Source organism: Brevibacillus sp. TJ4 (genome assembly GCF_044627595.2).
Lineage (GTDB): Bacteria > Bacillota > Bacilli > Brevibacillales > Brevibacillaceae > Brevibacillus.
Genome location: NZ_CP185865.1, coordinates 2,590,585 through 2,701,548 on the forward strand (window position 1 = coordinate 2,590,585; position 110,964 = coordinate 2,701,548).

Consider the following 110,964-nt stretch of genomic DNA (forward strand, 5'->3'; position numbering starts at 1 on the left):
GCCGCGATCTCCTGTCTGCCTGTTGCAAAGATTTTGACGCATTGCCAAAAAGGGATGGGACGCCATCCCGCTTACAGATCGGATCGTTCCAGCGACAAGGTCATCCCGACAAACAAGCCATAGGTGAGAAACCAGGCTGCTTCCGAAGCGACTGTCGCCATCTTCCACTCCGCCATGTCAAAGAAAACACCAAACACCACGAGCAAAACCGCTCCGTACAGCAAACCATGCCACCAGACGCGGGATCGGCTGAACAACAGCGAATACACCAGCGAAGCGAGGAAGCTGGCGACGAGCATTGCCAGCAATCCGAGCAAGATGGCAGGAAACGTCCTGATCCCGGCTGTGTTCAAAAAGAAATTTCGGGCAAAAGTCCCCAGGCCGTAGGGTGTAAAATGAAGGAAGTGCATCACCAAGCGACCGATCCCCCAAAACACCGTTCCCCAAAAGGCTACCTCCATCAATTTGACTGCTGAAATCCGGTTCGATCCTTGCTTTGTCCGCTTTTCCCCCGATTCTCTTACCTTGGTCATTTCCACGATTGGATCACCTCGGCAGTAGTATGTGCCGACTGCCATCTTTTCACTACCATATTCCCCCCGTGGCGATTTCCGTGAACTCTTGTGGATTCAAGACTCTTTTTCCGCTAATATAAGAGGTAAGGATGGTGATACACGTTGTCGCAACAAACAGTACCGAACTACGGTGGGCAGGCTGTAATTGAAGGCGTTATGTTCGGAGGAAAAACGGTAACAGTTACGGCTGTGCGCACAAAAAATCAGGAGATCGAGTATTTCGAGGCCCCTCGTACAGAATATACATGGGTTAAGCCGTTAAAAAAGATTCCGATCCTGCGCGGGCTGGTCGGTTTGATCGAAGCCAGTGCCAACGGAGCCAAGCATCTCAACTTCGCATCCGAGCGCTACAGCATGGATTCCGATGAGGAAGTGACAGAAAGTCCATCCAAGCTGACTTTGATTCTCGGAGTCGCGGTCGTCGGCGTCTTGTCGTTCTTGTTCGGCAAATTCGTCTTCACGCTGGTTCCGGTCTTTCTCGCCGATTTTCTTCTCGGCAAGTGGGTGCCGGATGGTACACCGCAAACGATTGCCGAAGGGATTATCAAAATCATTCTGCTTTTGGCGTACATCACCGCGATTGCCCAGGCGCCGATCATCAAAAGGCTGTTTCAGTACCACGGCGCTGAACACAAAGTGATTAACGCGTTCGAGAAAGGGCTAGAATTGACAGTAAAGAATGTACAGTCCACTTCTACCCTGCATTATCGCTGCGGCAGCAGTTTTTTGATCTTCTCGGTCATCGTCGGTGTCGTGATCTATTCTCTCTTCGACTACCAGTCGTTGACAGAGCGGGTCGTCCAGCGCATCGTCCTTCTGCCGCTCGTAATCGGCGTCTCCTACGAGGTGCTGCAGATTACCAACAAGCTGCGTGATATCCCTGTTCTGCGCTACCTGGGCTACCCCGGTCTGTGGCTGCAAAAAATCACCACACGCGAACCGGATGACAGTCAGGTAGAAGTGGCGATCGCCTCCTTCCTGAAAATGCGCGAGCTGGATGAGAAGCACGTGCAGGAAAAAATGGCGACGACCGGTTGACGTCTGACGTAAGGCAATCTTTTACATCCCATTGAGGTGAAGCCCTATGTTCCGCCGTATTCCGCCAGTCATTATGATCGTTTTGCTGCTTGCCATCTACGGTTTTTTGGTGACGCTGTTTGCCGATCCGATCAAAACGCTGATCATCATTGCTTTGTCTGTTTTGCTGTACGTGGGCATCAGTAACTACCTGCGATACGGTACCTTTTTCCCGCGCAGCAGCAATCCGTCAAAAAAGCTGAACCAACCGAGGCCCAAAGCGCAACAGTCCTATCGTTACGGCGCCAAAAAACAGAGCAAGCCGGCGCGAAAAAATCATCCCTTTCGCGTCATCAATGGGAGCAAGCGAAAGCAAGAGGAAAAGTCTAGCAGCGAGGATTCACCAAACAACCTCAGTCAGTAATCCACATCCAAAAAAACAGGCTGCCACTGCTCGCAACGGCTGCCTGTTTTTTTGCTTTCCACTAGACGAGGATTCGCGGTCCGGACTTTCGCCGGTATACTTCCACGTACTCGCGAAAATTCCAATGGTTCAAAAATCTGCGCGCCGACTCCTGGCCGGATTCGTACAATTTCTTGCGCACCTCCAGCGTCATGTGGAAATCCGTCGCCCGTACTCCCAGCGTATCGATAAAAATGGTGCGAATCGCATGCGCCTTTTCCACAAACCTGCGATCGTGCGCATCGAGCATCGTCGTAATCAGGCCCCGGGTGAGAGAGAGCAGACCGGAAATCCGCGCCTCCTGCTGCAATGCCTGCTTATCCTGCAACCGAAAGCCGATCGTCGGCCACTGGGGAACGCCCGGGACGTCAAACAGCCAAATCGGGTAGTTGCTTAGCAGTCCGCCGTCGACGATGTAGTGCTGGACACGGTCTTTTTTCAACTTCACCGGCTGAAAAAAGAACGGGATGGACGACGACATGCGAACTGCGCGGGCAATCGAAAAATTTTCGGGAGGCAGATCGTACTCGACCAGGTCATCGGGCAAAACGACCATCTTCCCGGCACTGATGTCAGAGGCAATGATGCGCAGCTTGCCCAAAGGCAAGTCGCCAAACGTACTCACCCGCTTTTTCTTCAACAGATCATCGATAAACAGCTCAATCCGGTCGGCCCGATACAATCCATCGTGAAAAAACAGCTCGAAAACAGGCCCGATATAGGGAAGGCGGCCGATCCCTTTGTTTTGCAGCAAGTAGAGGTAATCCAGCTCTTCGAGAATTTCTTTCAGCTCGTAGCTGTTGTATCCCGCACTCACCAGGGCTGCGACGATGGAGCCAGCAGATGTGCCCGCGAGCTTCTCCCACGTGTACCCGTTCTCCTCCATCACCTGCAGGGCGCCGACCAGAGCGATGCCTTTTACGCCGCCGCCTTCGAAGACTGCGTCAGCCTTCATCTCTCCACCTCCGTATCATCCCTCCTTATCAATATAGAGTGACAGCTTTTCCCTTACGACAAGAGAAAAGACGCTGACCCGAGGGCCAACGCCTTTATTCCAATTCTTCTTTTTGTTCGTCTTCCAGCCGGATTCGCTGCAATTCGCCAATCCTGCTCGGGTCAGCCTGAAAATACTGCACCAGATATTCGATACAGGTAATCGACTCCCAGCTCAAATGATGCTCGATCCCCTCCACATCCTGGTAGATGTGGCTTTCGTCCACGCCGATGATCCTCATAAACTCTTCCAACAAACTGTGCCGATCCACCAGGCGTTTCCCGATCTTCTTCCCTTTCGGGGTCAGCACCAGACCGCGGTACTTTTCGTAAATCAGGTATTTGTCTTTGTCCAGTTTTTGAACCATCTTTGTTACCGAAGAGGGATGCACTTCCAACGCTTCGGCGATATCGGAGACACGGGCGTAGCCCTTTTCCTCGATTAAGCTGTAGATTCGTTCCAAATAGTCTTCCATGCTAGGCGTCGGCATGGGAATCCCTCATTTCCAAACCGTATTTCGGACGTGCAAATGGACACGTAAAGTTATCATACCGTGCAGTGAGAATGATTTGCAAGAAAAACCTGTCCCATTGGCAGCTTTTCTCCACGATTTGTCTGGATTTTGTCGTGCAGCATCCGGGGGCTTTGTGTTTTTGTGTTCCCCGGTTCTGAACGAGTCGGCTGTGCTCATACACTTGTACCAAGTTGGAGATAAGGATGATGCCTATGGACAAAAATACGTGGCCCATTGCCCTCCTGTTCGCCGGGGCTGCGGTCGGCGGCTCGTACTTGAGCGGCTACGAGTGGCTGCGCTTTTTCGCCTTTTTCGGCACATGGGGAGCGATCGGCATCGTGTTGACCGGAATCGGACTTGCCTGGTTCGGCTCTACCGTTCTTGCCTATTGCCATCGCCACCAGATCGGTTCGCTCCATGAGCTGATCTGCCGCTGGTTCAACGAGGCGGTTGCGCCGGGAATTTCCGTTCTCACCCACCTGCTGTTGCTCAGCTACGCCGGAGCGATGATCGGCAGTTTCGTCTTGCACCTGACAGGCGGGACGTTTACGTGGCTGTTTGTGTTCGTGATCGTGCTGGCTGCCGCCCTCCTCTTGCTGCGCGGATGGACGCTGCTTGTTTCAAGCGCTGCCCTTTCCCTGGCAGGCGGCTTTCTGCTGTTTGCCCTGCTTTTTTTGGAACAACGCCACGTGCCCATCCCCTCACTCGGGTATCAGCTCAACGGATATTGGATCATCCACGCCCTCTCGTACCTGGGCCTGCACAGCCTGCTTTGCCTGATGCTGACGATTCCTCTGGCGAAGCGTGCGAGAGGGGAAGCGACGGTGCGCTTCGGGGTCTACGCGGGGAGCGCCGGCTTTCTCGTCTTCGCATTGCTCGGTCAAGCCGTGCTGCTCGCGCACTGGCACGATGTGCACAACACGCTGACACCTGTGACTGCGATCCTGGAACGGCTCTCTCCATTAGGAAGCTGGCTGCACGCCCTGTTGTCCCTGCTGCACATCGCGGTAATCGCAGCCGCACTGGTATTTGCCCTGGCACAGCCCTTGTCGAAGCGCCATCATCTACAGCTTGTCCCACTTCTTTTGCTTCTCTTTGGGTTCATCCTGGTCTTCGCCCTGCTGGCAACTGCCTTCCCGTCGAGCTTCACCTTTATCGCGACCGGGGCAACCTATTGCGGCTTTCTTTTGCTGGTCCGCGCACTGTTTTTGCAGCGCAAGAGCCCTTGAACGAAAATCGTGGTTTGCCACCGATGCTTTCGATATGAATTATCTTTATACTTGCACTGTTTGATTCAAAAAATGATTGATACTCAATTTCCTGATTTCAAATTGACCGTTCTGTAGCGATTTGCTAATGTGGAAGCATCACAAGCAGGTACGATTCAAGGAGGAAAAAACGATGCTCTACGTAGATGGAAAATGGGTGGAAGAAGGACTGGCAGCAGTTGATCCAGAAGATCGCGGTTATAATTTTGGCGATGGCGTGTACGAGGTAATCCGCATCTACAAGGGCAAACTTTACATGTGGGATGCTCACATCGAACGCATGTACCGCAGCGCTCGGGAAATCAAGATGGAGCTGCCGTGGAGTGCAGCCGAGCTGCGCGAGGTCGCAGAACAGTTGATGGACAAAAATCCCGACGAAGCTAAAGACGACGCAATTATTTACATGCAAATCTCCCGTGGGGCCACTCCTCGTGTTCACGATATTCCGGCTCAATCCAAGCCCGTGCTGATGGCTTTTGTCAGAAAAAAAGAACGCCCTGTAGCCGAGCAAAAGAAAGGTTTGACCGCGCATCTGATCGAGGACGTGCGCTGGCTGCGTTGTGACATCAAATCGCTGAGCCTGCTCGGAGCCGTCCTGGTAAAAGAATACGCCAAGGATGCAGGTGCCCATGATGCCATCCTCCACCGCAACGGGGTCATCACCGAATGCAGCGCGTCCAATCTGTTCGTTGTCAAAGACGGCGCTTTGCATACACACCAGGCAGACAATCTCATCCTGCACGGCATCACCCGGCAAATCGTCATCGACCTGGCAAAAGCAAACGGTATTCCCGTCCACGAGAATGCCTTTACCATCGACTTTTTGATGCAAGCCGACGAGGTATTCCTGACCAGCACGACACAGGAAGTCATGCCTTTTGTCAGCGTAAACGGGCAAGCGATCGCAGACGGTAAAGTCGGCTCTGTCACGCAAAAGCTGCAAGCGTTGTTCGAACAGCATATCGACGCTGAAGTTCTCGTATAAGCCAATAAAATCCAATCCCTCAAAAAGCGGATTGGATTTTTTCTTTGGCTGCACTTGTTCTCATCGGCGCAAATTCCATTCTTCAGTAGCGTAACGCGTTCGCGCCAGCTCCTCTGCCAGCTCCAGCTCTTCTGCGGTCAATTCGGACGGGACGAGCTCGATCTCAAGTCCGCTGGCAAAGCCACGCCCGAACGCCTCTATCGCTTCCTCCAGTCCGATCGGGCGGCTGCTGACCTCGTTGATCGTCACCGCTTTTTGCCGGAAGCTGTCCATCATCCGCTGCTTGAGTCGCTCGGATGAAAAATGGAGCAAGGAAAACAGCAGCTCCACGTCCATATCGAGCAAAATCGAGCCGTGCTGCAGGATCACCCCTCTTTGCCGGGTCTGGGCGCTGCCGGCTACTTTTTTCCCTTCGACGACCAGCTCATACCAGGAAGGGGAATCAAAGCAGGCAGATGAACCGGGAGAGCTGTACTTCTCCTTTTCCTCTTCACTCGCCAGCGACACCATCTCCGCTTGCAGGCCGAGATTTTGAAAACCGTGCAACAGTCCCATGCTGATTACCTTGTACGCCTCGGTCACGCTGGAGGGCATGCGCGGATGATCCTCCGATACGATGACGCTGTATGTAAGCTCCTTGTCATGCAGGACCGCCCGTCCACCGGTAGCGCGGCGCACAAAGCCGAGGCCCTGTCTGTCGACTTCCTCCAGATTGATCTCCTTGAGCGCCTTTTGGAAATAGCCGATGGACAGCGTCGCCGGGTTCCAGGTGTAAAAACGCACGGTCGGAGGCACCTTTTTCTCCGCGTGCATCTGCAAGATTGCCTCGTCCACGGCCATGTTCATCGCCGGAGACATCGATTTCGTAACGATATATCGCCATGTTTCCATGAGCGTCCCTCCCTGGGTTAAACAAGTTAAGTTTCGTTAAACTTTTTTTCATTTCAAATGATCTATCGGCGAGCTGTCTTGATGAGGTGCAGCAATTCTGCCAAAACGTCCCGCTGCTCCATCTTTCTCATCGAGTTCAACATGTCCGTTCGCTGATGCCAAAGGTTGTCGACTGCCTGCCTGAAGCTGAAGTCATCCAACTCCTCCTCCATCAAAACGTGGCATAACCCTTGTTGCTCAAAAGAGCGTGCATTCAAGATCTGGTCTCCCCGGCTGGCTTCTTTGGACAAGGGGATCAAAAGCATTGGTTTTTGCAGGGCAAGATACTCAAAAATCGCATTGGAGCCGGCACGCGAGACGACCACATCGGTGATTGCCAAAAGATCAGGCAGTTCTTCGTTGACGTAGGCAAACTGCTTGTAGCCTGGTTGTTCCAGCCTCTCATCCACCTGTCCGCTGCCGCATAAATGCACTATTTGAAAATGGGCAAGCAGTTCCTCTAAATTGTTTCGTATCGCCTGATTGATCCGTGCCGATCCGAGACTGCCGCCAGCGACAAACAAGACGGGCTTCTGGGGGCGAAAACCACAAAGCGCATACCCGCGCTCTTTTTTCCCACGCTTCAATTCTTCACGGACGATTGCCCCGAGATGAATCCCCTTTCCTTTTGGAAGATGGCGAAGAGTATCGGGGAACGTCGTGCACACGATTTGAGCGAATGGGATAGCCAATCGATTGGCCAGTCCGGGCGTCAAATCAGATTCATGGATGACGACTGGAATTCCGTTGAGCCAGCCTCCCATTACTGCCGGCACACTGACAAAACCGCCTTTGGAGAAAATCACATCCGGACGCCACGTACGAAAAAAGCGGTACGCCTGCCAGACACCTTTGCCGATACGAAACGGGTCCGTCGCGTTTTTCCAATCGAAATAGCGGCGAAGCTTCCCTGCGGAGATTGCCTCATAGCGAACGGATGGGAAGTCAGTCAGCAAATCTCGCTCGATTCCATTTTCCTGGCCGAGGTACGCGACCTCCCAACCCTCCTCCAGAAAGTGAGGAATGCAAGCGAGGTTGACCATTACATGGCCGGCAGAACCCCCACCGGTAAACGCAATCCGCTTTCTCATGCGCACCCTCCTTCCACTCGTCTCATCCACCTGGCCTTCTCCCCTCATCATACCACGAAATCGTGGACCAAGAGGAAGTTTGCGAGTGGCGAAAAAGCCGCCCGTGTGTACAGGCGGCTTTTCGTGCTTCGCTATTACTGCTGCGGCTGGTAGCGCAGGATCGGTTTTCGTGCGGCTGTCGCCTCGTCCAGTCGTTTTACCACCGTGGTGTGTGGCGCTTCCTGTACGATTTCCGGGTTTTCCTCGCACTCCCGGGCGATTTGCAGCATCACTTCGATAAACTCATCCAGTGTCTCTTTTGTCTCCGTCTCGGTCGGTTCGATCATCATGCACTCATCCACGATCAACGGGAAGTAGATAGTCGGCGGATGATAGCCGAAGTCCAGCAAGCGCTTGGCGATGTCCAGCGTACGCACGCCGAGCTTTTTCTGGAGAACGCCGGAGAGGACGAATTCGTGCTTGCACACTTGATCGTACGGCAGCTTGTAGGCGGTTGCCAGTCTGCGCATCATGTAGTTGGCGTTGAGTACGGCGTTTTGCGAGACTTGCAGCAAGCCCTCCGGCCCCATCGTGCGGATGTAACTGTAGGCGCGGACGAGAATACCGAAGTTGCCGTTGTAGCCTTTTACGCGACCGATCGATTGCGGGCGCTCCTGATCCCAGTAAAATGTTCCGTCCTCGCGTTTGGCCACGATCGGCTTTGGCAAAAACGGCTCCAGTACCTTTTTGACGCCGACCGGACCAGCTCCGGGACCGCCGCCGCCATGGGGACCGGTAAACGTCTTGTGCAGGTTCAGGTGGACTACGTCAAAGCCCATGTCACCCGGACGGGCAATGCCGAGAATGGCATTCGCATTGGCACCGTCATAATACAGCAAGCCGCCTGCCTCATGGACGATTTCTGCCATTTCCACGATGTTTTCTTCGAACAGGCCGAGCGTGTTCGGGTTGGTCAGCATCAGTGCTGCGGTGTCATTGCCAACAGCCGCACGCAATGCTTCAATATCGACCAGGCCGCGCTCATCGGACGGGATCGTCACCGTCTCCAGCCCTGCCACGGCAGCAGAAGCCGGGTTCGTTCCGTGTGCCGAGTTGGGCACGATGACCTTGGTGCGATGTCCTTCTCCACGGCTTTCATGGTAGGCGCGGATCATCATCAGTCCGGTCCACTCGCCTGCTGCTCCGGCAGCCGGTTGGAGTGTCACCGCATCCATGCCGGTGATGGCTGCCAGCTCTTCCTGCAGATTGTAGAGCAGCTCCAGTGCCCCCTGCACGCTCTCTTCCGGCTGGTATGGGTGAATCTGCGCAAACCCGGGATAACGGGCCACATCTTCATTGATTTTCGGATTGTATTTCATCGTACACGAGCCAAGCGGATAAAAGCCGTTGTCTACCCCGTGATTGCGGCGGGACAGCTCGGTGTAGTGTCTGACCAGCTGCAGCTCGGATACTTCCGGCAGCTCGGCTGGCGCTTCGCGGATCAAATGCTTGGGCAAAAGGCTGGCAACATCCGTCTCGGGAACGTCCAGCTCAGGCAGATTGTAGCTTACACGCCCTGGCTTGCTCAGCTCAAAAATCAACGCTTTTTCCTGATCGTTACGCACGTGTGATCGCCTCCAATTCCCGCACCAATGTGTCGATCTCGTCTTTTGTCCGCAGCTCGGTCACCGCGAGCAGCATGTGTCCGGCATATTCGGGAAAGTCGATGCCCAGATCGTAGCCGCCGATGATGCCAGCCTTCAGCAGCTCCTGATTGACTTCCGATACCGGTTTGCCCAGCTTCACGGCAAACTCGTGGAAGAACGGCGCGTCAAACAGCACGTCGAAACCTTTCTCCCGGAACGCCTGTCTGGCGTAATGCGCTTTTTGCAGGTTCATCATCGCCATCTCCTGCACCCCTTGCTTGCCGAGTGCAGTCAATGTGATCGAGGCGGCGAGTGCCAACAGCGCCTGGTTGGAACAAATGTTGGATGTCGCTTTCTCGCGGCGGATATGCTGTTCACGGGCTTGCAGGGTCAGTACGAAGCCGCGTTTGCCGTTTTCGTCCTTGGTCTGTCCGACGATGCGCCCCGGCATTTTGCGCATCAGTTTGGACGTGGTGGCAAAATACCCGCAGTGCGGTCCGCCGAAGGAAGCAGGGATTCCGAACGGCTGCATGTCACCCGCGACGATGTCAGCGCCCAATTTCCCCGGTGCCTCCAAAATGCCCAGCGCCAGCGGATTGGACGAAACGATCATCAGTCCGCCCTTTCCGTGGACAACCGGTTCGAGAGCCGCCAAATCTTCTACGTTTCCGAAGAAGTTGGGGTACTGGACGACAACTGCCGCAGTCTGGTCATCGATCATCGTTTCCAGTGCTTCCAGGTCGGTGACTCCGTCAGCAGTCAGTCCGACTTCGACCAGCTCCACGCTTTGCCCGTGTGCGTAGGAAGCCAGCACAGCGCGCGACTCAGGGTGTACGGCGCGGGAGACGATGACTTTTTTCTTGCCTGTATGCCCTGCTGCCATCATCGCCGCTTCTGCCAGCGAGGTGGCTCCGTCGTACATCGAGGAGTTGGCGACTTCCATGCCCGTCAGTTCACAGACCATCGTCTGGTATTCAAAAATCGCTTGCAGCTCCCCTTGGCTGATCTCCGGCTGGTACGGAGTGTAGGCGGTAAAGAATTCGCCGCGCAGCAGCATGTGGTTGACGGTGCTCGGGATGTAATGCTGGTAGACGCCCGCACCGAGAAAGTTGATGTGTGTGCTGAAGTTGACGTTTTGATTGGAAAGACGGGTAAAGTAACGGACCAGCTCCGGCTCGGAGAGTGCTGGCGGAATTTGCAGTTCTCCTTTGAAGCGAACCTCCTCCGGAATATCGGCAAACAGCTCCTCCACACTGGAGATGCCAAGCGCCTCCAGCATCTCGCGCTTGTCCTGGTCAGTTTGCGGCAGGTAGCGGTATTTCACGGGTGTTGTCCTCCTTTATGAGATGGTTTTCGATTTGGCAGCTTACGGTTTCGGACGCTTGTAAAAGGGCGTCGCGACGACTTGGGCCCGCAGGCGTTTGCCGCGAATCTCCACTTCCAGTTGCGTACCCAGCGCGGCATGCTCGCTTTTGATCAGGGCAAGCCCGACATTCTTTTTCAAGGTCGGCGACTGTGTACCGGTGGTCACCTCGCCAATCTTTTCCTCGCCGGCATAGACCGGGTAATGCGTCCGGGGAATTCCCCGATCGATCATTTCGATCCCGACCAGTTTGCGCGTAGCACCGTTTTCCTTTTGCTCTTTCAGCGCTTCCTGCCCGATGAACGGCACTTCTTTGTCCGTTTTGACAGCAAAGCCGATTCCCGCTTCGATCGGGCTGATCTCACGAGTCAGTTCCTGACCGTACAGCGGCAGACGCGCCTCGAAGCGCAGCGTGTCGCGAGCACCCAGGCCACATGGCAAAAGTCCGTCTTCCGCTCCGGCAGCGAGCAGGCGATCCCAAAGCTGCTCTGCCTTGTCCGCCTCAAAGTACAGTTCGAAGCCGTCCTCACCTGTGTAGCCGGTACGGGAGACGAGTGCCGGAACACCGTCCACGAGGACATTTTGCTCAAAACGGAAGACGCCGATTTGCGACAAATCCGTCTCGGTCAGTTTTTGCAGAATCTGTTCCGCAAGCGGTCCCTGGATGGCGAGCTGCGCAACCCGATCGGAGATATTTTCAATCGTTACACCGTCGATTCGATGCTCCTGCAGCCAGGCGACATCCTTCTCGATGTTCCCCGCATTGATTACCAACAAATAGTGATCGTCAGCCAGTTTGTACACCAGCAGATCGTCCACCGTGCCTCCGTCCGGGTAGCAGAGCACGCTGTACTGCGCCTGCCCGACGGCGAGCTTGGATACGTCATTGGTGGTGACGCGTTGCAGGTAGGCAAGGGCATTTTCCCCCTTTACATCCACCTCGCCCATGTGCGAGACGTCAAACAGTCCGGCCTTGGTGCGTACCGCTTCATGCTCCTGGCCGATGCCGGAGAACTGCACGGGAAGCTCCCAACCGCCGAAATCGATGGTTTTTCCTCCGTACCTGGCGTAGCTTGCAAAAAGTGGCGTTCGTTTCAGATTGGACATAAACAGCGCCTCCGAAAAGATATTTGGAAAAGGAACAAAACACAAAAAAGACAGAAAAAAGAAAAACGGGCATGCGCATAAAAAGCTCCCGTTTCTCCTCCTCTGTCCTTGGTACCTGAGAGTTGCCTTGCCGCAGCCGGACGAATCGTCAAAGGCCGGGCAAGTTTCCCCTTTGGTGGCTCGCATCGAGCTCTCTCCAGAGTTGCGTCCAGTAGCGGTACTTTTGCCTGAGAGATTCACCGTCACCGGCTTGCTCCTTCGGCGCTGCTGCAAGAGCAGTCTCTCCCTGCTACTATCATTCGCGGTGGATACGTGATCATACATAAGTTTTTCATATAATTCCATACTAGGTAAGAACGTCAACTTTATCCTACCATGAGAGTCGGCGCTTGAAAACCTACAATTTACAAGAGCATGTAAGGAGTACACGATATGCTGAATGTTCCGGTCTCATTCGATACATCCTGGATCGACGAGCTGGCTGCGCGCATGCAGGAAGACGGTCCATGGGACAGATGGGAGATGTTCAGGCTGGCTTTGGAGGCGGAAGAGGCAATGGCTGTCCGCGATTTCGACCAGTTGCAATGTCTCAAATACTTGCCGCATCTCACCCCGTTCCCTCATCAGTTGAGCACAGCAGAACGCGTGTTGAACGAAATGCGCGGGCGGGCCATCCTCGCTGACGAAGTCGGGCTGGGAAAAACGATCGAAGCAGGACTGATTATGAAGGAGTATCTGGTCCGAGGCCTGGCGAAAAAAATTTTGATCCTCGTCCCCGCTTCCCTGGTCATCCAGTGGACCAAGGAACTCAATCAAAAGTTCGGCATCCCTGCCGTGGCGCAAAAAAAAGAGTACATGTGGCGCCAGCACGAGGTCGTCGTGGCTTCGATCGATACTGCCAAACGGGACCCGCACCGCCGCCACGTCCTCGATATTGACTACGATATGCTGATTATTGATGAAGCCCACAAATTAAAAAACAAGCGGACGCGCAACTACCAGTTCGTCAAGGAGATTCGCAAAAAATACTGCCTGCTGTTGACCGCGACTCCGATCCAGAACGAAATGGACGAGCTGTACAACCTGATCAACCTGCTCAAGCCGGGACTGCTCGGCCATACGAACGCGTTTTCCAGCAACTACGTGGAAGGCAAGCGGCAAGCGAAAAACAACGATCAGCTGCGAGCCGAGATTGAAAAAGTGATGATCCGCAACAAACGCAGCGACGGCGGAATCCAATTTACCAATCGCCGGGTGCAATCCGTCCCGATCGAGCTGACCCCGGAGGAGATGGCGCTCTACGACGGCGTAACGCGTTTTGTCCGCGACCAGTATCACTCCGGCAAGGGCGGATTCAACTCGCTTGCCTTGATTACGCTGCAGCGCGAGGTTTGTTCCAGCAAGGAAGCCGCTTTTATGACGCTGTACAACATGCACCAGCGAACACCTGAAGACTCTCCCCTGCGCGAGCAAATCGTCGAGCTGGTCGAGCTGATCAAGCGTATCGACACACATTCCAAGGCAGCGAAGACAGTCGAACTGATCCAGAATATCAACGACAAAGTGATTATTTTCACCGAGTATCGGGCGACGCAAAACTATCTGCAAAAATATCTCCACGAGCACGGGATCACCTCGGTGCCGTTTCGCGGGGGGTTCAAGCGCAGCAAAAAAGACTGGATGACCGACTTGTTCCAGAATCGGGCACAGGTGCTGATCGCCACGGAAGCCGGCGGCGAAGGGATCAACCTGCAGTTTTGCAACCAGGTCATCAACTACGATATGCCCTGGAACCCGATGCGCGTAGAACAGCGGATCGGTCGCGTCCACCGCCTCGGCCAGAAGCGCGACGTTCACATCTACAACCTGTCGACTTCAGGTACGATCGAGGAACATATTTTGCGGCTGCTGTATGAAAAGATCGACCTGTTTGAGATGGTCATCGGCGAACTGGACGACATCGTCGAGCGACTGAATCTGCAACAGTCGCTGGAGGAAAACCTCGTGCAGATCATCATGGATTCTAGCAGCACCAGGGAAATGGCGGTCAAGCTGGACAACATGGGCCAAGCCATCTGCGCCGTTCAGGCGATCCGCCAGGGCAAGCAGATCCGGCCGATCGGAGAAGCAGTCGAAAAATAAGCGTGAAGGTGAAAGGAGGGTTCCTTCGTGCAACAGCAACAGATCAGACAGTTCGTAGAGCGTTACCTCGCTGCGTTCTCCGCTCACGTCGTGGAAACCCACCCCGATTACCTCACCGTAAAGCTGCCGGTCGAGGTCGACAAAGATATCGGGAACCGTCCTTTTTACTGGAGCTGGGTGGAGAAAATGAATCTGCCCTACCAGCCGCTCGTCTTGACATTTGCGTTCGATCCCGAGCGGATGCCGGAAGGACTGCGCGCCGAGCATCTGCATCTCGGAGCTGGCAGGATGCAGCAAATTTTTTCGTCAACCAAAAAGCACGGCAGGTTCGTCTGCATGTACGAGCAAATCCCCGGCTTTTTGCCGCATGTCGGAGTACGGCGCTCGATCCCGCTCGTCCCCTGGCTATGCCTGAACATGAAAATCTCGCTTTTGTGCGACAAAAAAAGAGACATTATGCTTTCACTCGGAGTCAATCTGCACGAACGGCAGCTTGTCGATGACTTCGTCTCCCAGCTCTACCGTCTCACCCTCACACCGTCGATCCCGGATTATTACTACACCCTCGACCGCCGGATCACGCTGCAGCAGGCGCAGGCGATCGCCGAGCAGGAAGTGATGCGGCGGCTGCAGCAGGAAGACCAGCAGTGGGCAGACAGCGCGCGGACCCGGCTGGAAGAGGAATGGGCCATCCTCGACGCGTACTACAAGGAGCTTGCCTTGCGGGAGCAAACGGACGAGGAAAGCAGCGAGAGCGGCGAGGAAGCTGTAGCCGATAACCAGGAGCCGGAGCCTTCCGCTTCTGCTCCCCCCTCTGCCGATGTGCCAAGCGAACCGACGCTCCCCCGACAGGAAGCTGTCGAAGAAAAGCTGACGCTCGACGAACATCGGGCCCAGGGCGGACGAATCATCGACTTTTTGCGTGCCAATACCATTCCCGTTACACCGCGCGAAGAAATCAACCAGCAGGAGTGGAAAAGCAGCACGCCTGCTGAGGAGAAAAAGCGGCGAATGGAGGAGCTGAGATGGCAGTATGAGCCACGCATTCAGGTGGAGCTGATCAACGGTGGACTCTTTTATCTTCATTCCCCGCCCGGAATTGGACGAATCATGTAAAAGATCAGCGAGAAAATGAGAAACAAAAAAGACAAGTTGCAACAAATCTTTTGTGCATAGCTGGTTACAATAGGAGTAGAAAGCCATTGCAAAAGGTGGTGGATACTTGTGACCAGACGACTTTCTTCTCTTCTCGTGCCCCTGCTCGCCATTTTCCTGCTTGCCCAGCCGGTTGTGGCACAGGAGGAAGGAAATTGGGACAAACAGTTCCAGGCTCAGATTTCCGAGTGGATTCAGGCGATCGCCAAACGAGATAAACAGTTTCAACAATGGCAGGACGGCAGCACGCAGATTCAGACCCTGGGTGCCAATCAGCACCAGTGGCTTGTCAGCATTACCAAATCCGGAAAGCAAGTCGGCTATATGGTCATCGGGGAAACCCCTGATCCGAAACAGCAATCCCGCTTTGTCCTGCTGGAGTACGGCGTCGGTGAATTTATTTTGTTCGATGACGCCTTCGCTCCCGTCGAAGTGTCGGCCGAGCCGGTGTATGACGGGTTCGCCTCGCACTGGCTCGTGGCTTACGAACAGACAAACCGGATGGTCAATGCCAAGACAGGCGAAGCATACCCGGCAATGTTTGCCCCCGGCGCTTCCGTTATAAACAAGCTGCCTGCCGATTCCCTCGTCACGCTGGATGAGCAACTGACGCAGACGCGTGTACTGGAGCAGACGACGCAAGATCCGTTCGATCAAATAAGCTGGATGCACCAGCTGCATGACAACAGTACGATCACCTGGAACCAGTTGTGGCAGCAGCCGGAAAGCCACGTGCGCGTGACACTAACCGTACCGCTCCACCATGACCAGGTGCTCGCCCCTTTTGTCGTCGGCTCCTTGCATCTGTGGAACGATCAGCATCCGTACATCGGCGTCTGGGATGAGGGTCTGCGCTTCGTCCCTTATTCCTACGCCAAGGAAGTCGGGCAATTTCATATCAATGAAAGAAGCTCTCCTGCCGGCTGATCGGTCAGGAGAGCTTCCTTTTCGCTGTGTACTCGTACAGCTTCCTTTTCGCTGTGTACTCGTACAGCTTCCTTTTCGCTGTGTACTCGTACACGCTGTGATTAGTGGTGCCTGGTCGGCGACAGCCGGGTGTGGACTTCATGGAAAACTTCCTGCGGCGTCATACCGTCGGCATTGATCACAGGCGCTCCTGATTGGCTCAGGCTGGAATCGCCCAGGATGTTTTCATCCATGCCGGAGATGACGATCGCATCCACCATTTGCTGCCAGTTTCCCAGCTCCACCACATCGTAGCCATTGTTGCGTAGCATTTCTTCAATTTGTGAAGAAAGGGACGGTTCCACTGCTACTCTTGCCATATGCACCCTCCATCCGGTTGCGCTTGGTTACTTTCGCAAAAACAGCCTGATCGACATCGGAATCGCACCAAACCAGCGTGAGGACCATGCTTCGCGCGGCGATTTTTGCTGACGCCGCTCGGCCTTCGGTGTTTCCACGTATTGGACAAACGTGCGGGTCAGATACTTCAAATACTCCTGAAAGGACATCGTTCGTCCCTCCTTTTGCAAACTGACGGAAACCACGTTGCCCCTGGTACATGAGGCGTGTTCCTCACGACTATTTTGCCCAGTCTGCCCCGATTTCAACCATCACGGATGCTAGCGGGATATGCGCACCTCTCGCAATTCCAAATTGGCAGTCACCGTATAGCCCAGCACATCCTGGAAAAAGGCGAGCGGAACCATCGTGCGCTCCTCGATTTCCACAATCGGCTTCTCCAGTACCACTTCCTCGCCGTCCACAGTCACAGCCTGGCTGTCAGCTGAGATCCGTACATCCCTGCTGTTTGCGCTGACCAGTATTTGATCGTTGCTTTCGTCCCAGGAAATCCGGGCCCCCAGCTTCTCCCCGACCTCGCGCAGCGGTACGTATACCGTATCTTGCAACATCCGCGCCGGAAGCGACGGATAAAAACTCATATCATTCAAAATCGTCGTGACATACGGTTCCAGCGACAGCGGCTGCAACGCAGCCTGATTGTTCACCTGGACATTTGGCACGAAGTAGCGCGCTTTGCCCCGCAATGCTTGTCCCAGCGCCTGATCGAGATGCTCCGCACCGATGACGTGGGCATGGTAGTTTTGCTGAACCCGTTTCAAAAAGCGCTTGTACGCTTCATCCCCGATTTCACGGCGCAGCTCGTCAAACAGCAATGCGCCCTTGGAATACCAGGTCCAGTGAAACTCCTCTTCCGTCCTGAAATCGTGCAAAGTTTTGCTCAGACTTCCGTTCGGATACTTCTGCCGCAGCATGTCGACGTCCTTGCGGTAAGAGGCGAGCAGCGACTCCGCAGATTGGCTGCCATAGCGGGCGTCCAAATAATGGACGACGCTCAGCTCAACGATTCCTTCGTCTACCCAGCCATGGGTCGCTTCCAGCGTGGCTACGCTGTTGTACCACCACAAGTGGGCGATTTCATGCGGCAGCCAGTGGTCGATCAAACTGCTGGCATGCATGTCCCGCTTGAAAATGGCCATGTTGGCGTACTCCATTGCATACGTCGTGCCCGGGCTCGTCTCGGCGATGGCGACATGCGGGTACGGCAAATTCCCGTACCACTCTGCAAACGCCGGGAATGCTTCCTCGGCGATTACCTTGATCCGTTCGATATTCTGCTTGTCCACAGAGGCGATGTCGACCTGCAAGCCCGGCTCGATCGTAATCGTCTCGATCTGGTACAGAGGGCTGCCAACCAGCGCAAAATTAAGCAGCTTCTTGCCTTCGTAATGAATTTCCTGCTTGCTGCCATCCAGCTCCCGCTGCTCACCGAGCCCCCATGAGCTGACCCATTTATACCCTTTGGGCGAAACAAAGGAAACGTCGTAATCAGCATAGTGATACACAAACGGGTCCCCAAAGTGAATCCGGAGTGGCGGATCGTACCATTCCCCCTGCTGGTTCATCGCCCCCAGCATCGGGTACCAGGTCGTCAAAATCCAGATGTCATCCTTGACGCCATAGCGAGTCCCTCTGCGCGGCACCGGATGCTCAAATTCGATAGCAAGCTCTCCGCGCTCCATCCCCTGGAAAGGGTTGTCCAGCGTTACCATCGAGAGTTTGCGTTCGAACGGCAAGGACTGGTCCTGATACCGAATGGATTTGATTGACATCTTATTCCAGTTGTAATCGTATATGTATAGCCGCAAATCGGTCGTCTGGGGATTGTCAAACGCAAGCGTCAGCTCCCCTTTAATTCTCGCCTCGCTCGGGTGCAGTTCTGCCTGAATCGTGTACGAAGCGTTCAAATCTTTTACCAACGAAGGCAGTGGCGGATCGTAGGAGAAGGGGTCCACCCCGGTCTGCTCTTCTGCCGGAAACACGGAGGATGTCGTCAAATAGTGGGACAGCGTGGGCCAGAAAACAACAACCCCCACCGTTCCAAAAAGGATCAGAATCGTGGCGCAAACCAGTATACTCGTCTTCTGCAAACTCGTCATAAACAGCCCCCAAAATCTTGTCGCTCGGCTGCAAGCGTTCGTTTTTTCGTCTTAGCTTGATACCCGTTTTCTTATTGTAACAAAAACAGGAATAACATCCTATACGTTACTTATGTATTCGGTCGGAATGCACGGAATCATTAGGCTTTTGCTGCGTGATCTTTGCTTCTTTGGCGGAATCCACTATAATGTTGTCTATCTTTACGAAAGAAGTTCACTTGACACGAAACGACAGGAGCAGATGGCTTTGGCTGATCCACACCCCTGCGACCATACCCGCCTCGCGTCATTGTCTGATGCGGCGGAGGTTTTTGCGTTTTCGCAAGTGAGCGGATACAAATCTTGCAACGATTCGGATTTCCGTGACGTAATTACGCGTGGAGGTGCTACCAGATGTCTACCCCTGTTACTCCGTTGCTGCTCTCCTTGCAGGTAGCGGCGATCTCCACCTCCATCGTCTTCTTGTTCGGCCTGTTGCTCGCGCGCCTGATGACGAGACGCCATTTTTTTGGCAAGCATCTCCTGGAGTCGTTCTTTTTGCTGCCGCTCGTACTGCCCCCTACCGTGGTCGGTTTTGGGCTTTTGTTTCTGTTTGGAAAAAACGGTTTCCTCGGCAAATGGCTGGAGGAATGGTTTGGCGTCACGGTCGTATTTTCGCTCGCGGGCGCTGTCATCGCCTCCATCGTCGTCTCTTTCCCATTGATGTACCAGAGTGCGGTCGCGGCGTTTTCCGGCGTTGACCGGCGACTGGAGGATGCAGCCCGAACGATGGGCGCATCGGAGTGGCGGCTGTTTTGGACTGTATCTCTGCCGCTTGCCTGGCCTGGTCTGTTGGCGGGATTCGTGCTGTCATTTGCCCGCGGCCTCGGAGAATTTGGCGCCACGCTGATGCTCGCTGGCTACATTCCCGGAAAAACCGATACGATCCCGGTAGCCATCTACTTCGCAGTCGAAGCAGGGCAGACGGACACCGCGCTTTTCTGGGTCGTCATCATCGTCGCCTTGGGCATCGGCACGACCTACTGGCTGAACTGGTGGAGCAGGCGAAACATGCGCCGCTATACGAACAACCCGTAAAGGCAGGTGATGGAGATGCTGGTCGTCTCGATTCAAAAAAAGCTCGCTGATTTTACGCTCGACGTGACCTTTTCCCTGGACCGGGAAATCGCAGCGCTGGTCGGCCCTTCCGGATCCGGTAAGACGACGATTCTCAACAGCATTGCAGGTCTTGTCACCCCGGACGCAGGGAAGATTCAGCTTGGCGCTACGCTGTTTTACGAACAGGGAAAGCACCCGCTGCCGGTGCAAAAGCGCCGCGTCGGGTACGTATTCCAGGATTACGCGCTGTTTCCACATATGACGGTCGAGCGCAACATCTGGTACGGACGTCACGGCGAACAGACGCTGAAGCTGGAACCGCTGCTCGCAGCAGTCGGCATCGACCACTTGCTGGACAAGTACCCTCATCAACTGTCGGGGGGACAAAAACAGCGCGTCGCTCTCGTCCGTGCCCTCGCCACCGAACCGGACATCCTGCTTCTCGACGAGCCGCTGTCCGCGCTGGATGCGGACACGCGCAGAGAGTGCCAGGACGAATTGCTGCGCCTGCATGAAATGTGGAATATCCCGTTTTTGATGGTTACCCACGACAAGGATGAAGCGCACAAACTGGCCGATGTGATCCTCGTGATGGACAAGGGAAAGCTCCGCTCGCAGCACACAAACAACAACGAGCCATAAAGCAGCGACACCGCACGCGTAGCGAGGTCGAGCTTCATGGCTCGTTTTTTTGTACCTGTTATGTTATTGCGGACTGATCGGTTCGATCGATACTCCATGCTGCTTCGCCCAGCGGTGCAGCTCGGCGAGAAACGGCAGGACATCGTAGCTTTCGTGATGCACGCACAAGGTATCGGCGGCAAGTGCGATATGCTCTCCATTGACTGTGCACACACGCTGGTGCAGCACCAATTGTCTGGTCTGCTCCATCTGTTCTTCCTTGCTGATCAGCACGCTGCCTTCCAGTTCCCGCGGGGCAAGCCGTCCGTTCGGAAGGTACGCCCGATCGGCAAACACCTCTTCCGCCACTTGCAGACCATGCTCCAGGCCCGCCTCGACCAATTTGCTTCCTGACAAGGCGTACAGGATCAGTTCTTCATCAATATCAGCCACGGCCTGCACTACCGCCTCTGCCAGCTCGGGCCGCTCTGCTGCTTCGTTGTACAAGGCGCCGTGCAGCTTTACATGGTGGAGTTCTCCCCCCAGCGCCCGGGTCATTCCGGAAAGTGCCGAGACCTGGTACAAGACAAGGTCGTACACTTCGTTTACGCTCAAGTTCATGGAACGCCGTCCGAAGCCGTGTACATCCGGATAGCCGGGATGCGCTCCCACTTTTACGTTGTGTTTCAATGCCGCTTCAATCGTCCTGCGAATGATATGCGGGTCCCCGGCATGCATGCCGCAGGCAATGTTCACAGAGGTAATCCATTTCATAATCCCCAAATCCTCTGTTTGACGCCCTCTGCCGAATCCTTCAGCCATGTCGCAGTTAATGTCTAATTGAATCATCTGTACCACCACCTTTCCTGTTCCCATACTCCTATCCGCAAGCGTTGTTGAAAACGCATTCATCCTTGGTAGCTCTACGACTCACTTTAGCATATCATGTGCTACCCGCTTGAGAAAAGGCAAAAAGCTGCCGAAATATGGCAGCCAGTCAACAATTTATGTCGAAACCACCTTTGAAAGGGTGTCATCTTCTGCATTCAATGTCTCTGCGAGGGCCATTACCTGATTTTTTTCCTGCTTGTAGTCGTATTCCTTCGCTTTGTCCGGTCGGGCGTTGTTGTACTCTACCGGAATCTCGTGGCGATGGGAACGCTCCACCTTGGTAACGAAATGAAGCTTTTCCATAATGCGAATGGTCTCATCGATCTGGTCAGCGTCCACGTACATCGAAACGTATTGCATCCGTTTGGAGATGTAGTGAATGGTGCCAAATTTGCGTAAATTTTTGGCAGTGCGCGTGTTTTTTACCCACACCGCGACTCCAAGACGTCGGTCTCTCATGTTTGGCTGTCGATCTCCTTCCCAAACCATGTATACTATGTGTTGAACAATCCATGCGAGAGGATTTTGAGGAAGATGCTTGCTAGCTTTTATCAACAATTCGAAGACACTCTTCACCGTGACGGGCGAATTGCCCAAAGCAAGTGGCGCACCTATGCCGGCCAACGCTTTTTCTATGTAAACAGTGCGCTCTGTGCCCCCGAATTGACGATATGTCTGTTGGAGGCAGCAGGACGCCTGTCTCACGGAACCCGCCTGAAGCCAGAGTGTATCTACGTTCGCTCTGACGACTGCTGGCACGTCTACCGCTTTCGCTTTCGTGTACCGGACGAAAAGCAGTTTTGTTGCGGCAATCTATGCGACGACTGCTTTTTGCTCAGAGACTCTGCCGGTTCTGCTTGAGAGTGGCAATCCGAGAGCGGTTAGTGCTTTTTGACGCTGCAGCCGCAGCTTCCGCCGGAACCGCAGCCGCTGCTTTTCACTTCCAAAAACGGATTGTTGCTCGGCACCTTGATCGAATTGGAGACGGCGTCGGCAATTGTCCGGCTCACCTGGTACAGAAGTTCATCCAGCTGGTTTTCCGCCTGCTTGAACGCCTGCACCACCTCCATCGATTCAATCGTCCGCTTCAGATCGCGGACTTCTGCCGATATATGGTTGTAATCGGGATGGTATTTCCCGAAACGCTGCACATCCTCGTACTGCTCCTTCTTTTTGGCGAACAGGGACATCAGACGCTTTACTTCCCCGTCCTCCTCCATACGGCGCTTGGCCAGCAAGTATTCCGAGACCTCGCGTGACTGGTTGATCATCGAGGACAGTTCATAAGACTCCAGAATCAGTTGGGTCGTATCTGTCGTTTCCAACAATTCCATTGACGAGACCTCCTTTTTCAAACATATGTTCACATTGTTGATTGTATCACGTTCCTTTTCCTTCGTACAGATAATCCGGGACGACAATGCGCACCCGGTGTATCGTTTCCAGGCGAAAGTGCTGTTTGCCCCCCTGGCTATCCAAGGTGACGACCCAGTACCCCATCTCGATCCGCAAGCCCGCAGGCACGCCGCGTACCCGCGTCTGATCGACAGACTCGATGTCTACTTCCAGACGAAGCTCGCCAGCCCGTTTGAGCAGATCACGCAGAGACTGCGGATGGTACGATTGAAAATGCTGGGTCCAGATTTTGGGCAGCGCTGCAATCTGCGGCATGGCTTCCGTTTGCTCGGGAAAGGTGTTTTCCACAGCGTACCCATCCCAGGGACGTTCTACGCAAAAAAGCCCAGCCTGTTCCATGGAGAAATTTTCTTCTCTGTCCTGCTGCTGGCGTGGGGTATCGGCAGTCGGATGGAGGACGTGCGGCTCGTACCCGTATCGGCGCAACAATTCCACCAAGGCAGTGTGCTGGCTCACGCTGACGAGACATTCACTCGGCGAGATCACGCGTGTCAAATAAGGCTGGAAGTCCGCGATCTCCTTCCACTCGTCGAGCAGTCCGTGATGCGCCGTCCTGACCAGATACACCGGTTCCAGCTGGATGTGCGTAGTCCCGCGTTCCCATTGCTCGATCAGTTCGACGACAGACGTGGGCACAGGGTGCAAACAGCCGGCGCGAAGCCAGCCGATGACCTGTTCGGCTGTCCCGCCACGTGAGAAGAAGGCTTGCACGGTTTTTGCCTGCAAATGCCCCTTGATCAACGGTCCGTCAAACTCCAGCGGACAGACGCTGCTGATCTGCCAGATCGCCGCCAATGGGACCAGCGGCGGAATCGTGATTTCTCCGGCGGAGTCGATGTACCAGCCGCCTTCTTCCGCGTCCCGGCTGAGCGGGTTCCACCGCCACCAGACGTCGCCTGACTGCGCTTCACCCAGCTCTACCCACCCCAGCCCGAGCAGCAGATGCAGCCACTCCCGGCGGGTGCGCTCGACGGCCTGCATCAGATCGGGGACGGCGAACCCTGTGTCGCGCAGCATCCGCAGTTGTGCCTGAAGGGAGCACCATTGCCCCGGGGGGACCTGCTTCATCAGACAAGCCAGGGCGTCCCACCATTCACCATGCGGCAAGTAGTGTTGTTGCACCAGCTCATACATCCCCCACCACCGCTCCTCCGGGGCCTCATGCAGCCAATCGTGTACGCGCCTTTCGTCGAGGACGACAGTGCGCTCAGCACGACGCAGCAGCCCCAGTTTCCACGCGATATCGAGCGCGATCGTCAAGGCGAGTCCAGATCGTTCCTCCTGGTCGAGAGGAGGGAGCGAAATGCCCTCGACATGTTCATCCGACAGCGAGAGCAGCGGCGCCATTTTTTGCCGGTACCGCCGATGAATCGCCCCTTTTTGCGTCAGGGATACCGGATTGTTGCGCACGTACAGCAAAAGCCCAAAAAGATCCAGATGTCCGCCCCTGCCTGCTGTACTATAATAAGGGAGTGTGCTGTCAGGAGTTACAAATGCCGTCTGCGGTTCGGGCAGCAGCAAAAGCGTGAACTGCTCGCGAATTTCCTGAGGCATCAGATACCCGATTTCACTCCACATTTTGCGTACGGTCAAGACGATACCCAGTCTGCGCAGCCGGGTCAGTCCGGCTTGCAGCAAGGCGTCCCTGGAGACTAGCCGCTCCCATTCTTTTCTGCGGAAAAAGCCTCGGGTCGCTGTGAACAGAAAGGATCGGATGACGTTTCTCTCCGGTTCTTCCGCCTGCTCCCACACTTGTCGCAGAAGCTGTGGATTTGTCAGGTGCAGCGCTAGCGGCTGCTCGTCCGATATACGGAACCTGCGCGATTGTTCGTTCAAGATGGCCTGCTGTGTCGTTTCGGACAAGTTTTCCAGCGCATCCAGTAGACGCACGCCTGTCACCTCGTTTACTTCGAAAGATAATGGAACGATTGTATGTATAGAAAATCCAAATTCATGGAGGGTTGTATATGAAACTCATGTTGCCTGCCGTATTGTTGGCCAGCACGTTGGCTTTCCCGGTCAACCACGCTCTGACTCCCCCCCATCCTACCGCATCCGAAACGGTAACGGAAGAGGGCGCAGCATATGAGACGGTCGCTGCCCCGTATCCTCCTGCTGTACAGGAGGCGCTGAAAAAAGTGCGAAAATCCGGTGGACATACGATCGTCCGGACAAACGGCAAAGCGTATGTCGTCGTCAGTGCCGGTCAACGCCCAACCGGTGGTTACAGTCTCGTAGCCGACCAGGTGAAGAAAACGGGAGCGCATCACTACACTTTGCAGCTTCGGGTCAAAGCCCCGGCAGCAGGTGCGATGAAAACACAAGTGATTTCCTACCCGACACTGGTCGTTGCCTTGCCTGACCAGCAAGCACAAGTGCGCATCAACATCCGCTAAACTTAGCATCCGGTCATAGTCGCAAGAAAAGCCGACATTCGAAGAGCCCTTGGGCCCTTGGGAAGTCGGCTTTTTTCTGTTTTGCGGAGGATATTACGGTTTGACCTCGATTTGCAGCTTTTGCTGGACTCCATACGATTCGTGGTTGTTATGGGCCAATTCCACCGTTACTTCGTGTTTTCCAGGAGGAATGTCCTTAAGTACAAAGGTCGGTTCGAACACCTTCGCCACTTTCTTTCCGTCCAGGTAGAGATGGACGTGTCCTTCTCCAGCCTTGTTTTCCTTGCCCATGTTTTCGAGCGAGAAGGAAAAATGCTGTACGGTCAGTTGCAAGTGCAGGTCGTCCTGCTGCAAGGTGTGCTTCACTTCCAATGTCGGGGTTTGCTCTGCCTGGATCACAGCCGAAGGGGCAGCTGTTTCCGAGGTGTCGCGGTTGGCGTACAGTACACTTTCCACCGCAGCCGCAATGCCGATCACGATCAGCAAACGGTACAGGAATTGACGTCGGGATTTCATGGGAGGACTCCTTTCTTACCACAATCAGTCATCCTCATTTTTCCCGAAACCTGCTGGCTTCATTCCCCTTCCGTCGCGTCGTAGTATCAGAAAAATTTCTTCCGCTGCTGATCCTCTTTCAGGATTTCCACCGCTTCCCGGAACCGCAGCGAGTGGACGATTTCCCGCTCGCGCAGGAACTTGAGGCTATCCTGCAGATCGACGTCGTCGGTCATATCGATCAGCCATTGATACGTCGCCCGCGCTTTTTCCTCGGCAGCGATGTCCTCGTAGAGATCCGCGATGGGATCGCCTTTCGCTTGAATATAGGCAGCCGTCCAGGGCACTCCGCTTGCATTATGGTAGAACAATGCCTTGTCATGGTTGGCGTAATGATCGCCCAATCCGGCTTCCTTCAGTTGCTCCGGCGTCGCATCTTTGGTCAGTTTGTACACCATGGTCGCGATCATTTCCAGGTGGGCGAATTCTTCGGTACAGCGTAGTTGACAATGATACTTGACGTATAGTTTATGGTGTGAAGGCCCGCGATGTTATACTGAGGTGTGAATGTTCTTCCATAAAGTACCTTCGTTGTTTCATTCCGGTTTCTTTACTGGAGACTTGTTGCAAACAAGGAGGGCTAGCATCTGGTGTTATTCTGGACAGGCTGTTGGAGGCGTAGAAGCGGTTTTTAGGGTAAATAAAAAGGAACCGCCATCTTATTGCCGAACATTGAGACGAGGAGGTGAATCGCATGGCAGAGGAGGTTACTGTCACGAATGGTCCGATTCAGCGGAATAAACTCGACGTCGCAACGGAGTTAACAAAGCTGTATTATGCGGAGTACGATATTGACGATGTAGAAGAGCTCCAGCAAACCTTCGCAAAAATGTATGCGATTGCTGCGTATCTGGAAAGCAGGAGCGCCATCGATCTTCAAGAACTGGTACCGTACGAAATCTTGAAAAAAGTTGGCCGATAAACCACCCTAGCCGGTGGTTTGCTTTTTTGTCGGTTCCATTGATCGCTATTGCAAGCATGAGCAAGGCTGCCATGAAAGTATATGTAATCCCATAACCTCACAGTATACGAGTTTTTACTCTTCGCAACTCTCTATTCCCGGTTAATGAAACCTATGATTCATTCAGAACGTAAAAGTATTAGCACCTCGCCTGTTAAAGTAAAGAAGCAATTTTAAAAGAAAGGGAGTAATTGTTGTGAACGGAGCGATTGTTACTTTTGTTATCCTAATTCCCTTTTTAATTTTGGCTATCTTCCTATCAAAAGGAAAAGGAGCATCGTTACTTGCAGGTTATAATACAATGTCTGACAATAAAAAGGCTGAATATGATGAAGTAGCCTTGTGCAAATTTATGGGGAAAATTATGTATGGTATTAGCTTTGCATATTAGTATTAGCATTGAGTGAATTGTTAGAAAACCAAGTTTTATTTATTATTGGTTTTATTTTACTTTTAACCTTTGTTATTTTTGGATTGGTGTACTCAAATACAAGAAACAGATTCAAAAAGAAAATGTAAATGGTATCCATTAACATAGCGATCGATTTAGAGTCTGTAAAATATTTTGTGTAAACTCTCAACCTCTAAACTACAATTAGGAGTAGAAAGGTTGGGAGATTTTTATGATGTCAAAAGAGCAGATCAAGCAGTGGATCAAAGAGAAAAACATGAAGTCAGTGGACGACGTACAGTCAGCGTTAAAGGATCTATTCGCAGACACAATCCAAGAAATGCTGGAAGCTGAAATCGAGTCCTCTCTTGGATACGCCAAGCATGACATGAAAAACAAGCGGACAACCAACAGTCGCAATGGGTATAGCAAGAAAACCGTCCGTTCTGAGTACGGGGATGTCGACATCCAAGTCCCTCGAGATCGAGAGGGTGATTTTGAACCGAACATTGTAAAGAAACATCAATCCAATGTTACAGGGATCGAAGATCAAATTCTCGCCCTCTATGCCAAAGGCGTGTCCACACGCGATATCCAAGACCATCTGCAGCAGCTCTATGGCATCGAAGTCTCATCAACGCTCATATCGAATGTAACGAATAAGATTGTACCGATGATCAAAGAGTGGCAAAATCGCCCCTTGCAAGCGGTTTATGCTGTTGTTTTCCTTGACGCCATTCACTTTAAGGTAAAACAGGACGGAGCTATCGTCAATAAAGCCGCCTATATGGTTATTGGTATTGACCTTGACGGTCATAAAGATGTGCTTGGGATCTGGATTGGGGAGAATGAATCGGCAAAATTCTGGCTACATGTCCTCAATGAACTGAAAAATCGTGGAGTCCAGGATATTCTCATTACAAGCGTCGATAATCTTCGTGGCTTTACAGAAGCCATCACTGCATGTTATCCGAAGACGGAGATTCAGAAATGTGTCATCCATCAAATCCGAAATTCCATCAAGTATGTTTCCTATAAGGATCTTAAAAAAATTACGTCCGAGCTAAAACCTATCTATAAGGCTCCAACGGAGCAAGCCGCGTTGGAAGAACTCGATCAGTTTGAACAAACCTGGGGCAGTAAATATCCCTTGATGGTTCGTTCCTGGCGGAATAACTGGGACGAGATTGCCACTTTCTTTAAATATCCTCCAGAAATTCGAAAGCTGATTTATACAACGAACGTGATCGAGAATTATCATCGACAGCTTCGAAAGGTGACAAAAGGAAAAGCCATGTTTCCCACAGATGATGCCCTTTTGAAGATGTTATATCTCGTAACCATGGATGTTCTGCGAAAGTGGACGGGACGAGTTCAGAACTGGGGCCAGATTCTCTTACAGCTATCCGTTTTCTTTGAAGAGCGGGTACAGCCGTACATCCGCTAACAAATGAACGGCTTCATCCCCGAAGGGATTAGCTTTCTCTCCACCAATGCGTCAAGGGTTCGCTTTGCCTTATGCCCTTGACTCTATTGGTTTCGAAAAAGATGTCCCAATTAGGGGGATGAAACCTTTTCATATATCGGTTGATTGAGTTTACACAAAAATCTTGACAGACCCTCGATTTAGAAAAATTACATGTCTTTCCTCCTTCCGTCCGCACTACGTCCACAATTTAAGATCGGTTTACAGCCGTGTCCACTCCTCCCTAACTAATGTGTTACATGTGTATGTTTGATAACTTATGATGTAAGGCTAGCTTGACATACTTCTCGATGTAAAGTACACTTTACGTAAAGCTGACTTTACAGGTGGTGTGCAATGAAGAATCGAATACGTGAAAAACGTCTTGCGCAAGGCTGGTCTCAGGATACGCTGTCCGAAAAGGTGGGCGTGTCCAGACAAACCATCATATCTTTGGAGAATGGCAAGTACAATGCTTCCTTAATCCTTGCCCATAAGCTTGCCCAGGTTTTCGGGTGTTTTATCGAAGATTTGTTTATTTTTGAAGGAGATGAAAATATATGACCGACACATATTATGCTTTGCTTGGTTTGCTTGGTGGACTTGCCATTGGCTTATCCTGTCTCTATTTTGGCAACACACTTTCAAAGAAAAAACGTGGATTAGACGAACGCCATCATATGATCCGAATGAAAGCGAAATCTTCCTCGTGGATCGTAACACTGGTTACCGTGTATATTCTGTTTTTTGCAGCCATTCTCCATGTCAGCATTTCAATTGTTTTTATCCTTGGAACATTAATGCTTGTTCAAATTGGAAGCTGGTTTTGTTTCGTTTTCTATTACCAAACGAAATACTAGATTCATGAAACGAATGTCCGTCGTATATTATGGGCGTTAGTTTTTTTCTTTATTTACACAAAATGTTACCTATTATTCTTCATTCTCTTCGATATAATTGAATTTATGATTGATTCGGATCGGAGGTGCCACTGAGATGGAAGATCAATTTTTCGTAGGTTGGGGAACCTTGGCGCTCATCAATGCCGGTTTGGCACAAGGCAAAAACCGCAGCGGACTGAACTGGTTTTTTCTTTCCTTGCTTTTAGGACCAATCGCAACTCTCATTATTGTCGCATGGGAAAAGTTGCCGGAACAAAAAAATTAGTGACCGTGAGCTAAAAATACCACACCCAGCCCTCCCGACCACGCCCCCTTCCCCACCGGCCACCGAAAATCCTGCCCTGATCCGCACGGGAGTCTTTCATGGAAGTCGTACTACTGCCTTCGGTGAATGTACTCCCACCCCTGCGGAACCGCTGTTCAGCTACTTGTACAGCCCCTGCCAATTTCTAAAAAAAGGTACGCTGCCATGCCAGCGCAAATTTAGAAACTTTAAAATGACGTGATCCGTCTACACTTTACCAGTACCAAATTGGAAAATTGATTTGGGGGGAATGCAATGAAGTTTGTTTATCTGTTCATAATCTTGCTTACGCTGAGTTCCTGTAGTGCATACGGTACAAACAACATAGAAGGTACCCCCGACACCGAAGGGCCTGTACTCCAAGATACCTACGAATACGAATATGTAGCTAAAGATGAACGCGGACTGTCTGAAGCGGATTTTGAAACGGCTTATGACATGTGCGTAAAAGCTCTGACTGACTATTACATGGCGGTCTGGAACGGCACGGATATTGAATTGGATACATTTATCGATAACCAAAACCTTACACAGTATATGCAAAGGAAAATTCAATCCCAATCTGATGTGTATGCCCCATATGATGATAAGGTGCAAAGTGTAGAGATTGGCGCTTGGGAAGTGAAGTATATGGATGATGAGGATGGAGGTTTTCTCTATGTAAAATTACCTGCGGAAGTGAACATGACTGTTGGCAGTCGTGGTGAAGTTACAGAGTTTCTTGTACGTAATGGAAACGGCAAGTTAGTCATTGTTGATTGGTATACGGGTACAAAAGACGGTTATGATTTCACGGTACGTGGCGAAAATCTAACGATTAACAACCCCGATATTTGGAATGAATAATCCAATAGTTATTCATGGGAATAATCACGTGGGGTCCAAATTTATTCCCGCCTGTAATCATATACGGCATCAGGTACATTTAGTTCGACTCCGTTGATCACAACCGTATCATTATCTACCCAATGCATCTCCACAGAATGTTGATTGTTTTGAAAATATATATTCTTAGGTTTATTGTGTTCTGTGTTAAAAATCAATTCCGCAACCACTGAATAAGACGTCGTTGCCCCGGCATCTGATAAATATGCTCTAACCGTGTAAAAACCATTTGGAGAGCTTTTTTCCTCAATCATTACACTCTTGGGTATTCTATTCATATCATAGAACATCCAATAAATCCCATATGCTACAACACTGAAAAAAAATACAGTGAAACCTGTAATTACTAGTAATGTATTTCTCTTAATCCTTTTTTCCTCATTAGCTGTATGAAAATCGCGTTTGCCCATTAAACAACATCACCTCCCAAATTACAAATTCGTTACTAGCAGCCCTTTTCCCCTGCTTGCGTTGAATAACGGCCTTTGATCCCAAGCACTTGCAATTATCCTCCGAGAACCGTAAGTTCCTGTTCGTTGCGCAACTCTTCTTTCTATAAATGGGATACTTCTTTCTTGCCTCTCGCTTTCGGATTTCCCCAGAGGTTTTTCCAATGTTCTACCTTAAACGGTGCACTTCAACCTTTGGTGGGGCTTCTTATTTTACCAAGACAAATGAATTTACAAAAATTGCCTTTAATGGTATATTGTTGTCAGAACTTTCAGTAAGGAGGTGACACTATGAAGAAGCTTCTTGCTGTTGTTTTTTCTGTGGCAATGGTCATGTCTGTATCTAGCTCTGCTTTAGCTGTTAACCCATGCTATCCTGCAAAAACATGTGGTTCCATACCACCCAAGTGCATCCCTGTTAAAGGGGGACAAGATATGTGCCCTTGGTAAGAGAAACTGTACTGCCCCTTGCCGGGGGCATTTTTCGTTCTTTGATTTACTATCTTCGTTATTGATCCTCTCAACCAGTGTCGAACTACCACTATTCATTGAATATCGGACCAGAAAGCAAAAATCGTAATACGGCTTGTCCCACAAAGCCGGCTTTTAACCGGCCTTGTTCTCCGCTTCCTTGTGTATTTCCCATCCCAGAGCATGCAAGTCGTCGATGATTTTCTCAATCTCTTCCGGATCGGTGCGGATACAATTGTCGGCGATGTGGATGGTGGAACCGTTGATGACGTACGTTTCCACGATGTTGGGGTTTCCGATTTTCTTGCGCACAACACCCACTCCCTTCGTCGGATGTATATGCGGTGCTGCTGTAGGGACTGCCCCGGTTTGTCATTGGGCTAGACCGCATTTCGGGACACTGCGTCCTTCATGCTGGCAAAACGATCAGGCGGGTTTTGCATAGTCAACCTCTGTCCCCGAATATACATGGTACTCATCCTGATACCGGATTTCAGCCACGTTTCAACTAAAGAGGGTGAATGTCATGTATAAGCTCCCTTATGGAAAATACGCTGCCTATCTCAGAAAATCACGAATGGACCTGGAAGCGGAGGCCCGCGGGGAAGAAGACACCTACAAGCGCCATACGCAGATTTTGCTGGAACTTTCAAAGCGCAACGGCATCACGATCGCGGAAATCTATAGGGAGAAGCCTGCTACATCCGGGGAAAGAATCTCGGAGCGACCGGAGATGATTCGGCTGCTCGAAGATGTGGAAAACGAGCGATGGACCGGTGTACTCGTAGTGGAAGTGGAGCGTCTGGCACGCGGGGATACGATGGATCAGGGGGTCGTCGCCAATGCTTTCAAATACTCAAACACGCTCATTGTCACACCTATGCGTGTCTATGACCCCCAAAACCCGGATGATGAGGAGTATTTTGAGTTTGGCTTGTTTATGTCTCGTCGCGAATTCAAGACGATTACACGACGGCTGCAAGGCGGCAGAGTGGACGGCGTTCGAGACGGACGCTATCTCGGGAACACGCCGCCCTATGGCTACGAGCGCGTAAAATTGCCGGGCAAAGGCTGGACGCTGGAGCCTCATCCCGAGCAAGCTCCCATCGTGAAATGGATCTTTTCCCTGTACACGGACCCCGATCCGGCTAAACGCATGGGTACCGCGCGTTTGGCAAGGCACTTAAATGATCTCGGAGTCCCTACGGCACGAAAAAGCAAATGGACCGTCTCTACCGTCAACGGACTGCTCCGCAATCCTGTCTACATCGGCCGGGTCCGCTGGGGTTCCCGACCTGTAGTCAAACGCCGCGACGGAAAGAGCAGACCGCGAAAGCCTCGTGACCAGTGGGTCGAAGTACAAGGGTTGCACGCGCCGCTGATCGACGAATCTACTTATGCCCTGGCGCAAACGATCATGCAAGCGAACGGTCACGCCCCGGCTCCGCGCGGGAAGATTACCAATCCCCTCGCCGGACTGATTCGCTGCGATGTGTGTGGCGGGCCAATGGTATTGCGGCACTCGAGCGGTACAAACCCGCCATCCATCGTCTGTCAGAGGCAAGATTGCACCAATGTCAGTTCGTATTTTCACATCGTCGAGGAACGATTCCTTCGCTCCCTCGGCGAGTGGCTGAAGACATACAAAGCACAGTGGAAGGAAAGACAGCCGAAAACAAGCCGAGCCGACCAGATGAAGCTGACAGCTCACGCAGACGTGCTGAAGTCGCTGCGCAAAAAACTGGATGAATTGCGCAACCAAAAAAATGAGGCGCATAACCTGCTGGAGCGAAAAATCTACTCGGTCGAGGTGTTTATGGAGCGTTCGCAGGCTATTGCCAAGCAGATCGATGATGTCCGTGAAGCGATCGTCCGAACAGAGGCGGAACTGCAGCTAGAACAAAAGCGAGTGGCGGTAAAGGCGGAAACGATCCCCAAGGCAGAACATGTCCTCGAGGTGTACCACAACACCGATGATCCCGCAAAGAAAAATGCCCTGCTGAAATCAGTGGTGGAACAGGCGACGTATCGTAAAGAAAAAGGCGGGCGCTGGAACCCGGACGCGATCAATCGATTTACACTGGTGCTCTACCCCAAACTCCCCAAGGGCTGATCCCTCCCTCCTCACTGTCAGCTATGCTGTACGAATTCTTCGGTACCAATGTCATTCAACAGCCCGATCACTTTGTCCGGAATGGTGTAGCGCTGGTTGAGGTAGCGCAGGGCAGCGGCAAGCTCTCCGTCCGCGCCGCCGTATTGTTCGATCAAATACTTGGCCATCCGGGGGTCGCATTTGCTGACGCGAACAGGGTATTGCAGTTTTTTCTCATAGATCCACATCTTCCAATTCCTCTCTTCCTATACTTGCCACGGCCACGGAGCTTCTTTCCATTGCCATGGATAGCCTGAGTAGCTGTGTCCAAAGTGAAGCAGCGGTCCGTACAAAGATTCGAACTGTTGCGCCAATTCCCAGCGCTGTTCCGCTGTTTGGTTGTATTGCTCGATCGCATTGGCGTCATTGGGGTGGGTATCCAGGTACAGATTCAGCTCTACGAGGACAAAATCAAGAGCTTGCAGGCGCTCCAGCATTTCGTAATACTGCTTATCGACGGGACGGTTTTCGCTTGTCATATTCTGCACCCTCCAATCCTTCCTGATCTCCTCTGCCGTGGTATGGGCTGTACAGGAGCGGCCAGAGTGTCCCCGCTCTCAGGGCCTCTTGCGGCGAAAATTGAGGCTGGTTTTCGGGTTGGAATCCGACGAACAACTGCGGGTTGACCTGGTACGTCTTTGCCCGTAACGGCGGGCATGGGTCGAATGGACTGACATACGGATAATACACGCGTACTTGCGAGTACAAATCGCTTGCCTCCTCCCAAATAGGTATCTGACTACTCACTCATTACCATATGAGTGTCGCAACCAGTGGGTGAAGGAATTTTGCCTACCGACGCCAAAGGGCCCTGGCTTCGTTTTTGCTGCAAACGAAACCAGGGCCAAGCCCGTTATTACTATTGGCGATGCCTATCGTTTGGGTGCGCGATAGCCTGCCGCCTGTGCCTCCTCTTCGGTCGCAAACCACTCCTCCGGGATCGTTCGGTCGTAGTTGGGGGAGCCTGGCACGTGATAAATCTTCTCCCCTTTCGAGTTGATGTTCCCTTTGATCGGCTTTCCTTCAGGTGCTTCTGGCGCTGCGGCAGGAGCCTGCTTTTTGTTTTCTTCTGCGCTGGCAGGTACAGGACTATCCTCGAGTGCCCACAGCCCCCGGTCGTTCTCGCGCGCTTCCCGTTCCGCCTCCAGGAACAGGTCGGCGTACGCGACATTTGGCGGGATTGTCATAATCCGCGCGTAGCCTTCCCGCACGAGCTGTTCGTTATAAAAGGTACCGTCCGGCAAGTATACATAGGCCAGCAACCGATCGTATTTATCGCGCGGTTCCACATCAAACCGCAACGTCACGGTTTGTCCGGTAAGTTGCTTTTTCGTATATTCACTGGCTTCTTTGCCGTACGGCTCTACCGGCGAATTCGGTTTTACGGTCTCCGGAGTGTCCACACCGATGAGGCGCACTCTTTCCCCGTTTTCCAGTTCGACCGTGTCGCCATCTATGACCCGTTTTACGGTTGCCACCATCTCGCCATTTGGCGCTGGCTGTCCCTGGCTTGAGCAAGCTGTCAGCATCACTGCAGCCAGCAGCGTACACAAAAGCCATCGTTTCATTGTACATCCATCCTTCCCTTCCCTCGTTGCACTGTTTTAGGGTAGAGGAAGAACGCCTGCCCGTCAACAAGGCAAACGGACACAACGCAAAAAACGACCCGCACGAGAGATCGTCTGGTCGTTTTGTCTATACATCACGATAGCTATTCTCGATCGGAACTAAACAAAAAGAGAAGCACGACCACAACAATAATGATCCACAGCAACTCATCATTGTCCCGATCAAAAAAACCGTCTAACAGACCCATCATCGAGTCCCCCTTTCCCTTCTCGCTACTAGCCTATGCAGCGATCTAGTCGAATGTCAGCAGGGGGATGAGCCCAAAAGAAAATCACAACAAGAAAAAGCGCGACGACCAGATAAGGACGTTTTCGCGCTTTTGGTGGGTACTGAATATCCGGTTAATGCATGCTCGGGCGAGAGATTTCATAGATCGCATCACTGGCTTCGTCGTGATGCACCTGGCGCACTGCCATATCGGCAATCGCGACAATCCCGACCAGCTTCCCGTTTTCTACGACAGGAAGGCGGCGAATCTGGTGATTGGCCATAATTTTTGCTGCCTCGTCCACGGTCATTTCCGGATTGCCGAGCACGATGTCTTTTGTCATCACCTGTTCGATCGCCGCAGAGCCTTCACGCTTTTCTGCCAGCCCGCGAATGACGATGTCACGGTCGGTAATGACGCCGATCACATCGTTTTTCTCGTCGACGACCGGGATCATCCCGACGTCCCAGTCACGCATTTTGCACGCTGCTTCGTACACATTATCTTTTAGCGTCACCGTTGCGAGGTCTTTCGTCATAATTTCACGCAACGTGCGGTTTTCCACCTGTGCCATCTTTTTCTCCTCCTTCATTTGACTGCTGAAACGGTAGTAGTATGTCCGGATGACCTGATCTCATGCAAAAATTAGGACGTGAACATCACCTGTGCTGGCTGATTATGGATTGCGCTTCTTCCAAAAAGAGACTATGATTAATAAGTGAAAATCTCACCATTTGTAGGAGGAAATAGAATGGTTATCAAAGATACAGGGATTGGCAACGCAGAAGTATTTTTCGCCGACCTGGAGCACTACATGGGCGATCTCGGATTTTACCGTGGTGCTTGGGATTACGGGCACGCTACATACGATTATAAAATTGAAGATAAAGGAAGCGTATACTACCTCCGTGTAGAAGCAAACGTGACCGAAGGAAAACTGGAAGACACGCACGCTACCTTGAAGCTCGAAGAACCGTACATGGGCAGACATCTGTTCCCTCACGGCTTCGACTACGACAGCCCGATTCCGGAATCGGTCCTGAAAACAGCGAAGAGCAAGCTGCAACTGCTGAGCGAAAAACTCTCCTCTCACTAAGAATCGCGTCACAGAGAGCCTGATTACACCTAGATGGCGACATAATAGGCGTTCCCTCTCTTTGGTTTTACGCAGAAGGGAGTTTTTCAAACATGAAAACACGGGGGGTACCCGATTTTCTGCTCCTGTTTTTGACGGCATTGATCGTCGGTTTTGGTATTCTCATGGTGCTCAGTTCCAGCTCCATCTTTGCCTTGACCAGCTTTACCGCTCATGGCTGCAGCTACTGCAACGGCGACGAGCTTTACTTCGTGAAGCGTCAATTGCGCTTTTTGCTGATCGGTGCCTTCGGGATGCTGATCGCGATGAATATTCCCTTTACATTTTACAAGCGGAATTTTCTTCTGATTGCTTTGGTCTGTCTCGTTTGCTTGCTGCTGGTGATAATCCCGGGTATCGGCCATCTTTCCAACGGAGCGAGATCCTGGTTTCGCTTGGGCGGGGTAAGCATACAGCCAGCGGAGTTTGCCAAGCTGGGGCTGATTCTCTATCTGGCCGCGATCATTTCCAAAAAAGGAGACAGCATCCGAAAGCTGAAATCTGGCTTAATGCCCCCGCTTGTCATCACCGGTCTGTTTTTTCTGTTGATCGCCTTGCAGCCGGATTTGGGGACGGCGGCGATCTTGCTCGGGACAAGCGTCATCGTAATGGTGTGCGGAGGTGCAAGGCTTATCCACCTGCTGGGGATCGGCGTCCCCATCGTGTCCCTTGCTTTGACCGCCTATATTGCGACAAAGCAGTACGCGCTTAACAGGATCTATTCGTACCTTGATCCCTGGAGCGATCCGCTGCACACCGGGTACAATATCATCCAGTCATGGGTCGCCATCGCACACGGCGGTTTATGGGGAACAGGCTTTGGAAAAAGCATCCAAAAATACCTGTATCTACCAGAGGCGCACACCGATTTTATCTTCGCCATCATTACCGAAGAGATGGGGTTCATCGGCACCTCTTTGTTTTTGCTTGTCTACATGCTGTTTTTGCTGCGCGGCGTGCATATTTGCCTGCGTGTCAAGGACACCTTTGCCAGTCTGGTCGGAATCGGCATCGTCAGCATGATTGCGCTGCAAGCGTTGATCAATATCGGTGGTGTCACCGGGACGATTCCTTTGACCGGGGTCCCGCTTCCGTTTATCAGCTACGGCGGATCATCCTTGGTCGTCTGCATGATCGGCACCGGGATTTTGCTCTCTGTCTCGCGCGAAGTGAGCAGGCAAAAAATCGAAGAGCATTTGCAAAAACAGCCGTTTTCTGCGTAATGGAATAAAGACCATGTGCTGCAACAGCAAGACGCACCAAAACAAAAACGGAGCTTTCGCGAAAGCTCCGTTTTTTTATAAGTCAACAGCCTCGACATAGACGTCCACTGCTTCCACGACCAAACCGGTGATCTCCTCCACACTGTCCTTTACCTGCTCCTGAAGCAGATGGCATACACGGTGAATCGGCGTCCCGTACTTTACGCTGACACGCATCCCGATGACGACCTGTCCATCTGCAACCGCGACATGTATGCCTTTTGCTCCGCCATTGAGTTTCTTCGCCCAATCCTGGTAAAACGCCCCCGAACGCAGTGTCACTTGCTCTATCTTTGCTGCTGCAACGCCAGCCACTGCCGCTACGACATTGTCTGCTACCCTGATTTCCCCGATTCTGTCCTCCATCCGGACGCCCTCCTCCTCAGCCGATTCGGTGTGTCTACTTCTGATACGTTCATTATAAGCAATCACTGCTTGGGCTTAAAAGTTATTTTCTTGTGTGCTTTTTCCCTCTTGTATCCAGATATTTCCCGGAAAAAAGAAAAGAAACCAGGGAAATCTACAGGTAAGATACAGATGCCCGTACCTGACATGCTCGTCAATGGCTGTATGTTTCGTCGAAAATCCGAATGTCAGGGCGTCACCATCAAAGGAGGAAACATCGTATGAAACAGCCTGTCAAATGGCTGGGGGTAATGCTTATTGTCGCTTCCTTGATTGCCACGGCGGCAATTGCGTGGCGGCCAGTTAGCTCGCAAGTATTCAGCAAGCAAATTGTCAAAGTAGGCGCACAAGGTTCGGATGTTCGCGAGATGCAGTATCGCCTCAAGCATCTGGGCTTCTACACGGGAGACGTGGATGGAAAGTTCGGCTGGCGCTCCTACTGGGCACTGCGCAACTTCCAGTATGAATTCGGCATGAAAGTCGATGGTATTCTCGGACCCAAATCGAAGCTGAAGCTGTACAATGCTACAAAAAACTATCGTCCGACAGCTGAGGATCTGGGAGTGCCGCAAACGTCCCGGGCTCCTGCCACACCAACGCCGTCACCCGCGCCCGCTCCGGCGCAAAACACGCGGCACGCCGCCAATATTTCCGACAACGACCTGCGGCTGATGGCCAATGCCGTATACGGGGAAGCACGCGGCGAACCTTACATCGGACAAGTCGCCGTAGCTGCCGTTATTTTGAACCGGACCCGAAACCCCTCTTTCCCGAACACGCCTGCGGGAGTCATCTTTGAACCGCGCGCCTTTACTGCTGTAGCAGACGGACAAATTTGGCTGACTCCGAACGAGACTGCCAGCAGAGCGGTGCGAGACGCATTGAATGGCTGGGACCCCTCGGACGGCGCAACGTACTATTTCAACCCCGACACCGCGACCTCGGGATGGATCTGGACCAGACCGCAAATCAAAAAGATCGGGAAACATATTTTCTGCCGTTAAAACGAGCGGCCGCCACACAAAAACAGGCACCCTTCCCATAAGCGGGGGTGCCTGTTTCGCTTATTGGCGCTGCATGTGCTGCGCCATTTTCACAAATCTCTCTTCCGACTCGACCGTACCGCAAACGCCGCACTGAATCATGTACGCATCGCCTTTGTACGGCTGGTGGAACGCATCGAGCTGCTCGGGCACAAGCTCGGCCACCACCTCTCCCGATTGCGGATCAAGCCGCACGTAATGCGGAGTCTGCTGAATGATCGTAAAACGCATGCGATTTGATTTGCAAACGGGACAGAGCATCGGTTTGGACATCATTGCCACCTCCTCACTCCATTTACGCATTAGTTTCTTCCAGGCGAGGAAAGCTATACCTGCCTTCTGCTTTTCGCAAGGGAGAATAAGACTGTCTGTGTGGAGGGAGTCGCATCATGCGTCAAGGCATTTTCTTTGGAGTGGTCGGGCTGTTCACCCTGGTGGCCGCCTTTGCTCATTTTTTCACTACCCACCAGATTTTCCAGTTTGTCAGCGCATCGGCTGCCATCATCGTGCTGGCGGCATGGCTGGGGAAAGCGACGGAGAGCGTTGCCCACTATGCCGGGGACCGCATCGGCGGGTTTCTCAACGCGACCTTTGGCAACGCCGCCGAACTTATCATTTCCTATTTTCTCGTAAAAGAAGGCTTGTTCGAGATGGTCAAAGCCTCGATCACCGGTGCCATCATCGGCAACCTGCTATTGGTACTGGGGCTGAGCGTACTGTGCGGCGGGATCAAATACAAGGAACAGCAGTTCAACGCCAAGCTGGCCGGACACAACGCCTCGCTGCTCGTGCTGGCGATCGCGTCGTTGTTCATTCCCGCTGTGTTCATGTTTGAACTAAGCCCGCAGCGAACGGAGACGCTCAGCATCATTATCGCCGTCCTGCTGATTGTCGCCTATGTGCTCTGGCTCATCTTTTCCATGGTCACGCACAAAGATTTCCTGACCGACCTGGACCCGGAGGAAAGCCAGGCGCCCTGGTCAAAAGGCGTCTCGATCCTGATGCTGGCACTGGCCACGATCTGTGTCGCCATCGTCTCCGAATGGCTGGTCCACGGTGTACAGCACCTCTCCAACAGCTTTGGCTGGTCCGAGCTGTTCGTCGGCGCCTTTGTCATCGCCATCATCGGCAATGCTGCCGAACACAGTGCCGCTGTCTTGCTCGCGATCAAGGGACGGATTGGCGGTTCGGTGGAAATCGCCATCGGCTCCAGCCTGCAAATCGCCCTGTTCGTCGCACCGACACTGGTATTGATCAGCCTGTTCTTCGGGACGCCGATGGACATTGTATTTACTTTGTACGAGCTGGCAGCGATTATCGCAGCCGTCTTTATCACCATCTCGATCACCCGGGACGGGGCGACCAACTGGTATGAAGGCGTGCTGCTCCTGACAGTCTACATCATACTCGGGGCTGCCTTTTTCTTTGCCTAGTCGAATACCCCGAACGAGTGCAAAAAGACGAAAATAATCGCAATCGGGGAGACGTATTTGATCAGCAGCAGCCAGACCGCAAACAGGCGCCTGCCGAGGGAGGTGGTTGCCCTAAGCTCGCGGACCAGCGTCTCCCGCTTGATTTTCAACGGAACAAACACCGCGATCAGCAAAGCCCCCAAAGGCAGCATAATGTTGCTCACCAAAAAGTCAGCGGCATCAAAGATCGATTTGTCAAACAGCCGGACATCGTCCAACAATCCGAACGAGAGCGCAGACGGTACACCACAGACAAAAATCGCCAGACCGACGATCCAGGCCATGCGCTTTCGCTTTTGTTCATTCCCCTTTGCCAGCGAAGCTACGATAATTTCCAGCAAGGAAAACGCAGAGGTAAGGGTGGCAAAGAGAAAAAGCGCGAGAAACATGAGAAAGAACAAGCCACCGAGCGGAATCTGGGCAAACACCGACGGCAACACGACAAACAGCAGCCCCGGTCCCTGCGTCGGCTCCATTCCGAGGGCAAATACAGCGGGGAAGATCGCCAGACCCGCGAGCAAGGCAACCAAGAGACTCAGCCCGACAATCGAGCCTGCGGAGCGGACCAGATTCTCATTGCGGTTCAAGTACGAGCTGTACGTCACCATCACGGAGTTGCCGACACTCAGCGCGAAAAACGATTGACCCATGGCGTAGAGGATCGACTCGGACGTGATTTCGGAAAAGTCCGGTGTCAGGAAAAACAGAACCCCTTCCATCGCGCCATCCAGGGTCAGCGAGCGGATGACCATGGCGATAAAAAGCAAAAACAGCGCCGGCATCATGTATTTGTTCGCCGCCTCGATCCCTTTTTCCACGCCGCGCGCCACGACCCAGGCCGCAATCAGCAGAAAGGCAAGCTGCGCGCCTACGGCTCCCAGCGGGTCAGAAATCACTTGTTCAAATACGTGCTCGTACTGCATGCCAATAATTTGTCCGGTCAGGGCGCGAATGAAGTAGATCAAAATCCAGCCGCCCACGACACTGTAAAATGACAACAGAATAAAGGAACACACGACACCGAGGCGTCCTACCCAATGCCATCTCGTACCGGGTGCGATCGTTTTATACGCGCTGATCGCTTCCTGCTGCGTGCTTCTCCCGATGACGAATTCAGCCAGCAGCAATGGAAGCCCCACACCCAGCGTGAAGAGCAGAAACACGAGGAAAAACGCTCCCCCTCCACTCGTTCCGACGATGTACGGAAACTTCCAGATCGCCCCCAATCCGATCGCAGAACCGGCTGCTGCCAGAATAAAGCCTAATCTATTTGTCCACTGCTCCGTTTGTTTCATGGTACTTGCTGCACTCCTCTGTCGATTCTTCGCTGAGAAAACAAGAAAAACCCGCCCCACGACGGAGCGAGTTCATCAGCTTTCATTCGGTAAACTCCTATCGATAATCCTCTACTACTATACCCAACGAGGGAATGTTTGACCATGGCAGAAATCGGCAAATGAAAAAGCGAGGACGTGCTCCGCTCCCCCGCTTTTTACTTGTTGTTATACATTTCGTGAAGCACAGCCAGTTTTCGCTCAAGCGAGCCGATAATTTCCCGGCCGACTTCTTCTTCTATCAAACCAAGTCGTACCGCGTACTCAACCTCTCTGGACAAGCCGAACATCTGTGTATCCAGCACTTCCTCATAAAGCGGGCACTGCGGCATGGTCAGGTTTTCCATCTGTACGTCGATCAGTTTGTAGATTTTCTCTGCGTCCGCTTGAAGCAACGCTAGCGCTTTTTGTTCCAGATCGATTACCTTTAATTCTGCCAAAACCTATCCCTCCGTTTGCCTCCATCCTTACCTTACATAGTACGTCATTCTAGGCAATTTGAAAAGGGGAGAAGGCAGATGAACTGCAACTAGCTAAAAGATACCAAGATTCCATGCCCGCGAAAGCTGCTCCAGGAGCTTGACACCCGCCAGCGAATTCCCTTTATCATCCAGCGCAGGGCTGAATACGCCAATCCCCATCCGTTGCGGCACGGTCGCCAAAATCCCGCCAGCGACTCCGCTTTTCGCCGGGATGCCGACGTCGATGGCAAATTCCCCGGAAGCGTTGTACATGCCGCACGTCACCATAAACGTCTTGCAGATACGCGCCACGTCGGCGGGAAAAAAGCGCTCTTTGCTAAGCGGGTCGACCCCGTCTGCGGCCAGCACCATACCCATCCGCGCCACCTCTTTCGCCGTCACCTCGATGGCGCAGTGGCGAAAATACAAGTCCAGTGTCTCTTCCACGTCGCCCACGAGCACCCCGCTGTCCTTGAGAAACCAGGCGAGGGCGCGATTGCGGTCCGCCGTCCGCTTCTCCGATTCGTAGACGTCCTCGTTCACGCGGATGTCCGGATTGCCCGTCATCTTGCGCAACAGGTCGAGGATGCAGGTGATCCGCTCCTCCACGTCCCTGCCCTGGATCATCCCGGCGACGGCGATCGCCCCGGCGTTGATCATCGGATTGAGCGGCTTGTGCGGCTTGATCGTCTCCAGTTTGATAATCGAGTTGAACGGATCGCCAGTCGGTTCCTTTCCGACACGTTCAAACACGTAGTCCGGTCCATTCTGGCAGAGGGCGACGATCAGGCTGAAGATTTTCGAGATGCTTTGCAGTGTAAAGCAGACATCCGCTTCTCCCACGCTGATCACGGTACCGTCGGGCAGAAAGACGCTCACACCCAGCTGGCGCGGGTCCTGCTTGGCCAGTTCAGGGATGTAGGTCGCCACGTTTCCTTTATCCGTATAGGCGGCAGCAGCCTGCCATGCAGCTTGAAGCTGTTCCAGATCGTATGGTTGTTTCATCGTTTTGCTCTCCTCAGACAGATTGCCCCGATCCTGTCATCGATTGTAGTCAGGGAATTTCTTCCTGTCAAATGACGCAATCTTCTCCAAGTTCAGCTCTCTTGCAAAGCACGTTCCAGCCGCTCCATCGCCTCGACCAGGATCGCACGGGGGCAAGCGAAGTTGATCCGGTAAAAGCCCGCTCCCTGTTTGCCGAAGGTCTTGCCGTCGTGCAGGCCGAGCCTGGCTTTTTGCCGCAGCAGCGTGGCCAGTTCCGCATCGCTCATGCCGAGTCTGCGAAAATCGATCCAGCCGAGGTACGTCGCCTCGGGAACGGGCATGGACACCTGCGGGATGCGCGTAGCGAGGAAGTGGTGAATGTACTTCGCATTGTCGTGCAAGTACGGCAACAGTTGCTCCAGCCAAGGCTCCCCATGCCGATACGCAGCGATGGTCGCCTCCACCCCGAGCAAATTGACGAACTCGTGGCCCATCATCCTCGCTGTCTTTTTAAATGTTTGCAGATGCGCGCGGTTGGGCGTCATCAGGATGGAAGTGAAAAATCCCGCCAGGTTAAAGGTTTTGCTCGCCGACAGCAGAATCAGGCTATTTTCTGCCAGCTCCGGGGGCAGTGAATAGTACGGGGTGTGCGAACCCTTTTCATAGACGAGATCGGCGTGAATTTCATCGGCGACAACGAGGACCCTGTTTTCCAGGCACAGCTCTCCCATGCGCAGCAGCTCTTCCCGGCTCCAGGCTCGTCCCACCGGATTGTGCGGACTGCACAGGATAAACAGCTTCACCTGCGGATCGCGCACCTTTTCGGCAAAATCGTCCCAATCGATCTCGTAGCGTCCTTGCTGCTCGACCAGCGGGTTCTCCACGAGTTGCCGCCCCCGATGCTCGACAGCCTCGAAGAACGGATTGTACACAGGGGGCTGAACCAACACTTTGTCCTGCGGCTCGGTAAAGGCATCGATCACAACGTGCATACCCGGTATGACCCCGGCGATCCCCGTCATCCAGCTTTCGTCCACCGTGACAGAAAAGCGGCGGGCGATCCACTCGCGTACTGCCCCGTAAAAGTCCGACGGGAGAAACGAATAGCCGTACAGCGGATGGGCTACGCGCTTTTGCAAAGCCTCTGTCACTGCCGGCGGACAGGCAAAATCCATGTCCGCAATCCACAGCGGAAGCATCCCCTCCGCATTGAAGGCCGGATGGTTCAGCTCCCATTTGATGCTTTTCGTTCCGCTTCGGTCGATAATCGTATCGAAATCGTAGTTCATGGTATCGTGCCCTCCCGCATGCTTTTATTTTCAGAATATACCCAAATCAGACCATTCACAAGCGCGTTTCCGCGTTTGCCAGGCTGTCATTGCCTGCGGTACAATTGGGACGTGCTTTCTAATCTTATTCGGAGGTAATGGCTCATGTCAGATGTTATCGTATGTAAAGGGGCTGTCACCTTTCCCATCACTCTGGACCCCTCAGTGTGGATTTTCGACGACCGAAAAATAGACCTTGCCACGTATACGGGTGAAGACGCCGCTTCCGACCAGGAAAAGGCGAAGTACCTGCAAGGCACCGGCTCCCAGTGGGACAAAGAACTGCGCGAAGGGGCCGCTTTGCCCACCGAGCGTCCAACCAGTCTCGCCGAGGCGCGAAAAGCGTTGGAAGGAGATTACGGGATGCGCCTGGCGCCGTTCATCGAAAACGCCCAGCCACTGCCGGAAGCGACCCATGTTCGGATTCACCGCAGTACGGGCGAACCGCTCCTGTTCACGATTGAAGAAGCGAAGCGAGCGATCCTGCAATTTTCCGCAGGAGGCAAGCCGATCCGCGAAGACGGTCCCGCCTACTTCTACTTCCCGGAAACGCTGTTGGCAAAGGAAGAGCCGATCAAGGGCGTAACCGCACTGGAGTTCATCTCCGCGTAACGCGGCGGCGGCAGAGGATGAAACAAAAAAGGAACGCAAGCTGGCAAACAGTTTGGCGTTCCTTTTTCCATGTATGATGTGGGAGCTGTAGCACAGCTCATCAAGCACTTGCTTGTGCAATCTGTATGTTCCGGTTTGCCATCTCCAGGATCAGCAGCTCAATAAACGCTGCATCAAGTTGAAGGTCGACAGCACGATGATATACCTCTACCAACATCTGATCGTTCAAGTATCTCACCTTGTCTCACCTCCATCCTTGTGATGTGCCCATTGTACCAAATGTGTCCCCCTCGAACAATCGCGCCAATATCCACAGTCCATGTGGACATCATGTGGGTATCTTGTGGGCAATTTGTGTGCAACTTCCAGAAAGCCAGCGATACCATTGTGAATTTCTTTGACAATCTTATCCACAAGCAGTCGAACAATGTCGAAATATTTTTTCAACATAATGAAAAGCAAAACAGAAGCCCCGGGGTACTCACGCCCCGGGGCATTCATTGCGATGCTTTTATACGTTAGCGGATACGTGCAAAACTTGTCTGATTCGCTCAATCGCCCAATCCAGCTCTTCCTTGCTGATGACGAGCGGCGGTGCGAAGCGGATGGTCGTTTCATGTGTCTCTTTGCAGAGCAGTCCCAGTTCTTTCAACTGTTCGCAGTACGGGCGGGCTGCCGTTTTCAATTCCAGACCGATAAACAGGCCACGGCCGCGAATATCCGCGATCAGCGGGTTGTCGATCTCAGCGAGCTTTTCCTTGAAATACGCCCCCAGCTCAAGGGAGCGCTGGACGAGACCTTCCTCCTCCAGTACCTCCATCGCAGCGACGGCGACGGCGCAGCCGAGCGGGTTTCCGCCGAACGTGGAACCGTGCGAGCCCGGCTCGAAAACGCCGAGAATTTCCTTGTCAGCAGCTACAGCGGAGATCGGGAACACGCCCCCGCCCAGCGCTTTGCCCAAAATATACATATCCGGCTTGACGCCGTCCCAGTCGCTGGCAAACATTTTTCCTGTGCGGCCAAATCCGGTCTGGATCTCGTCGCTGACGAACAGGACGTTGTTGGCCTTGCAGAGCTCGTACGCTTCCTTCAAAAAGCCCTCTGGCGGGATGATGATGCCGGCTTCGCCCTGGATCGGCTCGAGCATGAAGGCAGCCGTATTTTCATTGATGGCAGCTTTCAGCGCTGCGATGTCGCCATAAGGAATGATCTGAAAGCCAGGGGTGAACGGACCGAAGCCGCGGCGGTAGTCCTCGTCCGACGAGAACGACGTGACCGTTACCGTGCGGCCGTGGAAGTTTCCTGTGCAGACGATGATTTCCGCCTTGTGTGCGGCGACCTTTTTCACGTCGTACGCCCAGCGGCGCACCGCCTTGATCGCTGTCTCCACTGCTTCCGCTCCGGTATTCATCGGCAAGATCATTTCTTTGCCAGTCAGTGCGGACAGCTTTTCATAAAAATGGCCCAGTTGATCGTTGTAAAAGGCGCGCGATGTCAAGGTCACCTTGTCCGCCTGGTCCTTGAGCGCCTGAATGATACGCGGGTGGCGATGCCCCTGGTTCAGCGCGGAGTACGCACTGAGCATATCCATGTATCGATTGCCCTCCGGGTCTTCTACCCATACTCCCTCTGCCTTGGAAATGACGATCGGCAGCGGGTGGTAGTTGTGGGCACCGTATTTTTCCGTTTGTGAGATGACTTCATGTGATTTTCCCATGCTGAATTCCTCCTTCAGACGTTCTTGCTCTATCTCTCTATTCAAGAATGATGCCAACGCGACGCTATGCGAAAGATATGCGTTTCGCCTGCGAGGTGCGCAAAAAATTTTTGCGTTTTGACGCATGATTATTTTGCTGCAAAATGTTTTTGCATCTGTTCCTGTGGTAAGATCAAGCTATACAGAAAGGTCGGTGATGGCAATGACAGCCCTAAACAAACAGCCTGATCCAGAGCGGATGCTGCGCATCTACGAGCAGATCATCAACGAAATTGGCGAAGGCGTCCATGTGATCGACGCCAGCGGGACAACCATTCTTTATAATCGCAAAATGACGGAGTTGGAAGCGATGGCGAGCCAAGACGTACTGTACAAGCCGCTCACCGATGTGTTCGAGTTTCCCCACGGGCAGCAGAGCACGCTGATTACGGCGCTTGCGTCCGGAAAAAGCATCCGCAATACGCGGCAGACGTATTTTAACGACAAGCGGCAGGAGATCACGACGATCAACCATACACTCCCGCTATTTGACAACGGCACTATTATCGGCGCGGTGGAGATCGCCAACGACGTAACCAAGATGGAGCGGCTCCTGCGGGAAAACATGCGGGAGAAAAACGGTGCACGCTTCACGTTCGGGCAAATCGTCGGGAGCAGCACTGCGATCCAGGAGGTCATCGCCAGCGCGAAACGGGCGGCACGCACTTCTTCCTCGGTGCTCGTCGTCGGCGAGACCGGAGCGGGCAAGGAGTTGTTCGTACAAAGCATCCACAATGCCAGCCAGCGCGCAGCCGGACCGTTCATCTCGCAAAACTGCGCCGCCCTGCCCGATACGTTGATCGAGAGCCTGCTGTTCGGGACCGCGCGAGGAGCTTTTACGGGCGCTATGGAGCGGCCGGGACTGTTCGAGCAGGCTGAGGGCGGCACGCTGTTTCTCGATGAAATCAATGCGCTTAGTATGCCTCTGCAGGCCAAATTGTTGCGCGCCCTGCAGGAGAAGACGATCCGCCGCATCGGTGATACGAAGGATCGGTCCATCGATGTGCGCATCGTCGCGGCGATCAACGAAGACCCTGTCGACGCCATTGCCCAGCAGCGACTGCGCAAGGACCTCTACTACCGCCTGGGCGTCGTCACCTTGTTTGTCCCTCCGCTGCGCGAGAGAAAGGAAGACATCCCTACGCTTGTCGAGCACTTCATCGGCAAGTACAACCCGCTCTTTCAGATGGAGGTCACAGGTGTTGCGCAGCAGGTCATGTCCGTCTTTATGCAGCACGATTGGCCGGGCAATGTCCGCGAGCTCCAGCATGTGATCGAAGGGGCGATGAACCTGATGGGACAGGAGACGATGATTTTGCCCGAGCATCTGCCCCCGCATTTCTTGCGTCGCGAGCCGGCGATCGTTCAGCGGATGCCAAAAGACTCTTCGCTCCACCCTGGCGAGGCGATCCTTCCCTGGAAGGAAGCGCAGGAGGCGTTTGAAGCGCAGTATCTGCAGCAAGCGCTGGACGCCTGCGGGGGAAATATTACCCAGGCTGCGCACAAACTGCAAATCAGCCGGCAAAGCCTGCAATACAGGCTGCGCAAGCTGGGCCTGCAAAAGCGCCTGTAGACGCGAGAAGCGACAAGCCTGCAAAAGAAAAAAGCCTCGCTGTGTCAACAGCGAAGCTTTTTTGTCCCTCTCTATGCGTAAATGGTAACAATTTCCGTGATAACAACCATGGCGAAGACGGCGAAACCGAAAGAACCCATGACCAGCAACATGCGTTTCAGCTTTGTCAGATCTTCCATCAAAAAAACCTCACTTTCATCCATCAACGTCTCTGTGCAAACGCCTCTACACTATATACGAACGAAAGTGGAAAAAGGTTTCACACAGCTCCACCTTTTTGTTGCACCCGTCCCTTGCCGACCGAGCTGGCTTCCTGCTCCATGCGAAGCAACTGCCAGGCGACGAGCAATCCGACGACGAGACACATGCTCCACGGCATCCAATCCATTTGCAGTTGCTTGGACAGGTCGTAGACCCAGCCGCCGGCGATCTGCCCCAAAGAGCCGCCGATCGCGACGGAGTAGCCGTTGAATCCGTAGTACGCGCCTACCAGCTCTTTGGGAGCAAACTGCGGCACCATTTCCACGATATTGGGGACCGCAATCATCGTGCCGAGCGCGTAGAGAAACACATTGATCAGCATCAGCCAGAGAGAGTCGGCAAAGGTGAGCAAAAACAGTCCGGCTCCCATGACCAGTGTGCCGATGCCGATGAGCGCGAGCTTTTGCTGGTACCCTTCCAGCCAGCGCGTCACTTTCATCTGCAACACAATGACCGACAGCGAGACCGTAGACAATACGACCCCGACGAAAAACTTGTCGCCGGTGACGTCCTCGACAAAACGCGGAATGGTCAAAAAGATTTGCATGCTCAGGTAGTAATGTCCCATCAACACAATCGTGAAACGGACGAATTTGCGGTCCTTGAGTACGTGGCTCATGCTCTGCCAGACGCTGTACCTCGTATTCTTCGCCTCGATCGGAGGCAACAAAACCAGCACGATTACGGCCATCGCGGCAAAGACGCCCCCGGAAAACACGGAGAGGTAGAAAAAGTCGACGGTCGACAGCAGCGTTCCGACCAATTGCGAGCCGACGACCCCGATATTGCCCAGTACATTGCGGAAGGAGAATACTTCCTTTCGCACATTCTCCGGCGTGTGCACGGCAAAGGCAGCAGAAACAGACGGTTCAAACAGCGAACCGCCCAGACCGGACAGGATGGCAGCGACGAAAAAATGCCAGGTTTCCGTACAGTAGGCAAACATGCCAAACCCGACAGCCCTGACAGCCATGCCGATTACCATCGTTCCCTTGTATCCAAACAGGTCGGCTACCGCGCCGCCCAAAAATGCGAAGCCTTGCTGAGAAAACTGCCGGACGCTCAACACCAGCGCTGCCATCGCCAACGTCCAGCCGATACTTCCCGTCAAGTGCAGGGTAAGGTATGGAACCAGTGCATAAAACCCCAAATTCATCATAAAAGAGGTAGAGAGCAGCAGCTTCACTGCAAATGGCGTCTCCCTCCACACTTCCCGTTTCATTCGTTACCCCTCGCTCCCATATAATCCCGTTAAACTAAGATATTCTCAGCTTAAAGAAGTGCATTTCATTTGAGAAACGAACAATTTTGTATATGGTAATCAATAATTTCGATAAGGTCTGCTCTCAACCTATCGAACGCTCTGCCGCCCTGCCCTGCGCGGTGGGCTCGTTTTGCCTTCCTGCCTCGTTTTGCTCTATGATAAAAGGAACACTCGTACACACATACTCTTCCTTTCCTCCTGCATCGTCCAGGACAGAAGAGGGCAAAGTTATTTTTTCTGTCACGGGAAAAAGGACTTCACCGCGTTATAGCGAAGTGTTACCTTATCTGACTGAAGAATAAGAGGGATTTTACTTGTATGGACTTTGAACAACTTCGAGCTTTTTACACACTGGCCCAAACGAAAAACTTTACCAAGGCGGCAGAGATGCTTCACCTTGTGCAATCTACCGTAACGATGCGCATCAAGCAACTGGAGGAAAAAGTGGGCAAGCCCCTGTTTGTGCGCGACAAGCGAAGCGTGGAAATCACACAGGCAGGGCTCACCCTTTTGCCATATGCGGAACGGATTTTACGGCTCTCCCAGGAGGCGTTGAACGAAGTCGCCTCCCTGCAGCCTTATGAGGACTACTTGTCCATTGGCAGTCTGAACTCGATCTGGACCTCTACGCTGGAACCGATTCTCAAGGAGTACCACGCACGCTATCCGCACATTGCCATCAGCACCAAAACCGGACACTCCTCCGATGTCATCCAGTATTTGCTCGACAATGTCATTCAGATTGGCATCGTTTACGTACCGCCTTCTCTGCCGAATTTTGAAGTAATCCCGACCTGGGAAGACGAAGTCGTGCTCGTCTGCTGTCCGAACGGTCCCTTTGCCACTGTCAGCGAAGTGCATACGCGCGAACTGCGCAACCTGCCGCTTCTCTACATGAACTGGGGACCTCCGTTTAACGAGTGGATCAGGCAGACGCTGCCGCGCAACTATATGCCGAGACTGCACGTCGACAAGGCGGAGTTGGCGATCGATTTGATCAAGGAAGGACTGGGCGTCAGCCTGTTGACCCGCTCCGCCGTGAAAGCCGATCTCGCCGCCGGCAACCTGAAGGAGCTGACGTTGGTCGGCGACAAGCCTCCCAAGCGCTCGGCTTACATCGTCCTGCCCCGGGACAAAAAGAACAAGCCCAGCGTCGAAAAATGGCTGGGCTTGATGAAGGAATTCGGCTATTCAACCTAGCTGGCTACGACCTCGCATCGATCGTCGGGGCAGAGGCATATGTGCCTTTGTCTTTGCCCCACCTGCCGTAGCCGTATCGAAAGAAATAGTACAATGTCAGCGCCCAGGCAAAACCGCTCAGCACGTCGCTTGCGTAATGGACGCCGAGGTACACCCGGCTGACAGGCAGCAGCAGCGCAAGCACGACGCCAGCGATCCCAAGCAGCCTCGCTCCGTTTTTATGCCGCAGCTGAAATCGAATGAGATCGAACAAGATGAGGTAAAAGGCCGAGCCGACCATGGCGTGTCCGCTCGGATACGAGTATGAGCCGGGCAAGGCGATCAAGTGTAAGCCTTCGGGCCGCGGTCTGGCGAAGTACGCCTTCATCCCTTCGTTTACAAGAAATGCCCCGAGCAGTGTCACGACGATCACAAGCGCCTCGGCACGGCAGCCTTTGCGCAGCATGACGATGGCGGTGATGATAGCCAGCGGGGCCGTGGCATAGCCTGTGCCCAAAAACGTCAGGGCTTGAAAAAATACGGTCAGCGCCTCCTGACGAATGGCGAAAGCCCAGGCAAATGCCGTCTCATCCACCACACTCCACACCCCCTGCACGTAAAACAGGAGAAACAGTGCGGATACGGCACAGCAGACAAGAGCGGATGTACGGTATACCTTGTACTGATTCATCGTTTGCGGGTTCTCCTTCCCTCTTTCACAAAAAATCTGTCGCCAGACCGGATGGCACATGCGACAGCTTCGTTTTTTCCAGACGCGCTTATCCTTGCCGTTGTTCGGATTTGGACAGCAGAAAGCGCAAGGCTTCCGCAAAGCGGGCATCATCTTCTGCCGATCGCGCTGCCGGACCGCGCGTACGGCCTCCTCCTCTGCGAAAGCGGGCTTTCAGGTTTCTCTCCTCGAGGTGAAAGTCAATCCGCTCAGGCTCGTAGATTTTTCCGTGCGGACTCAGTGCGAATGCCCGTTTTCCCAGGATCAGGGCGGCCAGACCGATGTCCTGCGTGACGACGATATCGCCTGCTCTGGCGTCGTTTGCCAGCCGCATATCGACGGCTTGCGGTCCCGCGTCGACGACGATGTGGTCAGGTCTGTCCAACTGGTGGTTGTAGCTGGCATAGGTGACGCATGGCCACTCCCATTCCTCTCCCAGCTTTTGGGCGATGGCCAAGGCTTGTCTGGGGCAGGCATCGGCATCAATCAGGATTCGAGCTTTTGACATGGGTATCCGCCCTTTCACGCGCTTTTTTCTCCCACCTGTACCCCGTTTTTGGTATGATGAAAGGTGGAGAGGAGTGAACTGCTTTGCGCTATCAATTTATCCTTGATGAACGACTCGGTATCCCCCTGCCCCACCTTCGTCTGGACTGGGAAGAGTACACGGGGGAAGAGCGTGCTGACATCCTGCTCGAATGGGAAGAGATCCGCGCGACCATTCCCGATCGGATCCTGAAAATCGAAGAAGTCATCATCGAAAAGACCCGGCAGTTGTCCGAAGAAGAAAACTTTGCGCGCTCTTGTGAATTGAACAATGAAATCCACGAATTGGCAAGCCTTATCAATGATCTTAATATATGGTTCCGCGTGCAGCAAGATCACGACACGAAAACCCATCAGTAACGACACGAAAAAACGCCTCTGTCCCCACCTTTCGCCTGGTGGAAATGGAGGCGTTTCGTTTTGTCTGTTTCGACTCTGCTGGCTAAGCCTTGCTGGTCTCCCTCTGTTTGATCCGCTGCCCGAGGCGAAGCGCCATCAGGCCCGTTACGTGCGGTGCGGCCATTGAGGTGCCGTTTAGCTTGCGAAACTGGTTGCCCGGCCACGTAGACAAAATATCGACACCAGGCGCCTTGGCATTTGCCCCTTTTCCCCGGGAGCTGAACGATGCCAGCTTCCCCTGCTGGTCGATTGCGCTTACTCCGACCACCCCGTTATAGCGGGCGGGATACTCCACCTCGCCTCCGTTGTTTCCTGCCGAGGCGACCATGACAATTCCCTTGTCGTTTGCCTTTTTCACCATGCGAGCCAGCGCTTCGCTGTATTGCGGCATGCCAAAGCTCATGTTGACGATATTCATGTCGTTGGCGATGGACCAGTTGATCGCCCGCAAAATGGTGTACAAGCTCGATTTGCCTTGCTCGTCAAAAGCACGTACGTCGTAAATATGCGCCTGTGGCGACACCCCGATAATTCCCCGTTGATTCATCGCAGCGACGATAATTCCGGCGACATGCGTTCCATGTCCGTTCATCCCGCCCTTGACGAGATTGATCCCTCCCTTGACCTGATCGCGCAGGTCAAAATGATCCCGGGATATGCCTGTATCGATCACGGCGATTTTCACGCCAGCTCCCATTCCCTTTCTCCAGCGGCGATCCGCGCCTACGTACTTCACTCCCCACGGTATCTCCTCCGCGTGTACCGACACCGAGATGTTTTCTTCCACAGAATGCTGATACCGCTCGCAAAACTTGTAAATTCGTTCGAACACCTGCGTATTGACGCACATGCACCCGAGATCGTCGAAGCAGTGCCACGGTTTGCGCTTGTCTTTTTGCGTGCGAATCCGTCCAATCCGTCCTGTCAGATCAGCCAGAATCTCCCGAAACGGCGTGTCAGGGTGAAAACTCAGTATCTTCACGTAAGTAGCCTCCTGTCATGCTTCTATCTGCCTCATCCTATGATCCTGCCCGCCCGCTGGCTGTGGGCATTTGCACACAACTTGGCAAAATGGGCGAGAAACAGCGGCATCTGTCCAGACATGTTTCGGGTTTTTCCCATATAACTGCAAGGACAACAAGTATTGCGCTGACGAAAGGAGTGCGTACCGATGGCAAAAGCAGATGATTTGCTCAAGCAAATCAACCAGAAGAGCAAGAAAAAAATGACGATGGGCGACATCAAAAATCTCGCAAAGGGCTACTCGAAAAAGGATTTAAAGGATGACAAAAAGCTGCAGGAGCTGATCAAAAAGCTGGGGAAAGCAGTCGGTGTCCAATTGAGCGACAAACAAATCTCCACAGTCAAAAAACAGGTGAAAGACCGCCTGCTGTAAGACGCAAAAACACGAGGCTTCGCCAGACGAGTGGCGAAGCCTCATGTTTTTTGCAAGCAACAAAAAAGAGGGGAGGAGTCCATCCCCCTCTTTTTTGTACATTCGTATTCAGAAGTAACGACTTAGTCGCATGCACACGCAACAATCGTCAGCAATACGAACAGCACCAGCACCAAGGCAAAGTCGTCAAAACCAAAACCGTTGAATACGCTACTCATTCGCTTTCCCTCCTTTTCAACAACTAGTCATACTGTATGAGCAAGGCTCCTGGCATGATTGGACCAAAGCCCATGCACGCGCCCATTTTGGGATATGTGATGGTGTTGTTGAAAAAGGAGACTAGCTTGCTTTTTGCTCGATCCGCTCTGCCATGCCGTATGGCTTGCGCATGAGCGTCTCCCAGAACAGGATGGTTCGCTGGATCATCGGCCCAGTCAGCAGGGCGATCAGGACCGTACCGACAGATACCGGTCCGCCCAGCGAAGCCCCTGCGAGCAGCACGGTGACTTCAATGATCAACCGGACGCGCTGAATGCTCCAGCCAAGCCGCTCATTCATCGCCAGCATAAAGCTGTCGCGCGGCCCTGCGCCCAGGCGAGGCGAAAGGTACATGCCGATCCCCACCGCCATAATCACCATGCCCAGGCTGAACAGCACGATTTTTTGAAACATCGTTTCCCCCTGTGGAATAAGATCCAGCCAGAGGATCAGATCGAGAAACGTACCAAAACAGAACATGTTTAAAAACATCGGAAACGACGGCTTGATTTTGGCGATGACATACGAGGAGACAATGACAATCACTCCGACGATCTGCGACCAGATGCCAATCGTCAACCCAAAGGTCATTTGCAGGCCGATGTGCAGCGTATCCCACGGGGCGACACCGAGATTGGCTTTAATCGACAGCACTGCTCCAAAAGCCCCTACAAAAAGGCCCAGGACAAACATGGCATAGCGAATTGCAAGCGGCTTCCCGTTCCGTAAACCGGACACTGGTATTCACCTTTCCTCTCCTGACTACTCTCTACTGGTTGGCACCAACGATTCGACCTGCGATTCCTTCCAAAAAGCAGGCGCCGTCCTCACCGACGGCTCCTCCGGTGCTTTCTGCTCTCTATTCTCCCGCCCGCTGTCGCACACGCTTTACCGGCACGTCGAGAAAGTCTTCGGCGAGCAGCGTGTCGGGAAAAATCTCCTGGGCTTCCGCAAGCAAATCCCCCATCGTAAACGAACTGTCCTCGTTTTCGTACCGAGGACTGAAATGGGTCAAACACAACTGCTTCACTCCCGCCTCACTCGCCAAAAGCGCTGCCTCATGCGCGGTAGAGTGGCCGCTGCGCACCGCCAACTCTTTGTCGTGCTGGGCGTACGTCGCTTCATGGACCAGCAGATCGGCATCACGGGCGAGCTCCTTCACGCTTTGGCACGGTTCGGTATCGCCGCTGAAGACGATTTTGCGTCCCTCCTGCGGCGTTCCGGTAAACTCCCGACCGTCGAGCACCCGACCGTCCGGCAGCGTCACCTGCTCTCCCCGCTTGAGCGCTCCGTATAGGGGACCAGAAGGAACGCCTGCCTGCTTCGCCAGGTCGACCCGAAACGCGCCCGGGCGTTCCTTTTCCTCCACCGCATACGCAAACGAGGCGATCCGGTGTTTGGCGGGACAGCAGCGGACGATTCGCTCGTCATCCTCGTAGACGATCCCTTCATGGACGGTATGGATCTGCAACGGGTAGTGCAGGTGGACCGGGCTGGTCTCCATCACGGCGCGAAAATACCGTTCCAGTCCGGGAGGTCCGTACAGTTCGAGCGGTTTCGCGTCGTCGTTGCGCAATGAACGGCTGGCAAGCAGCCCGATCAATCCGTACAAGTGGTCGCCATGCAAATGCGTAATGAAAATTTTCTCGAGTTGGCTGATTTTCATCGGGGCGCGAAGCAACTGGTGCTGGGTGCCTTCTCCGCAGTCGAACAGCCACCACGTGCCGGCCTGCAAAAAGCGCAAGCCGATCCCGCTGACATTGCGCCGCGTCGTCGGTGCCCCCGATCCCGTTCCCAAAAATGTTACGATCAATTACCCGCATCTCCTTTATCCAGGTCGATCTCTCTTTTGTGCCTGTCCCTGTATCTAGGCATTCACCCTTTTTTCTCTGGGCGCATACGCTGACACAAACAGCACACAGCAAGGAGGGACTATGGTGATAAAACGTCTTTTTACGATCGGCGCCGCACTTGCCTTATCGTCAGTCGCCATTCTCAGCGGATGCTCCAGTTCTCCCGAAAAAATCCGCATCGGCGAAGTGACGCGTTCCCTGTTTTACGCTCCCCAATACGTTGCCATTGAAAAAGGCTTTTTCCAGGAAGAAGGGCTCGACGTCGAACTGATGACGATTCCCGGCGGCGACAAGGTCATGTCCGCCCTGTTGTCGGACGGTATCGAGGTGGCGCTCGTCGGTTCCGAAACGAGCATCTACGTCGCCCAGCAAGGCGCGGCTGACCCGGTGATCAATTTTGCCCAGCTCACACAGACAGACGGCACGTTTTTGGTCGCCCGTGAAAAAACAGACAATTTTTCCTTCGATCAGCTCAAAGACAGTGTTTTCCTCGGACAGCGAAAAGGCGGCATGCCGCAAATGGTCGGCGAATACGTGCTCAAGCAGCACGGCATCGACCCTCACGGAGATCTGGAGCTGATCCAGAATGTAGAGTTTAAAAACATCGCCGCTTCCTTTGCTGCGGGAACCGGCCAATATGTCCAGTTGTTTGAACCGGAAGCCTCCCGCTTCGAGCAGGAAGGCGTAGGCTATGTCGTCGCCTCCTTTGGCCAGGAGAGCGGTACAGTGCCCTATACCGTCTACATGGCGAAGCAAAGCTATCTCGAATCAAATGCTGACGCTATCCAAAAGTTTACCAATGCCGTATACAAAGGGCAACAATGGGTAAACAGCCACTCTCCCAAAGAAACAGCCGAAGTCATCGCCAAGTACTTCGACCAGATCAGTCCCGAAATTTTGGAAAGCTCGGTGAAACGCTACCTGGAGCAAGGCTCCTTCGCTACCGATCCGGTACTGGAAGAAGAAGAATGGAACCGGCTGCAGGACATCATGCGTGAGGCCGGAGAGCTGAATGCTCCTGCCGAATACGGCGAACTGGTAAACACAACCTTTGCCGAAGCTGCAAAAGAAGGGAAGTAGACAGCGATGAACCAGATTCCTTCTACGCCGGCCAAAATTGAACTCGGCCACGTGACCCATCTGTACCTTTCCACGTCCAGGGCTTTCATGGCGGTCAAGGATATTAACCTGCGCGTGGAGGAAGGAGAGTTCATCAGTCTGGTCGGTCCCAGCGGATGTGGCAAGACGACCCTGCTGTCTTTGATCGCCGGATTGGAGCGGCCCACGTCCGGCACGATCCTGCTGGACGGAAAGCCCGTCACCGGGACATCCCCGCAGGTCGGCTATATGCTGCAACAAGATTACCTGTTCAACTGGCGCACGATCGAGGAAAATGCCTTTCTCGGACTCGACATCCAGGGACTGCGCAACAAGGAGTCCGAAGAGTACGCCCTCCATCTGCTCGAAGAAATGGAGCTGGCCGACGTGCGCAAGGCCTCTCCGGCACAGCTTTCGGGAGGAATGCGCCAGCGGGTCGCACTGGTCCGCACGCTCGCCTGCCAGCCTGACGTGCTGCTGCTCGACGAGCCGTTTTCCGCCCTCGACTACACGACCAAGCTGAAGCTGGAGGATTTGGTCTTCACCACGCTGCGCCGCCACAAAAAAACGGCGATTCTCGTGACGCACGATCTCTCGGAGGCGATCGCCATGGGAGATCGGGTCACCGTCCTCTCGCGAAACCCGGGCGAGGTGCGCAGCGAGCTGATCGTGCCGCCGCACATCCGCGAGTCGCTGCCGTTTGCCGCACGAAATCAGGATTTGTTTCAGGAGTTGCTGCAACAGCTTTGGAAAGAGATGGAGGTGATCGCCGATGAACCGAAGTGAACTGGAGGCAGTCCATCTGGCCTATCTCCAGAAAGAAGGCAAAACGCGCCGGCGCGTGTTTGTGACGCAGACTCTGCTCCTGATCGCCTTTCTCGGGCTTTGGGAGATTCTCTCCAGAGCCAATCTGATCAATTCGCTGATCTTTAGCTACCCCTCCAAAATTGCCGGGTTGTTCTGGACGCAATTGACAGACGGGAGCCTCCTCCCCCACGTCGGAATCACCGTATGGGAGACGGTCATTGGCTTTTTGCTCGGGACCTTGCTCGGTACCCTGATCGCGACCTTGATCTGGTGGTCTCCCTTTCTCTCCCGTGTGCTCGAGCCGTATCTCGTCGTCGCCAACAGCATGCCCAAGGTGGCGCTCGGCCCGGTCTTTATCGTCTGCTTCGGGCCAGGGCTCATGTCCGTAATCGCGATGGGCGTTGCGATTTCCGTGATTGTCACGACGATCAATATTTATGCCAGCTTTCGCGAGGTCAATCCCCAGTACGTCCGCGTGGTGCAAACACTGGGCGGTAACAAGCAGCAAATTTTTCGCCTCGCGATCCTGCCCGCGACCATCCCGACGATCCTCGCCACGCTGAAAGTAAACGTCGGTCTCTCCTGGGTCGGCGTCATCGTCGGCGAGTTCCTCGTCTCGCAAAGCGGGCTGGGCTATCTGATCATCTACGGCTTCCAAGTGTTCAATTTTACCCTGGTCATGGTGTCTCTCTCCATCATCGCAGTAGTCGCCACGGTGATGTACCAAGGCGTAGCGTTTCTGGAGCGCAGACTTACCAGCCAGTTTAAATAGATAGCTGTGAAAAAGAGGCGCTCTCATGTCACCTGACATACAGCGCCTCTTTTTTTGCCTGTTTCCTTGCATTGTCCCAGCCGTTTACTTCCAGAACTGCCACCAGCTTTTTTTCTGTGTCGCATCCGTTGGCAACTCCGATTCAGCCTGTGGCTCAGATGCCTGCGCGGCTGTAGCCCCCGGGATGCGGGCGAGGAATTGCTCGACTGCGGGCTTGTACCGGTCGTGCACGTGCTTTTGCATGTCGCGCAGTACAGCAATTGCCTTTTCCTTTTGATCGGTTGCGATCAGTGCGTTTGCGTAATTAAACCCAGCAAACGGGTATGGAAAATCGGGTTTCCAGTAGCTTTCGCAAATCTGGATGAGCTGGTAGACGTACCCCGCCTGTCCCAGTTCGCCTGTCACCGTCATCACGACTTCCATCCGGTCATCCGTTGTTTTCTCGATCGCCTGCTGGTACCAATGCATCGTTTTCAACAGATTTTCTTCCGTCAAAGCGAGGCGTGCCAGGTGAAGCTGCGGACGCCACGCCCCTTCCTTGGCACTCAACGTCTCGAGACGCTTCTTGAGTTCATCGCGCTTTCCTGTCGCCAAAAACCCTTCGACGTACATGTTCAGTCCGACTTCCTGGTTGGGGTCCTTGAACAAGCCGGCTTCCAGCGTTTCAAACGACTTGGCCTGCTTTCCTTCCGCGGCGTACACCTTGGCCAGGTTCGTACATGCCGTCCCGGACGCGGGGAAGCGCTCCATGCAGTTGATCAGGATCGCTTTGGCGCGCTCCAGCTCGTTGGCCTGCATGTGGACGACAGCCCGAAAATTGAGAGCGGATTCGATCGGGCCGTACAGTTCCAGCAACCTGTCCGCTGTAGCGGCAGCCTGCTCCGTAAAGCGCTCCTTTACCAAATGCATCGCGTAATCGCGCAGTTTTTCCTTGTCATCCCAGTATTTGTCCAGATTGTTCGGAATGATTTTCTTTTGGTAGTCTTCCCGCGACATTTGAACAGTCTGACCAAATTCATTGGTAAACGTCACAAAATCAGACATGAAACAGCCTCGCTTTCGTATCCTACAGCATCATAGCAAGAGATTTGGAATTTCTCAGCAAAGAAGAACGATTTTCCCGCAGGAGGAAAACCGTCCATGATCCTCTATCTCCCGTTTTTAAATCCAGGCTTTCATGTTTACCTTGCGGATGAACTCTTCCATTGATTCCTTGACAGGTTCGTCATGAGCCGCTTCCTTTTCCTGCATGCCCAGAAGTTGTCGGAAAAGCGCTTCGTTACGCGTAGCCAGTGCGAAGTCGAGCAAAGCCTCCCGGGAGACTCGGTCTGCTTCCTCCTCCAGTAGCTGCTCCTCGAGAGCGATGTCCTCTTCTACAACGGGAAACTGCTTATCTATTTTAGGTATTCGCACCACCCACGCAAACGCGCTGTCCGGATTACGGTCCCGGGCGATCAAGTAACCGTATTCGCTAATAGGCAAACCTTGCTCAAAGGAGTCGGCAACGATAACGACGCGTTGTCCAAGCTTGAACATGATGCGTCCACTCCTTTATAAGATTACTTCTTATCATACTAAATTCTATGTGTCCTTGGGAAGAGCAAACCACACCGATGGGTACAGCAACAAAAAGTTTGTTGCCCGGCGAAAAATCCGGTACACTTTATGGTACAAGGATGGAAAGAAAATAGAGGTGTACAGCATGCAGATGACTACGGGGTTTTCCCTGTTTATCGTCGGGTGGACGTTCGTTCTCGTCACGTTCATGTTTATCGGCGGCTACTTCATGTTTCGCAAATTTCTCAAATCAATGCCCAAGCAGGACGGCAAATCGGACCTCGATTGGCAGGACTACTACATCGAACAGACCCGCTCCCTCTGGACGGAGGATGGTCTCACTCTGCTAAACGAGTTGGTAGAGCCTGTTCCCCAGCTTTTCCGGGACACGGCAAGGCGCACGATCGCAGGCAAAATCGGACAGCTCGCCCTAGAGGAAAAAGCCAGCCAGATCACGACCGAGCTGATTATCAAAGGCTATATCCTCGCTACGCCAAAGCGCGACCACAAGTGGCTGATCCAGCATCTCGAAAGCAAGCAGATTGACTACACGCCCTACCAGAAATATTTGAGCGCCGAATCGTAGGGCAGGTGTCGTATCATCTTTTCCTGCGAAACTGCGAGCCGCTTCATTCGTACATAACAGGCAGAGATGCGATGGAGCGAAAAGGAGATGGGGACACGTGAAGGTTGTCTTGACCATCATCACGATCGTATTTGTGCTGATCGCCTTGGCGGCGGCAGCGTTCGTGTATGTGCTGCGAAGAGGGTACCGCTACCTGTCCAAAACGGGGAAGTACCGCCATTACAGCAGCAGCGACTACCGATACCACCGTCCGATGGGAAAATACGGACACAAAACGTACGGGCATCATCGCTACCGCCGAAAATACTCCAGCCGGGGATTTTTCAGCAGCTAGCCCGACTGGTTCTGACGACGAAAAAGCTGCCGTCCGCTGTCTTTGAAAACAGCCGGATGGCAGCTTTTTTTTCCTACCCCTATCCTGTCTCTCTACTCCATCGTCAGGACAACCCTGCCGTTGATTTGCCCTTTTTCCATCCGCTCGAACACTTCGTTGATCTTCTCCAGCGGCTGAGTCTCGATAATCGCCCGTACTTTGCCGCGCGCCGCGAAATCGAGCGCTTCCTGCATATCTTTTCGCGTGCCGACGATCGAGCCTTTGACGGTCACGCCGTTGAGCACCGTGTCAAAAATCGGAATCGCCATGTCCGCGTTGGGCAGGCCGACGACGACGAGCGAGCCGCCGCGCCGTACAGACTTGTACGCTTGCTCAAACGCTTTTTTGGTCACAGCCACGCTGATCGCGCCGTGAACGCCGCCCACCTGCTCCTGAATGGCCTGTACCGGATCGACCTCACTGCCGTTTACGGTAATGTCTGCGCCCAGTTCTTTGGCCAGCTCCAGCTTTTCCGGATGGATGTCGACGGCGACGACGTTGTAGCCCATCGCTTTCGCATACTGTAGCGCGACGTGGCCCAATCCGCCGATACCGTAGATCGCCACCCACTCGCCCGGCTTCACATTGGCGACTTTCAACGCTTTGTACGTGGTCACACCCGCGCACAGGATCGGAGCGGCATCGACATCGCTCAGCCCGTCGGGGATGCGCGCGACATAGGCGGCGGGGGCGACGCAGTACTGGGCGTATGCACCATCTGCGGAGTAGCCCCCGTTAATTTGCTTTTGGCACAGCGTCTCCCAGCCGGTCAGGCAGTATTCACACTCTCCGCAAGCGGAGAACAGCCACGGGATGCCCACCCGGTCGCCGACTTTCAACGTCGTGACGCCTTCGCCCAGTTTTTCCACCACGCCTACGCCCTCGTGACCGGGGATCAGCGGCAGCTTTGGCTTGACGGGCCAATCGCCCTGTGCAGCGTGCAGGTCAGTATGGCAGACGCCGCATGTTTTGATGCGGACGAGCACCTCGCCATATCCGGCCTGTGGCACTTCCAGCTCTTTTAGTTCCAGTTTTTGATGAAACTCGTTGACTACAGCAGCTTTCATCTTACTTCCTCCCTTAAAAACGAATTTGATAGCGTACACCCTCTACCAGGAAGCAAGCATCATGCCAAAATGAAAGCGCTTCATATTCCTTGTCCCGGCCTGTCCTTCCACCAGTTTTCAGCCGATTTCACGGCTCATCGGGCCGAAAAAACGGCTCGTTTGCCGTACTTTTGGCTGCAACAGGAAAATGTAAGCGTTTGTTGTATTTTCTAAGGAGTGGAAGGAGGACTGATGCATGCAAATCTCCAAATTTATGACACCCGAAATCATCTTCGGCACAAACTCCCTGTGCCAGACCGGTGAAAGCCTGCGCCGCCTGGGTGCTACCCGTGTCTTTTTGGTCAGCGATCCCGGGGTTGCAAATGTCGGGTGGATCGAGCGGATCATCGACTACTTGCGTGAGCAAAAGCTGGAATATCATCTGTGGACGCAGATCACGGCCAATCCGAAAGACTACGAGATCCACGCCGGGGTAGCGGAATACCGCGCGCGGGAATGTAACGCCATCCTCGGTGTCGGCGGCGGAAGCGCGATCGACGCAGCCAAGGCGATCGCCCTTCTGTCTACCAATGAAGGCAGCATCAGTGATTACGAAGGCGTCGACCAGATCACACATCCCCTCCCCCCGATGGTCATGGTACCGACTACTGCCGGTTCCGGGTCGGAAGTGTCACAATTTTCCATCATCGTCGACAGCAGCAAAAAAGTAAAAATGGCGATCATCTCCAAGTCGCTCATCCCCGACATCGCCATCATCGACCCGCAAACCTTGATGACCAAGGACAGACAGTTGACCGCCAACACCGGAATGGACGTGCTGACCCACGCGATCGAATCGTACATCTCGCTGGCCGCCACACCGCTTACAGAGGTGCACTCCCTGCAAGCGATGCGGCTGATCGCCACCTATTTGCGCCCGTCCGTGGCAAGCTGCTTCAACGCAGAAGCCAAGCAAGCGATGGCAATGGCCAGCTTGCAGGCGGGCATCGCCTTTTCCAACGCGATCCTCGGCGCCGTCCACGCCATGTCCCATCAGCTCGGCGGCTTTCTCGACGCGCCGCACGGGGAAGTGAATGCGATTTTGCTTCCGTATGTACTCGAATACAACTACATCGCCGCTCCGGCCAAGTACGGAGTCATCGCGGAATGCCTGGGCGAAAACACGTCCGGACTCAGCGTACACGACTCCTCCCGCCTCGCCTTGAAAGCGGTAAAAGACCTGGCGCGGGACCTGGATATACCCGAGTCGCTCTCCGCGATCGGGCTCAATCCGGAGCAGATCGATATGCTGAGCGAACACGCGCTGCAGGATGTCTGCATGACGACAAACCCGCGCGACATGACTGTACAGGATGTCGCCGCCCTCTTCCGCCAGGCACTCTAGGAGGTACACATGGTAAACAAACAGGAAATCCTGGAAAAGCTGACCGGGATCAAATCCTCGCGAAAAAGCTACTACACCGAGCTGACTTATCTCGTCGAGGAAATGAAAAAGAAGAACAGCCAGCTCGCCGTCCTCAACCGGCTGACGCAAATCCAGATCAACGCAAGCTGGCATCAGACGAGCGTCTACATCGCCGCGCAGTTGAAGCAAATCCTGCCGTTCGAGCATTTTGCGCTGACGCTTTGGCGGGGCGGTACCCTCTCCACCTACCTTTCACGCGGGACGGGAGGTGACTGGGAATGCCAGACGCTGAACCAGACGGCACCCGCCGACATGTCCAGTGTGGACAAACAGATCGATGCCGCCTTTGCACAGATTTTGCCGGATTATTTCGCCACCTCGGTCCCCCTGCGCAACCTGTCCCATCAGACGTTCGGCTGCCTTACCTTGTTCAACCGCGAGACAGTCAGACTAGCCAACGAGGAACTTGATTTGTTTCACCTCGTCGCCGGTCACGTCGCCGTCTCGGTAGAAAACATCCTGCTGTTTCAGGATCTCAGTGAAAAGGTCAAAATCGAGGCACAGCTCGTACAGTCGGCAAAAATGGCTGCTATCGGGGAGATCGCGGCGGGCATTGCCCATGAGCTGAACAACCCGCTGACTGCCATCCTCGGCAACGCCCAGCTCCTGCTGCGCGAACAAGAGGCAAACCCGACAGACATGACCCCTCTGCTGCGGGATATGTACCAATGCGGGGTGCGCTGCAAAAAAATCATCCAAAACCTGCTGACCTTCTCCCGCCAGGAAGAGTATCAATTTGAGAAGGTGGAGCTGACCGAGGCATTGGACGATGCGCTCGGGCTGATCGGCTATCAGCTCGCGGTCTCCGGCCTGTCCGTGGAGTGCGAAAAAGCGCCTTACCCCCTCCCCTTTTACGGCAGCAGGCATCAGATCGAGCAAATCATCCTCAACCTGCTGCTCAACGCCCGTGACGCACTGGCCGGACGGGAAAATCCGCGGATCGCCATTCGCCTGTTTCGCCAGGAAGAAGAGGGCAAATCCTACGCAGCTCTCACTGTCCGCGACAACGGCGTCGGCATCGCACCCGAGCATCTGCCGCATCTCTTTCAGCCCTTTTTTACGACCAAGGAACGAAGCAAAGGCACAGGGCTGGGGCTGTCTGTCAGTCTCGGCATTGCGCTCGCGCACGGGGGGAAGCTGCTCGTCTCAAGCGAGCCCGGGCAGTACAGCGAGTTCACGCTGCTGCTGCCACTTTTAGCGGACGAGGAGGCTTGTGATGGAGAAGAAACACATTCTGATCGTCGATGACGAAAAAGAGGTGACTTCCTTTTTCAGCTATTTTCTCAAGCGGAAAAACTGCGAGATTACCGTCGCCAACACCGGAAAGGAGGTCGAGCGGCTGCTTGCCTCTCCGGATCGCGCCTACCATGCCGCCCTGCTCGACTTAAAGCTGCCCGATGCCAACGGGCTGGATTTGCTCGAACGGATCAAAGCCGTGTTTCCGCGCTGCGAGGTTCTGATTATGACCGGCTACAGCACGATCCAATCGGCTGTCACCGCGATCCAGCGAGGGGCCAAGGATTACCTGGAAAAGCCGTTTGATGATCTGGACAGTCTGGAGCGGACGATCGACTCGCTTTTGGAGGCGTCTGTGCAGCAGGAAGACGAGCTCGCCCGTGAAGCGGCGGCGTTCGGCATCCTCTACGCACCGCACAGCCCGATGGCAAAAGTCGTCGCCATCGCCAAAAAACTGGCGCCCAAAGGTATTCACGTGCTGATCGAGGGAGAGACGGGAACAGGCAAGGAGCTTCTCGCGCGTTTTTTGCACGGAGCGAGCATGCGGGCCAAGCAGCCGTTTATTGCCATCAACTGTGGGGCAGTGCCGGAGTCACTGTTGGAAAGCGAGCTGTTCGGCTATGAAAAGGGGGCGTTTACCGGGGCGGTCAAGGCGCGCAAAGGGCTGTTCGAGCTGGCTCACAACGGTACCTTGTTCCTCGACGAGATCGGCGAAGCGCCTGCCTCGATCCAGGTGAAGCTGCTGCGCTCTCTGGAGACCGGGGAATTCATGCGGGTCGGCGGCGAGCATGTAGCCAAGAGCAACATCCGCTTCCTCTCCGCCACCAACCGCGACCTGGAGCAAGAGGCGCAGATGAACCGCTTTCGCCGCGACCTGCTCTATCGCCTCGAAGGAATCAAGCTGTCGATTCCGCCCTTGCGCGAGCGCATCGACGACATCCCGCTGATCGCCCGGCACCACCTGGAGAAACGAGGCTGCTCGGACATTGACGAGGAAGCTGTGCGGGTGATGCAGCGATACGATTGGCCGGGAAATGTCCGGCAGTTGATCAACGTCGTCAATCAGACGTGGGCATTGCACGAATGTCGCGTGCTGCGCGTGGAGCATCTGCCCGGCAGCCTGCGTGAAAAAGCGGACAGCAGCGGCGAGACTCCCTCTCCCCCTCTTTCGAAAATCGAGCAAGTGCTCGATGCGGAGTGTTCCCGACTGGTGCACACGATTACGCAAATGGTCATGTCGATGGACCAGGTTGATTTTGAATACGTAACGAGGCGGATCAAGCAATTGGAGACGGATGTCAGCCGCGCCATTATCGAAAAAGGCCTGGCTGAAACGAGCGGCAATCGGCAACTGCTGAGCCAGAAGCTGAACATTACCAAACGGACGATTCGCTACATTCTGAACGAAAAGGGCTGACCATTGCGGCAAGCCCTTTTTCATCGCGCAAAGTTTTGTTGCGAGACAGAAGCATTTTGTTTACAGTAAAGCAATCACTACTATTTTGCCTGCACTGATTTGGAGGTACGCTCATTTTGTTTTCTATATTGCTAATCACCCACATCGTCACCGGTATTGTTTGCCTGATCAGCGGTGTCATCGCCATGTCTGCGAGTAAAAAGAGAGGACGGCACACCCTGTCCGGTGAAATCTATCATGGGTCTTATGTTTTCGTGTTTATCACCGCTGTTTCCATGTCCATCATCCACTGGGAAGAAAGTGCGTACCTCTTTTATATCGGGGTATTTTCTTACGCCCTGGCATTACTCGGCTATGTATCCTCGAAAATCCGCTGGACAAACTGGCTTCGTTCACACATCGGCGGGATGCTTGGCTCCTACATCGGGATCGTCACGGCAACAATTGTCGTCAATGTACCGAAAATTCCTGTATTGAATGAGCTGCCGCCGCTTTTGTTCTGGCTGTTGCCGACTATCATCGGAACGCCGCTCATTTATCGGGTGGGAAACAAGTACAAGCCGAAGCAAAAACGGATGATGGCACGCTGAATGAACATGCTGAAGCCGCCGTGCCTGTTCAAGCAGGGCGCACCTGCCAAAAAAGCTGTCCCGCTACCTCTCCATTGCGAAGGTGACGGGACAGCTTGTTGTTTTTTCGGCAGTCAAACACTTTATTTATGTTTCATTCCCCTGTTGAAAAAGCGGGCCGATCCGGTCGATCCGATTTGTCCAGATCACGCCTGTATACGCATCGGGCAGCCGCTGCAAGTCCTCCACCTGGTCGAACCCTTCGGAAAACTTGCCTCCGCCCGCTACCAGCACTACGCGCGTTCCCGCATCCTCCATGCGGTTCAGGAAGACGCTCGGGTATCCCCACAGCCACGGAGCGATTTTTTCCGGGATGTGGAGCTGGGTGTTGGCGCAGGCATCCGGTACATGGCCTGTCCAGCCGACGGCGATGTAAGGAATGAGGCAGCTTTTCATCGTCTCCATCGACATGACGCGCATCTGCGGGATTGCCTGTTTCAAGGCGGCAATCGGCTCGTCCCCTCCGTATACGGCGATGCGGGAGAGCCTGTTTTCCGGCAGGGATGCGAACCGTTCAGCCAGCTTTTCGCCTTCCAGCGGGTCGTTGCTTTTCACATGGATGAGCAGGGATTGCTCGGGAAATTGATCCAGCACTTCATCGAGCGTCGGCATCATTCCCACGCCTTTTCCGCGAAACGGGAAGGTCTGCCCGCCGTCTGCCGTGTAGCCGTAGCCAATATCGAGCTGTTTCAGCTCATCCATCGTGTGCTCCCGCGTCACGCCGCTTCCGTCTGTTCGACAGTCCAGCGTCCAGTCGTGAAACACTGCGAACTGGTCGTCCTTTGTCAGATGGACATCCAGCTCGACGATGTCAGCGCCTGCCTGAAACGCCGCTTCCATGCTGGGAATGGTATTTTCCAGGTACGGATGCTCTGGCGGGAACATCTGCTCCGCCGTACACGTCTCGTTCGTAATTCCTTCCATCGAAAAGGTCTGCGCCACCCCCCGGTGGGCGAGCAGCAGCGGACCGTTTTCGGGCGGCGTCGACAGGAGCGACGTATTGTTCAAATAAACAAACGCTGCAACTAGCAGGATCACATATGTAATGACTCTCCCTGGCCGTTTTCTCGCTTTCATGGTGTACCCTCTTTTCTCTTGCTGTGTGCGGAAACCCCTCCTGATACGAGGAAAGCCATCGCATCCGAGCTTTCCATATCGATCGGCTGGACCATCTCGACAGGAAAGATCAGCAGATTGCCTGCGAAGTTGTACGATTGCGGCAAGTAGACGGCTACGTGGTCGACGAGACCAAACGACGTCATGTCTTCACTGGTAATAAAGCCGATCGCTTTCGGGTAGCCTTCCTTGGACAAGGTGACCAGGACCGGTTTGTCAAAACTCTTTTTCTCTCCGACGAACGCACTGATCAAATCCTTGATCGCCGTGTAGATCAGCTTGACGAACGGCAGCTTTTCAAAAATCGCAGAGATGAGCGTGATCACGCCGCGCGTAAGCACGTTGGAAGCCAAAAAACCGACGAGGAATATGCCTGCAAGCGTCAAAAGAAAGCCCAACCCGGGTACAGGCAAGTTCAGCCAACTGTCTACGGTGACAAAAATGGTGTAGACGATATAGATCGTGACTGCCAGCGGGATGACAAACAGCAGACCTTCCAAAAAATAGCGCATGATGCGTCTCACGTAAGTTCACTCCTTTTTGCACTCTACCAGAATAGTGTACCTGAACGAGATTTGATCTGCTATCATTGAGAAAAAAAGGAAAGTAGGGAGATTCCGATGCAAGCACTCGTCACCGCCCAATGGCTGCATGATCATCTGCGCGATGAGAACATCATCATCGCCGATTGCCGCTTTTCCTTAAACGACCCGCAAGCTGGAGAACAGGCCTATCAGGAGGACCACATTCCCGGAGCGTTTTACTTTCATCTCAACCGTGATTTGTCTGGACCGAAAGCAGAACACGGCGGTCGGCACCCGCTGCCGCGCGTGGAAGATTTGGCAGAACTGCTCTCCCGCGTAGGCGTAGGGAACGATACGATCGTGATCGCCTATGACGACCAGGAGATGTCGATGGCCGGTCGGCTCTGGTGGCTGCTGCGCTATCTCGGACACGAAAAAACAGCCGTGCTCGACGGCGGATACGCAGCCTGGAAACGCGCGGGCTACGAAGTAACCAAAGAGCTGCCTGTCGCCACTCCCGCCAGCTTTGTGCCAAATGTACAAGCAGACATGCTCGTCGATGTGCAAACCGTGAAGGAGCGCGCAAGCAATACGGTCCTGCTCGATTCCCGCGCCGGCGAACGCTACCGCGGCGAACAGGAGACGATCGATGCAAAAGCGGGACACATTCCCGGAGCCCGTCACTTCTTTTACAAGGACAACCTCTCCCCTGACCTGACGATGCAAAGCGTGGATAAGTTACAGGAACGCATCGCCCCGTTTGCCGACAAGGAGATCATCGTCTACTGCGGCTCCGGGGTGACTGCCTGCACCAACCTGCTGGCGATGCACGCTGCCGGACGGACGGATGCGAAGCTGTACCCCGGAAGCTGGAGCGACTGGATTTCGTATCCGGAAAACCCGATCGCGACAGGAGACGAATAAAAGAGAAACGCTGACACGTGTGGACTGCAACCCCATTGGCGCCGATGGACGGGGCTGTCGCGTTGCAGTCCTCTTTTTGCTGGCAGCCCGATAGGCCTTGCTTTTTTTGTGCAGAACATGCAAGGTTTTCACGCTGCCATTTCGGTATCATGGTGACCCAAAGGGAGGATGGCAAATGGAATGGGCAAACCGGATGAATCAGGCTATGGCCTATATCGAATCGCACCTCATGGAAGACATTGACTATGCAGAGGTGGCAAAGATCGCATGCTGCTCGGTGTACCACCTGCAGCGCATGTTTCCGTTTCTCACAGATGTCACGCTATCGGAATACGTCAGACGCCGCAGGCTTACCCTGGCGGCTGTGGAGCTGCAAAACAGCGATATCAAAGTGATCGATCTCGCTCTCAAGTACGGTTACGAATCGCCCGAGGCGTTCACCCGCTCATTTCAGCAGATGCACGGCACGGCTCCCTCTTCGGCCCGCAAGGCCGGGACCATGCTGAAGGCGTATCCGCCATTTTCCTTCCAGTTCAGCATGAACGGCGTGGCGGAGATGAACTACAGGCTCGAAACGCTGCCAGCCTTTTCGGTCATCGGAGCGAATAAACGCGTACATACCGCAAATGCCTTCGCCACGGTTCCCGGCATGTGGGCGGCTGCCGCAGGAGAAGGGTTGTTTGAACAGTTTTGGCAGATATGGAGTAGCGATCATCCGCTGCGAGGAATCCTCGGCGTCTGCGCCGACGGCGACCACGGCAAAAACGAAGAGTTTACCTACATCATGTCTGTCGTATCCGGGCATTTGCCGCCGGACGGGTTGAGCAAACGAGACTTTCCGGCAGCGACCTGGGCCGTATTCGAGGCGGCTGGCGGTCCAGAAGGCATCGCGGAGCTGTGGAAACGGCTGTATACGGAATGGGTGCCCGCATCCGGCTACGCGCTCGCCTATCTGCCTGCTATCGAACGCTACTTGCCTCCGGAAGAAAACAAAAACGAACTGTGGGTCGCTGTCGTCAAAGCATAGTGCCGCATCGAAAAAGCCGAGTGCCATCCCACTCGGCTTCCCGTTTTGTCTTTGGCGAGGCCGTACCCCCCTCTATCTCGGCACCCCGCTGATGATGACGCGGTGGATGCCTCCGACCAGGCAGACGCCGGCTGTGACGAAAAAGGCGATAAAGTAGGAGTGATTCCAGTTGCCCACCAGTCCGGCGATAATCGGGCTGATCACCGCTCCCAGCGACAGTACCGCCGAATAGACACTGAAGACGCTGCCGTACAGCTCACGCGGCGCATGCAGTGTCAGGATCGTCGCCAGGGCGGGGAACAGGACGCCCAGACAAGCCCCCATCAAAAACATCATCACGTGAATCGGCACCGCCACCCCGATCGCCAATGTGTACAGAAGCAGGCTCAGGACGGCGAGAGCGGAAAAGGTGCGCTGCTCCACCGATACCCGGTACAGCCAGAACTGGCTTAGCACGGCGAGCGTACCCAGTCCTTTCAGGCTGAACAAAATCCCGGTGACCGCTGGCGACATCCCCTGTTTTTGCACCATCAAGGGGATCTCGTATATGATCGTCCCCTGTGCGTAGAGGACGGCAAAACCGCCGAGAAACGCCGGGTAGAGCAGCTTGTTTTCCAATACCGCCGACACTCCTCTGCGCCCGGTCAGCTCCACAGTCGGCTGAAACGAAGCCGGTGCCTCGACGCGCTTGGGCAGCACAAGCCAGGCGAACACCCCTACCGCAATCATCAAATACCCCAAAATGACAAAGGACTGCGCATAGCCGAACTGAACTGCCAGAAAGCTGCCGACCGCAGGAGAGACGATCCCCGCCGAGGTGAGCACAAGCCCCTTTTTCCCCATCAGCTCTCCCTGCTCCACTGCTGTTTTGCCCGTCTCTCCCAGCATCGCCGAACAAGCCGGCGAAACGAACGCCATCAAAAAGCCGAGCATCAGGCGAAAGGCAAAGAAGCCTTCCGTGCTTTTCACCACGCCCTGCCCGATCAGCATAAAGCCAGCCAGGATCAGTCCGCCCGCGATAAACCACTTTTTCGGAAAGCGGTCGAGAAAAGGGCCAGCGATCAGATTGCCCGTCAGATTGCTGATTGCATACGCCCCCAGGACGAAGCCGATCAGCACCGCCGAAACACCCAGCATATTGAGATACGGGGCCAATAGCGGGGTCTGGGCGTGCATGTCAAACGAAACGACAAACAACACGACAAACAGGAGAACCCGCACGGCATTCCCCTCCTCTCCCGGATTTTACCGCTCTTTGTCCTATCTATATGTGGCAAGCTGTCGAAGTAGGATGGGAAAAACGAAAAAGAGCCGCGCAGACTGCGCAAGCCCTTCTCCTGTTTATCGTATACATCGTATCAAGTCGCTTTGAGACCAAGCGAGCTTTCGTGAAATTTGATGTTGCTGTACTTCTCGGTCGCCACGCGAAGCTGGTACTCGCTCTCGAACAGCATGACCGGGCGGCCGTAGCGATCGGTAACGGTTTTGCTTTTCAGCGCATCGAGCGCCGCCTTGTCGCCCTCCAGCCAGCGCGCGATCTGATACGGCATCCGGGTGAGGGTAATGTCCACCCCATACTCCGCTTTCAGGCGATACTCCAGCACTTCGAACTGCAGCACCCCGACCACGCCGAGGATCAGCTCCTCCATCGGATAGGTGCGGAATAGCTGCACCGTCCCTTCCTCGGTTAACTGCATGATCCCTTTTTGGAACTGCTTGTGCTTCATCGCATCCTTGACCATTACCTTGGAGAAAAACTCCGGCGAGAAGTGCGGCATTTCTTCATACTCGAACGATTTGCCCACACACAGCGTATCCCCGATCTGGAAAATGCCCGGGTCAAACAGACCGATCACGTCACCGGCGTACGACTCGTCGACGATCTCCCGGTCCTGGGCCATGAACTGCACCGGCTGGGCCAGCTTGATCTCCTTGCCCAGACGCACGTGCTTCACCGACATGCCGCGTTCAAACTTGCCCGAGCAGATGCGCAAAAAGGCGATGCGGTCGCGGTGCGCCGGATTCATGTTGGCCTGGATTTTGAAAATAAAGCCGGAGAACGAGTTGGTGTACGGATCGATCAGCCCTTCGTTGCTCTTTTTCGCGGTCGGCGGCGGCGCCATCTGCAGGAAGTTTTCCAGGAACGTCTGCACGCCGAAGTTGTTGATCGCACTGCCGAAGAAGACCGGCGTCAGCTCCCCTTTGCTGATCTGCTCCATGTCGAACTCGTCGCCAGCGACATCGAGCAGCGAAACCTCGTCCTGAAGCTGCTGCCACAGCTCCTGCCCGACGCGCTCCCCGATCAGCGGGTCCTCTGCGCCTTCCACGGGAAAGAAAGAGATTTCCTCGTGTTGCGAATCACTCTGGTACAGCTCCACACGGGATTTCATCCGGTCGTATACCCCGCTGAAGTAGCTGCCCATGCCAATCGGCCAGTTCATCGGGTACGAGCGAATACCCAGCACCCGTTCGATCTCCTCCAGCAGTTCAAACGGGTCCTTGCCGTGCCGGTCGAGCTTGTTGACAAAGGTGAAAATCGGAATACCGCGCATCCGACAGACCTTGAACAGCTTGATCGTCTGCGCCTCGACCCCTTTGGCCACGTCAATGATCATCACTGCCGCGTCAGCCGCCGTCAGCGTCCGGTACGTGTCCTCACTGAAGTCCTGGTGACCCGGCGTATCCAGAATGTTGATGTGGTGCCCTTTGTATTCAAAATCCATCGCACTGGAAGTAACGGAGATTCCGCGCTTTTTCTCGATCTCCATCCAGTCGGAGGTAGCGTGCTTGGAATTTTTCCGTCCCTTTACCATCCCTGCTTCGCGAATCGCGCCCCCGTAGTAGAGCAGCTTTTCCGTCATCGTCGTCTTCCCGGCGTCCGGGTGGGAAATAATGGCGAATGTACGCCGTCTTGCTATTTCATGCTCCCATTGAGGGTTTGTTTGACTCATTTGCATTACTCCTGTCGATTTCGTCTGTAGCCACAGTATTTCCTCTCCGATTATACCGACAAATAGCCTTTGCATCCACCTAGTAATTTTTGCGTGAAGCATTATAATGTTAATTAGTAAAAAATTTTTGATTAAATACGCATCATACATATTCACAACGATAATAGGAGGGACTCACATGTCGGCCAATTTGGAAAGCACGACAGCAGCGTTTCGCGAGCTGGTCAAAAAAATTTCCAGCTACAACCACGCGCTTGCTGTCCTGTACTGGGATTTGCGCACCCAGGCACCTCGCAAAGGGATGGACGCTCGTTCGGAAGTGATCGGCACCTTGTCCACGGAACAGTTCAAGCTGTCCACCTCCAAAGAAATGGAGGAATTGCTTTTGACGCTCAGCGAGCCTGCTGCACTGGATTCGCTCGATGAGATCACCCGCAAAAGCGTGTTGGAGTGCAAGAAAGAATTCGATCGCAACAAGCTGATTCCTCCGGCTACCTATCAGGAATACGTCGTGCTCACTTCGCAGGCGGAGACGATCTGGGAAGAAGCGCGGGAAAAGAATGACTTTGCCATGTTCCAGCCCTACCTGGAAAAAATCGTCCGCTTCCAGCTCCAGTTTATCGACTACTGGGGAACGGACGGGAAGAACAAGTACAACACGCTCCTGGACATGTACGAACCAGGCATGACCGTAGATCAGCTCGATCCGATGTTCGCCACCCTGCGCGACAAAACCGTCAAACTGGTGGAGAAAATCACCCACTCGCCGAACAAGCCGGATACGTCTTTCCTGAAAAAGCACTTCCCGATCGCGGAGCAGGAAGCGTTCAGCCGCTATGTGCTGGAGAAGATCGGCTACGACTTTCAGGCTGGCCGGATGGATCGCAGCGTCCACCCGTTCTGCACGTCGTTCAACCCGGGCGATGTCCGGATCACGACTCGCTACGACGAGCATGATTTCAACTCCGCGCTGTTTAGCTGCATCCACGAGGCGGGACATGCGATTTACGAGCAAAACATCAGTTCGTCGCTGCTCTTTACCCCGCTTTGCGATGGCACTTCGATGGGAATTCACGAGTCCCAATCCCGCTTCTGGGAAAACATGGTCGGTCGCAGCCTGCCGTTCTGGAACGGTCTGTACGCCGATCTGCAAAAAGCGTTCCCGTCACAATTCGCCGGCGTGAGCGTGGAAGACTTCTACCGCGCGATCAACGAGGTCACTCCTTCCTTTATCCGTACCGAATCGGACGAGGTGACGTACAACCTGCACGTGATGATTCGCTATGAAATCGAAAAAGGTCTGATCAACGGCACGATGGAAGTCGCCGATCTGCCTGCGATCTGGAACGAAAAAATGAAGGAATACCTCGGGGTCGTCCCGCCAACCGATACGCTAGGCGTCTTGCAGGACGTTCACTGGGCAGGCGGGATGTTCGGATACTTCCCGACCTACTCGCTGGGCAATGTATATGCGGCGCAATTCTCCCATGTCATGCGCCAGCAGATCGCCAACTACGACGAACTGGTCACGACCGGCCAGTTTGCCCCGATCCGCCAATGGCTGAGCGACAACATTCATCAGTACGGCAAGCTGAGAAGCCCGCGCGAACTGGTGGAGGCAATCACCGGCGAAGGTGCGAATGGCACGTACCTGGTGGACTATCTGGAGAAAAAGTACAGCGAGATTTACAAGCTCTAACATAAGTGATTCTATAGAAGGAAGGCTATCCCGTACGTCTTTGCCGTTATGGGGTAGCCTTCTTTGCCCTTTTCTCCGCAAGGTCGGTTTGATAGAATCAAGCTGCTCGAAGAAAAGCTACGATACCTACTCTCGATAGAAAGGAGAAGGCTCGATGACCGATTTCACCGACCGCTGGCTTCCGACCTATATCCGCCGCGACCTGACCGTACTGTTTTGTGGCATCAATCCCGGTCGCGTCTCCGCTACTGCCGGCTTTCACTACGCCAACCCTGCCAACCTGTTCTGGCGCGGCCTGCACGCGGGAGGACTGACGCCGCGACAACTGGCACCCGAAGAGACCGCCAAACTGCTCGATTACAACTACGGGATTACCGATCTGGTCGCCCGCCCGACGCGCTCCTCCAGTGATTTGCGCGAAGACGATTTCACCACGGGCGCGCAGCAGTTCGTCCAGATGGTGCGCACGTATCGGCCTCGCGTCATCTGCTTTAACGGCATTACCGCCTTTCGTTACGCCACCGGGCAAAAAAAGCAGCAGGTTGAAGTTGGCTTGCAGCCGCAACGCTTCTTTGCCGATGCCGACTGGGCGGGCAGCTACGTCTTCGTGATTCCGTCCACGAGTGGAGCCAACGCCTCGTTTTCCCGTGAAGAACGGCTTGCCCTCTTCGGCGGGCTCAGCCGCTTTCTGCAAGAAAAAGGATGGCATCCGCTTGCCTGACCCGCCTGTGAAAAGGCGGCAGCGAACGGATGCCATCATTGCCTGCTCTATGCTATTGCTGGACAGCTACCTTTAGCTGTTCACTCTGTTTTCGCACGTACTGGATCAGCTCCACGGACATCTGATGATAGGAAAACGGCGTAATCAGATAAATTCCGTTGAAGTAACGGACTGCCGTATCGAGCAGTTCCTTGGCAATGGCGATGCCTTCCTGTCGCGCTTCTTCCCCTTGCACCCGCTTCATTCGCTCCAGCGCTTCCTGGGACAGCTTGATTCCCGGCACCTCATTGTGCAAAAACTCCGCATTGCGCTGGCTGGTCAGCGGCATGATGCCAATAAACACAGGTATTCCGATATGTTTGGTGGATTCGTAGATCGTAGCGATCGACTCGGCGTCGTATACGGGCTGGGTCATAATAAAGTCGGCTCCTGCCTCCACCTTCTTTTCCAGCCGGGCAATCGCTTTGTCGAGCTGCCGCACGTTCGGGTTAAAGGCTGCGCCCACGACGAATTGCGCCTTTTGCTTCAACGGACGCCCGGAGAAGGAAATGCCTTCGTTAAGCTGCTTGATCATGCGAATCAAATCAAACGACGTGACGTCAAAAACCGAGCTTGCCCCCGGCAAATCGCCAAAGCGCGACGGGTCTCCGGTAATAACGAGAATCTGGTCGATGCCCAAAGCGTGCAGCCCCATCAAATGCGATTGCTGACCGATCAGGTTGCGGTCCCGGCACGCCAGATGCAGCAGCGGATCGATCCCATGCCTGCTTTTCATCAGCGCTCCCAACGCCATGTTGCTCATCCGCACTGTCGCCAGCGAGTTGTCCGCCAGCGTGATCGCATCGGCACCCGCCTGGTGCAGCTCGCAGCATCCGTCAAGAAAGCTCTCCGCGTCCAGGTCGCGCGGCGGATCGTACTCCACGATAATCGTCGTCCCCTGTTTGACCCGTTCTACTATATTGAGACGGTCCGGTTCACGCAGAGTCGTAACAGTGAGGGAAGGACGCTCTCCAGGAACGACAGACGGATTGACACGCTGGAGCGGTTCCAGGTCCTTGAGCGCGTCTGCCATCTCTTTTACGTGCTCAGGCGTCGTTCCGCAACAGCCGCCCAACAGCCGCACCCCTTGTTCGCGCAAACGCAGTGCGCTCGTGGCAAAATAAGCGGGCGTCGATTTGTAGGCGTACTCGCCATCGGTCATTCCCAGCCGACCGGCGTTGGGAAAGGCTGACAAGAGCATTTCTTCGGGAACGTGCACTTGTTCAAAAGAGCGCAAAATTTCCGCCGGGCCGAGCCGGCAGTTGAGTCCAGTGATGTCTGCTCCTGCCGCTCGAAGCTGCGAAAAGGCTTCTGTCAAGGAATATCCGTCACGCGTCCGTCCGACTTCCAGCGTGGCGAGCTGAGCGATCAAAGGCAGCTTCGTCAGCGGACGGATGACCTCCAGGGCGAGCAGCAGCTCTTCGACGTCGAGGAAGGTTTCCAGGATCAGACCGTCTACGCCAGCATGCAGCAAGGCGATTGCCTGCTCCTCGTACTGGTCGCGGTACTCGTCGAGATTTTTCTTGCGTACCCTGCCCGCCAAAATCGAACCGATGCTGCCGACGACATACGCCTCTCCTCTTGCTGCCTCGCGCGCCAGTGAAACGGCCTGCCGGTTGATACGCGTCACCTTGTGCTCCAGTCCGTGGCGGGACAAGGCTTCGCGATTCGCCGAATACGTATTGGTCTCCAAAAGCCGGGCACCCGCCTCGAAGTACGAGGCGTGCACCTCCTGCACCAGACCGGGATTGGACAGGCACAGCTCCTCAAAGCTGACGCCCACCGGCACCCCGAGTCTGTATAGCTGTGTCGCCATGGCACCGTCCCCCACCAGGAGATGGTCCTGTAAATACGTGCGCAAATCCTCTCTGCCTGCCGTCATTTTCTCGTTTCTCTCCCTTCTCTCTCCCTTTTGCTCTATACCTCAAACACAGAAGGCCCTGCGTTGAAGTACCTCGCCTCCGGATGGGCAAATACCATGGCAGATACGGACGCTTCCGGCTCCATCATAAATCCTTCTGTCAACTGAATCCCGATATTTTCTGGCGCCAGCAGGCGGAACAGCTTCTCCTGGTCCTCCAGGTTGGGGCATGCCGGATAGCCGAAGGAGACGCGAATCCCCTGGTAGCGGGCACCGAAACGCTCCAGCATGGTCATTTCCGCCGGGTCCGGTATGCCCCAGGTATCGCGCATGATGTGGTGCACCCGCTCGGCAAAGGCTTCCGCCAGCTCCAGCGCCAGCGCTTGCAGCACATGGGAGCGCAAGTAATCGCCGCGCTCCTTCAACTCATTGGAACGCTCGCGGATTCCGCCTCCTGCGGTAACAGCAAGGAAACCGACGTAATCCATTTGCGCGCTCTCCACTGGACGCAAGAAATCGGACAGGCACAAGTACGGATCTTCCGGCTGCCGCGGGAAGGAAAAGCGCTCCAGCACCCGGCCGTGATCGTTTGGATCGTAGACGATAATGTCGTTGCCATCTGATTGTGCAGGGAAAAACTGATAGATCCCGTGTGCAGTGATCGTGCCTTGCTGTTTTGCCTCCGCCAGCAGCTCCTCGACCAAATCGTAGAGCTGGACTACTTTCTCGTCGCCGGACTCGATCAGTTTTTCCACGTTGCCGCGTACGCCCAGATGCTTGCCCAGCAGCATGCGCAGGTTGATGTACGGATGCAGGTGGCTGATCGGGTACTGGCGCAGCACGTGCCGCTCGCAATCGGGTGGCACATGGACCGGTACTGTCTGACTGATCGCCGAGCGTTTCGGCACGATCACGTTGCTTGCTGGCACAGACGGCTTTGGCTGTTCAGTGACCTCTGCCTGCTGTTGCTGTTCTGCGATCAACCTCTCTCGCTCCTGCGGATTTTGCAGCCGGTTTACCAGCTCCAGTCCATCCATCGCGTCCTTTGCGTACAGCACGATCCCGCGGTACTCGGGAGCGATCCGGTTGGAGGTGAACTTGCGCGTCAGCGCCGCTCCCCCCACCATCATCGGCACATCAATGCCAGCGTCGCGCAAGTCCTGGGCCGTGATCACCATCTGCTGCGCCGATTTCACCAGCAATCCCGACAAGCCGATGGCATCCGGCTTTTCTTCCCGGCACGCGGCGATAAGCTGCTCCGGCGGCACTTTGATTCCCAGATTGACGACTTCGTAGCCGTTGTTGGCGAGAATGATTTCCACCAGGTTTTTCCCGATGTCATGCACATCCCCTTTGACCGTGGCGAGCAAAATCTTCCCTTTCGACGAGGAATCCGCCTTTTCCATAAAAGGCTCCAGGAAAGAAACGGACGCCTTCATTACTTCCGCACTTTGCAATACCTCGGCGACGATCAACTGGTTGCCGTTGAACAGCCGTCCGACTTCCTCCATGCCGTGCATCAGCGGACCGTTGATAATCTCCAGCGGTGTATATTTCTCCAACGCCAGCTTCAGGTCGTCGACCAGCCCGTCCTTGGAGCCTTCCACGACGTAGCGGGCCAGTCTTTCCTCGAGTGTCAGCGAGGATGCTTCCACCCTCACTTCTTTCTTTTTCTGGCGGTAAAATTCAGTAAACGCTGCCAATGTCTCGTCATTCGTCTCAAACAGCAGCGCTTCTGCCAGCTTCCGCTCCTCTTCGGGAATGGAGGCGTAGCGCTCCAGCTTTTCCGTGTTGACGATCGCGTAGTCGAGTCCTGCCAGTGTCGTATGGTAGAGGAAGACCGCATTGAGCACTTCCCGTCCGGCTGGCGGCAGACCAAAGGAAACATTGCTCACTCCGAGGATCGTCTTGCAGGCTGGCATTGCTTCTTTGATCAAGCGAATCCCTTCCACCGTCTCCTTGGCCGAACCGATGTACTGCTCGTCACCGGTTCCCACCGGAAAGACCAGCGGGTCAAAAATAATATCCTGCGGCTTCACTCCGTACTCGTTGACCAATAGATCGTACGAGCGCTTTGCCACTTCCAGCTTCTTTTCACGGGTGATGGCCATGCCTTCCTCTGCGATCGTGCCGACGACGACTGCCGCTCCGTAGCGATGGATCAGCGGGACGACCTCGGCGAACCGCTCCAGCCCATCCTCCAGGTTGATCGAGTTGAGGATCGCCTTGCCCTGCGAATAGCGCAGCCCAAGCTCCATTACGCGTGCGTCTGTCGAGTCGATCATCAGCGGAGCCTTTACTTTTTTGCTGACGAATTGCAGGAATTTTTCCATATCTGCGTATTCGTCGCGGTCAGGGTCGGCCAGGCAAATATCGATGATCTGGGCACCGCGCTTGACCTGCGCCCGGGCGATGTCGGATGCTTCCTCGTACTGCCCGGCGGCGATCAGATCGCGGAATTTCTTCGAGCCGATCACATTGGTCCGCTCTCCTACGAGCAGCGGACGATTGTCCTCTTCGGCGTAGACCACTTCGATACCGGAGACAGCGCTGAACGCTTTGCTCTCTCCAGCACGCGGCTTGCAATCCTTCAGAGCCTCCGCCAAGGCACGGATGTGGTCCGGCGTCGTCCCGCAGCAGCCGCCCGCGACATTGAGCCAGCCCTGCTCGGCAAAAGCGCGCATTTTCGCTGCCAGTCCCTGCGGCGTTTCGTGGTAGTGACCGTTTTCGTCCGGCAGGCCCGCATTGGGATAGCAGCTTACCCCGCACTGTGCCAGGCTGGACAACGTGCGCAGGTGATCGCGCATAAACTCCGGCCCTGTCGCACAGTTCAGCCCTACGGTTACAGGCTTCAAATGCTCCAACGAGAAGTAGAAGGCCTCGATGTTTTGGCCGGCCAGAGTCGTTCCCATCGGTTCAATCGTCCCGGACAGCATCACAGGCAGTTCGCTGCCAAGCTCGGCAAACGCCTGGCGGATGCCAATTCCCGCTGCCTTGACATTGAGCGTGTCCTGCGCTGTCTCCAGCAAAAGCACGTCGACGCCGCCCAGCATCAGCCCTTTAGTTTGCCGGTAGTAGGACTCGACCAGTTCGTCAAAGGTGACCCCGCCCGTCAGCGAGAGTGTTTTGGTCGTCGGTCCCATCGATCCGGCGACATAGCGCGGCCAATCCGGCGTAGAGTATTTCTCGCACGCTTCCTTCGCCAGTTTTGCTGCCGCGATATTGATCTCCAGGTCCTTGTCCGCTACGTCGTACTCGGCCAGCACTACCGATGTAGCGCCAAATGTATTCGTCTCGACGATGTCGGCTCCCGCTTCCAGGTACTTTTCGTGGATCGAGCGGATCACGTCGGGCCTGGTCAGGTTCAGGAGCTCGTTGCAGCCATCGTACTCCTCGCCGCCAAAGTCGTCGGCGGTCAACTCTGCTTGTTGCAGCATCGTCCCCATTGCGCCATCGAGAATCAGAATTTTACGGGAAAGCTGTTCAGTAAAGGTAGGTTTCATCCGAAATTGCTCCTTTTCACTTTCTGCAGGTATAAAAAAGAAATCCTCTCCCTGTGAAAGGAGAGGATTTTTCTGCGGTAACGTAATGTACGCCTGAATCGTCCTCTTATCTTTCAAAGCACAGGGCTTTGCTGGAATTGGCACCGTGTAATACCGGTTGCCGAGGCTTCATCGGGCCAGTCCCTCTGCCTCTCTGGATAAGAGTGGATACTCGTATTCAAATTTCTGTCAGTAATTGAATGTATCTTACCACTCGCCTATCTTTTTCGTCAATCAAGAATTTGTCTTTTTCATCGCAAGCCGGACATTTGCGCCCATTTTTCCCGCTCCTGGTCATCCGCCCATACCGATCTCCGCATTCGTGTATAGACTAGAGCATAACGGAAAGGAGGGAGAAACAAACATGAGTACTTCCTACTGTGGTAACGGCTTTTTCGGTGATGCCTTCGCCCTGGTGCTCGTTCTGTTTATCCTGCTGGTAATCGTCGGATGCGGCTGTGACAACTGCTAGTTCGCGCCAAGAGCGTGTGGAAAAAGGGCCAGTCAGGCTCTTTTTTCTTTTCAGTGTGCATCATGTCCCGATTCGCTCCTGTCGATTGTCAGCACCCGCCATGTTTTGTTATCATGGGAACAGCTTTTCGGATTGCACGATAAAGGAGCGAAGCGCTGTGGAACCATTACTTCCCCGCGATAAGGACAAGTTTCTGGCGGCACTGGAGACAGTCAAGGAGCTGGAACAAACCGAATTTGAGACGTACAGCATCGTCAAGGATCGCGAAACAAACGAACATTACCTGCGCTACTTCCTGACCCACATCAATCTGTCCGAGGGAGGACGCCGCGACGAGTACGAGCACTTTTTGCCTATCGATAACGATGATGTGCTCACCCTGATCTTTGGCGAACAGCCCTACCGCTTTCCGGACAACTGGCGCTCCCCGTACCTGCGCAGCGGGAACGACAACCGCCTGATCCCGTTCGACCCTACAGAGAACCACGATCTGGAGGAAGACGCACAGGCAGAGCTGGCGATGCTCGCGCAACTGGAAGCGTTCAAGGAAAAATGGATGGACGCGGAACATTTGAGCGAGGAAGAAAAAGAGCGACTGACTCGGGAATACTTTGCCCGGCTGGATGAGATCCTGCGAAAACCCCAAGAATAAGTTGCACGTCGGCCGAACTCTTGGCTATAATATACAAGACATACGTGAAACATCACAGAAGAGGAAAGTACTCCATGTGAGAAGCGATAGCGAGTCGGGGATGGTGGAAGCCCGGTGCAGACCATGAGAGGAAACGCCCCTCGGAGATGCCGCCTGAACATCCCCCTAAAGAGGATCGTGTAGGGATCGCGCCGGGACTGCCCGTTATCGCAGAGTGAAGCGGTTTTTGTTCTCGCGCCGTAGCGGCGGCGGGACAAAAGCAACAAGAGTGGCACCGCGGGAGTACAACCTCTCGTCTCTTTTACCAGGAGACGCAGGGGTTTTTATTTTTTGCAAGGAATCGAAAGGAGTCAGGATCATGGGTTACAAACAACAAGCAGCGGAAAAAATCGCTGGCGCTCTCAGCCAAATGGGTGTGGACAACTTCGACAGCGAAACCGTCTACGGCATGCTGGAGACGCCCCCCAACCCGGAGATGGGAGACATCGCTTTCCCCTGCTTCCAACTAGCCAAGGCATTGCGCAAAGCACCGCCGATGATCGCCGCCGAGCTGGCTGGACAAATTAGCGGAACGCCTTTGCGCGAGGTGAAGGCTGTCGGTCCGTACGTCAACCTCTTCCTCGACCAGCAGAGCGTCGCGGCACAGGTGATCGGCACCATTCTCGAGCAGGGCGGCACATACGGCAGTTCGGCTGTTGGCGAAGGACGCAATGTCCCGATCGACCTCTCCTCCCCGAACATCGCCAAGCCGTTCTCGATGGGCCATCTGCGCTCTACCGTCATCGGCAACGCCATCGCCAACATCATGGAAAAGCAAGGCTACAAGCCGGTGCGGATCAACCACCTGGGCGACTGGGGCACCCAGTTCGGGAAACTGATCGTCGCCTACCGTCTGTGGGGCGATGAAGCGAAAGTAAAAGCCGAGCCAATCAAGGAGCTGCTTAGCCTCTACATCCGTTTTCACGAAGAAGCGGAAAACGATCCTGCACTGGAAGACCAGGGACGGGAGTGGTTCAAAAAGCTCGAGGACGGCGACGAGGAAGCCCAGCATTTGTGGAAGTGGTTCCGGGATGAGTCGCTGAAAGAGTTTATGAAAATTTACGAGCTGATGAACGTCAGCTTCGATTCGACCAACGGCGAAGCGTTTTACAACGACAAGATGGATCGCGTCGTCACGCTGCTGGAAGAAAAAGGACTGCTGAGCGAATCGGACGGCGCCCTGGTCGTCAATTTGGACGAGTATGACATGCCGCCGAGCCTGATCAAAAAGTCGGATGGCGCGACTTTGTACGCTACCCGCGACCTGGCTGCCGCGCTGTACCGCCACGAGACGTACGACTTCGCCAAGGCGGTCTACGTCGTCGGCAACGAGCAGCGCCTGCACTTCCAGCAGTTGTTCAAGGTACTGGAGAAGATGGGCTATGACTGGGCGCGCAACATGCACCACGTTCCGTTCGGGATGATGCTCAAAGACGGCAAGAAAATGTCCACCCGCAAAGGAAAGGTCGTCCTGCTGGAAGAAGTGCTGGCCCAGGCAATCGCCGATGTACAGAAAGTGATCGAAGAGAAAAATCCGTCGCTGGCCAACAAGGAAGAAGTGGCACGCCAGGTCGGGGTCGGCGCGGTCATTTTCCACGACCTGAAAAACTTCCGTCTCAACGATGTCAATTTCTCCTGGGAAGAGATGCTTACCTTCGAGGGAGAGACTGGACCGTACGTACAGTACAGCCATGCGCGCGCCTGCTCGCTTTTGCGTAAAGGAAACTACCAGCCAGGCGCTGCTGTCTCGCTCGCGGAAGGTGCCCTCGAGAGCAAGGAAGCATGGGCTGTCATTACGCTTTTGAACAACTTCCCGGAAGTGATCCAGCGGGCTGCGGACAACTTCGACCCGTCGCAGATCGGCAAGTACGTGATCGATCTGGCCCAGGTATTCAACAAGTTTTACGCCAATGTCCGCATCCTGGCCGAAGAGGAAAACATCAAGGCAAGCCGCCTCGCCCTCGTCGCCGCTGTGGTCGTCGTGCTAAAAGAAGGCCTGCGCCTGCTCGGCCTGGCTGCTCCGGAAGAAATGTAATCCCCCGCATTTAACAGAAAAAACCGCTGTTCTTTCGTCAAGGAAAGAGCCAGCGGTTTTTTGCATGCTTCACTTATTCGCCTTTTGGCGGATTTGCCTTTTTGCCAAACCACGTCTTGGCGACGAGCTCGACGACTTGCTTGGGCAAAGAAACAGGGGCTTGCGTCTCGCTCCCTGCACTGTCGACCAGCCGATACAGCAGCGCCGTATCATCGGCGGGGTCTGACTTCGTCTGCAAGGTCAGCTCCCCGATCTGTCCGGCTGTCGTCCATTCCTCGATCATCACCTGGTACTCGCCCGGAGCGAGCTCAATGTATGTGTCATCCGTCAGATCGACCACGGCGTAGCCGTCATGCTCGATCTCCGCGTCGTATGTATGGCCGTTTGCTCCTTCGTAGAGCGACAGTTCCTGCGGGTCGTTCAGATTTTCCTTGAGCGTTGTAAAATCGTTGATCGTGACCTTGATTCTTTTCTTCACTTCATTCCACTCCTTCTTACACAATGATCACACTGTATCACCCCTGCCACTCATTGGCAAGCGAATGGACATACGCGATCTCTTCCGGGTGCCCTCCCGTTCGCTTCCCTGGCGTCTCCAGCACCAGCGGCACATCCTGCAGCTCCGGTGTGCGCAAAAAAGTCGCGAATGCGGCCGACCCGATTTCGCCTTCTCCAATCGAGGCATGCCGATCCCGAAACGAGCCGCTCGGGTACAAAGAGTCGTTGAGGTGGACGGCAACCAGGCTGGAAAAATAGTCGTGCCGGCGCATCTTCTCCGCCACCTGCTCCCAATCGTCGCCACGCCACATGCCACTGGCAAACGCATGGCATGTATCCAGGCAAAAGCCAGTCTTGTGCGGTTCGTCCAGAAGCGAGCGCACCTGTGTCAGCTCCTCTAGCGTTGTGCCCATCCGACTTCCCTGTCCCGCGTTGTTCTCGATCAACAGCTTTGCCCGTCCGTTCCAGCACCGCAAAATCCGGTTGAGCAGTTCGATCATAAGCTGGTAGCCGCTCAGTACATCGTCACCCTTGTACTGCCCAAAGTGAACAACGACGCCAAGCGACCCGCAAGCCTCGGCAATTTCCAGGTCGTTGAGCAGCGTATCCATGGTTAGCTGGCGCAGCTCGGGCTCTTCTGTGCACAGGTTGACCGGATAGGATGTGTGGATGATCGACTGAATGCCTTTTTCCTGGCAGTAGGCGCGGCAGTTTTCCGCGTCCCGCACGTCGAACTGCTTGATGCGCAGCGAGCGCGGATTTTTGCCGAAAAATTGAAAGCAGCCAGCGCCGATGGCATCTGCCGTACGAGCCGCCTCCCAATACCCGTGGCGAATGCTGACATGGCACCCGACCCGCATGGCATCTCCCCCTCTTGTTTCAGGTTGAACTATCGGTTAGGATGCCCGATCTCGGCAGAAAACGATGTGCCACAGCTTCAAGCGGCCTAAAAAAAGACTGTCCGCTCATCTGAACTGCCCCCGTCAAGTAGACAGTACAAATAAGTAAAATTTTTAGGCGGCCTTAGTCCTGAATTCCGTGGGACTGAGGCCGTTTAACTTTGCCTGTAATCGCTCGTTATTGTAAAAGTGGATGTAGGTATCGATGTCTGTGAATGCTAATCTAATAATTGACCACCTATTGTCACATCACTCATAAAAAAGTTGACCAACTGAGAGAGCACTGCAAAAGTCCACTATGGAGCTTGCAAATCGATTAACCCTTATTCAATTGTTTTGAAAAAGGGCAGTAACGAAAAATGCAGCCCTATCTCCCTCTGGTCATAGCTGATGCTCCTTTGTTAACCGATTTAAGCTGCTATGACTAGTATACTTGGCAATCCAACTTCTGAGCTGAGTTCGGCTTGCAATTTTGTATGTATCGATAAGTTCGTATTGTGAAAACTGCCCCGACAAATAATCTTGAACCGCTTGCAGCTTTAATTCGGGGGAATACCGGTTATTCTTGACTCGGATTTCTAACCCCTTCCATTCCGTTCAATTCATACTGATGTCGCCAAGCTCGCAAGGTATTCTTATGGAGATTGTACTTGCAGGCGACTTCCACCAGAGTGCCCCCTCCTGCTTCCAACTCCCCCAAAATCGCCAATTTCTCTGCACCACTATACGCATTCTTCTTAGCCAAAAGAAATACTCCCCTCCAAGTTGTAGGTTTGTTTTTTAAACCTGTCTACTTAAAAGGGGAGCATATCATATCGAGTTCTCTTTAATCCCATTACCTTTCCTCATATTCGTTCCGTTGCAGGAGGACTCCCTTTGAAAACACTAGCAGAAACAAAGTCTTTTCTATTCTTTCGGAAAAGAAACTGTAGCTACCCCTGATGTCAGTTAGGATTTGAATTCTTCTGTCTTTGTTTGGGCCAGCAATTCCGCCTGCTGCAGTACAAGATCAATCGCCCTTTTCTCCCATTCCGGCAGGCGAGTTCTTCCTTGTTTGTATTTTCGGACGGTTTCTGAACGAGACTGGTACGCGACACAGCCTTCACCTTTCCTTGAAGTAGGCTAAGACACTACGAAATCTCTCTAACCTCTGCTGTCTCTGCATGCACTGCCAACCTGTAGCCTTTTTCTTGGTTGTCGTCATATACCTGAATGATCCACTCTGTTTCGTTCGTGCTCACACTCTGTATGATGATCGTTCCAGGTGAATGTAAGTTTTTTACATACGTTACTACAGCTTGAATCGCTGTTTTTTGCAGCATAGAGGTATTGGGATGTTTCAAGTCATCTGCAATGACTAATCTACTGAGGTCTGTAGACGATGGATATGATTGTACGGAAGGTAAAGTAGCCCAAGTTTCAACTTTAGATCCGACTTCAACATCTGTAAATAAAGCTGGATTACTTTTGCTATCAAGGATTACAGCATCCTTATTTAATGTGTACCATTCAGCCTCATAATCTTCCCCTTGTTTTGTCTCATCGCTTTCAATTACAAGAAGTCTGTTTTTTTGGTAATCGGCCTCGACAACAAATCCTGTAAGTCCTTTACGTTCGACTGTAGTATGATCATTTGAACATCCTGTTAGCATGAATGTTGCAATAGCAATCGCTAGCAAAGTACCAACATTGTTCATTAAGCCTCCTCGTTTGAGGGAGAACTACCTCCCTCAAACATGTCCATTATTATAAATTTAGTTTCCTCTGAAAATGTCATCGATGTCAAAATAGTCTACAATTCTACTAATATGAGTGTATATACCACCGTTTGTACTATGCACCCCAATTGCAGTACCCCCCAAAAAAATTGGAGCCCCGCTATCTCCTGATAAACTCGAATAAGTTGCTTGCCTCATGCCCCTTAGATAAACGGAATCTCCATTTGGAGCTTGTACATAGCCATTCCAATTTGTTGATTTTAAAATACCACATTTTACAGTACCAGTTCTGTATCCTGAAATACAAACTGCATCACCAATTGTTTCATCTCTTGTTCTCTGGACATCTTCAATGGAAAACAATTTTGATTTACTATTACCAAATACATAATAGGAGGCGTCATCAGATCCATCATCGAGCTCTATAATAGCAGCATCTACTCTTGGCCCGTTCTGAAAATCCGCTACTCTTCCAAATCTGGACCCACCTTGCCTAAATCGATCACGTAAATCCTCTACACAATGACCAGCAGTAATAACGTAAAAATCTAAGTCGATTTGCGCTGAAAATGCGGACGTACATCTACCACCAGTCTCGATATTTTCAATTCGTAATCCTGCCTGAATTGGTCTATAATAATCATTCGGACTTGCTTGAGCCTCATGTAAATCCTCTTTAAAGACATTGATAATACTACTGTCAATATCCTGCAAAGTTGAGATCTTATCATTTCCTCGGTCTAAAAGAAGTGCTCTAGCAGCCGAAGGCTTTCTTAGTACACCAATATTAATCTTTTGAGCAGGAATATTAACACTCACAGATGAAATATCAATTCCTTCCTTTTCCAAATCCTTTCTGCTTTCCGAAATGGACTCTGCGATCTCATTGAGTTGTTCTTCCGTGTAATCTGTATAGTAGATATTAATCAAATCCTTAGAATACATCTTTTTCAAGTCTTTTACATATCTTTCAACCTGTTCTTCGGTATCATTTTTAAATCCGATATTTACTACTCCGCCTGCTTTTTGATCAATATAAATGCTAGCAAACTCTTCTTTAAGATTCTCTTCAATGAAATCCTTAATCTTAGGAATTCGACTCTTCTGTTCTGCTATTCTTTCATCTAACTCACTCTCTTCTTCTTCTGTGAGAAACGCGCCATACTTCTCAGAAAAATTATTGGGGTTATTAGATAAAGATTCTAAAGTTCTCGAACTTGAGGATAAGCCCATCTCCGCTCTAAACCTTTCACTTTCTTGGATGGCCTCTTTTGACTTAATATACTCGAGTGCCTCTGGCTCGTATTCTTGTGCAGCAGTTGTTAAAGTTCCTTGAATTGACAATGTAATCGCAAGAGCTGTATACAAAATTGTGGTAATTGTTGATTTTCTTAATTTTTTCAAAGCACTACCTCCTTTGTATTATAATAGTAGATTAATACAATATATGGTTAATATCAACCTAAATATCCGTATTTTACAAAATCTTTATAACAATTTTCCAAAGTATCGAAAAAAGAAAAACTAGATCATCTATAAAAAATATGGTTTTCACCTTATTAAGATAACCGATGCGGACATTCAGAATCTGGATGGCGTATTCCCAAAAATTTTGGGTGTGAATGCTAATCTAATAATTGACCACCTATTGGCACATCACTCATAAAAAAGTTGACCAACTGAGAGAGCACTGCAAAAGTCCACTATGGAGCTTGCAAATCGATTAACCCTTATTCAATTGTTTTGAAAAAGGGCAGTAACGAAAAATGCAGCCCTATCTCCCTCTGGTCATAGCTGATGCTCCTTTGTTAACCGATTTAAGCTGCTATGACTAGTATACTTGGCAATCCAACTTCTGAGCTGAGTTCGGCTTGCAATTTTGTATGTATCGATAAGTTCGTATTGTGAAAACTGCCCCGACAAATAATCTTGAACCGCTTGCAGCTTTAATTCGGGGGAATACCGGTTATTCTTGACTCGGATTTCTAACCCCTTCCATTCCGTTCAATTCATACTGATGCCGCCAAGCTCGCAAGGTATTCTTATGGAGATTGTACTTGCGGGCGACTTCCACCAGAGTGCCCCCTCCTGCTTCCAACTCCCCCAAAATCGCCAATTTCTCCGCACCACTATACGCATTCTTCTTAGCCAAAAGAAATACTCCCCTCCAAGTTGTAGGTTTGTTTCCTAAACCTGTCTACTTAAAGGGGAGCATATCAATCGCGCGAACAGTCCGACACGTCGATTTATTTTTTCACAACCAACAGCGGCAGCTTGGCTCGATGGATCAGCTTGAAGGTGACGCTGCCCATGACCATTCCCGCTACCGCGCCCTGACCGTGATGCCCCAGCACGAGCAGGTCGGCCTCTGCTTCCGCTGTTTTGCGGATTTCTATAGCCGGATCGCCGATGATGACTTTTCGCGTGTAGGGAAGTCCGTGCGATTGCATGATTTCTTCATACGGACGAAGCGTGCTGTAGCCCCACTCCTCCAAAGTCGCCTCATCCTCCCAGCCTGCGCCAAATGTCCCGGCGTACAGGTACGGCGAGGGAACGACGGTCATCAGCGTGAACTCCGCATCCATTCCCCGGCTTGCCTCGATAGCGCAGAGGACGGCTTTCCGCGCATGCTCGGAACCATCTACTGCGATCAGCACCTTGCGCCACGGGAAGCGTGTGGCATCGGTTTCTCCGGATATGAGAAAAACGGGGATTTGCACGTCGTGAAGCGTCGGGTAGCTGACGCTCTGCATCAAGGCCCCGATGACGCGGCCGTAGCCGTGCGTGCCCATAATCAGCGCTTCGTACCCATCCTTGGCATATTGGCTGATAACCGAAGGAATGTCGCCGAACTGGATGTCCAGCCTGTACGTCACACCTGACGCCTCTGCCAAAGCCTTGATCTCTGCCAGCTCAGCGTGGGCGTCTTCCAACAGGTGGTCCTGGATCGACTTGATGCCGAGCGGATTCAGCGAGTTTTTTGCAGGATACCGGGGAATTACATGCAGCAGCGTCAATTCATCCGCTTCCCCGGCGTAGGAAAGGGCAAATCGGACTGCTTTCAACGATTGCTCCGAATGATCAACAGCCACCAATATCGTAGCCATGCCGACACATCCTTTCTACCATGCCTCTGATGTCTTGCACCTTCATTGTAGAAGCGGAGAAAGGTTCGAAGCTATCGGGAGATTCCCTGATTTTTCCGGGGCTACTCCATTACTGCGGTAATAAAAATCGTCGGATGCTCGCTCAAATCAATGTCGTTGATGTCATGCTGCTCACTCATCGTGCGGCTGGCATTCTGCTCGCGCTTGATCACCCGAACGACCGGACGGGACGGAAGCCCGCGGTTTTGGCTGATGACCACGCCGACTTCACCCGTGCTCAATTTGAGTGAGCTGCCCGTCGGATAGATGGCGATCGAACGCAAAAAATGGATGACCATTTTCAAGTCAAAGCGCTTTTCCGCCAGCCCCATAATCCGCTCGCACGCCTCGTAGGGAGGCAAGGTTTCGGCTTCTTCCGAGAGCGGCGAAATCAAATCGTCATAGTAGTTGCAAATCGCAACAATCTTGGCAAACTCGTGGATGCTGTCTCCCTTCAATCCCCTGGGGAGTCCGCTACCATCGACCCATTCCTGGTGCTGCAGGGGCACATGCGCGGAGACGATGCTCATTTCATGCTTTCTTCGCAGCAGGTGGAATCCTCGCCAGGTAAAGTGCTGTTTCAGGTCCTCCTCGACCGGCTCGGGAACTTCCTCCTCTTCCTCATCTGGAAGCGGTTCGGCTGATTGTGCCTTGTTTGGTCCGACTGGTTCAGGTTCAGCTTTGCCTTTGCCGGGAACGGTTTTGTCCTCGTTGTCTTGCTTGTCTGCTCCCGGATCGATTTTGCCGATATCGTGCAACAGCGCGCCGATCGCCAGCTCCTTCAATTGGCTCGTGTTGTAGCCCAAGCCCACCCCCATGACCGTCGCCATCATGCAGACGTTCAATGAGTGGATGTAGAGAGCATTGTCGGTCGTGCGGATTTCTCCGAGATTGAGCAGAACCCTGCGATTGCGCAGCACCTCTTCGACGATATTGCCGACAGATTTTTGCATGCCACGCAGATCGATGTTGTTGCCAGACTGCACACACTGAAACGCAGATGACAAATTGCGCATTGCATCCTTGCGCGTCGTTTCGTTAACAACTTCTTCCGTATCGACATCATCCAGCAGCGGGTCTTTGACGCTCAACATCGTCACGCCAAACTGCCGCAATTTGTTGATCATTCCCACAGTCAACTGCACGCCTGCGTGAAGCAGCGTCATTCCTTCACTCGTATATATGCTGCGAGCAAGCACGTCACCTGGTTCAACCTGTTCTACACTGATATACTTCACGGGGTTCCCTCCTGATTCTTCCTCCCCTGCTGTCCTGTTCCTATCTTATCATTTTGTTCACGTGTTTGTGCTGTCCAATTCATAGAGCGGGAAAGGTCCTATCCTTTGTTTACCACAAAGTGTACAGAATGAATCCAATTGAGAGAAAAATATGTACCCGAGCCTAGTTATTTACGAGAAAAGCGGTATAATAATAAACATCCTCATATAAAAACTTTCATTAGTGCTATTATCCACTGGAGGGGAAGCTTTTGAAAAGCAGAATTTCCGTTCTGACCAGTATTGTACTGGCTATGTTGCTGGCAGCCATTGACACGACCATTTTGAATACGACGATGCCGCTGATCGCTGAAAGTCTGGGCGGCTTTTCGCTTTATTCCTGGCCGTTTGCCACCTACATGATTGCCACGACGGTGCTCGCCCCGATCGCTGGCCGACTGTCCGACATGTTTGGAAGAAAACGCGTGTTTGCCAGTGGCATCGTCGTCTTTTTGATCGGTTCCTGGCTGTGCGGGCTGTCGCAAACGATGGAACAGCTCGCCATTTACCGCGCCATCCAGGGGCTGGGGGCCGGATTTATGCTGCCCTTGCCGGCGATCATTGCCGGAGACCTGTTCTCCGTTGAAAAGCGGGGAAAATTCCAGGCTTTGGCGACGTCGATGTGGGGCCTTTCGGCGATTGTCGCACCCTCGCTCGGCGCGTTGTTCGTCGAGTATTTGAGCTGGCGCTGGATTTTTTACGTCAATATCCCGATCTCCATCATCGCTCTTCTGACCTTGATCCCGTACCGGGAAGAGTACGCACCCAAAAAAGCACGTATCGATTACATGGGAGCGATTTTGTTTGCGGTCGGGGTGTGCTCGCTTTTGCTCGTCACTGTGGCAGAAAGCAACCAAATCGTCTACGGGCTGATCGGCGCGCTTTTTCTCGTCGGCTTTTACCTGTTTGAAAAAAGACAGGCATCGCCGCTCGTCCCGCTCACCCTGTTCCGCAACAAGACGATTCGCTGGATGAATGTGAGCGGCTTTGTCGGCTGGGCCGGTTTGTTCGGGACGGCCAGCTTCATCCCGTTGTTTCTGCAAGAAGCTGCCCATCTCTCCGTGTTTGTGAGCGGGATTGCCTTGCTTGGAACGGCCGTTGGCTGGATGGCAGCCTCAGTCCCTGCCGGCAAGTGGATCTTGCGCTACGGCTACCGCAAGCTGTTTTTGATCGGACATCTGTTGCTTGCCGCCTCTGGCGTGCTGCTTGTCCTACTCAACGAAAGCCACGGGTTCTGGTACGCCTTTTTCACCATGCTGATTCAGGGCTTGGCATTTGGCTTGCTGTCCACTTCCGGCGTCATCGGCGCGCAACAGCTTGTGGAGGCGCATGAAAAAGGAATTTCCACATCGTTTATGATGTTTTCGCGCAATATCGGCACGGCTTTTGGAGTCACGATCATGGGCTTTTTTCTCACCCGCACGACGGATTTCATGCATGGAATCCACGATCTGTTTATGTACGGATTCATCGTCAGCCTGCTGGCTCTGTTGATCTCGTTCCTGATCAAAGACCGCAGGGAGGAGCTGGGCACGGGCAGCTAAGGCTGCCTGTGGCCTACTCGTCCTTCTTCAACATGCTGTATTCGTCGCGCACTGCGCTGACGTGCTCGCTCTCCTGGGTCATTTCCAGCTTGTGCAGCAGGTCTTCCAGCACCACGCTCAAGGTGAGCAGCAACTCTCCTGTATGCGCCGGAGCTTTGTAGTAGGCACCGATCATCTCGTATCCGCTGCGCTTGTAGGAGGACGTGTCTTCCGTCTCCATCGCCTCGCATAATTCGCCGATCAGACCGCCGAGTCCCAAACGGGCTTGCTCGTACACATCCACCTGGTCGGCGGACACTACGTTTTTCTCCTTTTTGCTCGTCATCTGCTCCTCCTCCTTTTGCTTTAGGGTGGAGCAAACGAACACCCCCTATGCGCCCTTTTTCTTCTCCAGCGAACTGCCTGTACGAACCCCGGTGTGAATCTGATACAGCACGCGCTCATAGCGCTCGGCTGCGCCCGGAGCAGGACGGCTGCAGAGCGTCCCGATTATTGCGCCCAAAAACCCGACGGGGATCGAGACCAGTCCGGGATTGGTCATCGTGATGATCGGATTGCGCTGGATCAAGCCGTACTCGGGATTCATCACCGCAGGTCCGAGGTAGACCATCAGCACGGATGCCGCCAGCCCGCTGACCATCCCGACAATCGCGCCTTGCACCGTAAAGCGGCGCCAGTACAGCGTGTACAGGATGAGCGGCAAATTGGCTGAGGCTGCGACGGCAAACGTAAGCCCGACGAGAATCGCCACATTCATCTTTTCCGCATCGATCGCCAGCCAGATCGAAGCCAGCCCGATCATCGCCGAGGAACACTTCGCCACCAGCACCTGTTCCTTCTCCGAAGCCATGCCCTTGCGGATCAAATGACTGTACACATCGTGGGCGAAGGCAGAGGAAGCCGAGAGCACCAATCCGGTGACAACAGCCAAGATCGTCGCGAAAGCAACGGCAGAGATGTACGCGGTCAAAAATTCTCCCCCCAGCACATCAGCCAGCAGCGTGACCGTCAAATTCCCGCCAAACCCGACCTCTTCCAGCCGCTCATAGCCGACGAATGCGCTCGCACCAAAGCCGAGGAAAATCGTCATCAGGTAAAATGGCCCGATAATCCAGATCGCGGTGTACACCGACATGCGAGTCGTCGCTGCATCCTTGACGGTGAACAGGCGCGAAATGATATGCGGCAGGCAGGCACTGCCCAGAATCAGTGCCAGATGCAGCGACATGACTTCCAGCGGATCACTCAGTTGATTGCCGGGATGCAAAAATTCCCCTTCCAGCGGCGTCGCATGCTTCACGTAAGCAAACATCTCGGGGATGCTCCAGCCAAATCGGGAAAGAACGATCAGGCTCAGGATCAGCGTCCCTGTCAACAGCAGGATCGACTTGACGATCTGCACCCAGGAAGTCGCGACCATCCCTCCGAACACGACGTACACCGTCATCAGCACCCCCACAGCCAGCACCGCTGTCTGGTAATCAAGCTGAAACAAGTGATGAATCAGCGCTCCTGCCCCGACCAGTTGGGCAAGCATATAGAGAATACAGACCAGCAAGGTGTGGCAGGCGATCATTCCGCGCAGCCATTTGCTGTCAAAACGGACGGCAATCGCATCAGCCAGCGTGTAGCGACCCAGATTATGCAGCGGTTCGGCGATCAGGAACAGGATGATTAAATACGAGACGAGAAAGCCCAGAGCGTAAATAAAACCGTCATACCCGTACAAGGCAATCGTGCCTGCGATGCCCAGGAAGGACGCTGCACTCATGTAGTCGCCAGCCAGCGCGATCCCGTTTTGAATCCCGGTCAGCCGATAGCCAGCCGCGTAAAATTCGGTTGGGTTGTCCGTCCGTTTTGCTGCCGAGTAGGTGATCGCCAATGTCCCAATGATGACGGCGAGAAAAAAGATAACAGAAGGGAGATTCATGTCACTCCCTCCTTTTCTGTTTGTTCCACGATTTGCTGCACGAGCCTGTCATACTGCCGTGCCTTCCAGATGTACAGCGATGCCAGCAGCAGTGTCAACAAGCATTGGGAGATCGCGTAAGCCCAGACGATCGTGATGCTTCCGTAGAGCGGCTGGTTGATCCAGTCCGGAAACAAGACGATCAGGATGGGCAGCAAGAAATAGATCGTCAGAAAAATCAGACACATAATACCGATAAATCGCTTCTTTTGTTTCAGCAATTGCTCCAACGAGGGGCTGCTTTCCTTTGCTTGTACAGGACCGCGACTCAACGCCACACCAACCTTTCGTACATGCTATCTCCCTCAGCATATCACGAACCCGATTTGGAAATGAACTACAAAAAACGGGGGAGAAGCTCTCCCCCGTTTTGCATACGTTGCATCCCGAACCTTACCCTTTTTGATCAGCCTGCTGCATTTGCAAGCGGATGCGCTCGGACAGTTCATCCGATCCGTGGATACGGGCCCAGATATTGTTCACATAAACCGGCATTTTGTTTTTATCCATTATGCTGACCACGTATATCGTCAGGAAGCTGAGCGGGATGACGAAAATCGACGGGAAGGTCAAGGCGCCAATCGTAGCTCCGATGCTGCCTGGAGCAAATACGCCCGTCTCCTTGAGAATATTCATCATAATGAAGAAGATCGAGCCGCCTCCACCGACGATCATCCCGGCAATGGCGCCGTTTCGCGTCGTCTTTTTCCACCAGATCGAGGACAGCAGCATCGGTACAAAGGCTCCGCCCGATACGGCAAATGCCCAGGTCACCATCATCGCAATCAGCGAAGGATACGCCTTGTCGAGCCCGATCGCCGGGATGCCCAACCCTACCAGCAGGGAGAACAGGGACATGAGCACAACAGCCACTTTACCGACCAATACTTTTTTCCACTCCGGCGCATTCGGATTGATGTAGTTTTCGTAAATGTCATGTCCCCAGGAAGCTGCCGAGGCGATCAGCAAGCCGCCCACGGTAGAGAACATCGCCGCAAAAGCACCAGCTGCCACGTAGCCAAGACCAAACTCTCCAAACAACAACTTGCCCAGCACCGGCAAGATTTGGTCGGACTTGAGCAGCACGCCGTCGACAGTCAAAGCTGCCACCGTGGAGTCAGCAGCACTCAACTCAGGAATAAAGCGCCTGCCACCCAGACCGACGACCGAACTCATAATGTAGAAGAAGGCGATGAATGCCAACACCCACAGTGTCGTCAGACGGGCTACCTTACCGGACGGGTTGGTGTAGTAGCGGTTCATAATATGAGGCAAGCCCATCGTTCCGAGGACGAGCGCGAGTACCATGGAGAACTGGTTGAGCCAGTCATAGCGATGTCCAGGTTCCTGCATGACCATAGTCCGCTCGGGGTGCAGCTTGTTCGTCTGCGGCAGGATGACCGTCACACTGGCGTTCGGATCGCCACTTTGCACAGCTTCCTCTACTTTGGCAAATGCTTCCGGTCCCATCGTCGCTTTTGCCTGGTCGTAGATCCGCTTGCCTTCTTCTCCCTCCATCAGCTTGGAGACTGTAACAGTAGACGGGTTGGTCAACGGAACATTTTGCGAAGCGTAGTTGCCGACGCCATTGATCAGCACGAGCGCGAAGACGAGGAACATCGCGGTAAACAGCACCCAGAACTGGATCATCTGGTTCAGGGTAGTTCCCTTCATTCCGCCCAGCGCTACGTAAAACATCATGACGACGACAGTTGCGACAACCCCCGTCTGATAAGGTGTCATCCCGAGGAAGCCGACTCCGACCAGAACGTCCCAGGTGCTGCCGGCGCCGACCATTTGCGGCGCGAGATAGAAAATACAGATGAGCTGTACCATGATGACGCCAATGACGCGAGCTTTGTGGCTTTTGCCAAAACGGGCAAACAGGAAGTCGGGAATCGTGTACTCACCGAACTTGCGCAGCGGGCTGGCTACAAACAACACGACCGGGACGAATGCCGCTCCAAACCCGATCGCGTACCACATGCCGTCGACTCCGGAGGCGTACACCGCTCCTGCCACCCCCAAAAAGGAAGCTGCAGAAAAGTAATCGCCGCAAATGGCAGTTGCATTTGTCATAAACCCGACTTTTCGACCTGCCAGGTAAAAGTTCGCCGTATTGGTGTTAAACGCCCGGCTGTACAGCGAGATTCCGACCGTTACGAGTACCAGTAGGATGACCATTGAGATCGCCCACATATTGAGCATGTTCCATTTCTCCTTTATCCGTTAGTAAAGGCATTACAGGTTTTTCAAATCATCATCCAGTCGGTTGGCGCGTTTGACGAACACGAATGCGAGCAGCCAGTAAAAAACGTGGAAAAGCAGCAATGTAGTCCAGAAGTTCAAGGTCAGGCCAAAGATCAGCGGAGTGCCGTACCACCATTCTGCCGTGCCGCTCAAAAAGGGAATCAGCAGCGTGATCAGGAAGAAATAGAGGCCGAAGGTAAAGCTGAGTTTGCGTTGTGCCAAAAACGAAGCGTTAACTTTCGCCAGTTCTTCTTCGGTGACGAACTGGGTGGTCAAAGAGGCGTCGTTCTCTCCCCCGTTCGGCTTGCCTTTCTGTGTAGGAATTACCGTGTCTGACATACTCTAACCTCCTTGGTATAGAATGAAGTCGAGGATCATATGAAAGCGCTTACTAAATTATAGGATAATTTGGCAAATAAGTTTGATTTTTCGCGCAACATGTCGGAAGCGATGCGCGAAATGCAAAAATTCCTACCTGTTTGGAAGTATTTGGTCCTACCCTTCCAACCGCTTCAGCAGCTCTTTGACCATCGTGCGAGAGACAGGTATGCGAATCTGCCCGTCACCCTTCACAGTCAGGTTGTATGCTCCGTTAAACCACGGTTCCAGCGCGCTTACATACTGGAGGTTGACCAGATAGCTTTTATGCGTGCGGAAGAAGTCATAGGACTGGAGCTTCTCCTCCAACTGCGTCAACGTCATCTTCGTCGTAAAAAACTTCTTTTGTGTAACAATTCTCACAATTCTTTCTTCACGGACGGCATAGACGATGCTGGCAGGATCAATGACCTCCAGCCGGTTGTTTTCTTCGACCAGCAGCTTGGGCAATTTACCCGGGACAGAGACTGCCGGTGATGCCGGCTGTGTCGCTGGCTGTGCCGCCTCTGCCTTGCTTTTCTCCAGCCGCTCCCGTACGCGCTGCAATGTTTCCGTCAGCCTTTTTGGTTCTGTTGGCTTCAGCAAATAGTCCACCGCATTCAGTTTGAACGCCTCAACTGCGTAATCTTCATAGGCGGTGGAAAAGACAATCAACGGCTGCTGCTTGCGCGATGCCAGCATGCGCGCCGCTTGTGCCCCTTCCAGCTCGGGCATTTTAATATCGAGAAAGACCACATCGGGCTGGTGGGCTTCCACCATTTCAAGCAGTTCTCGTCCGTTGGTAGCATGCGGCAGCAATTCCACATCCGCTTCCTGCTGCAGCAAATAGTGAAGCTCTTCTCGAGCCAGCCGCTCGTCTTCGGCGATCATCACGCGAATCGGCATTACTCCATCTCCTTTCTGTGCAGGGGTATGGCGAAAGTCACGCGACATCCCCCCTCTGGCTTGTTCACAAACGAGAGTGCTGAGACACTGCCCAGCAAGCTGACGAGGCGCTGGTTGACGTTGTACACGCCAATTCCGTTTCCGTTGCGGCTCTCCAACTGGATTTTCCCGATTACACCCAGCTTCTCCTCTGGAATGCCTGCCCCATTGTCCTCGATGCTGATCCGTATCAAATGCTCTTCTTTTTTCACTACCAGCTTGACCTCTCCTCCGCTTGGCTTGTGATGCAACCCGTGATGGATGCTGTTCTCCACAAGCGGTTGAAGCGTACCGGGCGGAATCAGCGCGTCATCCACTCCCTCGGTCACCTCACAGTACACAGCCAATTGCTCGGAAAAGCGGATATTGATAATTTCCAGGTATGTAAACAAATGATCGAGCTCTTGCCGCAGTGGAATCAGCGGGCTTGAGGTCAGGCGCAGGTTGAGACGCATGAAGTTGCCCAACTGAATCGTCATGTGGCGGGCGAGCTGCGGATCGATGCGGATCAGGGTGACAATCGAGTTCAGTGTATTGAACAAAAAGTGCGGGTGAACCTGCGCTTGCAGCATGCGTACTTCCGCGTCTTTCATCAGGCTTTTCATCTTTTCCGTCAGCTCCAGCGTCAACTGGTTGGAAATCAGGTTGCTCAATCCTTTGGCGAGAGCCTCCTGGACCTTGCCGATCTGCTGCGGTCTGCGAAAGTACAGCTTGATCAGCCCAACGACACTCTCCCCTTCCCGAATCGGTACGAGAATCGCCGCCTGCAGCGGACAGTTTTTCTTCGTACAGGAGAGCACTTCCCGGTTGAGGCCTTTTTCAATCATCCCGCTATGGAGCACGCGCATGTTCAAATCGCCGCGTATCGTCTCGCCAGGCAGGTGGTGGTCTCCCCCCGCGCCGACGTGAGCGAGAATCTTCTCCCGGTTGGTGACTGCAACTGCCGCCGCCTTGACTTCGTGATGGAGCAACAGCGCCGCTGCCTGGGCCGTTTGCGGGGTAAGCCCCATTTTCAGGTGCGGCAAAATCCGCTCGGCAATCGTGAAGGCCCGCTCTGCCTCCAATGCCGCAGAGCGCTCCTCTTCCCGCATCGCCACCCGGATCATCGTCGTAAAAATGGCGATCGAAATGCTGTTGGTCAACACCATGGGAATACCCACGACATTGACTACCGTGCGCACCAGTTCAGGCGGCCCGGCGAGAATCAGCAACAGCGACATCTGCACCACCGGAGCGAACATCCCGATAAACAGCGCCTTGGACGGAGAGATGACCCTCTCCTGGGAGAAAAAACGGGCCACGTACCCTGCCAAAAGTCCGGTCAGTGGAATGGAAATCCCTACTGGAAGAGCAGCGAATCCTCCCAAGGTGTAAATGTGCGCACCGGCAATCAGACCTGCCAAAAGCCCTACTACAGGTCCTCCGAGCAAGCCGCCGATGACGACCCCGACCATCGTCGAACTGGCGATCAGTTCGTTTTCCCCCAGAGCGAATATCCACAATGCCGGGAAATACGCCTCTTCCTGCACGACGATTCCGGCGTACGTACCGGCAATCCCGAACAGTCCGAACAGGATGGAATAGGTAATCGACGTGCCCAGATGCCTCTCCCTGTCCAGCAGCTTGCGAAACAGTGGAATTCGGGTAAGAATAAATGCAAATGTAAGCAAAATGCCCATTCGTTCGATGAGCATGACAGTCAAGTGATCCACTGTTACCCCCTCGTTTTTACGTACAATAGGGTAATCATTCAACCTTTCCCTTCCATTTCCTGCCGGACAGACAATACATCTGGGCTTTTTGCATAGGATGTGTGTGCAACGCTTCAGGGAAGGATGATGATGAATATGTGCGGAATTACAGGATGGCTGGATTGGGAAAAAGACCTTTCCCAGGAGCGGACTGTTTTGGAGAAGATGACAGCCTGCTTGAGCAAAAGAGGGCCGGATGCGGAAGGCTTTTGGCTGTCTCCTCGCGTCGCCTTTGGCCATCGGCGCCTGGTGATTGTCGATCCGTCGGGCGGGGTGCAGCCGATGACGGCATCACATAGCGAAACGAGCTGCACAATGATTTACAATGGCGAGCTGTACAATACAGAAGATTTGCGGCAGGAACTGATGGCTGCGGGCCATACCTTCCGCTCCCACTCCGATACGGAAGTGCTGCTCCATGCCTATTTGGAATGGGGAGAGGCGTGCACGGAGCGATTGAACGGAATCTTCGCCTTTGCGATTTGGGATGAGCGCGCCCACCGCCTGTTTCTCGCCCGTGACCGGATGGGGGTCAAACCGCTTTTCTACGCCCAGCGGGGCAGCGCGTTTTTGTTTGCTTCGGAGCAAAAAAGCCTGCTTGCTCACCCGGATGTTCGCCCGGTGCTGTCACGCGAAGGCTTGGCTGAGGTGTTTGCGATCAGCCCGGCGCGTACGCCAGGCCACGGCGTCTTCCATGACGTGCACGAGGTGCGTCCCGGCCACTCCTTGACGGTCACTCCTGATGGCGTGCGCCACCGTCGCTACTGGCGCCTGGAAAGCAGGCCGCATACGGACGATCTGGAACAGACGGCAGCGCGGGTTCGGGAGCTGGTGACCGATTCAATCCAGCGCCAGCTCGTCGCCGATGTCCCGGTGTCCACCTTGCTGTCCGGCGGGCTTGATTCGAGCGTGATTACCGCCGTAGCCGCTGCCTATTTCAAAGAACAGGGACGCGGCAGGCTGCACACCTACTCGATCGACTATGTCGACAATTCCCGCTACTTCAAATCAAGCGCTTTTCAGCCGAATGAAGACGCGCCGTTCGTGCAAATCGTCTCGGATTATGTAGGGACGCAGCACCACACGATTACCTTTGACACCGATGAATTGATCGAGGCGCTGCGCACTGCCACGTTGGCCCGGGACTTGCCGGGAATGGCCGACATCGACGCCTCGCTGTTTCTGTTTTGCCGGGAAATCAAAAAGCAGGCGTCCGTCGTCTTGTCCGGTGAATGTGCCGACGAGATTTTTGGCGGATACCCGTGGTTCCACCGCGAGGACCTGCTCTACGCCGGGACATTCCCCTGGGCACGGGCGACGAAGGAACGCTGCGCCTGGCTTGCACCCGAACTGCGGGAGTGGGTCCGGCCCGAAGAGTACGTGGCGCAGCGCTACGAGGAGACGCTCGACGAAGTGCCCCACCTGCCCGGAGAAGACCCGCTGGAGGCGCGCCGCCGGGAGATGTTCTACCTCAACCTCAACTGGTTTATGAATACGCTGCTCGACCGCAAAGACCGGATGAGCATGGCCGCCAGCCTGGAGGCACGCGTTCCGTTTTGCGATCATCGCATCGTCGAATACGTCTGGAATATTCCCTGGGAGATGAAAATGTACGGCAATCGCGAAAAAGGCATTTTGCGCAAGGCGATGGAGGGAATCTTGCCGGATGAAGTGCTCTACCGCAAGAAAAGCCCGTATCCGAAGACGCACAATCCGGCGTATGCCGAAGCGACCCGCGCATGGCTGCTGGAAATTTTGCACGATCCCTCCTCACCGCTTTTGTCGCTCGTCGACGTATCGGCCATTCGCAAGCTCGCCGAAGCGGATGCCGAAGCCTCGGGAATTCCTTTCTTTGGTCAGTTGATGAGTACGCCGCAGATGTTCGCCTTCCTCGGCCAGCTTGATTTTTGGCTGCGCGAGTACAACGTCTCCATTCAGCAATAGTGCACCCATACACAACAAGCAGACGGCCGTTTGCAGGCGGCTTCGTCTGCTTGTTCATTTTCCTTTGCGGACTGTGAAATTCCAAAGCTGTTTTCAGCGTATGTACTTGTGGTAGGATGACAGAGGACAAACTGTCAGGAATGGGTGCTAATGTGAAAAACAACAAGCTACGGGTTATCTGGATCGTACCGAATCTGTTTTGCTACATCATGTTCCTCGGAACTTTGCTGTTTGTACTCACCCATGCAGAAGAATTGCGGGAACTAAACAGACTATTCATCTGGGTGCTGACGTCGTTTTCCCTTTTGCTCGTCTCGTTGTTTGGGAGCTATCGCATTTGGAGCTGGATAAAAGAAGGGAAAATGTAGCGGGCAAATCAAAAAACCGCCTGCATCAGCAGACGGTTTTTGGTTTCGTTCCAGCAGGAAATGCTGTAAGCCAGGTTCTGTCTCTCCCGTGCTGCAAGCGGGACTCATTCCCTCGCACCAAGAGCGGTAGTCATCTATCTATGGCATCCATAGACACCATCCGTCCCTCCGTTCAGTTCCTTCAGGACGGTTCCCCTACCAAATTTGGGTTTCTCGCTCGCAGGGTTTACCGCGTTCCATCTTCCCTGTCGCCAGGAAAGCTACGTTTCTGTGGCACTTTCAGCGTACTCGGGCCTCAGAGAGAGCCCTTTCCACGCCGTCAGCAGGCATAAGCCTGCTGCCCTGGTTTGCACCAGGTACGAACACTCCAGGCATCTCAGCCTGGGCGAGCCTGGACTTTCCTCTACCGCCCATCGGCAAGCCGATTGCGGCAGCGACTACCCGCATTTCCTGCGTTCATCAGTAAAATTAACTCTATCACAGGCCGAAGTCATGGTCAACAGAAGAACAAAGGAAGCACTGCCAAATTGTTCATCTGTCAGCCTTGTAGTACAATATACGTGCTATAAGGAGGGTTGCCTGTGATTACGATTACGCCGCAGGCTGCTGCACGCCTCTCCCTGCTCATCAGCCAGGAGCCTGACGCTGACCAGTTGGGAATTCGGTTGTTGCCAACGACCACCGGCTGCGGCAGCGACACGTTTGGCATCACGATTACCGAAGCTGCACCTGGCGAGCAAGTGGCCGTCATACACGGCATCCGCCTTTTTTACAACAGCTCGGATGTGGACGTCTTGCGTGGCATCCGGATCGATTTTGATTCATCCACCGGGCGTTTTTCGATTTTTTCTCCTCGCCCCATGCAAAACGACTGTCATATCCCACCACACTAGGAGGCTTTTCGACTATGCTGCTATTGCCTTTTGAAAACGCAGTCCCGCGCATTCATCCTTCTGTATTTCTAGCCAAGGGAGTGGTGATCTCCGGGGACGTGGAAATCGGCGAAGATTCTTCCATTTGGTACAATTCGGTCATTCGCGGCGACATCGCTCCGACCGTAATCGGACGACGGGTAAGCGTACAGGACAACAGTACGCTGCATCAAAGCCCGAACAATCCGCTGATCCTCGAAGACGAGGTAACGGTCGGACACAATGCCGTGCTGCATAGCTGCATCGTACGCCGCGGTGCTTTGATCGGAATGGGCGCGATCGTCCTGGACGGGGCGGAAGTCGGCGAAGAGGCGATGGTTGCCGCCGGAGCACTGGTTCCACCCGGGATGAAAGTGCCGCCGCGCACGCTCGTCATCGGATCGCCTGCCAAAGTGAAGCGGGAGCTGAACGAGGAAGACTTCAAGGAGTTGCGTCGCATCCGCCAATCGTACGTCGACAAGGGCAGGATGTACCGTGAGCTCGAACAGAACCCGCTGCCGCGGGACTAGTGAAAAAAGCCGCAAAAAAGCGGCTTTTTTATGTCTGCGCATAGCTGCTGACATCCTCCCCGCCTGCTGTCCCCTCCGGCAAAACGGCTACCGTATTCACGAAAGCTCCCGGTATATCCGAACGAGGTTGCGCATGCCTTCCCGCAGTTGCTGTTCGTTCACATACGAGTAGCTGATGCGCAGCCACGACTGCATCGCCCGCAGCGGGTCGCAGATCGAGCCGGGGACAAAGGTAATGGATTGCTCGATGCATGCGGCAAGCAGACGCTCCATCTGGATCGACTCGGGCAGCTTGGCCCACACATTCAGACCGCCTGCCGGACTCGTCCACTGCCAGTCCGTATCAGCCAGCTCTGCTTCCATGATCTCCTTGCGCACACAGAGGGCGATTCGCAATTTCTCCAGATGCTGCTGCATGCGATCCGAAAAGAAGTAGTGCAAAAAGATTTTTTGATTGAGCAGCGGTGTGCCGCTGTCCATCAGCGACTTCGCCTTGATGAGCAGCTTCATAATCGCCGGACGGCAGGCCACCGTAGCGATCCCTAAGCCTGGCGCGACGTATTTGCTAAAGCTGCGCAAGTACACGACCGTTCCAGTCGTGTCGTAGGAAAACAGCGGCAAGGGCGGCTTGTCGCCAAAGTAAATGTCGCGGTACGGATCATCCTCGACCAGCAAGCAATGATATTGCTGCGCCAATTCGACCAGTCGCTTGCGTTGTTCGGCAGGGACCGTGTACCCGGTCGGATTGTGAAACGTCGGGTTGAGATAAAACAGGCGCGGCTTGCTGGTTTGCATGAGGTGTTCTACCTGGTCGAGGTCATAGCCGGACTCGCTGATTTCCACGGGAACGATCGTCGCTCCTTCCCGAAGAAACAGATCGATCGCAGGACTGTACGTGGGTCGCTCGATCAGCACGGCGTCCCGGGGCTTGACAAGCACCCTGGCGATCAGGTCGATAGCCTCCTGTGACCCGCACGAGATCAACAGCTCATCCGGTGACAGGTAGAAGCGGTACTCTTCGCTAAAGTAGCCGCACAGCGCCTCTCGCAGCTCCTCATCCCCCTGTGTCATCGAATACGTTCCCAGAACTTTCGGGTACAGGTCGAACACGCGCTTCACGTACGCGGAGAAGTACAAATTAGGCAGCAGGTTCGGATCGAGCAGCGCTTTGGAAAACTGGTACGTTGCCTCCACCTGATGAATTTCGGAAAGATGGCTGTCCTGCACGTAGGCAGAAATGATCGGGTCATGGTCCGGATCGAAGCTCAGGCTGCCGCCGGGCTGCACGTAATAGCCGGATTTATCCTTTACATAGACGATCCCATGCTGCTTGAGCAACTGGTACGCCTTGAACACCGTCAGCCGGTGCACGTGAAACTGTGCTGCCAACACGCGAACAGACGGCAGCTTTTCGTGCGCTTTCCATTCGCCGCGCCGGATTCGCTCCAGCAAGTAGTCGTAGATCTGGGAAAAGCGCTTTTCAGTATTAGCACTGGCCAGCCCCTGTCGTTTCATGCAGGCATCCCCCTTCCCGTTCTTATCCATGATATGCGAGTGAACGGTCGTAACTGTTCTATTTCGAACAATCTGTTCTATTCCCTTCCGCTTATGATTGCAAAAAGGGAGGAATTGACATGGTACTGTTCCATTACATCGTGATGTGCCTGATCTTCGGTACGACGTTTTTGGCGATCAAAATTGGCATCGACGCCGGGGCTGCCCCGTTTTTCTCGGCAGGAATCCGCTTTTTCCTCGCAGGCGTGCTCCTCTTCGGCTGGATGGTGTGGAAGAAAAAAGCGAGTCTGTCGCTTCTGTTTCGCAAAGAAATGCTGTTCACCGGGATCGGATTGACGTTTGGGACGTTCGCCACCCTGTACTGGGCGGAGCAGTACGTAAGCTCCGGGATTGCCGCCGTCTTGTCCGCCACAGGCCCGCTGATGATTCTGCTGATCCAGTCACGCCTGACCCGTCAAAGACTTTCCAGGTTGTCCTTGAGCGGCTGCCTCATCGGCTCGCTCGGCGTCGCACTGCTCGTTTTGCCCGGACTGACGATCGGCTACGACAAGTGGTGGGTGCTCGGCTGCATCGTCATCTTGATCGGCGAGCTGTTTTACGCTTCGGGAGCAGTGTACTCCAGGCGCGTCATCGAACGCTTCCAGCATACTTCCCCGATCGCCTTGAACGCCGCGCAAATGCTGCATGGCGGACTGCTGCTGCTGATTCTGTCGCTGTTTACCGAACAGCCGCATATCGGTTCGCAGGTCGCCGATCCGCGCGCTTTGTGGTCGCTGTTGTATTTGATCGTCGTCGGCTCGATGCTCGGCCACACGATTTTTTACTGGCTCGTCGCCAAGACCAACCCGGTCTTTCCGTCCACCTGGCTGTACATCTCTCCGTTGATCTCCTTGTTTCTCGGCGCCGCATTGTACCAGGAGCAACTTTCCCTGCTGTCGCTGACAGGTGGCATCGCGATACTGGCGGGCATTGTGCTCATCAACCTGAAAGGCCTGAAGAAGCTGATCGAAAAAGAGCCAAGCGCGGTGCGAAACGCTGGCCATCAGTAATCACAGTTCTGCTAAAAAAAACGGAGAGGGTCTGTCCCTCTCCGTCTTTGCGTCGTTTTCTTTCATGCCGCCTGACGATCCCGATCGCGCATATGCTCGAACAGGATGTAGGAGCGAATCGCCGTTTCCAGATGCAGCCTGTCGGGCTCCTTCGTGGTCACATGCCTCTGGAAAAAGGCCGACAGTTTGTAGGCAAACCCGCAGTATTTGCGGAGGAACCGATCCCCCAGCATACCTCCCAGCAAAGCCGCAGCCCCGCACGCGAGGCTCCACTCCACCGGGAGAAACAAGATAGTCAGCAAAAACCCGATAAAAAACCAGACGACCAGATTCGTCGAACAGCCAGCGTTGACAATGTCAGCGCGGGCGATTTTGTCGATGGCATCCAGCGATTTCTTGCCGCCATAGCTAAACACTTTATGCTCTGCTCCATGAAATTTTTTCAAGCCCCGTGGAAACACAAAATGAAATCCCGCCACATAGATCGCGACCCATGCCGGGTTGATGAATGACCAGGACGGGTTGATCAAGCTGGCGACCACATATGCGACCAGTACAAGGTGAAAGAGCTGATAGTACCATGGAAAGGAAAAAAAGATGCGGTACCACAGCTTGAGGATCGTCTTCAGTGTCATTTCTTCCGCCCATACGTGAATGACTCCGTTCTTTACTTCGGCGCAGGCGAGCACATCCCGATCGTGAAACAGCACTCCCCGTCCAAACGATATTCCCATAATCATCGTATTTTCTATTCTCCTTTGCGCTCCAAAGTCGTTATAATAAGTGAATGTACGCGAAATGAAGGAGGTTTTTTCCAATGATCCGCATGGTTCCAACCAAACCGCTAACACCAGAGTATGACCCATGGGAGCCATTGCTGCTGGCCACACCACCTGTCTACAAACTGACAAGCGTGGAATTTACGGTAACCAATCTGTGCAACTTGCGCTGTGAACACTGCGCTGTTGGTGACACGTTGCGATATAAAGACGATCCGTCTTTGCCTGTCGATCTGTTGCTGCGTCGACTCGACGAGGCTGTCAACCTGCGTACGATTAGTATAACAGGCGGCGAACCGATGTACAGTGAACGAACCGTCAAGGAAGTCATCCTGCCGATCCTGCAATACGCCAGCCGACGCGGACTGCGCACCCAGATCAACTCCAACATGACGATGCCTTACTCCCGGTATGAGGTACTATTGCCCTACCTCGATGTGATGCACATCTCCTGGAACTGGTCTACGCCCGCGGAGTTCCATGATATTGTTTACGCAAAAACACCACAGGCGGTTTCCGAAAAACAGGCGGAAAGTGCATTTATGAAGATTATGGAAAACGTCCGCAAGCTGTCGGATGCGGGGGTGTTCGTCTCCGCGGAAACGATGCTCAACAAACGCACCTTGCCCAAGCTGGATGTCCTTCACCAGCAAATTCTGGAAATGGGCTGCCGCCGCCACGAAGTGCATCCGATGTACGCGAGTGACTTCGCACGCGACCTCGAGGTGCTGACGCTGGAGGAGCTGCGCGAAGCGATTCACCGCATGCTGGACATCCGCAACGAGGACGTCTGGATGCTGTTTGGCACCCTGCCTTTCTTCGCTTGCAGCTCGCTGGAAGCAGACCGAGAGCTGATCTTGCGTCTGCGCCAGGCGAAACACGTTACTACGCGCAACGACCCGGACGGACGCAACCGGCTCAACGTCAATATTTTCACCGGCGATGTGATCGTCACCGACTTCGGCGACGTCGAACCGCTCGGCAATATTACGACGGATTCACTGGACACGATCTTTGCCAACTGGCAATCCCACCCGCTAAACCAAGGCATATCGTGCTACTGCCCGGCGGCAAAATGCCTCGGTCCGAACCTGCTTGTCGCCCATACGTATTATCCTGAGACGGATTTTTCCACGCGCAAAGCATTGGTCTGATTGGGCATCCTACATACCAGAGGTGATCAGGGATGAGCAGACGCAGACGTCCCCTCGTTTCGACTGCCCGGCCGGGACTGGACCGATTGAAGGCACAAGTCGCGAATGTAGCAGACCCGTCCCAGGCCAAGTACGAAGTGGCCAAAGAGCTGCACGTCCCGCTGAAGCATGGGTATAACGGGCAGTTGCCCGCCCATGATGCTGGACGGATCGGCGGGCAGCTAGGCGGGAAAATGGTGAAGGAACTGGTGCGGATGGGGATGGAATCGCTCCGTGCCAACGAAAAGGAAGGACGCCTCCCTTAGCGGAAGCGTCCTTTTTCATTAGCGCAAACGATCCAGCTTCTTCGCGCTGGCTTTTTTTGGCAGAATCGTCCGACTGATGTGGCTGACCTTGTGAAACGAGTCAAACACTTGGTCGATGACCTCTACGAGCTCACGAATCTGCACGACCTTACCGTACACACCCAAAAAATGATGGCGTACATCTTTTCCATTCAACCCGAACAAGTCCGCACCCCCTCCTCCGTTCTTCTCCTATCAACCTATGCAAATCCGGTACGATCGGAAAATCAGAAGCGGGCGGCGGTCAGCCCATTTTTTCCCGCATGCGAGAGCGAAAATGCTACAGCGCGTACAACTGGCTGCGGCGATCGGCAAAGACAGGGGTTTGCTCCCTTACCTCATCCACCAGCGCCAGGTCCAGTTCAGCCGTAATAATCGCTTCCTGCTGCATGCCTTCGTTCACCACTTCGCCCAACGGATTGACGACCAGCGAATGTCCGCAAAAAATCGTCCCGCCGCCCTCGCCAACCCGGTTGCAGGCGACGACGTACATCTGGTTTTCGATGGCACGCGCGATCAGCAGTTGCCTCCAGTGATGGAGACGGGGATGCGGCCATTGTGCACACACGACCAATACTTTTGCACCACGCAAGGCCAGAGAACGACTGTACTCCGGAAAACAGATGTCGTAGCCAATCACTGACGCAATATTCTGACCATCGACTATGTACAATCCGGGGGTTTCTCCAGCAGTCACATATTTGTCTT

Annotated in this window: 118 protein-coding genes, 1 other RNA gene, 2 pseudogenes and 3 riboswitches (1 of these 124 only partly in view); of the genes and pseudogenes, 52 read left to right on the forward strand and 69 right to left on the reverse strand. The window is 53.8% G+C overall.

The annotated features are described in order from the left end of the window. Positions 1–71 precede the first annotated feature (71 nt). Entirely contained in the window at positions 72–578 is a 507-nt protein-coding gene (locus ACAF76_RS12695) for a YqhR family membrane protein (protein WP_400163920.1), read from the reverse strand. Between the two features lie 99 nt (positions 579–677). Here ACAF76_RS12695 and ACAF76_RS12700 point away from each other — a divergent pair, with 99 nt between their 5' ends. Next, positions 678–1,613, forward strand: coding sequence for a DUF1385 domain-containing protein (locus ACAF76_RS12700; RefSeq protein WP_400163921.1), 936 nt, complete (start codon positions 678–680; stop codon positions 1,611–1,613). A gap of 46 nt (positions 1,614–1,659) precedes the next feature. Continuing rightward, positions 1,660–2,016, forward strand: coding sequence for a hypothetical protein (locus tag ACAF76_RS12705; RefSeq protein ID WP_400163922.1), 357 nt, complete (start codon positions 1,660–1,662; stop codon positions 2,014–2,016). 61 nt (positions 2,017–2,077) lie between these two features. On the opposite strand, the gene ACAF76_RS12710 is transcribed toward ACAF76_RS12705, so the two are convergent. Further along, positions 2,078–3,010: a patatin-like phospholipase family protein gene (locus ACAF76_RS12710; RefSeq protein ID WP_400163923.1), complete on the reverse strand. Its 933-nt coding sequence runs from the start codon at positions 3,008–3,010 to the stop codon at positions 2,078–2,080. 94 nt (positions 3,011–3,104) lie between these two features. After that, a complete protein-coding gene (mntR, locus tag ACAF76_RS12715) occupies positions 3,105–3,539 on the reverse strand; it encodes a transcriptional regulator MntR (RefSeq protein WP_400163924.1) in 435 nt (144 codons plus the stop codon). Positions 3,540–3,775: 236 nt separating this feature from the next. On the opposite strand from mntR, the gene ACAF76_RS12720 reads away from it, so the two are divergent. Together ACAF76_RS12720 and dat are read left to right on the forward strand one after the other, a co-directional pair. Next, positions 3,776–4,792 carry a hypothetical protein gene (locus ACAF76_RS12720; RefSeq protein ID WP_421616747.1) on the forward strand — a complete coding sequence of 339 codons (1,017 nt, stop codon included), beginning with the start codon at positions 3,776–3,778 and terminating at the stop codon, positions 4,790–4,792. A gap of 172 nt (positions 4,793–4,964) precedes the next feature. Next, positions 4,965–5,816, forward strand: a complete 852-nt coding sequence (dat, locus tag ACAF76_RS12725) for a D-amino-acid transaminase (protein WP_400163926.1) — start codon at positions 4,965–4,967, stop codon at positions 5,814–5,816. Between the two features lie 60 nt (positions 5,817–5,876). On the opposite strand, the gene ACAF76_RS12730 is transcribed toward dat, so the two are convergent. The 5 genes from ACAF76_RS12730 to gcvT all read right to left on the reverse strand — a co-directional run bounded on the left by ACAF76_RS12730 (position 5,877) and on the right by gcvT (position 11,932). Continuing rightward, complete coding sequence (locus tag ACAF76_RS12730) at positions 5,877–6,707, reverse strand: biotin/lipoate A/B protein ligase family protein (protein ID WP_400163927.1); 831 nt, start codon at positions 6,705–6,707, stop codon at positions 5,877–5,879. A gap of 62 nt (positions 6,708–6,769) precedes the next feature. Next, positions 6,770–7,837, reverse strand: a complete 1,068-nt coding sequence (locus ACAF76_RS12735) for an undecaprenyldiphospho-muramoylpentapeptide beta-N-acetylglucosaminyltransferase (RefSeq protein ID WP_400163928.1) — start codon at positions 7,835–7,837, stop codon at positions 6,770–6,772. A 134-nt stretch (positions 7,838–7,971) separates the two neighbouring features. Then, positions 7,972–9,441, reverse strand: a complete 1,470-nt coding sequence (gcvPB, locus tag ACAF76_RS12740; protein ID WP_400163929.1) for an aminomethyl-transferring glycine dehydrogenase subunit GcvPB — start codon at positions 9,439–9,441, stop codon at positions 7,972–7,974. After that, on the reverse strand, positions 9,434–10,786 hold the full coding sequence (gcvPA, locus tag ACAF76_RS12745) for an aminomethyl-transferring glycine dehydrogenase subunit GcvPA (protein ID WP_400163930.1): 1,353 nt from the start codon (positions 10,784–10,786) through the stop codon (positions 9,434–9,436). The genes gcvPB and gcvPA overlap by 8 nt, the downstream gene beginning before the upstream one ends. Before the next feature lie 42 nt (positions 10,787–10,828). Further along, positions 10,829–11,932, reverse strand: coding sequence for a glycine cleavage system aminomethyltransferase GcvT (gene gcvT, locus ACAF76_RS12750; RefSeq protein WP_400163931.1), 1,104 nt, complete (start codon positions 11,930–11,932; stop codon positions 10,829–10,831). Positions 11,933–12,024: 92 nt separating this feature from the next. Next, a riboswitch (glycine riboswitch) is annotated at positions 12,025–12,137 on the reverse strand. Beyond that, a riboswitch (glycine riboswitch) is annotated at positions 12,138–12,231 on the reverse strand. 133 nt (positions 12,232–12,364) lie between these two features. On the opposite strand from gcvT, the gene ACAF76_RS12755 reads away from it, so the two are divergent. The 3 genes from ACAF76_RS12755 (at position 12,365) to ACAF76_RS12765 (ending at position 16,156) form a co-directional block, all read left to right on the forward strand. Next, complete coding sequence (locus ACAF76_RS12755; RefSeq protein WP_400163932.1) at positions 12,365–14,074, forward strand: DEAD/DEAH box helicase; 1,710 nt, start codon at positions 12,365–12,367, stop codon at positions 14,072–14,074. A gap of 27 nt (positions 14,075–14,101) precedes the next feature. Then, positions 14,102–15,190, forward strand: coding sequence for a YqhG family protein (locus ACAF76_RS12760; RefSeq protein WP_400163933.1), 1,089 nt, complete (start codon positions 14,102–14,104; stop codon positions 15,188–15,190). 108 nt (positions 15,191–15,298) lie between these two features. Then, positions 15,299–16,156 (forward strand): hypothetical protein, encoded by an 858-nt coding sequence (locus ACAF76_RS12765; RefSeq protein ID WP_400163934.1) that lies wholly within the window; start codon positions 15,299–15,301, stop codon positions 16,154–16,156. Positions 16,157–16,257: 101 nt separating this feature from the next. Here the strand turns inward: ACAF76_RS12765 and ACAF76_RS12770 are convergent, their stop codons facing one another. From ACAF76_RS12770 to ACAF76_RS12780, 3 genes are all read right to left on the reverse strand, one after another. Further along, positions 16,258–16,515, reverse strand: coding sequence for a YkuS family protein (locus ACAF76_RS12770; RefSeq protein WP_400163935.1), 258 nt, complete (start codon positions 16,513–16,515; stop codon positions 16,258–16,260). Positions 16,516–16,542: 27 nt separating this feature from the next. Then, positions 16,543–16,704 (reverse strand): YqzE family protein, encoded by a 162-nt coding sequence (locus tag ACAF76_RS12775; protein WP_400163936.1) that lies wholly within the window; start codon positions 16,702–16,704, stop codon positions 16,543–16,545. Between the two features lie 111 nt (positions 16,705–16,815). Then, positions 16,816–18,654, reverse strand: coding sequence for a stalk domain-containing protein (locus ACAF76_RS12780; protein WP_400163937.1), 1,839 nt, complete (start codon positions 18,652–18,654; stop codon positions 16,816–16,818). Between the two features lie 393 nt (positions 18,655–19,047). Here ACAF76_RS12780 and modB point away from each other — a divergent pair, with 393 nt between their 5' ends. Both modB and ACAF76_RS12790 read left to right on the forward strand, forming a co-directional pair. Beyond that, positions 19,048–19,731 carry a molybdate ABC transporter permease subunit gene (modB, locus tag ACAF76_RS12785; protein WP_400163938.1) on the forward strand — a complete coding sequence of 228 codons (684 nt, stop codon included), beginning with the start codon at positions 19,048–19,050 and terminating at the stop codon, positions 19,729–19,731. Between the two features lie 15 nt (positions 19,732–19,746). Beyond that, a complete protein-coding gene (locus ACAF76_RS12790) occupies positions 19,747–20,394 on the forward strand; it encodes an ABC transporter ATP-binding protein (protein WP_400163939.1) in 648 nt (215 codons plus the stop codon). A gap of 63 nt (positions 20,395–20,457) precedes the next feature. On the opposite strand, the gene ACAF76_RS12795 is transcribed toward ACAF76_RS12790, so the two are convergent. Both ACAF76_RS12795 and ACAF76_RS12800 read right to left on the reverse strand, forming a co-directional pair. Continuing rightward, a complete protein-coding gene (locus ACAF76_RS12795; RefSeq protein WP_400163940.1) occupies positions 20,458–21,222 on the reverse strand; it encodes a LamB/YcsF family protein in 765 nt (254 codons plus the stop codon). 156 nt (positions 21,223–21,378) lie between these two features. Continuing rightward, the gene (locus tag ACAF76_RS12800; RefSeq protein WP_400163941.1) at positions 21,379–21,723 is read right to left on the reverse strand and encodes a YlbG family protein; all 345 of its coding nucleotides are present in this window, start codon (positions 21,721–21,723) and stop codon (positions 21,379–21,381) included. A gap of 75 nt (positions 21,724–21,798) precedes the next feature. Here ACAF76_RS12800 and ACAF76_RS12805 point away from each other — a divergent pair, with 75 nt between their 5' ends. Then, entirely contained in the window at positions 21,799–22,125 is a 327-nt protein-coding gene (locus ACAF76_RS12805; RefSeq protein ID WP_400163942.1) for a hypothetical protein, read from the forward strand. A 20-nt stretch (positions 22,126–22,145) separates the two neighbouring features. On the opposite strand, the gene ACAF76_RS12810 is transcribed toward ACAF76_RS12805, so the two are convergent. Next, positions 22,146–22,598: a YlbF family regulator gene (locus tag ACAF76_RS12810; RefSeq protein WP_400163943.1), complete on the reverse strand. Its 453-nt coding sequence runs from the start codon at positions 22,596–22,598 to the stop codon at positions 22,146–22,148. A 46-nt stretch (positions 22,599–22,644) separates the two neighbouring features. Then, the gene (locus ACAF76_RS12815; protein WP_400163944.1) at positions 22,645–24,570 is read right to left on the reverse strand and encodes a hypothetical protein; all 1,926 of its coding nucleotides are present in this window, start codon (positions 24,568–24,570) and stop codon (positions 22,645–22,647) included. 77 nt (positions 24,571–24,647) lie between these two features. On the opposite strand from ACAF76_RS12815, the gene ACAF76_RS12820 reads away from it, so the two are divergent. Continuing rightward, complete coding sequence (locus ACAF76_RS12820) at positions 24,648–25,076, forward strand: protease complex subunit PrcB family protein (RefSeq protein ID WP_400163945.1); 429 nt, start codon at positions 24,648–24,650, stop codon at positions 25,074–25,076. A 93-nt stretch (positions 25,077–25,169) separates the two neighbouring features. Here ACAF76_RS12820 and ACAF76_RS12825 read toward each other — a convergent pair whose 3' ends face one another. Then, the gene (locus ACAF76_RS12825; RefSeq protein WP_421616748.1) at positions 25,170–25,592 is read right to left on the reverse strand and encodes a hypothetical protein; all 423 of its coding nucleotides are present in this window, start codon (positions 25,590–25,592) and stop codon (positions 25,170–25,172) included. A gap of 86 nt (positions 25,593–25,678) precedes the next feature. Then, a pseudogene (locus ACAF76_RS12830) lies at positions 25,679–26,065 on the reverse strand (manganese catalase family protein); the annotation flags it as partial. 260 nt (positions 26,066–26,325) lie between these two features. Here ACAF76_RS12830 and ACAF76_RS12835 point away from each other — a divergent pair. The 7 genes from ACAF76_RS12835 (at position 26,326) to ACAF76_RS12865 (ending at position 30,500) form a co-directional block, all read left to right on the forward strand. Then, positions 26,326–26,553 (forward strand): hypothetical protein, encoded by a 228-nt coding sequence (locus ACAF76_RS12835; protein ID WP_421616749.1) that lies wholly within the window; start codon positions 26,326–26,328, stop codon positions 26,551–26,553. Positions 26,554–26,788: 235 nt separating this feature from the next. Then, positions 26,789–26,983 (forward strand): DUF3784 domain-containing protein, encoded by a 195-nt coding sequence (locus ACAF76_RS12840; protein ID WP_421616750.1) that lies wholly within the window; start codon positions 26,789–26,791, stop codon positions 26,981–26,983. A gap of 232 nt (positions 26,984–27,215) precedes the next feature. Then, positions 27,216–28,430, forward strand: coding sequence for an IS256 family transposase (locus ACAF76_RS12845; protein ID WP_421616751.1), 1,215 nt, complete (start codon positions 27,216–27,218; stop codon positions 28,428–28,430). A 375-nt stretch (positions 28,431–28,805) separates the two neighbouring features. After that, the gene (locus ACAF76_RS12850) at positions 28,806–29,012 is read left to right on the forward strand and encodes a helix-turn-helix transcriptional regulator (RefSeq protein WP_400163966.1); all 207 of its coding nucleotides are present in this window, start codon (positions 28,806–28,808) and stop codon (positions 29,010–29,012) included. After that, positions 29,009–29,308, forward strand: coding sequence for a hypothetical protein (locus ACAF76_RS12855; protein ID WP_400163967.1), 300 nt, complete (start codon positions 29,009–29,011; stop codon positions 29,306–29,308). Before ACAF76_RS12850 ends, ACAF76_RS12855 begins: the two co-directional genes overlap by 4 nt. Positions 29,309–29,444: 136 nt before the next feature. Next, positions 29,445–29,615, forward strand: coding sequence for a hypothetical protein (locus ACAF76_RS12860; RefSeq protein WP_400163968.1), 171 nt, complete (start codon positions 29,445–29,447; stop codon positions 29,613–29,615). 294 nt (positions 29,616–29,909) lie between these two features. Beyond that, positions 29,910–30,500: a hypothetical protein gene (locus tag ACAF76_RS12865; RefSeq protein ID WP_400163969.1), complete on the forward strand. Its 591-nt coding sequence runs from the start codon at positions 29,910–29,912 to the stop codon at positions 30,498–30,500. A 41-nt stretch (positions 30,501–30,541) separates the two neighbouring features. Here ACAF76_RS12865 and ACAF76_RS12870 read toward each other — a convergent pair whose 3' ends face one another. Then, positions 30,542–30,949 carry a DUF5412 family protein gene (locus ACAF76_RS12870; RefSeq protein WP_400163970.1) on the reverse strand — a complete coding sequence of 136 codons (408 nt, stop codon included), beginning with the start codon at positions 30,947–30,949 and terminating at the stop codon, positions 30,542–30,544. 645 nt (positions 30,950–31,594) lie between these two features. Further along, complete coding sequence (locus ACAF76_RS12875) at positions 31,595–31,771, reverse strand: hypothetical protein (protein WP_400163971.1); 177 nt, start codon at positions 31,769–31,771, stop codon at positions 31,595–31,597. 214 nt (positions 31,772–31,985) lie between these two features. On the opposite strand from ACAF76_RS12875, the gene ACAF76_RS12880 reads away from it, so the two are divergent. Next, positions 31,986–33,572 carry a recombinase family protein gene (locus ACAF76_RS12880; protein WP_400163972.1) on the forward strand — a complete coding sequence of 529 codons (1,587 nt, stop codon included), beginning with the start codon at positions 31,986–31,988 and terminating at the stop codon, positions 33,570–33,572. A 32-nt stretch (positions 33,573–33,604) separates the two neighbouring features. Here ACAF76_RS12880 and ACAF76_RS12885 read toward each other — a convergent pair. The 5 genes and pseudogenes from ACAF76_RS12885 to ACAF76_RS12905 form a co-directional block, all read right to left on the reverse strand. After that, positions 33,605–33,799, reverse strand: a pseudogene (locus tag ACAF76_RS12885) (manganese catalase family protein); the annotation flags it as partial. A gap of 18 nt (positions 33,800–33,817) precedes the next feature. Further along, positions 33,818–34,090 (reverse strand): spore coat protein CotJB, encoded by a 273-nt coding sequence (locus ACAF76_RS12890; RefSeq protein WP_400163973.1) that lies wholly within the window; start codon positions 34,088–34,090, stop codon positions 33,818–33,820. Further along, the gene (locus ACAF76_RS12895) at positions 34,062–34,319 is read right to left on the reverse strand and encodes a spore coat associated protein CotJA (protein ID WP_400163974.1); all 258 of its coding nucleotides are present in this window, start codon (positions 34,317–34,319) and stop codon (positions 34,062–34,064) included. The genes ACAF76_RS12890 and ACAF76_RS12895 overlap by 29 nt, the downstream gene beginning before the upstream one ends. Positions 34,320–34,483: 164 nt before the next feature. Beyond that, positions 34,484–35,179: a thermonuclease family protein gene (locus ACAF76_RS12900; protein WP_400163975.1), complete on the reverse strand. Its 696-nt coding sequence runs from the start codon at positions 35,177–35,179 to the stop codon at positions 34,484–34,486. Positions 35,180–35,581: 402 nt separating this feature from the next. Further along, positions 35,582–36,022, reverse strand: a complete 441-nt coding sequence (locus ACAF76_RS12905; RefSeq protein ID WP_400163976.1) for a CBS domain-containing protein — start codon at positions 36,020–36,022, stop codon at positions 35,582–35,584. A gap of 177 nt (positions 36,023–36,199) precedes the next feature. Between ACAF76_RS12905 and ACAF76_RS12910 the strand changes: the two genes are divergently transcribed. Both ACAF76_RS12910 and ftsW read left to right on the forward strand, forming a co-directional pair. After that, a complete protein-coding gene (locus tag ACAF76_RS12910; protein ID WP_400163977.1) occupies positions 36,200–36,544 on the forward strand; it encodes a YugN family protein in 345 nt (114 codons plus the stop codon). 92 nt (positions 36,545–36,636) lie between these two features. Then, positions 36,637–37,806 (forward strand): putative lipid II flippase FtsW, encoded by a 1,170-nt coding sequence (ftsW, locus tag ACAF76_RS12915; RefSeq protein WP_400163978.1) that lies wholly within the window; start codon positions 36,637–36,639, stop codon positions 37,804–37,806. A 75-nt stretch (positions 37,807–37,881) separates the two neighbouring features. Here the strand turns inward: ftsW and ACAF76_RS12920 are convergent, their stop codons facing one another. Beyond that, positions 37,882–38,211 (reverse strand): Asp23/Gls24 family envelope stress response protein, encoded by a 330-nt coding sequence (locus tag ACAF76_RS12920; protein ID WP_400163979.1) that lies wholly within the window; start codon positions 38,209–38,211, stop codon positions 37,882–37,884. Positions 38,212–38,471: 260 nt separating this feature from the next. Between ACAF76_RS12920 and sleB the strand changes: the two genes are divergently transcribed. Continuing rightward, positions 38,472–39,254 (forward strand): spore cortex-lytic enzyme, encoded by a 783-nt coding sequence (gene sleB / locus ACAF76_RS12925; RefSeq protein ID WP_400163980.1) that lies wholly within the window; start codon positions 38,472–38,474, stop codon positions 39,252–39,254. Between the two features lie 60 nt (positions 39,255–39,314). Here the strand turns inward: sleB and ACAF76_RS12930 are convergent, their stop codons facing one another. After that, on the reverse strand, positions 39,315–39,566 hold the full coding sequence (locus ACAF76_RS12930; protein ID WP_400163981.1) for a hypothetical protein: 252 nt from the start codon (positions 39,564–39,566) through the stop codon (positions 39,315–39,317). 116 nt (positions 39,567–39,682) lie between these two features. Between ACAF76_RS12930 and cax the strand changes: the two genes are divergently transcribed. Next, entirely contained in the window at positions 39,683–40,726 is a 1,044-nt protein-coding gene (gene cax / locus ACAF76_RS12935; protein WP_400163982.1) for a calcium/proton exchanger, read from the forward strand. Here cax and ACAF76_RS12940 read toward each other — a convergent pair. The 4 genes from ACAF76_RS12940 to ACAF76_RS12955 form a co-directional block, all read right to left on the reverse strand. Continuing rightward, positions 40,723–42,060, reverse strand: a complete 1,338-nt coding sequence (locus ACAF76_RS12940; protein ID WP_400163983.1) for a sodium-dependent transporter — start codon at positions 42,058–42,060, stop codon at positions 40,723–40,725. The genes cax and ACAF76_RS12940 overlap by 4 nt on opposite strands. 197 nt (positions 42,061–42,257) lie before the next feature. Further along, positions 42,258–42,539: a DUF1507 family protein gene (locus ACAF76_RS12945; RefSeq protein WP_400163984.1), complete on the reverse strand. Its 282-nt coding sequence runs from the start codon at positions 42,537–42,539 to the stop codon at positions 42,258–42,260. A 93-nt stretch (positions 42,540–42,632) separates the two neighbouring features. Then, on the reverse strand, positions 42,633–43,565 hold the full coding sequence (gene glsA / locus ACAF76_RS12950) for a glutaminase A (protein ID WP_400163985.1): 933 nt from the start codon (positions 43,563–43,565) through the stop codon (positions 42,633–42,635). A gap of 92 nt (positions 43,566–43,657) precedes the next feature. Further along, the gene (locus ACAF76_RS12955) at positions 43,658–44,833 is read right to left on the reverse strand and encodes a MalY/PatB family protein (RefSeq protein WP_400163986.1); all 1,176 of its coding nucleotides are present in this window, start codon (positions 44,831–44,833) and stop codon (positions 43,658–43,660) included. Between the two features lie 144 nt (positions 44,834–44,977). On the opposite strand from ACAF76_RS12955, the gene ACAF76_RS12960 reads away from it, so the two are divergent. Beyond that, positions 44,978–45,484: a hypothetical protein gene (locus ACAF76_RS12960; protein WP_400163987.1), complete on the forward strand. Its 507-nt coding sequence runs from the start codon at positions 44,978–44,980 to the stop codon at positions 45,482–45,484. A 100-nt stretch (positions 45,485–45,584) separates the two neighbouring features. Here the strand turns inward: ACAF76_RS12960 and sda are convergent, their stop codons facing one another. Next, positions 45,585–45,722, reverse strand: coding sequence for a sporulation histidine kinase inhibitor Sda (gene sda / locus ACAF76_RS12965; protein WP_400163988.1), 138 nt, complete (start codon positions 45,720–45,722; stop codon positions 45,585–45,587). 273 nt (positions 45,723–45,995) lie between these two features. Continuing rightward, positions 45,996–47,201 (reverse strand): ornithine--oxo-acid transaminase, encoded by a 1,206-nt coding sequence (locus ACAF76_RS12970; RefSeq protein WP_400163989.1) that lies wholly within the window; start codon positions 47,199–47,201, stop codon positions 45,996–45,998. A 196-nt stretch (positions 47,202–47,397) separates the two neighbouring features. On the opposite strand from ACAF76_RS12970, the gene ACAF76_RS12975 reads away from it, so the two are divergent. Continuing rightward, on the forward strand, positions 47,398–48,813 hold the full coding sequence (locus ACAF76_RS12975) for a sigma-54 interaction domain-containing protein (RefSeq protein ID WP_400163990.1): 1,416 nt from the start codon (positions 47,398–47,400) through the stop codon (positions 48,811–48,813). 259 nt (positions 48,814–49,072) lie between these two features. Here the strand turns inward: ACAF76_RS12975 and ACAF76_RS12980 are convergent, their stop codons facing one another. Next, positions 49,073–50,296 carry an MDR family MFS transporter gene (locus ACAF76_RS12980; RefSeq protein WP_400163991.1) on the reverse strand — a complete coding sequence of 408 codons (1,224 nt, stop codon included), beginning with the start codon at positions 50,294–50,296 and terminating at the stop codon, positions 49,073–49,075. Between the two features lie 360 nt (positions 50,297–50,656). On the opposite strand from ACAF76_RS12980, the gene ACAF76_RS12985 reads away from it, so the two are divergent. After that, entirely contained in the window at positions 50,657–51,538 is an 882-nt protein-coding gene (locus ACAF76_RS12985) for a LysR family transcriptional regulator (protein WP_400163992.1), read from the forward strand. A 4-nt stretch (positions 51,539–51,542) separates the two neighbouring features. Here ACAF76_RS12985 and ACAF76_RS12990 read toward each other — a convergent pair whose 3' ends face one another. Next, a complete protein-coding gene (locus ACAF76_RS12990; protein WP_400163993.1) occupies positions 51,543–52,208 on the reverse strand; it encodes a phosphatase PAP2 family protein in 666 nt (221 codons plus the stop codon). A gap of 88 nt (positions 52,209–52,296) precedes the next feature. Beyond that, positions 52,297–52,755: a DUF188 domain-containing protein gene (locus tag ACAF76_RS12995; RefSeq protein ID WP_400163994.1), complete on the reverse strand. Its 459-nt coding sequence runs from the start codon at positions 52,753–52,755 to the stop codon at positions 52,297–52,299. An 83-nt stretch (positions 52,756–52,838) separates the two neighbouring features. On the opposite strand from ACAF76_RS12995, the gene ACAF76_RS13000 reads away from it, so the two are divergent. After that, positions 52,839–53,153 (forward strand): hypothetical protein, encoded by a 315-nt coding sequence (locus ACAF76_RS13000; RefSeq protein ID WP_400163995.1) that lies wholly within the window; start codon positions 52,839–52,841, stop codon positions 53,151–53,153. 82 nt (positions 53,154–53,235) lie between these two features. Here the strand turns inward: ACAF76_RS13000 and ACAF76_RS13005 are convergent, their stop codons facing one another. Then, positions 53,236–54,174 carry a S8 family peptidase gene (locus ACAF76_RS13005; protein WP_400163996.1) on the reverse strand — a complete coding sequence of 313 codons (939 nt, stop codon included), beginning with the start codon at positions 54,172–54,174 and terminating at the stop codon, positions 53,236–53,238. 189 nt (positions 54,175–54,363) lie between these two features. On the opposite strand from ACAF76_RS13005, the gene ACAF76_RS13010 reads away from it, so the two are divergent. Further along, positions 54,364–54,588: a stage VI sporulation protein F gene (locus ACAF76_RS13010; RefSeq protein ID WP_400163997.1), complete on the forward strand. Its 225-nt coding sequence runs from the start codon at positions 54,364–54,366 to the stop codon at positions 54,586–54,588. Between the two features lie 122 nt (positions 54,589–54,710). On the opposite strand, the gene ACAF76_RS13015 is transcribed toward ACAF76_RS13010, so the two are convergent. The 3 genes from ACAF76_RS13015 to rnz all read right to left on the reverse strand — a co-directional run bounded on the left by ACAF76_RS13015 (position 54,711) and on the right by rnz (position 56,659). Next, a complete protein-coding gene (locus ACAF76_RS13015) occupies positions 54,711–54,806 on the reverse strand; it encodes a sporulation protein YjcZ (RefSeq protein ID WP_400163998.1) in 96 nt (31 codons plus the stop codon). Between the two features lie 121 nt (positions 54,807–54,927). Then, a complete protein-coding gene (locus ACAF76_RS13020; RefSeq protein ID WP_400163999.1) occupies positions 54,928–55,584 on the reverse strand; it encodes a YitT family protein in 657 nt (218 codons plus the stop codon). 121 nt (positions 55,585–55,705) lie between these two features. After that, entirely contained in the window at positions 55,706–56,659 is a 954-nt protein-coding gene (gene rnz / locus ACAF76_RS13025) for a ribonuclease Z (RefSeq protein WP_400164000.1), read from the reverse strand. Positions 56,660–56,780: 121 nt separating this feature from the next. Here rnz and ACAF76_RS13030 point away from each other — a divergent pair, with 121 nt between their 5' ends. Genes ACAF76_RS13030 through ACAF76_RS13040 form a run of 3 tightly spaced genes read left to right on the forward strand, consistent with a single transcriptional unit; the run spans position 56,781 to position 59,376 of the window. After that, on the forward strand, positions 56,781–57,779 hold the full coding sequence (locus ACAF76_RS13030) for an ABC transporter substrate-binding protein (protein WP_400164001.1): 999 nt from the start codon (positions 56,781–56,783) through the stop codon (positions 57,777–57,779). Between the two features lie 6 nt (positions 57,780–57,785). Further along, a complete protein-coding gene (locus ACAF76_RS13035) occupies positions 57,786–58,583 on the forward strand; it encodes an ABC transporter ATP-binding protein (RefSeq protein WP_400164002.1) in 798 nt (265 codons plus the stop codon). Then, a complete protein-coding gene (locus ACAF76_RS13040; RefSeq protein ID WP_400164003.1) occupies positions 58,570–59,376 on the forward strand; it encodes an ABC transporter permease in 807 nt (268 codons plus the stop codon). The genes ACAF76_RS13035 and ACAF76_RS13040 overlap by 14 nt, the downstream gene beginning before the upstream one ends. A gap of 84 nt (positions 59,377–59,460) precedes the next feature. Here ACAF76_RS13040 and ACAF76_RS13045 read toward each other — a convergent pair whose 3' ends face one another. Both ACAF76_RS13045 and ACAF76_RS13050 read right to left on the reverse strand, forming a co-directional pair. Beyond that, complete coding sequence (locus ACAF76_RS13045) at positions 59,461–60,420, reverse strand: tetratricopeptide repeat protein (protein WP_400164004.1); 960 nt, start codon at positions 60,418–60,420, stop codon at positions 59,461–59,463. Positions 60,421–60,537: 117 nt separating this feature from the next. Beyond that, the gene (locus tag ACAF76_RS13050; RefSeq protein ID WP_400164005.1) at positions 60,538–60,912 is read right to left on the reverse strand and encodes an ATPase; all 375 of its coding nucleotides are present in this window, start codon (positions 60,910–60,912) and stop codon (positions 60,538–60,540) included. 172 nt (positions 60,913–61,084) lie between these two features. Here ACAF76_RS13050 and ACAF76_RS13055 point away from each other — a divergent pair, with 172 nt between their 5' ends. Together ACAF76_RS13055 and ACAF76_RS13060 are read left to right on the forward strand one after the other, a co-directional pair. Further along, positions 61,085–61,519 (forward strand): DUF2621 domain-containing protein, encoded by a 435-nt coding sequence (locus ACAF76_RS13055; RefSeq protein ID WP_400164054.1) that lies wholly within the window; start codon positions 61,085–61,087, stop codon positions 61,517–61,519. Positions 61,520–61,616: 97 nt separating this feature from the next. After that, positions 61,617–61,853 carry a hypothetical protein gene (locus tag ACAF76_RS13060; protein WP_400164006.1) on the forward strand — a complete coding sequence of 79 codons (237 nt, stop codon included), beginning with the start codon at positions 61,617–61,619 and terminating at the stop codon, positions 61,851–61,853. A 92-nt stretch (positions 61,854–61,945) separates the two neighbouring features. On the opposite strand, the gene adhP is transcribed toward ACAF76_RS13060, so the two are convergent. After that, a complete protein-coding gene (gene adhP, locus ACAF76_RS13065) occupies positions 61,946–62,959 on the reverse strand; it encodes an alcohol dehydrogenase AdhP (protein WP_400164007.1) in 1,014 nt (337 codons plus the stop codon). A gap of 235 nt (positions 62,960–63,194) precedes the next feature. Here adhP and ACAF76_RS13070 point away from each other — a divergent pair, with 235 nt between their 5' ends. From ACAF76_RS13070 to ACAF76_RS13085, 4 genes are all read left to right on the forward strand, one after another. Next, entirely contained in the window at positions 63,195–64,343 is a 1,149-nt protein-coding gene (locus ACAF76_RS13070) for an iron-containing alcohol dehydrogenase (protein ID WP_400164008.1), read from the forward strand. Between the two features lie 9 nt (positions 64,344–64,352). Beyond that, entirely contained in the window at positions 64,353–65,672 is a 1,320-nt protein-coding gene (locus ACAF76_RS13075; RefSeq protein WP_400164009.1) for an ATP-binding protein, read from the forward strand. Further along, positions 65,641–67,077: a sigma-54-dependent transcriptional regulator gene (locus tag ACAF76_RS13080; protein ID WP_400164010.1), complete on the forward strand. Its 1,437-nt coding sequence runs from the start codon at positions 65,641–65,643 to the stop codon at positions 67,075–67,077. The genes ACAF76_RS13075 and ACAF76_RS13080 overlap by 32 nt, the downstream gene beginning before the upstream one ends. A gap of 116 nt (positions 67,078–67,193) precedes the next feature. Further along, complete coding sequence (locus ACAF76_RS13085) at positions 67,194–67,667, forward strand: DUF2306 domain-containing protein (protein WP_400164011.1); 474 nt, start codon at positions 67,194–67,196, stop codon at positions 67,665–67,667. Between the two features lie 126 nt (positions 67,668–67,793). Here ACAF76_RS13085 and ACAF76_RS13090 read toward each other — a convergent pair whose 3' ends face one another. Together ACAF76_RS13090 and ACAF76_RS13095 are read right to left on the reverse strand one after the other, a co-directional pair. Then, positions 67,794–68,783 carry a glycerophosphodiester phosphodiesterase family protein gene (locus ACAF76_RS13090; protein ID WP_400164012.1) on the reverse strand — a complete coding sequence of 330 codons (990 nt, stop codon included), beginning with the start codon at positions 68,781–68,783 and terminating at the stop codon, positions 67,794–67,796. Beyond that, complete coding sequence (locus ACAF76_RS13095; RefSeq protein WP_400164013.1) at positions 68,780–69,346, reverse strand: DUF502 domain-containing protein; 567 nt, start codon at positions 69,344–69,346, stop codon at positions 68,780–68,782. The genes ACAF76_RS13090 and ACAF76_RS13095 overlap by 4 nt, the downstream gene beginning before the upstream one ends. A gap of 96 nt (positions 69,347–69,442) precedes the next feature. On the opposite strand from ACAF76_RS13095, the gene ACAF76_RS13100 reads away from it, so the two are divergent. Continuing rightward, positions 69,443–70,270: a sulfurtransferase gene (locus ACAF76_RS13100; RefSeq protein WP_400164014.1), complete on the forward strand. Its 828-nt coding sequence runs from the start codon at positions 69,443–69,445 to the stop codon at positions 70,268–70,270. A gap of 175 nt (positions 70,271–70,445) precedes the next feature. Beyond that, positions 70,446–71,297, forward strand: coding sequence for a GyrI-like domain-containing protein (locus ACAF76_RS13105; protein WP_400164015.1), 852 nt, complete (start codon positions 70,446–70,448; stop codon positions 71,295–71,297). A 72-nt stretch (positions 71,298–71,369) separates the two neighbouring features. Here the strand turns inward: ACAF76_RS13105 and ACAF76_RS13110 are convergent, their stop codons facing one another. Further along, complete coding sequence (locus ACAF76_RS13110; RefSeq protein WP_400164016.1) at positions 71,370–72,518, reverse strand: MFS transporter; 1,149 nt, start codon at positions 72,516–72,518, stop codon at positions 71,370–71,372. A 137-nt stretch (positions 72,519–72,655) separates the two neighbouring features. Then, positions 72,656–74,248 carry a peptide chain release factor 3 gene (locus ACAF76_RS13115; protein ID WP_400164017.1) on the reverse strand — a complete coding sequence of 531 codons (1,593 nt, stop codon included), beginning with the start codon at positions 74,246–74,248 and terminating at the stop codon, positions 72,656–72,658. A 178-nt stretch (positions 74,249–74,426) separates the two neighbouring features. Between ACAF76_RS13115 and ACAF76_RS13120 the strand changes: the two genes are divergently transcribed. Both ACAF76_RS13120 and ACAF76_RS13125 read left to right on the forward strand, forming a co-directional pair. Next, entirely contained in the window at positions 74,427–75,947 is a 1,521-nt protein-coding gene (locus ACAF76_RS13120) for a carboxypeptidase M32 (RefSeq protein ID WP_400164018.1), read from the forward strand. 154 nt (positions 75,948–76,101) lie between these two features. After that, entirely contained in the window at positions 76,102–76,668 is a 567-nt protein-coding gene (locus ACAF76_RS13125; protein WP_400164019.1) for a mismatch-specific DNA-glycosylase, read from the forward strand. A gap of 52 nt (positions 76,669–76,720) precedes the next feature. Here ACAF76_RS13125 and ACAF76_RS13130 read toward each other — a convergent pair whose 3' ends face one another. Continuing rightward, complete coding sequence (locus tag ACAF76_RS13130) at positions 76,721–78,589, reverse strand: bifunctional homocysteine S-methyltransferase/methylenetetrahydrofolate reductase (protein ID WP_400164020.1); 1,869 nt, start codon at positions 78,587–78,589, stop codon at positions 76,721–76,723. Between the two features lie 35 nt (positions 78,590–78,624). Then, the gene (metH, locus tag ACAF76_RS13135) at positions 78,625–82,071 is read right to left on the reverse strand and encodes a methionine synthase (RefSeq protein WP_400164021.1); all 3,447 of its coding nucleotides are present in this window, start codon (positions 82,069–82,071) and stop codon (positions 78,625–78,627) included. A 103-nt stretch (positions 82,072–82,174) separates the two neighbouring features. Beyond that, a riboswitch (SAM riboswitch) is annotated at positions 82,175–82,275 on the reverse strand. A 199-nt stretch (positions 82,276–82,474) separates the two neighbouring features. On the opposite strand from metH, the gene ACAF76_RS13140 reads away from it, so the two are divergent. The 3 genes from ACAF76_RS13140 (at position 82,475) to argS (ending at position 85,308) form a co-directional block, all read left to right on the forward strand. Next, positions 82,475–82,582 carry a YjcZ family sporulation protein gene (locus tag ACAF76_RS13140; RefSeq protein WP_400164022.1) on the forward strand — a complete coding sequence of 36 codons (108 nt, stop codon included), beginning with the start codon at positions 82,475–82,477 and terminating at the stop codon, positions 82,580–82,582. Between the two features lie 157 nt (positions 82,583–82,739). After that, positions 82,740–83,234, forward strand: coding sequence for a hypothetical protein (locus tag ACAF76_RS13145; RefSeq protein ID WP_400164023.1), 495 nt, complete (start codon positions 82,740–82,742; stop codon positions 83,232–83,234). A gap of 358 nt (positions 83,235–83,592) precedes the next feature. Continuing rightward, on the forward strand, positions 83,593–85,308 hold the full coding sequence (gene argS, locus ACAF76_RS13150; protein ID WP_400164024.1) for an arginine--tRNA ligase: 1,716 nt from the start codon (positions 83,593–83,595) through the stop codon (positions 85,306–85,308). 73 nt (positions 85,309–85,381) lie between these two features. Here the strand turns inward: argS and ACAF76_RS13155 are convergent, their stop codons facing one another. The 9 genes from ACAF76_RS13155 to ACAF76_RS13195 form a co-directional block, all read right to left on the reverse strand. Beyond that, positions 85,382–85,786 (reverse strand): hypothetical protein, encoded by a 405-nt coding sequence (locus ACAF76_RS13155; RefSeq protein WP_400164025.1) that lies wholly within the window; start codon positions 85,784–85,786, stop codon positions 85,382–85,384. Between the two features lie 37 nt (positions 85,787–85,823). After that, positions 85,824–86,666, reverse strand: a complete 843-nt coding sequence (locus ACAF76_RS13160) for a deoxyribonuclease IV (RefSeq protein WP_400164026.1) — start codon at positions 86,664–86,666, stop codon at positions 85,824–85,826. Between the two features lie 153 nt (positions 86,667–86,819). Beyond that, positions 86,820–86,936 (reverse strand): IS3 family transposase, encoded by a 117-nt coding sequence (locus tag ACAF76_RS13165; RefSeq protein WP_400164055.1) that lies wholly within the window; start codon positions 86,934–86,936, stop codon positions 86,820–86,822. Between the two features lie 328 nt (positions 86,937–87,264). Next, positions 87,265–87,450, reverse strand: coding sequence for a transposase (locus ACAF76_RS13170; protein ID WP_400164027.1), 186 nt, complete (start codon positions 87,448–87,450; stop codon positions 87,265–87,267). Between the two features lie 385 nt (positions 87,451–87,835). After that, on the reverse strand, positions 87,836–88,402 hold the full coding sequence (locus ACAF76_RS13175; RefSeq protein WP_400164028.1) for a DUF3221 domain-containing protein: 567 nt from the start codon (positions 88,400–88,402) through the stop codon (positions 87,836–87,838). Positions 88,403–88,459: 57 nt separating this feature from the next. After that, positions 88,460–89,827, reverse strand: a complete 1,368-nt coding sequence (locus tag ACAF76_RS13180) for a S1 family peptidase (RefSeq protein WP_400164029.1) — start codon at positions 89,825–89,827, stop codon at positions 88,460–88,462. Between the two features lie 562 nt (positions 89,828–90,389). Next, positions 90,390–90,575, reverse strand: a complete 186-nt coding sequence (locus tag ACAF76_RS13185) for a transposase (RefSeq protein ID WP_400164030.1) — start codon at positions 90,573–90,575, stop codon at positions 90,390–90,392. A gap of 94 nt (positions 90,576–90,669) precedes the next feature. After that, complete coding sequence (locus ACAF76_RS13190; RefSeq protein WP_400164031.1) at positions 90,670–91,530, reverse strand: universal stress protein; 861 nt, start codon at positions 91,528–91,530, stop codon at positions 90,670–90,672. Between the two features lie 101 nt (positions 91,531–91,631). Beyond that, a complete protein-coding gene (locus tag ACAF76_RS13195) occupies positions 91,632–92,807 on the reverse strand; it encodes an HD-GYP domain-containing protein (protein WP_400164032.1) in 1,176 nt (391 codons plus the stop codon). 251 nt (positions 92,808–93,058) lie between these two features. Between ACAF76_RS13195 and ACAF76_RS13200 the strand changes: the two genes are divergently transcribed. Further along, on the forward strand, positions 93,059–94,390 hold the full coding sequence (locus ACAF76_RS13200) for an MFS transporter (RefSeq protein ID WP_400164033.1): 1,332 nt from the start codon (positions 93,059–93,061) through the stop codon (positions 94,388–94,390). A 13-nt stretch (positions 94,391–94,403) separates the two neighbouring features. Here the strand turns inward: ACAF76_RS13200 and ACAF76_RS13205 are convergent, their stop codons facing one another. From ACAF76_RS13205 to ACAF76_RS13235, 7 genes are all read right to left on the reverse strand, one after another. Next, on the reverse strand, positions 94,404–94,715 hold the full coding sequence (locus ACAF76_RS13205) for a hypothetical protein (RefSeq protein WP_400164034.1): 312 nt from the start codon (positions 94,713–94,715) through the stop codon (positions 94,404–94,406). A 45-nt stretch (positions 94,716–94,760) separates the two neighbouring features. Next, entirely contained in the window at positions 94,761–96,320 is a 1,560-nt protein-coding gene (locus tag ACAF76_RS13210; RefSeq protein WP_400164035.1) for a cation acetate symporter, read from the reverse strand. Next, the gene (locus ACAF76_RS13215; protein ID WP_400164036.1) at positions 96,317–96,631 is read right to left on the reverse strand and encodes a DUF485 domain-containing protein; all 315 of its coding nucleotides are present in this window, start codon (positions 96,629–96,631) and stop codon (positions 96,317–96,319) included. Before ACAF76_RS13215 ends, ACAF76_RS13210 begins: the two co-directional genes overlap by 4 nt. A 121-nt stretch (positions 96,632–96,752) precedes the next feature. Then, the gene (locus ACAF76_RS13220) at positions 96,753–98,567 is read right to left on the reverse strand and encodes a cation acetate symporter (protein WP_400164037.1); all 1,815 of its coding nucleotides are present in this window, start codon (positions 98,565–98,567) and stop codon (positions 96,753–96,755) included. 33 nt (positions 98,568–98,600) lie between these two features. Beyond that, positions 98,601–98,948, reverse strand: coding sequence for a hypothetical protein (locus ACAF76_RS13225; RefSeq protein WP_400164038.1), 348 nt, complete (start codon positions 98,946–98,948; stop codon positions 98,601–98,603). Between the two features lie 156 nt (positions 98,949–99,104). Further along, positions 99,105–99,872 (reverse strand): LytR/AlgR family response regulator transcription factor, encoded by a 768-nt coding sequence (locus ACAF76_RS13230; RefSeq protein ID WP_400164039.1) that lies wholly within the window; start codon positions 99,870–99,872, stop codon positions 99,105–99,107. Beyond that, complete coding sequence (locus ACAF76_RS13235; RefSeq protein ID WP_400164040.1) at positions 99,872–101,623, reverse strand: LytS/YhcK type 5TM receptor domain-containing protein; 1,752 nt, start codon at positions 101,621–101,623, stop codon at positions 99,872–99,874. The genes ACAF76_RS13230 and ACAF76_RS13235 overlap by 1 nt, the downstream gene beginning before the upstream one ends. 135 nt (positions 101,624–101,758) lie before the next feature. On the opposite strand from ACAF76_RS13235, the gene asnB reads away from it, so the two are divergent. Then, a complete protein-coding gene (asnB, locus tag ACAF76_RS13240; RefSeq protein ID WP_400164056.1) occupies positions 101,759–103,606 on the forward strand; it encodes an asparagine synthase (glutamine-hydrolyzing) in 1,848 nt (615 codons plus the stop codon). A gap of 152 nt (positions 103,607–103,758) precedes the next feature. Then, complete coding sequence (locus ACAF76_RS13245; RefSeq protein WP_400164041.1) at positions 103,759–103,974, forward strand: hypothetical protein; 216 nt, start codon at positions 103,759–103,761, stop codon at positions 103,972–103,974. Positions 103,975–104,035: 61 nt separating this feature from the next. On the opposite strand, the gene rnpB is transcribed toward ACAF76_RS13245, so the two are convergent. Beyond that, an RNA gene (rnpB, locus tag ACAF76_RS13250) (RNase P RNA component class B) lies at positions 104,036–104,423 on the reverse strand. A gap of 132 nt (positions 104,424–104,555) precedes the next feature. On the opposite strand from rnpB, the gene ACAF76_RS13255 reads away from it, so the two are divergent. After that, a complete protein-coding gene (locus tag ACAF76_RS13255; RefSeq protein WP_400164042.1) occupies positions 104,556–104,867 on the forward strand; it encodes a HesB/IscA family protein in 312 nt (103 codons plus the stop codon). 14 nt (positions 104,868–104,881) lie between these two features. Continuing rightward, on the forward strand, positions 104,882–105,415 hold the full coding sequence (locus ACAF76_RS13260; RefSeq protein ID WP_400164043.1) for a gamma carbonic anhydrase family protein: 534 nt from the start codon (positions 104,882–104,884) through the stop codon (positions 105,413–105,415). A gap of 96 nt (positions 105,416–105,511) precedes the next feature. Here the strand turns inward: ACAF76_RS13260 and ACAF76_RS13265 are convergent, their stop codons facing one another. Beyond that, complete coding sequence (locus ACAF76_RS13265; protein ID WP_400164044.1) at positions 105,512–106,930, reverse strand: PLP-dependent aminotransferase family protein; 1,419 nt, start codon at positions 106,928–106,930, stop codon at positions 105,512–105,514. A 119-nt stretch (positions 106,931–107,049) separates the two neighbouring features. Between ACAF76_RS13265 and ACAF76_RS13270 the strand changes: the two genes are divergently transcribed. Beyond that, the gene (locus ACAF76_RS13270) at positions 107,050–107,979 is read left to right on the forward strand and encodes a DMT family transporter (protein ID WP_400164045.1); all 930 of its coding nucleotides are present in this window, start codon (positions 107,050–107,052) and stop codon (positions 107,977–107,979) included. Positions 107,980–108,041: 62 nt separating this feature from the next. On the opposite strand, the gene ACAF76_RS13275 is transcribed toward ACAF76_RS13270, so the two are convergent. Continuing rightward, positions 108,042–108,719, reverse strand: a complete 678-nt coding sequence (locus tag ACAF76_RS13275; protein WP_400164046.1) for a DUF1385 domain-containing protein — start codon at positions 108,717–108,719, stop codon at positions 108,042–108,044. Between the two features lie 77 nt (positions 108,720–108,796). On the opposite strand from ACAF76_RS13275, the gene yfkAB reads away from it, so the two are divergent. Then, complete coding sequence (gene yfkAB, locus ACAF76_RS13280) at positions 108,797–109,912, forward strand: radical SAM/CxCxxxxC motif protein YfkAB (protein WP_400164047.1); 1,116 nt, start codon at positions 108,797–108,799, stop codon at positions 109,910–109,912. Positions 109,913–109,944: 32 nt separating this feature from the next. Then, positions 109,945–110,217 carry an alpha/beta-type small acid-soluble spore protein gene (locus ACAF76_RS13285; protein ID WP_400164048.1) on the forward strand — a complete coding sequence of 91 codons (273 nt, stop codon included), beginning with the start codon at positions 109,945–109,947 and terminating at the stop codon, positions 110,215–110,217. A gap of 18 nt (positions 110,218–110,235) precedes the next feature. Here the strand turns inward: ACAF76_RS13285 and ACAF76_RS13290 are convergent, their stop codons facing one another. Both ACAF76_RS13290 and ACAF76_RS13295 read right to left on the reverse strand, forming a co-directional pair. Then, entirely contained in the window at positions 110,236–110,421 is a 186-nt protein-coding gene (locus tag ACAF76_RS13290) for a hypothetical protein (protein WP_400164049.1), read from the reverse strand. A gap of 115 nt (positions 110,422–110,536) precedes the next feature. Then, positions 110,537–110,964 carry the 3' portion of a carbon-nitrogen family hydrolase gene (locus ACAF76_RS13295; protein ID WP_400164050.1) on the reverse strand. Its footprint extends 364 nt past the window's final position, so the window shows 428 of its 792 coding nt (coding positions 365–792); its start codon lies off the right edge, out of view; its stop codon occupies positions 110,537–110,539.

What these genes read in the sequence shown, in the direction of transcription:
- ACAF76_RS12900 (WP_400163975.1), bottom strand. Translation starts at nt 35,179, where the DNA reads ATGAAACGATGGCTTTTGTGTACGCTGCTGGCTGCAGTGATGCTGACA.
- ACAF76_RS12780 (WP_400163937.1), bottom strand. Translation starts at nt 18,654, where the DNA reads ATGACGAGTTTGCAGAAGACGAGTATACTGGTTTGCGCCACGATTCTG.
- ACAF76_RS12805 (WP_400163942.1), top strand. Translation starts at nt 21,799, where the DNA reads ATGCTTGCTAGCTTTTATCAACAATTCGAAGACACTCTTCACCGTGAC.
- argS (WP_400164024.1), top strand. Translation starts at nt 83,593, where the DNA reads ATGGGTTACAAACAACAAGCAGCGGAAAAAATCGCTGGCGCTCTCAGC.
- dat (WP_400163926.1), top strand. Translation starts at nt 4,965, where the DNA reads ATGCTCTACGTAGATGGAAAATGGGTGGAAGAAGGACTGGCAGCAGTT.
- ACAF76_RS13140 (WP_400164022.1), top strand. Translation starts at nt 82,475, where the DNA reads ATGAGTACTTCCTACTGTGGTAACGGCTTTTTCGGTGATGCCTTCGCC.
- ACAF76_RS12955 (WP_400163986.1), bottom strand. Translation starts at nt 44,833, where the DNA reads ATGAACTACGATTTCGATACGATTATCGACCGAAGCGGAACGAAAAGC.
- ACAF76_RS12865 (WP_400163969.1), top strand. Translation starts at nt 29,910, where the DNA reads ATGAAGTTTGTTTATCTGTTCATAATCTTGCTTACGCTGAGTTCCTGT.
- ACAF76_RS13055 (WP_400164054.1), top strand. Translation starts at nt 61,085, where the DNA reads ATGACTACGGGGTTTTCCCTGTTTATCGTCGGGTGGACGTTCGTTCTC.
- ACAF76_RS13190 (WP_400164031.1), bottom strand. Translation starts at nt 91,530, where the DNA reads ATGGCTACGATATTGGTGGCTGTTGATCATTCGGAGCAATCGTTGAAA.
- ACAF76_RS12975 (WP_400163990.1), top strand. Translation starts at nt 47,398, where the DNA reads ATGGCAATGACAGCCCTAAACAAACAGCCTGATCCAGAGCGGATGCTG.
- ACAF76_RS12860 (WP_400163968.1), top strand. Translation starts at nt 29,445, where the DNA reads ATGGAAGATCAATTTTTCGTAGGTTGGGGAACCTTGGCGCTCATCAAT.
- ACAF76_RS12890 (WP_400163973.1), bottom strand. Translation starts at nt 34,090, where the DNA reads ATGACAAGCGAAAACCGTCCCGTCGATAAGCAGTATTACGAAATGCTG.
- ACAF76_RS13015 (WP_400163998.1), bottom strand. Translation starts at nt 54,806, where the DNA reads ATGAGTAGCGTATTCAACGGTTTTGGTTTTGACGACTTTGCCTTGGTG.
- ACAF76_RS12695 (WP_400163920.1), bottom strand. Translation starts at nt 578, where the DNA reads ATGGCAGTCGGCACATACTACTGCCGAGGTGATCCAATCGTGGAAATG.
- adhP (WP_400164007.1), bottom strand. Translation starts at nt 62,959, where the DNA reads ATGAAAGCTGCTGTAGTCAACGAGTTTCATCAAAAACTGGAACTAAAA.
- ACAF76_RS13285 (WP_400164048.1), top strand. Translation starts at nt 109,945, where the DNA reads ATGAGCAGACGCAGACGTCCCCTCGTTTCGACTGCCCGGCCGGGACTG.
- ACAF76_RS13105 (WP_400164015.1), top strand. Translation starts at nt 70,446, where the DNA reads ATGGAATGGGCAAACCGGATGAATCAGGCTATGGCCTATATCGAATCG.
- ACAF76_RS13080 (WP_400164010.1), top strand. Translation starts at nt 65,641, where the DNA reads ATGGAGAAGAAACACATTCTGATCGTCGATGACGAAAAAGAGGTGACT.
- ACAF76_RS13220 (WP_400164037.1), bottom strand. Translation starts at nt 98,567, where the DNA reads ATGCTCAATATGTGGGCGATCTCAATGGTCATCCTACTGGTACTCGTA.
- ACAF76_RS12735 (WP_400163928.1), bottom strand. Translation starts at nt 7,837, where the DNA reads ATGAGAAAGCGGATTGCGTTTACCGGTGGGGGTTCTGCCGGCCATGTA.
- ACAF76_RS13160 (WP_400164026.1), bottom strand. Translation starts at nt 86,666, where the DNA reads ATGCGGGTCGGGTGCCATGTCAGCATTCGCCACGGGTATTGGGAGGCG.
- ACAF76_RS13120 (WP_400164018.1), top strand. Translation starts at nt 74,427, where the DNA reads ATGTCGGCCAATTTGGAAAGCACGACAGCAGCGTTTCGCGAGCTGGTC.
- ACAF76_RS12960 (WP_400163987.1), top strand. Translation starts at nt 44,978, where the DNA reads ATGTCAGATGTTATCGTATGTAAAGGGGCTGTCACCTTTCCCATCACT.
- ACAF76_RS12855 (WP_400163967.1), top strand. Translation starts at nt 29,009, where the DNA reads ATGACCGACACATATTATGCTTTGCTTGGTTTGCTTGGTGGACTTGCC.
- ACAF76_RS12930 (WP_400163981.1), bottom strand. Translation starts at nt 39,566, where the DNA reads ATGTCCAAACCGATGCTCTGTCCCGTTTGCAAATCAAATCGCATGCGT.
- ACAF76_RS12990 (WP_400163993.1), bottom strand. Translation starts at nt 52,208, where the DNA reads ATGAATCAGTACAAGGTATACCGTACATCCGCTCTTGTCTGCTGTGCC.
- ACAF76_RS12910 (WP_400163977.1), top strand. Translation starts at nt 36,200, where the DNA reads ATGGTTATCAAAGATACAGGGATTGGCAACGCAGAAGTATTTTTCGCC.
- ACAF76_RS13075 (WP_400164009.1), top strand. Translation starts at nt 64,353, where the DNA reads ATGGTAAACAAACAGGAAATCCTGGAAAAGCTGACCGGGATCAAATCC.
- ACAF76_RS12850 (WP_400163966.1), top strand. Translation starts at nt 28,806, where the DNA reads ATGAAGAATCGAATACGTGAAAAACGTCTTGCGCAAGGCTGGTCTCAG.
- asnB (WP_400164056.1), top strand. Translation starts at nt 101,759, where the DNA reads ATGTGCGGAATTACAGGATGGCTGGATTGGGAAAAAGACCTTTCCCAG.
- ACAF76_RS13270 (WP_400164045.1), top strand. Translation starts at nt 107,050, where the DNA reads ATGGTACTGTTCCATTACATCGTGATGTGCCTGATCTTCGGTACGACG.
- ACAF76_RS13130 (WP_400164020.1), bottom strand. Translation starts at nt 78,589, where the DNA reads ATGACGGCAGGCAGAGAGGATTTGCGCACGTATTTACAGGACCATCTC.
- metH (WP_400164021.1), bottom strand. Translation starts at nt 82,071, where the DNA reads ATGAAACCTACCTTTACTGAACAGCTTTCCCGTAAAATTCTGATTCTC.
- ACAF76_RS12940 (WP_400163983.1), bottom strand. Translation starts at nt 42,060, where the DNA reads ATGAAACAAACGGAGCAGTGGACAAATAGATTAGGCTTTATTCTGGCA.
- ACAF76_RS13210 (WP_400164035.1), bottom strand. Translation starts at nt 96,320, where the DNA reads ATGAATCTCCCTTCTGTTATCTTTTTTCTCGCCGTCATCATTGGGACA.
- ACAF76_RS12775 (WP_400163936.1), bottom strand. Translation starts at nt 16,704, where the DNA reads ATGTCCTTTCAGGAGTATTTGAAGTATCTGACCCGCACGTTTGTCCAA.
- ACAF76_RS13100 (WP_400164014.1), top strand. Translation starts at nt 69,443, where the DNA reads ATGCAAGCACTCGTCACCGCCCAATGGCTGCATGATCATCTGCGCGAT.
- ACAF76_RS13205 (WP_400164034.1), bottom strand. Translation starts at nt 94,715, where the DNA reads ATGACGAGCAAAAAGGAGAAAAACGTAGTGTCCGCCGACCAGGTGGAT.
- ACAF76_RS13010 (WP_400163997.1), top strand. Translation starts at nt 54,364, where the DNA reads ATGGCAAAAGCAGATGATTTGCTCAAGCAAATCAACCAGAAGAGCAAG.
- ACAF76_RS13050 (WP_400164005.1), bottom strand. Translation starts at nt 60,912, where the DNA reads ATGTTCAAGCTTGGACAACGCGTCGTTATCGTTGCCGACTCCTTTGAG.
- ACAF76_RS13045 (WP_400164004.1), bottom strand. Translation starts at nt 60,420, where the DNA reads ATGTCTGATTTTGTGACGTTTACCAATGAATTTGGTCAGACTGTTCAA.
- ACAF76_RS12705 (WP_400163922.1), top strand. Translation starts at nt 1,660, where the DNA reads ATGTTCCGCCGTATTCCGCCAGTCATTATGATCGTTTTGCTGCTTGCC.
- ACAF76_RS12880 (WP_400163972.1), top strand. Translation starts at nt 31,986, where the DNA reads ATGTATAAGCTCCCTTATGGAAAATACGCTGCCTATCTCAGAAAATCA.
- ACAF76_RS12710 (WP_400163923.1), bottom strand. Translation starts at nt 3,010, where the DNA reads ATGAAGGCTGACGCAGTCTTCGAAGGCGGCGGCGTAAAAGGCATCGCT.
- ACAF76_RS13030 (WP_400164001.1), top strand. Translation starts at nt 56,781, where the DNA reads ATGGTGATAAAACGTCTTTTTACGATCGGCGCCGCACTTGCCTTATCG.
- ACAF76_RS12870 (WP_400163970.1), bottom strand. Translation starts at nt 30,949, where the DNA reads ATGGGCAAACGCGATTTTCATACAGCTAATGAGGAAAAAAGGATTAAG.
- ACAF76_RS13115 (WP_400164017.1), bottom strand. Translation starts at nt 74,248, where the DNA reads ATGAGTCAAACAAACCCTCAATGGGAGCATGAAATAGCAAGACGGCGT.
- gcvT (WP_400163931.1), bottom strand. Translation starts at nt 11,932, where the DNA reads ATGTCCAATCTGAAACGAACGCCACTTTTTGCAAGCTACGCCAGGTAC.
- ACAF76_RS12790 (WP_400163939.1), top strand. Translation starts at nt 19,747, where the DNA reads ATGCTGGTCGTCTCGATTCAAAAAAAGCTCGCTGATTTTACGCTCGAC.
- ACAF76_RS13040 (WP_400164003.1), top strand. Translation starts at nt 58,570, where the DNA reads ATGAACCGAAGTGAACTGGAGGCAGTCCATCTGGCCTATCTCCAGAAA.
- ACAF76_RS13275 (WP_400164046.1), bottom strand. Translation starts at nt 108,719, where the DNA reads ATGATTATGGGAATATCGTTTGGACGGGGAGTGCTGTTTCACGATCGG.
- ACAF76_RS12980 (WP_400163991.1), bottom strand. Translation starts at nt 50,296, where the DNA reads ATGAAACGGGAAGTGTGGAGGGAGACGCCATTTGCAGTGAAGCTGCTG.
- ACAF76_RS12810 (WP_400163943.1), bottom strand. Translation starts at nt 22,598, where the DNA reads ATGGAATTGTTGGAAACGACAGATACGACCCAACTGATTCTGGAGTCT.
- ACAF76_RS13265 (WP_400164044.1), bottom strand. Translation starts at nt 106,930, where the DNA reads ATGAAACGACAGGGGCTGGCCAGTGCTAATACTGAAAAGCGCTTTTCC.
- glsA (WP_400163985.1), bottom strand. Translation starts at nt 43,565, where the DNA reads ATGAAACAACCATACGATCTGGAACAGCTTCAAGCTGCATGGCAGGCT.
- sleB (WP_400163980.1), top strand. Translation starts at nt 38,472, where the DNA reads ATGAAACAGCCTGTCAAATGGCTGGGGGTAATGCTTATTGTCGCTTCC.
- ACAF76_RS12835 (WP_421616749.1), top strand. Translation starts at nt 26,326, where the DNA reads ATGGCAGAGGAGGTTACTGTCACGAATGGTCCGATTCAGCGGAATAAA.
- ACAF76_RS13070 (WP_400164008.1), top strand. Translation starts at nt 63,195, where the DNA reads ATGCAAATCTCCAAATTTATGACACCCGAAATCATCTTCGGCACAAAC.
- mntR (WP_400163924.1), bottom strand. Translation starts at nt 3,539, where the DNA reads ATGCCGACGCCTAGCATGGAAGACTATTTGGAACGAATCTACAGCTTA.
- ACAF76_RS13125 (WP_400164019.1), top strand. Translation starts at nt 76,102, where the DNA reads ATGACCGATTTCACCGACCGCTGGCTTCCGACCTATATCCGCCGCGAC.
- modB (WP_400163938.1), top strand. Translation starts at nt 19,048, where the DNA reads ATGTCTACCCCTGTTACTCCGTTGCTGCTCTCCTTGCAGGTAGCGGCG.
- ACAF76_RS13230 (WP_400164039.1), bottom strand. Translation starts at nt 99,872, where the DNA reads ATGCCGATTCGCGTGATGATCGCCGAAGACGAGCGGCTGGCTCGAGAA.
- ACAF76_RS12795 (WP_400163940.1), bottom strand. Translation starts at nt 21,222, where the DNA reads ATGATTCAATTAGACATTAACTGCGACATGGCTGAAGGATTCGGCAGA.
- ACAF76_RS12800 (WP_400163941.1), bottom strand. Translation starts at nt 21,723, where the DNA reads ATGAGAGACCGACGTCTTGGAGTCGCGGTGTGGGTAAAAAACACGCGC.
- ACAF76_RS13260 (WP_400164043.1), top strand. Translation starts at nt 104,882, where the DNA reads ATGCTGCTATTGCCTTTTGAAAACGCAGTCCCGCGCATTCATCCTTCT.
- ACAF76_RS12770 (WP_400163935.1), bottom strand. Translation starts at nt 16,515, where the DNA reads ATGGCAAGAGTAGCAGTGGAACCGTCCCTTTCTTCACAAATTGAAGAA.
- ACAF76_RS12995 (WP_400163994.1), bottom strand. Translation starts at nt 52,755, where the DNA reads ATGTCAAAAGCTCGAATCCTGATTGATGCCGATGCCTGCCCCAGACAA.
- ACAF76_RS13225 (WP_400164038.1), bottom strand. Translation starts at nt 98,948, where the DNA reads ATGTCAGACACGGTAATTCCTACACAGAAAGGCAAGCCGAACGGGGGA.
- ACAF76_RS12755 (WP_400163932.1), top strand. Translation starts at nt 12,365, where the DNA reads ATGCTGAATGTTCCGGTCTCATTCGATACATCCTGGATCGACGAGCTG.
- ACAF76_RS12970 (WP_400163989.1), bottom strand. Translation starts at nt 47,201, where the DNA reads ATGGGAAAATCACATGAAGTCATCTCACAAACGGAAAAATACGGTGCC.
- ACAF76_RS12720 (WP_421616747.1), top strand. Translation starts at nt 3,776, where the DNA reads ATGGACAAAAATACGTGGCCCATTGCCCTCCTGTTCGCCGGGGCTGCG.
- ACAF76_RS12825 (WP_421616748.1), bottom strand. Translation starts at nt 25,592, where the DNA reads ATGAAATCCCGACGTCAATTCCTGTACCGTTTGCTGATCGTGATCGGC.
- ACAF76_RS13035 (WP_400164002.1), top strand. Translation starts at nt 57,786, where the DNA reads ATGAACCAGATTCCTTCTACGCCGGCCAAAATTGAACTCGGCCACGTG.
- ACAF76_RS12920 (WP_400163979.1), bottom strand. Translation starts at nt 38,211, where the DNA reads ATGGAGGACAGAATCGGGGAAATCAGGGTAGCAGACAATGTCGTAGCG.
- ACAF76_RS13090 (WP_400164012.1), bottom strand. Translation starts at nt 68,783, where the DNA reads ATGAAAGCGAGAAAACGGCCAGGGAGAGTCATTACATATGTGATCCTG.
- ACAF76_RS12730 (WP_400163927.1), bottom strand. Translation starts at nt 6,707, where the DNA reads ATGGAAACATGGCGATATATCGTTACGAAATCGATGTCTCCGGCGATG.
- ACAF76_RS12905 (WP_400163976.1), bottom strand. Translation starts at nt 36,022, where the DNA reads ATGGCACAGGTGGAAAACCGCACGTTGCGTGAAATTATGACGAAAGAC.
- ACAF76_RS13175 (WP_400164028.1), bottom strand. Translation starts at nt 88,402, where the DNA reads ATGAACAATGTTGGTACTTTGCTAGCGATTGCTATTGCAACATTCATG.
- cax (WP_400163982.1), top strand. Translation starts at nt 39,683, where the DNA reads ATGCGTCAAGGCATTTTCTTTGGAGTGGTCGGGCTGTTCACCCTGGTG.
- ACAF76_RS12820 (WP_400163945.1), top strand. Translation starts at nt 24,648, where the DNA reads ATGAAACTCATGTTGCCTGCCGTATTGTTGGCCAGCACGTTGGCTTTC.
- ftsW (WP_400163978.1), top strand. Translation starts at nt 36,637, where the DNA reads ATGAAAACACGGGGGGTACCCGATTTTCTGCTCCTGTTTTTGACGGCA.
- ACAF76_RS12845 (WP_421616751.1), top strand. Translation starts at nt 27,216, where the DNA reads ATGATGTCAAAAGAGCAGATCAAGCAGTGGATCAAAGAGAAAAACATG.
- ACAF76_RS12985 (WP_400163992.1), top strand. Translation starts at nt 50,657, where the DNA reads ATGGACTTTGAACAACTTCGAGCTTTTTACACACTGGCCCAAACGAAA.
- yfkAB (WP_400164047.1), top strand. Translation starts at nt 108,797, where the DNA reads ATGATCCGCATGGTTCCAACCAAACCGCTAACACCAGAGTATGACCCA.